The 87778-nt window shown below is 63.7% G+C and carries 59 protein-coding genes and 2 pseudogenes (1 of these 61 cut by a window edge); 16 read left to right on the plus strand and 45 right to left on the minus strand.

The genetic code is table 11. The features are described from left to right. On the minus strand, positions 1–148 hold the 5' end (the start) of the coding sequence (locus JQ600_RS24280) for an HlyD family type I secretion periplasmic adaptor subunit (RefSeq protein ID WP_212386142.1). It extends 1319 nt beyond the left edge of the window; 148 of the gene's 1467 nt are visible here — the first part of the coding sequence; it begins with the start codon at positions 146–148; its stop codon lies beyond the left edge, outside the window. Continuing rightward, positions 145–2289, minus strand: coding sequence for a type I secretion system permease/ATPase (locus JQ600_RS24285; protein ID WP_409363261.1), 2145 nt, complete (start codon positions 2287–2289; stop codon positions 145–147). The genes JQ600_RS24280 and JQ600_RS24285 overlap by 4 nt, the downstream gene beginning before the upstream one ends. A gap of 452 nt (positions 2290–2741) precedes the next feature. Between JQ600_RS24285 and JQ600_RS24290 the strand changes: the two genes are divergently transcribed. Together JQ600_RS24290 and JQ600_RS36985 are read left to right on the plus strand one after the other, a co-directional pair. Next, positions 2742–2951, plus strand: a complete 210-nt coding sequence (locus tag JQ600_RS24290) for a hypothetical protein (protein WP_249136055.1) — start codon at positions 2742–2744, stop codon at positions 2949–2951. Then, the gene (locus JQ600_RS36985; RefSeq protein ID WP_249136056.1) at positions 2948–3382 is read left to right on the plus strand and encodes a hypothetical protein; all 435 of its coding nucleotides are present in this window, start codon (positions 2948–2950) and stop codon (positions 3380–3382) included. The genes JQ600_RS24290 and JQ600_RS36985 overlap by 4 nt, the downstream gene beginning before the upstream one ends. On the opposite strand, the gene JQ600_RS24300 is transcribed toward JQ600_RS36985, so the two are convergent. From JQ600_RS24300 to JQ600_RS24370, 16 genes and pseudogenes are all read right to left on the minus strand, one after another. Then, positions 3357–4304: a sugar-binding transcriptional regulator gene (locus JQ600_RS24300; protein WP_212269141.1), complete on the minus strand. Its 948-nt coding sequence runs from the start codon at positions 4302–4304 to the stop codon at positions 3357–3359. The genes JQ600_RS36985 and JQ600_RS24300 overlap by 26 nt on opposite strands. Continuing rightward, positions 4301–5107, minus strand: coding sequence for an inositol monophosphatase (locus tag JQ600_RS24305; RefSeq protein WP_212386144.1), 807 nt, complete (start codon positions 5105–5107; stop codon positions 4301–4303). Before JQ600_RS24305 ends, JQ600_RS24300 begins: the two co-directional genes overlap by 4 nt. Beyond that, positions 5107–6648: an alkaline phosphatase gene (locus JQ600_RS24310; protein ID WP_212386145.1), complete on the minus strand. Its 1542-nt coding sequence runs from the start codon at positions 6646–6648 to the stop codon at positions 5107–5109. The genes JQ600_RS24305 and JQ600_RS24310 overlap by 1 nt, the downstream gene beginning before the upstream one ends. After that, positions 6645–7406 (minus strand): glycerophosphodiester phosphodiesterase family protein, encoded by a 762-nt coding sequence (locus tag JQ600_RS24315; RefSeq protein ID WP_212386146.1) that lies wholly within the window; start codon positions 7404–7406, stop codon positions 6645–6647. The genes JQ600_RS24310 and JQ600_RS24315 overlap by 4 nt, the downstream gene beginning before the upstream one ends. A gap of 10 nt (positions 7407–7416) precedes the next feature. Then, positions 7417–8337, minus strand: a complete 921-nt coding sequence (locus tag JQ600_RS24320) for an ABC transporter permease subunit (RefSeq protein ID WP_212386147.1) — start codon at positions 8335–8337, stop codon at positions 7417–7419. Positions 8338–8341: 4 nt separating this feature from the next. Next, positions 8342–9292, minus strand: coding sequence for an ABC transporter permease subunit (locus JQ600_RS24325; RefSeq protein ID WP_312010873.1), 951 nt, complete (start codon positions 9290–9292; stop codon positions 8342–8344). Between the two features lie 119 nt (positions 9293–9411). Then, on the minus strand, positions 9412–10749 hold the full coding sequence (locus JQ600_RS24330; RefSeq protein ID WP_312010874.1) for an extracellular solute-binding protein: 1338 nt from the start codon (positions 10747–10749) through the stop codon (positions 9412–9414). A 304-nt stretch (positions 10750–11053) separates the two neighbouring features. Then, positions 11054–14371: a molybdopterin-dependent oxidoreductase gene (locus JQ600_RS24335; protein WP_212386149.1), complete on the minus strand. Its 3318-nt coding sequence runs from the start codon at positions 14369–14371 to the stop codon at positions 11054–11056. Between the two features lie 25 nt (positions 14372–14396). Further along, positions 14397–15365 carry an ornithine cyclodeaminase family protein gene (locus JQ600_RS24340; protein WP_312010875.1) on the minus strand — a complete coding sequence of 323 codons (969 nt, stop codon included), beginning with the start codon at positions 15363–15365 and terminating at the stop codon, positions 14397–14399. Between the two features lie 24 nt (positions 15366–15389). Beyond that, complete coding sequence (locus tag JQ600_RS24345; RefSeq protein WP_212269148.1) at positions 15390–16052, minus strand: helix-turn-helix domain-containing protein; 663 nt, start codon at positions 16050–16052, stop codon at positions 15390–15392. Between the two features lie 69 nt (positions 16053–16121). After that, on the minus strand, positions 16122–17345 hold the full coding sequence (locus JQ600_RS24350; RefSeq protein ID WP_212269149.1) for an ABC transporter substrate-binding protein: 1224 nt from the start codon (positions 17343–17345) through the stop codon (positions 16122–16124). Positions 17346–17440: 95 nt separating this feature from the next. Continuing rightward, positions 17441–18340: a branched-chain amino acid ABC transporter permease gene (locus JQ600_RS37435; protein ID WP_312010884.1), complete on the minus strand. Its 900-nt coding sequence runs from the start codon at positions 18338–18340 to the stop codon at positions 17441–17443. A 138-nt stretch (positions 18341–18478) separates the two neighbouring features. Continuing rightward, positions 18479–19354, minus strand: a pseudogene (locus tag JQ600_RS37440) (branched-chain amino acid ABC transporter permease); the annotation flags it as partial. A 13-nt stretch (positions 19355–19367) separates the two neighbouring features. Further along, entirely contained in the window at positions 19368–20069 is a 702-nt protein-coding gene (locus tag JQ600_RS24360; RefSeq protein ID WP_212386151.1) for an ABC transporter ATP-binding protein, read from the minus strand. Further along, positions 20062–20823 (minus strand): ABC transporter ATP-binding protein, encoded by a 762-nt coding sequence (locus JQ600_RS24365; RefSeq protein ID WP_212269152.1) that lies wholly within the window; start codon positions 20821–20823, stop codon positions 20062–20064. Before JQ600_RS24365 ends, JQ600_RS24360 begins: the two co-directional genes overlap by 8 nt. A gap of 153 nt (positions 20824–20976) precedes the next feature. After that, the gene (locus tag JQ600_RS24370) at positions 20977–22260 is read right to left on the minus strand and encodes an FAD-binding oxidoreductase (protein WP_212386152.1); all 1284 of its coding nucleotides are present in this window, start codon (positions 22258–22260) and stop codon (positions 20977–20979) included. A gap of 170 nt (positions 22261–22430) precedes the next feature. On the opposite strand from JQ600_RS24370, the gene JQ600_RS24375 reads away from it, so the two are divergent. The 3 genes from JQ600_RS24375 (at position 22431) to JQ600_RS24385 (ending at position 26414) form a co-directional block, all read left to right on the plus strand. Continuing rightward, a complete protein-coding gene (locus JQ600_RS24375; protein ID WP_212386212.1) occupies positions 22431–23363 on the plus strand; it encodes a LysR family transcriptional regulator in 933 nt (310 codons plus the stop codon). A gap of 252 nt (positions 23364–23615) precedes the next feature. Beyond that, complete coding sequence (locus tag JQ600_RS24380; RefSeq protein WP_212386153.1) at positions 23616–25172, plus strand: aldehyde dehydrogenase family protein; 1557 nt, start codon at positions 23616–23618, stop codon at positions 25170–25172. Between the two features lie 12 nt (positions 25173–25184). After that, complete coding sequence (locus JQ600_RS24385) at positions 25185–26414, plus strand: pyridoxal phosphate-dependent aminotransferase (protein ID WP_409363257.1); 1230 nt, start codon at positions 25185–25187, stop codon at positions 26412–26414. Between the two features lie 78 nt (positions 26415–26492). Here JQ600_RS24385 and JQ600_RS24390 read toward each other — a convergent pair whose 3' ends face one another. The 6 genes from JQ600_RS24390 to JQ600_RS24415 form a co-directional block, all read right to left on the minus strand. Next, positions 26493–27917 (minus strand): MFS transporter, encoded by a 1425-nt coding sequence (locus JQ600_RS24390; protein ID WP_249136067.1) that lies wholly within the window; start codon positions 27915–27917, stop codon positions 26493–26495. Continuing rightward, positions 27895–29361 (minus strand): wax ester/triacylglycerol synthase family O-acyltransferase, encoded by a 1467-nt coding sequence (locus JQ600_RS24395; protein WP_212269157.1) that lies wholly within the window; start codon positions 29359–29361, stop codon positions 27895–27897. Before JQ600_RS24395 ends, JQ600_RS24390 begins: the two co-directional genes overlap by 23 nt. 55 nt (positions 29362–29416) lie before the next feature. Then, a complete protein-coding gene (locus tag JQ600_RS24400) occupies positions 29417–31138 on the minus strand; it encodes a long-chain fatty acid--CoA ligase (RefSeq protein WP_212490124.1) in 1722 nt (573 codons plus the stop codon). A gap of 116 nt (positions 31139–31254) precedes the next feature. Further along, positions 31255–31680, minus strand: a complete 426-nt coding sequence (locus tag JQ600_RS24405) for a phasin family protein (protein WP_212386156.1) — start codon at positions 31678–31680, stop codon at positions 31255–31257. Between the two features lie 62 nt (positions 31681–31742). After that, positions 31743–32555: a triacylglycerol lipase gene (locus tag JQ600_RS24410; RefSeq protein WP_212386157.1), complete on the minus strand. Its 813-nt coding sequence runs from the start codon at positions 32553–32555 to the stop codon at positions 31743–31745. A 448-nt stretch (positions 32556–33003) separates the two neighbouring features. Then, on the minus strand, positions 33004–33969 hold the full coding sequence (locus JQ600_RS24415) for an AraC family transcriptional regulator (RefSeq protein ID WP_249136058.1): 966 nt from the start codon (positions 33967–33969) through the stop codon (positions 33004–33006). Positions 33970–34949: 980 nt separating this feature from the next. On the opposite strand from JQ600_RS24415, the gene JQ600_RS24420 reads away from it, so the two are divergent. The 3 genes from JQ600_RS24420 to JQ600_RS24430 all read left to right on the plus strand — a co-directional run bounded on the left by JQ600_RS24420 (position 34950) and on the right by JQ600_RS24430 (position 38628). Next, positions 34950–35972 carry a zinc-binding dehydrogenase gene (locus JQ600_RS24420; protein ID WP_212386158.1) on the plus strand — a complete coding sequence of 341 codons (1023 nt, stop codon included), beginning with the start codon at positions 34950–34952 and terminating at the stop codon, positions 35970–35972. Positions 35973–36052: 80 nt separating this feature from the next. Further along, the gene (locus tag JQ600_RS24425) at positions 36053–37030 is read left to right on the plus strand and encodes a sugar-binding transcriptional regulator (protein ID WP_312010879.1); all 978 of its coding nucleotides are present in this window, start codon (positions 36053–36055) and stop codon (positions 37028–37030) included. Next, a complete protein-coding gene (locus tag JQ600_RS24430) occupies positions 37027–38628 on the plus strand; it encodes an FGGY-family carbohydrate kinase (RefSeq protein ID WP_212386159.1) in 1602 nt (533 codons plus the stop codon). Before JQ600_RS24425 ends, JQ600_RS24430 begins: the two co-directional genes overlap by 4 nt. Positions 38629–38646: 18 nt before the next feature. Here the strand turns inward: JQ600_RS24430 and JQ600_RS24435 are convergent, their stop codons facing one another. Both JQ600_RS24435 and JQ600_RS24440 read right to left on the minus strand, forming a co-directional pair. Beyond that, entirely contained in the window at positions 38647–39501 is an 855-nt protein-coding gene (locus JQ600_RS24435) for an amidohydrolase (protein ID WP_249136059.1), read from the minus strand. Continuing rightward, a complete protein-coding gene (locus tag JQ600_RS24440) occupies positions 39501–40538 on the minus strand; it encodes an aldo/keto reductase (RefSeq protein ID WP_249136068.1) in 1038 nt (345 codons plus the stop codon). Before JQ600_RS24440 ends, JQ600_RS24435 begins: the two co-directional genes overlap by 1 nt. 738 nt (positions 40539–41276) lie before the next feature. Here JQ600_RS24440 and JQ600_RS24445 point away from each other — a divergent pair. Then, on the plus strand, positions 41277–42152 hold the full coding sequence (locus tag JQ600_RS24445) for an alpha/beta hydrolase (protein WP_212386217.1): 876 nt from the start codon (positions 41277–41279) through the stop codon (positions 42150–42152). Here JQ600_RS24445 and JQ600_RS24450 read toward each other — a convergent pair. The 10 genes from JQ600_RS24450 to JQ600_RS24495 all read right to left on the minus strand — a co-directional run bounded on the left by JQ600_RS24450 (position 42149) and on the right by JQ600_RS24495 (position 52936). After that, positions 42149–42490, minus strand: a complete 342-nt coding sequence (locus tag JQ600_RS24450) for a Rieske 2Fe-2S domain-containing protein (protein ID WP_249136060.1) — start codon at positions 42488–42490, stop codon at positions 42149–42151. The two genes, JQ600_RS24445 and JQ600_RS24450, sit on opposite strands and share 4 nt — an antisense overlap. A 19-nt stretch (positions 42491–42509) precedes the next feature. Further along, positions 42510–43214 (minus strand): ABC transporter ATP-binding protein, encoded by a 705-nt coding sequence (locus tag JQ600_RS24455; protein ID WP_212269164.1) that lies wholly within the window; start codon positions 43212–43214, stop codon positions 42510–42512. After that, positions 43207–43989: an ABC transporter ATP-binding protein gene (locus JQ600_RS24460; RefSeq protein ID WP_212269165.1), complete on the minus strand. Its 783-nt coding sequence runs from the start codon at positions 43987–43989 to the stop codon at positions 43207–43209. Before JQ600_RS24460 ends, JQ600_RS24455 begins: the two co-directional genes overlap by 8 nt. After that, on the minus strand, positions 43989–45035 hold the full coding sequence (locus JQ600_RS24465; RefSeq protein ID WP_212386161.1) for a branched-chain amino acid ABC transporter permease: 1047 nt from the start codon (positions 45033–45035) through the stop codon (positions 43989–43991). Before JQ600_RS24465 ends, JQ600_RS24460 begins: the two co-directional genes overlap by 1 nt. Further along, positions 45032–45904, minus strand: a complete 873-nt coding sequence (locus JQ600_RS24470) for a branched-chain amino acid ABC transporter permease (RefSeq protein ID WP_212269167.1) — start codon at positions 45902–45904, stop codon at positions 45032–45034. The genes JQ600_RS24465 and JQ600_RS24470 overlap by 4 nt, the downstream gene beginning before the upstream one ends. 72 nt (positions 45905–45976) lie before the next feature. Continuing rightward, complete coding sequence (locus tag JQ600_RS24475) at positions 45977–47131, minus strand: ABC transporter substrate-binding protein (protein WP_212386162.1); 1155 nt, start codon at positions 47129–47131, stop codon at positions 45977–45979. Between the two features lie 78 nt (positions 47132–47209). Further along, positions 47210–48415 carry a 2Fe-2S iron-sulfur cluster-binding protein gene (locus JQ600_RS24480; protein WP_212386163.1) on the minus strand — a complete coding sequence of 402 codons (1206 nt, stop codon included), beginning with the start codon at positions 48413–48415 and terminating at the stop codon, positions 47210–47212. Then, positions 48412–49242: a xanthine dehydrogenase family protein subunit M gene (locus JQ600_RS24485; RefSeq protein ID WP_212386164.1), complete on the minus strand. Its 831-nt coding sequence runs from the start codon at positions 49240–49242 to the stop codon at positions 48412–48414. The genes JQ600_RS24480 and JQ600_RS24485 overlap by 4 nt, the downstream gene beginning before the upstream one ends. Next, positions 49239–51641, minus strand: coding sequence for a xanthine dehydrogenase family protein molybdopterin-binding subunit (locus JQ600_RS24490; RefSeq protein ID WP_212386218.1), 2403 nt, complete (start codon positions 51639–51641; stop codon positions 49239–49241). Before JQ600_RS24490 ends, JQ600_RS24485 begins: the two co-directional genes overlap by 4 nt. 17 nt (positions 51642–51658) lie before the next feature. Then, positions 51659–52936 (minus strand): amidohydrolase/deacetylase family metallohydrolase, encoded by a 1278-nt coding sequence (locus tag JQ600_RS24495; protein WP_212386165.1) that lies wholly within the window; start codon positions 52934–52936, stop codon positions 51659–51661. Between the two features lie 164 nt (positions 52937–53100). On the opposite strand from JQ600_RS24495, the gene JQ600_RS24500 reads away from it, so the two are divergent. From JQ600_RS24500 to JQ600_RS24515, 4 genes and pseudogenes are all read left to right on the plus strand, one after another. After that, positions 53101–53595: a MarR family winged helix-turn-helix transcriptional regulator gene (locus tag JQ600_RS24500; RefSeq protein WP_409363258.1), complete on the plus strand. Its 495-nt coding sequence runs from the start codon at positions 53101–53103 to the stop codon at positions 53593–53595. A gap of 205 nt (positions 53596–53800) precedes the next feature. After that, positions 53801–54385: pseudogene (locus JQ600_RS24505) on the plus strand (M20/M25/M40 family metallo-hydrolase); the annotation flags it as partial. Between the two features lie 29 nt (positions 54386–54414). Further along, on the plus strand, positions 54415–55017 hold the full coding sequence (locus JQ600_RS24510) for a pyridoxamine 5'-phosphate oxidase family protein (RefSeq protein ID WP_212386168.1): 603 nt from the start codon (positions 54415–54417) through the stop codon (positions 55015–55017). A 120-nt stretch (positions 55018–55137) separates the two neighbouring features. Next, positions 55138–56643 (plus strand): ATP-binding protein, encoded by a 1506-nt coding sequence (locus JQ600_RS24515; RefSeq protein WP_212269175.1) that lies wholly within the window; start codon positions 55138–55140, stop codon positions 56641–56643. A gap of 48 nt (positions 56644–56691) precedes the next feature. On the opposite strand, the gene JQ600_RS24520 is transcribed toward JQ600_RS24515, so the two are convergent. Next, positions 56692–57882, minus strand: coding sequence for a CaiB/BaiF CoA-transferase family protein (locus JQ600_RS24520; protein ID WP_212386169.1), 1191 nt, complete (start codon positions 57880–57882; stop codon positions 56692–56694). A gap of 194 nt (positions 57883–58076) precedes the next feature. Here JQ600_RS24520 and JQ600_RS24525 point away from each other — a divergent pair, with 194 nt between their 5' ends. Then, positions 58077–58967: a 4'-phosphopantetheinyl transferase superfamily protein gene (locus tag JQ600_RS24525; RefSeq protein WP_212490125.1), complete on the plus strand. Its 891-nt coding sequence runs from the start codon at positions 58077–58079 to the stop codon at positions 58965–58967. 3 nt (positions 58968–58970) lie between these two features. Here JQ600_RS24525 and JQ600_RS24530 read toward each other — a convergent pair whose 3' ends face one another. The 3 genes from JQ600_RS24530 to JQ600_RS24540 all read right to left on the minus strand — a co-directional run bounded on the left by JQ600_RS24530 (position 58971) and on the right by JQ600_RS24540 (position 63275). Further along, a complete protein-coding gene (locus tag JQ600_RS24530; protein WP_212386219.1) occupies positions 58971–60269 on the minus strand; it encodes a lysine N(6)-hydroxylase/L-ornithine N(5)-oxygenase family protein in 1299 nt (432 codons plus the stop codon). Positions 60270–60291: 22 nt separating this feature from the next. Then, positions 60292–61350 carry a GNAT family N-acetyltransferase gene (locus JQ600_RS24535; protein ID WP_212386172.1) on the minus strand — a complete coding sequence of 353 codons (1059 nt, stop codon included), beginning with the start codon at positions 61348–61350 and terminating at the stop codon, positions 60292–60294. Positions 61351–61574: 224 nt separating this feature from the next. After that, positions 61575–63275: a cyclic peptide export ABC transporter gene (locus JQ600_RS24540; protein ID WP_283814655.1), complete on the minus strand. Its 1701-nt coding sequence runs from the start codon at positions 63273–63275 to the stop codon at positions 61575–61577. Between the two features lie 321 nt (positions 63276–63596). On the opposite strand from JQ600_RS24540, the gene JQ600_RS24545 reads away from it, so the two are divergent. Further along, a complete protein-coding gene (locus JQ600_RS24545; protein ID WP_212386174.1) occupies positions 63597–64658 on the plus strand; it encodes a siderophore-interacting protein in 1062 nt (353 codons plus the stop codon). 74 nt (positions 64659–64732) lie between these two features. Then, entirely contained in the window at positions 64733–65557 is an 825-nt protein-coding gene (locus JQ600_RS24550) for an ATP-binding cassette domain-containing protein (RefSeq protein WP_212386175.1), read from the plus strand. Between the two features lie 34 nt (positions 65558–65591). Here JQ600_RS24550 and fhuB read toward each other — a convergent pair whose 3' ends face one another. From fhuB to JQ600_RS24575, 5 genes are all read right to left on the minus strand, one after another. Next, positions 65592–67598 (minus strand): Fe(3+)-hydroxamate ABC transporter permease FhuB, encoded by a 2007-nt coding sequence (gene fhuB, locus JQ600_RS24555; protein WP_212386176.1) that lies wholly within the window; start codon positions 67596–67598, stop codon positions 65592–65594. Continuing rightward, on the minus strand, positions 67585–68442 hold the full coding sequence (locus JQ600_RS24560; RefSeq protein WP_212269182.1) for an ABC transporter substrate-binding protein: 858 nt from the start codon (positions 68440–68442) through the stop codon (positions 67585–67587). The genes fhuB and JQ600_RS24560 overlap by 14 nt, the downstream gene beginning before the upstream one ends. Before the next feature lie 135 nt (positions 68443–68577). After that, positions 68578–69597 carry an alpha/beta hydrolase gene (locus tag JQ600_RS24565; RefSeq protein ID WP_312010882.1) on the minus strand — a complete coding sequence of 340 codons (1020 nt, stop codon included), beginning with the start codon at positions 69595–69597 and terminating at the stop codon, positions 68578–68580. Next, a complete protein-coding gene (locus JQ600_RS24570; protein WP_212490126.1) occupies positions 69594–86033 on the minus strand; it encodes a non-ribosomal peptide synthase/polyketide synthase in 16440 nt (5479 codons plus the stop codon). Before JQ600_RS24570 ends, JQ600_RS24565 begins: the two co-directional genes overlap by 4 nt. After that, positions 86026–87778: amino acid adenylation domain-containing protein (locus tag JQ600_RS24575; protein WP_212490127.1), on the minus strand; the 1753-nt coding region annotated here is incomplete at its 5' end. The genes JQ600_RS24570 and JQ600_RS24575, both read right to left, overlap by 8 nt.

Genomic DNA, 87778 nt, shown 5'->3' on the forward strand with positions numbered 1-87778 from the left:
CCATGATCTCGAGGGCGGCGGGCAGGAACTCGTGATCGGAGATCGGCCGCTTGTTGCGATCGGCCTCGTTCTGCATGCCCCAGCTCGCCCGCAGCACCGCCCAATGCTTGGCGAGCGTCGGAAAGCGACCGGCCAGCCACGCCATCATGTGCCGAGCCCCATTTGCTTGGTGTAGAGCTGCGCATAGCGCCCACCCGATTGCAGCAGCGTCGCATGATCGCCGATTTCGGTGATCTCGCCGGCTTCGACGGTGACGATCCTGTCGCACTTGCGGACGGCGGACAGGCGATGGGCGATGATGATGACGGTGCGGCCGCGGGCGATGCCGGCGAGGTTATGCTGGATGACTTCCTCGCTCTCGGCGTCAAGCGCGCTGGTCGCCTCGTCGAGGATCAGGATGCGCGGATTGCCGATCAGCGCCCGCGCAATGGCGATGCGCTGGCGCTGCCCGCCCGAGAGGTTGCCGCCGCGTTCGTCGATCACGGTGTCGTAGCCATGCGAGAGCGCGAGGATGAACTCGTGCGCGCCGGCGAGCTGGGCGGCGGCGATGACGCGCTCCATCGGCAGGGTGGTATCGGCCAGCGCGATGTTCTCGCGCACCGAGCGGTTGAACAGGATGTTCTCCTGCAGCACGACGCCGATCTGCCGCCGCAGCCAGGCCGGATCGACCAGCGCAAGGTCGACGCCGTCGACCAGCACCCTGCCCTGCTCCGGAACATAGAGACGCTGCACCAGCTTCGTCAGCGTCGACTTGCCCGAGCCGGACGGCCCGACGACGCCGAGCATCTCGCCGGCCTGGACCGACAGCGAGACGCCGCGCAGCGCTTCGGGCGCATCGGGGCGGTAGCGGAAACGAACCCGATCGAAGCTGACCGCGCCCTTGATCGGGGGAAGGCTTGCCCGGTTGGGGTTGTGGTCGGGCTCGGCCGGCACGTTCAGCACGTCGCCCAGCCGGTCGACCGAGATGCGGACCTGCTGGAAATCCTGCCAGAGCTGGGAGAGGCGCAGGATCGGCTGCGCGACCCGCCCGGAGAGCATGTTGAAGGCAACCAGCGAGCCGACGGAAAGGTCGCCTGCGATCACCGCCTTCGCCCCGAAAAACAGGATAGCTACCGTGGTCAGCTTGGAGACCAGCTGGATGAGATGGCTGCCCCAGTTCGCCAGCGTCGCAACCTGAAATCCGGTGGCGGTGTAGCCCGCGAACTGCTTCTCCCACTTCGCCCGCATCTGCGGCTCGACCGCCATCGCCTTCAGCGTGCCGATGCCGGTGACGGTTTCGACGAGGAAGGACTGGTTCTCCGCCCCGCGGCGGAATTTCTCGTCGAGCCGCGCGCGCAGCGGCGGCGTGATGATGATGGAGATGGCGAGATAGAGCGGGATCGACAGCGTCACGATCAGCGTCAGCAACGGGCTGTAGGCATACATCACCGCGAAGAACACGATCGTGAAGAACAGGTCGATCACGACGGTGACGGCGTTCGAGGTGAGGAATTCCCTGATACGATCGAGCTCGCGCACGCGGGCGACGCTGTCGCCGACGCGGCGGGCCTCGAAATAGGACAGCGGCAGGTTGAGAAGGTGCCGGAACAGCCGCGCCGAAAGCTCGCTGTCGACGCGGTTGGTGGTATGGGCGAACAGCCAGTTGCGCAGCGCCGACAGTCCGGTCTCGAAGATCAGCACGGCCGCCAGCCCGATCGCCAGCACGTCGAGCGTCGTCAGCGACTGATGGACCAGCACCTTGTCGATGACGAGCTGGAAGAAGATGGGCGAGATCAGCCCCATCAGCTGCAGGAAGAAGGACCCGATCAGCACGTCGCGCAGCGCGCCGCGATATTTCACGAGGGCGGGAATGAACCAGCTGATGTCGAACGGGCGGGTGGCGCCAGCCATCAGCTCGCGCGTCGTCATGAGGAGCAGGCGCCCGGCATATTTGCCGTCGAAATCTTCCGCCGACCACACTTCCGGGCGCTCGCCATCGCCGCGCTGGATCAAAAAGCGCGTTCCATCCGGCTGCTGGTCGACCTTGAGCAGGATGGCGGCCTCACCGTCCTTCAATTCGGCGAGCGCCGGCAAAGGCACCTTGTGGAGTTCCGCGACGGCGCAAGGCTTGATCCTGGCGACGATGTTCAGGCGCTTGGCGATCCGGGCAAGGTCTTCCAGGCGGTAGCCCTCACCCGGCGCGCCGTGGTCATGGGCGATCTGGGCCGGATCGGCCGGGACGCCGAGGAATTTGGCGACCAGGATGAAGGAGAGCAGCGATACCGGGAATGCGGGACGATGGCCGTCCACTGCGTCCGCAGTCACGTTACGAGCATCGGCAACTATATTCATCCGGACGTCACACCCAGCCAGCACATTCCGGGTTCCGACGGACACTCGTACAGGATGTTGTCAGCCCCCCGCCCTTCAATGACTCGCGCAGAAAGCGAATGCAATGCATTCGATCTCGACCCGTCATCACGGCGCGCCCTTTCGAGCCACGGCGAAGGGGCTAACGCCATAGGCTTCGCGAAAATAGCGGCTGAAGCGACCGGATTTCCGTGATCTCCCGGTGCATATATCGTGCAAATATCGACTTCCAACCAATTGAAAAGCCTGGACTCTCGCTCCAATCCATCATGGGGGCCACGGCGTGAGCAAGTCTGTCTACGCCGCTTTTTCCAGGGTCACTCCCGCTCCGGTTGGAAGCCAAATCGTCGCATTTTGCATTCTTGATGCACACGCGAACCGGAGTACACACCGTGGCAACCCACAAGGGTGGCTATTTCAACCTGACCGTCCATCCCCGCGTCGGTTGCGGTTCGGGTTCGCCGGCCCGGGTCGAGATCGTCGAGAAACTGATCGAGTACATCCGGCGGCACGATGGCGTGTGTTTGGTCGGCATGCTGGAACTGGCGCAATGGTGCCTGCGATACCCCGCCGACTGGCGGCGGGACTGGAGCGGACAATGAGTGCTTCGATCCGCCCGGTCGCGGTGACCGTCACCCTGAAGGGCAAGACCGTCGAACTGCAGCTCGGCGAGGACGCGCTGTTCGGCCGCGCCTCCCACGGCAAGTACGCTTACGCCGTCGGGTGCGAGCGGCTGTTCGGGCTGCTCGGCCGGCACGGCATCCGCGTATCCGCCGGACTTTGCGATCCAGATCGCCTTCAGCATTCCGAGAGGCTGATGACGCATCGCTATGACGCCGAGAGCCCGATCTCGTGGGTCAGGGCGACGGCCGCGTTGTCAATCTGGTTCGCTCTCCGGAAGGCGCGTCGGATCCAACGTCGGCTACGCGATGACCAAGTTCGCGGTAGTCGCGCTGACCCATGGCTTGAGGCGCGAGGGACGCACCGCGGGCATCCGTGCCACATGCTCACCGCCGCTTGCCGATCAACTTGAGCGCGCCGGCGGCGGCCTTCTCATCCGTCACCAGCACTTTGCCGATCCGCCCCTGCAGCGCCGCCGCGATGACCGGCACCTTGTTGGTCCCGCCCGCAATCAGCATCACGGTCGGCGCCCGTGCCAGCTTCTCGATCGGCAATGCGATGGCGCGCGAATTGATGCCGTGGTTGATCTGCCGGCCAGACTGCTCGAGATATTGGCCGAGCACGTCACCGACGGCGCCGGCGGCGCGCAGATCCTCGATGCCGACATCGGGCGGCAGCCCGTGCCGCACCAGGAGCGAACGCGGCGAGAGGTCGCCCATGCTGAGCAGCGCAAGATCGATCCGCTCGACGCGGTCCAACACTTCCGCATAGACCTCCTGTGCCATGAAGGTGTCACGCGATCTCCGGCTGCTGGCATAGATCGGGGCAGCCAGATAGCTGCACTTGGCGTGCAGCCGACGCGCAAGCTCGCCTGCGATCTCGAAAGTGTTGAGTTCGAGCCCGCGTGAGAGCCCGCCCATCATCGAGACGATCCAGAGATCCGGATACTCCGCGGGCGTCACATGGCGGATGGTTTCGCGCAAGGTCGCGCCCCAGCCGATGCCGATGGTGCGTGGTTTCTTCTCTTCCAGGAATTTCGACAAATAGGCGCCCGCCGCCATTCCGATCAGGCTTGCCACCAGTTCGGGATTTTCCGGACTCGGGATCACCACCGCGTCGTCGAGCCCGCATTGCTGCCGCAACTGATGTTCGAGCTCGGTGCAGCTTGCGAACGCCGAGTTCAGCCTGATACTCACGATGCCGCTGTGCCGCGCCTCCGAAAGCATGCGGTTGACGCGCGCCCGCGTCAGTCCGAGCCGCTCGCCGATCTCGGCCTGGGTCAGGTTCTCCATGTAATAGAGCCAGGCGACCCGCAGGATGGTCTGGTCACTCAAAGCGTAATCTCCTCGAGCAACCGCAAAAGCTCGTCATGGATGTGACCATTTGAGGCGATCTTTTGCAAATCGTCAAACTGCGAAGCCTCGCCCGCGATCGTGGTCACGCGTCCGCCCGCTGCGCGCACCAGCGGCATCGCGGCGGCGTGCGAGACGAGATCGGCCTTGATCGACACGAAGGCGTCGAGCCGGCCGGCCGCGATCCATGTCATCTCGAGCGCGCCCGAGACCACGATGCGGACGCCGCGAACCGCCGAGCCGAGCCGCTCGATAATGGCAGCGGCCATCCGCACCTCGTCGGGTTGATAATGCGAGGTCAAGATCACCGATACCACCGCATCGGAAAGCGAACGCGTGCTCGACACCCGCACGGGTTCACCGTTCACAGTGGCAAGCGCGCCCTGCACGTAGCGGGCGCAGACATCGGCCAGCGGCGATTGAACCAGGCCGACCAGCGCCTCTTCGCCATCATGGTAGGCCGCACTGACCGAATACCACGGCAGCCCGGAGGCGTAGTTCACGGTGCCGTCCAGCGGGTCGACGATCCAGCGCGGTCCGCTTGTGTTGCCGCTAAAACCCCTTTCCTCCGACAGGATCGCCGCCCATGGTGTCAGCGATCTTAGTCCGTCGATCACGATCCTTTCCGCGGCAAGGTCGGCGTCGGTGACGATGTCACGTAGTTCCTTGCGTGCGGTCGCAAGCGGCGCGCGCTGCATCGCGACCAGCGTCGCAGCCGCCTCCGCCACCACCGGCTCGGCGCCGCGCATCAGCGCCATCAGATCCGTCCTGGCGGATACCGGCATCAGGCTGCCTTCACGCCGGGCGCACCATCCTCGACCACGAAGGTCGCGAGCCGGCGCACACCGCTGTTCACGTCCTTGACGTCGTCGAGCGCCTCGAAACCGACCGTGCACGATCGCGCATCGAGTTCGACGGTCGCATAGCCACGCTTGTCGCCCCGCGCATAGGTCAGGGCCGGATTGTCGGCGAGCGCCTTGGCCACGCTGCTTTCGCTCGGCCCCTCGGAAGAGATCGAGGTGCCGACGAATTCGGTCGCCATGGCCGCTTCATGCGGCTGCGAATAATCGCGCTTGAGGTCGGCGGCAAAGTAAGCGTGGCGGTCGCCGCCGATGACGACCGGGTTGCGCAATTTGTGCGACACGATCGAATCGAGCAGCCGGCGGCGGGCATTGGGGTAGCCGTCCCAGCCATCCATCCAGAAGCGGTTGCCATCGTCCGCCTTGCGCTTGCTTTCGGACATCAGAGTCTGCTGCGCCACGACGGTCCAGCGCCCGCGGCTGTCGCGCAATCGTGCGTCGAGCCACTGCTCCTGCGGCCGCCCGAGCATGGAGCGTTCCTCCTCGGTTCGTTCCGTGCAGTCCGGCACCGTGGTCGGGCGCCCTCCCTTCACACAAGCGGGCGCGGAGCGGTACTGCCGGTCGTCGAGCAGCATGATGTCCAGCATGTCGCCGAAACGATAATGCTCGTAGATGGTCGCATTCGGCCCGCGCGGGCGGGCGGATGGCGGCAACGGCATATGCTCGTAATAGGCCTGATAGGCGGCAGCGCGGACTTTCAAGAACTGCTCCGGATCGCGCGTCGTGTAGGAGCGGTCATTGGCGTAATCGTCCGCGACCTCGTGGTCGTCCCAGATCGACAACCACGGAAAGGCGGCGTGCGCCGCCTGCAGGTCGGCGTCGGATTTGTAGAGTGCGTAGCGATTGCGGAATTCGGCAAGCGACGTCGGAATCCCGACGCCGTGCTGACGTACGTGACGCGAGCCCCAGGACTTTTCGTAGATGTAATCGCCGAGATGCACGACCAGATCGAGATCGCGCGCCGCCATGTCGCGATAAGCTGCGAAATAGCCCTGCTCGTACTGCTGGCAGGAGGCAAAGGCGAAGCGGAAGCGGCTGTTGCCCGCGGCCGGCGCGGTGCGGGTACGCCCGACCGGGCTCACCGCCGCACCGGCGCGAAACCGGTACCAGTAGACGCGCCCCGGCCGCAGGCTTGTTGCCTCGGCATGCACCGAATGCGCGAGCTCCGCCGTCGCCTGCACGACGCCCTTCGTGGCGATGCGCGCAAATCCTTCATCCTCCGCGACCTGCCACTCGACCTCGACCGGCGCAGGCGACATGCCGCCCTCTTCGAGCGGTCGGGGCGCGAGCCGTGTCCACAGAATGACGCGGTCCTCGCGCGGGCAGCCGGAGGCTACGCCCAGCGTATATGGGTCCGCGTTGAACGCCACCGGCGCACCGCGCACGATCCCGAATGGCGCGGCCATCGCGGCACTGGCCAAGGAGCCTGCGAGGAATCGCCGGCGCGGGATCGTGATGCCGCTCATGACGGCACAGACGCGGACGTCAGTTCGCGCCTGATATTCACGGCGAGATCGGGCCGGTCGGTGGTGATCTGCCGCACCGGCTGGGCGAGCCAGTGGGCGATATCCTGCGGCTCGTTCGTCACCCAGGCACCGAGCCGTTCGCAACCGAAGACTTTCAGCGCCAGCGGCAGTGTCAGCGTCAGCAGCGACTTCTCGACCGCCACGATGCAATCGGGTATCGCGGCGAGACGGTCGAACGCCGGCGAGATGCCGCCCATCATTTCCGCCGACCTGCGGTCCAGCGAGGCCAGCACCCGCGCCTGCGGCGACAGCCTCCGCAACGTCGTGATCACGTCGGGGACAAAGCAGGTCAGCACCGCGCGCCGCTCCAGCCCGCGCCGCTTGACCGCCTCGATGAGGCGCCCTTCGATTCCCGGATAGGGATTGCCGAAGGCGTCGGTCTTGATTTCGATGTGAAGCTCGAGCGGTGAGTCGCTGTACACGTCGAGCACGGCATCGAGCGTTGGGATGCATTCTTCGCCGGCCTCGCGCAGACGGATGGCAGTCAATTGTTTCAGCGTCCGAACGCCGACCGGCCCGGTGTCATGCGCGGTGCGATCGAGCAGCGGATCGTGGATGACGACCAGCGAACCATCGACGCTCTGATGAATATCGAACTCGACCGCGTCAACACCAAGTCCACGCAGATTGCGAAAGCCGAGCAGGCTGTTCTCCGGCCAAAGGTCGCGGGCGCCGCGGTGTCCGGCGATAAGAACCATGATGAGTCCCCTATTTACTGCTGTCAACGAGCCCTTTGAGGAACCAGCGCTGCAACAGCAAAATCACCAGCATCGGCGGCAGCATCGCTAGCAGCGCGCCGCTCATGGCGATGTTCCAGGCCGGCTCGCTGTCGGAGCGCGGGATCAGATTCTTCAGCGCGATCACGGCGGTCGCCATGTCCTTGTCGGTGGTGAACAGCAGCGGCCACAGATACTGGTTCCAGCCGAACAGGAACAGGATGATCGCGAGTGCCACGATGTTCGAGACCGACAGCGGCAGCAGGATGCTCCAGAAGAACCGCAGCGGCGAGGCGCCATCGAGCCTTGCCGCCTCACACAACTCATCCGGCACGGTGAGGAAGAACTGTCGGAACAGGAAGGTCGCAGTGGCGGACGCGATCAGCGGCAGGATCAGCCCCGGATAGGTGTTGACCATGTTCCATTCCAGCGCAATCGCCACATCGTGGCCGCTGATCCATTTCCAGAGATCGGCAACATGCAGCATATCGGCGAGCCACTGCAGCGGCAGCGCGGCGTTCGCCACCGCCTCGAACGTCGGCACGATCCGCACCTCGATCGGCAGCATCAGCGACATGAAGATCAGCCAGAACGCCAGCATCCGGTAGCGGAAGCGGAAATAGGTGATGGCGAAGGCGGAGAGCAAGGACACCACGATCTTTCCGGCAGTGATGCCGAGTGCCACCACAATGGAATTGAGAAAGCTGCGGCTGAAGTCGGCCTTGACCCATGCCGTCTGCAGATTGGCAAAAAACTGATCGCCCGGCAGCCACGGCAGCGGCACCTTCTGCACCTCGGCGATCGTCAGCGAACCCGCGACGAACGCGAAGTAGAGCGGCACGCACACCAACATCGCGCCGGCGATCAGGATCGCGTGGCAGATCATATCGAGGATGGGTGCGCGCTCCACCATGCGGTCAGACCCCGTAATTGACCTTGTGTTCGAAATAGCGGAATTGCAGCAGCGTGCAAATCAGCGCGAAGGTCATCAACAGCACCGACTGCGCCGCCGAGGAGCCGAGGTCGAGGTTGATGAAGCCATCGACGAAGACCTTGTAGACCAGGATGTTGGTCGCGCCGGCCGGCCCTCCATGGGTGACGGCATCGATGATCGCGAAGGTTTCGAAGAAGCCGTAGATAAAATTCATCACGGCGAGAAAAAAGATAGTCGGCCCGAGCATCGGCAGCGCGATGAGAAAGAACCGCCGTATCGGCCCGGCGCCGTCGACGGCGGCGGCTTCCATCAGCGAGACCGGCACCGCCAACAGGCCGACCACCAGGAAGATGTAGTCGTAGCAGATGTGCTTCCATGACGCGGCCATGATCACGAGCCACAGCGCGTCGTTCGGATTGCGATTGGGATCCCAGGAAATCCCGAGCGCGTGCAACATGTGTGCGAGCGGGCCAACGACCGGGTTGAAAAGAAACGCCCACAGGATGCCGGCGATCGCGGGCGCGATCGCATAGGGCAGCAGGATGAGAGTCCGGTAGACCGATCGTGCGCGCACCACCCGGTCGGTGGCGAATGCCAGAACGACGGCAATCGCCAGCGTAATCACGTTCTGCGCCACCGTGAACCAGGCCGTCGTCACGAGCGATTGGCGATACTCGCCGCTCGCAAACAGCGCCTTGAAGTTGTCGAACCACACGAAATGGACGGTGGTGCCGAACGGATCGCTCAACAGGACGGACTGCGTCAGCGCCCGCAGCGACGGGATGAAGAAGAAGAACACCAGGATCAACACCTGCGGCAGCAGCAATAGCGTCGGCAGGCCGGCGCCGCGGCCGAAATTCGCTCGCTTCAGTCCGGGTTCCCGATCAGGCTGGCCACGCTTGGGCGTCCGCGCCTTACTGGCCCGTTCCGTCACCGCGCTACGCCCGGCGGCAGTTTCGCCGGGCGACTTGTGCTGCGATCTGGCCAAGCCGGAAGGTGGGTCTGCCGGCGCTTCTGGCCAGATCGGCGAAGTTGCGATCGGCGCACTTGCCTTCATTTCGCCTCGGGAGCCCACTCGGTGCCTTTTCCGGCGTTGAGCTTCTCGAACTGGCGCAGGATCTCATTGCCGCGCTTGACGGCGTCATCCATCGCCTGCTGCGGCTGCTTCTGGCCGGTGAACACCGCTTCCACCTCGCTGCGCTGCGCCAGCATCGTCTGCACGAAATTGCCAAAGCGGAAGCCGCGCGAATTGTCATTGGGCGTGCCGCGCGAGAGTTGCAGCACCGCGATCTCGCGTGTCGGATGATCCTTATAATAGCCGCGCTCGCGCGCCAGCGCATAGGCCTTGTTGGTCGCCGGGACATATCCGGTCACGCCATGCCACCACACTTGCGTCTCCGCCTGGGCGACGAAATCGAGGAAGGCGGCGACCGCGTCGTAGCGTTCCGGCGTGTGCCCCTTCATCACCCAGATGGCGCCACCGCCAATGGTGCTGTTGAGCGGAGGATTGATATCGCTCTCGTGCGGCAGGAAGGTGGCGCTCCAGTTGATCTTGGCGTTGCGTTCGATATTGCCGTGCGACGCGGTCGAATTGACGAAGGTCGAGCAGCGTCCGGAGGTGAACAACTGTTCCGGGCTAAAGCCCTGCCCGGCAATCTGCAGGACGCCATCATCGAGCCATTTTTTCAGGCGCGCGACTTGCGAGACCACCTTGGTCTTGTTGTAGACGAATTCGGTGCCGAGTCCGTCGAAGCCGTTGGCGAGCGTACCGTAGGGCTGGTTGTTGATGGCGCTGTAGTTTTCCAGCAGGCTCCAGAAGAAGTCGCCCGGCAGCACCGTGCCACACTCACTGACGCCCTTGGCCTTGATGGCGTAGAGCTGTGTCTCCAGCTCCTGCCAGGTTGCGGCCGGCTTGTCGAAGCCGGCTTTCTGGAAGTGGTCCTTGTTGTACCAGAAGATCGGCGTCGAGGAGTTGAAGGGCATCGCCGACATGCGGCCCTTGTAGCTCCAGAAACTCGCCACCGGCTTGATGAAGTCGGAGAAGTCGACCTTGTAGCCCTTCTGGTCCAGAAGTTCCTGCACCGGCACCACGGCGCCGGACAGCAGCATGGTCATGTAGCCACGTTCGGCGATCTGCACCATTTCCGGCGGCCGCTTGGCACGATAGGCCGCGATCACGCCATTGGTCACTTCGTCGTAATTGCCCTTGGCGACCGCCACGACGGTATATTTATCCTGCGATGCGTTGAATTTCTCGACCAGTTCGCCGAGCCGTTCGCCCAGTACGCCGCTCATGGCGTGCCACCATTGCACCTCGACGCGCGCCGCCTGAGCGGGCGCGGCCGACGCCAAAACCCCGAACAAAGCCGCAATGAATGCAATCTTCTTCACGGGTGATCCTCCCTCAGCGGTCCAGTGAGCCGGCGCTTCAAAACCCGGCTTCGATCATTTGTATTTCTATAATGACATATGTGTCGCTTTGATGAAAGGGGGCCGGGTGCAGGGATTTTATTGCGGGGGAGCACTCGCGCTCGAGCCCGGATGGTCAGTGTATGGTGGTGTATGGCGCAATCGACCGGGAGCGCGGCGGCGCATTGGCCTTGAAAACCCCCACTATATCGCAGGAGTGGCGAGCAACTTGCTCAATCAGCCAAAGGATGGGCTGATGATCAGAGGCGTCGGTCTAGCTCGTGAGTCATGCGTCGATGACGAGATCGGAAAGTGGAACGGCCTGACATGTCAGGCAATGCCCCTCATCCAACTCCGAACAATCGACGAGATGGCGAACCTCGCCGGCCTTTACCGGCACGGCGCAGCTCTCGCATTGGCCGACACGGCAGCCACTTGGAAGCGCAATGCCCGCGCTTTCGGCCACCGCGAGAATGCTGGCCAGCGGCGCCTGCGGCGACCAGTTCAATGTGCGTCCAGAGCGGGCAAAATGAATTTGGCGCGACATGAGGCCATCGAGCGCAGGCGGCGGGGGCGAGCGGAAGCGCTCCTTGAAAATCTCGAAGACCGGCACGCCGCGCGCCTGCAGGCCTGCGGCGACCTCTTCCATCATCGCATCGGATGCGCACATGTAGATGCGCGCGCGCTTGCGCAGCAATTCCGCGTCGATATCCGACACGGTGAACCGGCCGAGCCGATCAAAACGGTCGCCGCTCTGTGGGCGGGTCAGATGCGTGACCAGCGTGAGATTCGGCAGCCGCTGCCGCAGCGCTTCAAGCCGATGATGGAACGGGCGGCTTGCGCCATCCCGGCAGCCATAATGCAGCGTGACCTGTGGTTCGTCGGCGACGCCCTCGAGCGTGTCGAGATAGGACAGGAACGGCGTGATGCCGATGCCGCCGGCAATCAGGACGACCGGAAACTCGTTGCGCAACGGCAGCACGAAGCCACCCTTCGGTGACTGCAATTCAACGGTGTCATCAGGTGCGAGATCGTGCCTGATCGCCGCCGACACCTGCCCGCCCTCGATGTGCCTGACACCGATACGATAGGCATCGGGTGCCGGGATCGCTGCCCCGGTCAGCGAATACGAGCGGATCGCCTCGCCAATCCGGACGCCGACATACTGGCCTGGCCGGAATGCCGGAAGTGTCCCACCGTCGACCGGCCGCAATGTCAGCCCCACCACATCGGCAGATTCCTCGCGGCGCTCCGCGACGACGAATGAGCGCCAGCCCTGCCAGGCGGTGCTCTCGTCACGCTCGACGTCGCAGGTAAAGGAGCGCAGCGCCAGCGATCCGCTGAGCGGATCGCGCCCGCGTTCCGAGATGATGGTGTTGAAGCTCGCGCCGACAGGCCGCGTCTCGTCCGGCAGATAGCCCGGCAGGCCGAGATCCGGCGCAGGCTGCCACCAGCCATAGTCGCTCGCTACCACATCCAGCGCGAGCGCGTCGTTGAAAGCGGCGCGGATCCGGATCGTGCCCTTGCGACTGCGCACCAACATCCAGTCGCCCTCCAGGATATTCTTGCGGCGGGCGAGTTCGGGATGGATCTCGGCGGTCGGCTCGGCGCGCTTGCGGCGCAGCGCGTTGATGCCGCGATGCTGGCTGTGGCAGAAATAACCGCTATTGGCGGAAAACAGCGTCAGCGGAAACGCGTCATCGCGGCGCTCGGCCGGCTCGATGAAACGCGGTACCGCCGGATAGCCGTGGCGATGCAGCAGTTCCGAATAGAGTTCGGCCTTGCCGGTCTGCGTGGCGAAGCCGGTCGTCTGGTATTTGCGATGGCCATGCTTGAGCGGCACGCGAATGCCTTCGGGCCTTGCCCGCAGCGTTTCGAGATCGAGGCCAAGCGGGGCGAGCAGATGCTCAAACCCCTTCTCGACATCGCCGCCAAAGAACAGTTCGCTCATGCCGAGCCGCTTGGCGAGCTGGAAGACGATCCACATATCCGAACGGGCCTCGCCCTGCCGCGGAATCATCTGCGGACGGAGCTGCACCAATTCCTGCGCCTCGGGCGAGATTTCGAAGCCGAGCCGCAATGCCTCATGCTCCCACGGGCTCGACACCGGCAGCACGATATCAGCCATCTCGGCTGTCGGGTTCAGGAACAGATCACAATGGACCTGGAAGTCGAGCGCCTTCAGCGCCTCGCGTCCGCGTTCCGGCGCCGGATGCGAGACCAGCAAATTGGAGCCGAACGCGAACAGCGCGCGCACGCGGTAAGGTTTTCCGGTCAGCGCAGCGTCGTAGAAATCGCTGGAGGTGATCCAGCCGTCGGCCGGCGGCCCGAGCGGCCGCGCCGACAGTCCGAGCGTGCGCTCGCGCGTCTCCGGCGGGATCATCGCCATGGAATGCAGCGACGGCACCGGAAGGCTCGGCATCCTGACATTGCCGCCCGGCGCATCGAAATGGCCGGTCAATGCATAGAGCGTTGCGACCGCGCGTTCGGTCTGCGAGGCATTGGTGTGCTGTCCGAGGCCGGTCCAGCCGTGATAGCAGACCGATGATGCCTTCGAGATCGCAGCCGCGAGTTCCTCAACTTGCGCCGCCGGGATGCCGGTGATGCGCTCGACCGTCGCGGGATCGTAGGGTTCGGCTGCCGCGACATAGTGATCGAAACCGGTTCGGCAGGCGATCGGGCCCTGAGGGCCGCTCACATCGAAGCATCCTTCGAGCGCGGCAGCCGCGAGCCCGCCCTCGGCCGGCACTGCTTTGCCCGCGGCCGCATCCCAGATCAGAAAGCCGTCGCCTTCAAGGCCGATATCGCCGGGGCGCAGGAAGCAACCGTCGCTATCGCGGATCAGGAAGGTCGCATTGGTCCAGTGCCGCACGAAGTCGGCGTCGTAGGCGCGGTTGACGATGAGCCAGCGCGCAAGACCGAGCGCCAGCGCCGCATCTGTGCCCGGGCGGATACGCAGCCACAGATCGGCATCGCGCGCCGAGCCGGTCCGGCGCGGATCGATCACCGCAAGCCTGGCGCCCCTCGCCCGCGCGGCGCTGATTGCTTCTGCCTGGGCAAGCCAGACATTGGCGGGGTTGTGCCCCCAGAGCAGGATCAGTTCGGAGTTGCGATAATCCGCCGTGGGCAGGCCACACCCGAAGGTGAAGGCGTGGGCGTGGTCCTTGTGCCAATTGCAGATCTCGGTGGAGAAGCAATTGTTCGGGCTGCCGAAGCCGCGGATGAAGCGCTGGATCCAGTCGAGACTGTCTGATGTCGACGACGAAGAGCCTGAGGTTACCGCAAACGCGACCGATTCCGGCCCGCTTTCTTCCCGGTAGCGCCCCAGCCGCTCGGCGATCTCGGTCAGCGCCTCGTCCCAGGAAATCGGCACGAAGGCGGGATCGGCGGCGCCCTTCGGCGCGGTGCGTCGCAATGGCGTCTTCAGGCGGCGGGCCGAATGCGCGATCTCCGGCGCGGCCCTGCCCTTTGGGCATAGCGCCTTGCCGGTCGGATGGGCCGGGTTCGGCCGCACCGCGACGAGCCTGTCATTATCGACGACATTGATCGTTCCGCAGCGGGAGCGGCAGAGCGTGCAGAAGCCAGGCTTTTCCTGCGTCGACATGGTCAGGCCTCGTTGCCGCACACCCTCACTCGGGAGGCTGCGCGCGTGAGTTCGGATTGGCCTCGTTCACCAGCAGGCTCGCGGCCGCAAGATCCTCGATCGCCGCGCCGACCGATTTGAACAGGGTGATTTCGTCGCGGTCAAGGCGGCCGGCTTTCGCGCCACTTGTCAGTTCATGGAGATCGCCGCAGATCCTGTCGGCGCTCCAGCTGCCGGCGGCGATCGGTTGCAGCAGGTCTCCTGCTTCGGCGAGCGCGCCAGGATAGGTATCGATGAAGACGCGGCAGCGCGAAATGGCCGCGTCATCGCTTTCTCGCATCTGCGGCGTAAAGGCACCGACCAGGTCGAGATGGGTTCCAGGCCGCAGCAGCGCGCCTTTGACCAGTGGCTCGGTCGACGTCGTGGCGCAGCTCACGATGTCGGCCTGCGGCAAGGCCAGGTCAAGGTCAGTCACCGGAACTGCGTTTGCGCCCTGCCGGACAAGCGTGTCGGCCAGAGCCCGCGCGCGCTCCGGATTGCGTCCCCATACCATCACCTTCTCGATCGGACGCACAGCGCGGTGAGCGGCGGCGAGATGACGCGCGACATGGCCGGTTCCGACGATAAGCAGCGTGCGGCTGTCCGCGCGCGACAGATAGCTGGATGCGAGCGCTGACGCCGCGGCTGTGCGGCGATTGGTCAGCGCCTCGCCGTCGATCGTCGCGCGCGGCTGGCCGGTTTGACCGTCGAGCAGGAAATAAAGCGACGACACCGCACCGAGACCGCGCTCGGCATTTTGCGGAAACACCGTGACGAGCTTGACGCCGACGGCTTCGCCGCGGATCCAGGCCGGCATCGTCAGAAGACGCGCCGGCGCTCCATCGACGCCGACTTCATAGGCCTGCCGCAACGGCATCGGCTCGCCGTCGCGCTTGAAAGCCTCGCGCAATGCCTCGATCAGCTCGGGATAGCCGAGCGCGGCATGGACGTCGGCAGCGGAGTAGCTGCGCAGCATCGGGTTTATTCCTGTCCTACAAGATCATGAGAGTGCGGTGATGCCGGTGCATATCCAGATGACCTCGGCATCTTCCTTGCTGATCGACACGATGGCGTGGCCCATCTTGCTGTCGAAATAGGTGCTGTCGCCAACCGCGAGCGTGACGGGGGCGTAGAATTCCGTGAAGACCTGGACAGAGCCGGACAAAACGCACAGGAACTCCTCGCCCTCGTGACGCACCCAGCCGGGGAACTCGTCGAGGCTGCGCGCCCTGATCCGCGCCTTGAATGGCAGGATATGCTTTTGCGAAAGGTCGGTCGCCAACACCTCGTAATCATAGGTGTCGGTGCGGTGCGGCTTGCCCTCGCCGGTGCGCGTGACGCTGCGGCGGCCGAACGGCGCATTCTGGCGGCGCTGATCGAACAGCTCGACGATGTCGAGATCGACGCCGCGCGTGATCTTCTGCAGCACGTCGTAGGTCGGCGACATCTGGCCGTTCTCGATCTTCGACAGGGTCGAGCGCGCGACGCCGGTGCGCTCGCTGACCTCTTTCAGCGTCCACCCCTTGTCGATCCGTAACCGCTTCAACCTGTGACCGAGGTCATCGCTTCCCTCGGCCGGCGCGGCGTCGGCCGAGAAGCGGGCCGGTACAACCACTGTTGCCGTGGCCTCCCTCAGCGACGATCGCGTCGCAGTCTTCTTCATCGCGGCTCTCTCCCTTTTTTATCGCGGAAGTAAGGTCCCGGCGGCGGCCGCCGCCGCCGGGACCTTGCCTCACTTCTTGACGAGCGGACATTCGCTTTGGGCAAGAGACTGGAAGGCCTGCTCGCCGGGAACGGTAGCCAGGACATTATAGTAGTCCCATGGCTGCTTCGATTCGGAAGGTTTCTTGACCTGGACCAGCAGCATGTTGTGGACCATGCGGCCGTCCTCGCGCACCTTGCCGTCCTTGGCGAAGAAGTCGTTGACCGGCAGCTCGCGCATCTTGGCGGCGACGGCCTTGGCCTCATCGGTGCCCGCGGCCTGGATCGCCTTGAGATAGTGCGTGATCGAGGAGTAGACGCCGGCCTGCACCGACGTCGGCATGGCCTTGCGGGTCTCGAAGAAGCGCTTGGCGAAGGCGCGCGTCTCGTCGTTCTGGTCCCAGTAGAAACCCTCGACAAACGAGATGCCCTGCGCGGTCGGCAGGCCGAGGGCGTTGACATCCGTAATGAACACGACCGGCGCGGCGATGGCCTGCCCGCCCGCGATGATGCCGAACTCGTTGGCCTGCTTGATCGCCGTCGTCATATCCTTGCCGGCGGTGGCAAGCAGGATGACCTTCGCCTTCGATGCCTGCGCCGGCAGCAGGAAAGACGAGAGATCGGCTGCGCCGAAGGGATGGCGGACGTTGCCCAGGACCTTGCCGCCATTTGCCTTGATCGCTTCGCTCGCGATCTTCTCGAGCGAATGCCCGAAGGCGAAATCGGCGGTAACGATAAAGAACGTATCGTTGCCCTTGTCGATCAGCGCCTTCAGCGGTCCGACCGCGTTTGAATAATTGTCGTAGACCCAGTGAAAGCCGGTGGGCGAACACTGCTTGCCGGTCAAATCCGTCGTGCCGGGCGACGCGAACAACGCCACGCGGCTGGTCTCGCGCGTCAACTGCTGTACCGCAAGCGCGATGGCGCTGTTGGTGACGTCTGAGATCGCGTCGACCTTCTCGTTCTCGATCCAGCGCCGGGCAATGCCGACGCCGACGTCGGCCTTCTGAAGATGGTCGGCGCCGATGATTTCGATCGGCTTGCCCAGAACCTTGCCGCCGAAATCCGCTGCCGCCATCTGCGCCGCCAGCAGCGAGCCTGGCCCGTTAAGGTCGGAATACTGGCCGGACATGTCGGTCAGCACGCCGATCTTGACGACGTCGTCGCTGACCTGGGCTGCGGCCTGGCCGGCGATGGCGCCGAGGCAGAGCGCGGCGGCTACACCACACAAGAGTCTGGAAGGCATCTTTCGCATGATCTATCCCCTGTTGTCGGATCCGCTCTTCCGAGCGGGGTTTGGTTCGGTCCTGTTCCACTTCCCCGGATGGCGAAGTTTCTTATCGAGACGTCTCATTCCTTCGTCGCGACGGCCACTTTGCGAAGTACGGCTTGTGTCGCCGCTGGTGCCCGGCGCCGGCGATGCCAGAACTCGATCAGTTCGCCGACGATGCCGCGCCGGAAGGCGAGCACGCAGACGACGAAGATCAGGCCGTGAATGACGGTGACCCATTGTCCGAACGCCGCCAGATAGTTCTGCATGGCGACGACGATGAAGGCGCCGACGAGTGGGCCGTAGAGCGTGCCGACGCCGCCGAGAAACGTCATCAGCAATACTTCGCCCGACATCGACCAGTGCACGTCGGTCAGGCTGGCGATCTGGCTGACGATCGCCTTGGTCGAACCCGCAAGCCCCGCCAGCGCCGCCGAGAGCGTGAAGGCAACGAGCTTGTAGCGGCTCGTATCAAAGCCGAGCGACTGCGCGCGGGCGTCGTGATCGCTGATCGCCTTCAGCACGCGCCCGAACGGCGAGCCGACCAGGCGCATGATCAGGAAGAAACCGCCGAGAAATATCGCCAGCACGAACGTGTAGAGGTTAGCGGGCCGCGAAAGGTCGATCAGGCCGAACAGCATGCCACGCGGAATCGCCTGCAGCCCGTCCTCGCCGCCGGTGAAGGGCGCCTGCAGCGCGACGAAATAGACCATCTGCGCGAAAGCCAGCGTCACCATGGCGAAGTAGATGCCGCTGCGGCGGATGGCGAGCCAGCCCGAGACAAAGCCAAGCACGGCCGCGGTTGCCGTTCCGGCCAGAATGGCGAGTTCAGGGGGCAGCCCCCAGATCTTCGCCACATGGCCGCAGACATAGCCGGCCGAGCCCAGGAACATGGCGTGGCCGAACGAGACCAGCCGGCCATAGCCGGCGACCAGGTTGAAGGCGCAGGCGAACAGGGCGAAGATCATCGCCTTCATCATGAAGCCGGGATAAACGATGATCGGCGCGGCCGCGAGGCAGGCGGCGACCGTCAGGAAGATCAGGCTTTGCGTACGCGCTGACGGCGCCGGCGCCGACAGGCTCGACTGCGGTTGCCCCTGCGCGGCCTCGGGCTTCGATCCGAACAGCCCCGCCGGGCGGATCAGCAGCACCACCGCCATCACCACGAAGACAACCGTCGTCGAGGCTTCGGGATAGAAGGCCTTGGTCAGGCCCTCGATGATGCCGACGAGGAAGCCGGTCAGGATCGAGCCCATGATCGAGCCCATGCCACCGATCACCACCACGGCAAAGACGACGATCAAGAGATCCGCTCCCATCAGCGGGCTGACCTGGTAGATCGGCGCGGCCAGAACGCCAGCCAGTGCGGCAAGCGCGACGCCGGCGCCGTAGGTCAGCGTGATCATGCGCGGGACGCGGATACCGAAAGCCTGAACCAGCATCGGGTTTTCGGTCGCGGCGCGCAGATAGGCGCCAAGCTTGGTCCGCTCGACAACGTACCAGGTGCCGAGGCAGATCACGACCGAAGCGGCGATCACCCAGGCCCGGTAGTTCGGCAGGAACATGAAGCCGAGATGGCTGCCACCCATCAGCGCCTGCGGAATCGAATAGGGCTGGCCCGAAGAGCCGAACCAGTCGCTGAACATGCCCTGCACCATCAGTGCAAGACCGAAGGTGAGCAGCATGCCGTAGAGATGGTCGAGCTTGTAAAGGCGTCGCAGCAGCAGCATCTCGATCACGATGCCGATCGCGCCGACGGCGAGCGGAGCCAGGATCAGCGCCCACCAATAGCCGATGCCGAGATAATTGAGCAGAAACCACGCGCCCATCGCGCCCATCATGTACTGCGCCCCGTGGGCGAAGTTCACGATGTTCATCATGCCGAAGATCACCGCGAGGCCAAGGCTCAGCATGGCGTAGAAGGCGCCGTTGATCAGCCCGAGCAGAAGCTGGCCATAGAGGACCGCGGAAGGGACGCCAAGGATCGTGGTCATGATGCCCTTTCGGTCAGAGTCCGAGATAGTTTTTGAGCGAACCGAGCCTGCCTTCGAACGCCGCACCCGGGATTTCCTCGACGATGCGGCCGAGCTCCACGATGTAGTGCCGGTCGGCGAGACCGGCGGCGAAGCCGACATTCTGCTCGACCAGGAGAATGGTGAAGCCGAGCGTCTTCAGTTCGGTGATGGTGCGGCCGATCTGGCGGATGATGACGGGAGCCAGGCCCTCGGTCGGCTCGTCGAGCAGCAGGATGCGCGCGCCGGTATGCAGAATGCGCCCGAGCGCCAGCATCTGCTGCTCGCCGCCGGACAGCTTCGTGCCCTGGCTGTCGAGCCGCTCCTTCAGGTTCGGGAACAGCTCCAGGATCTGCGCGACCCTCATGCCGCCGGCAGCGACCTTCGGCGGCAGCAGCAGGTTTTCGCGCACGCTCAGGCTCGCAAAGATGCCGCGCTCCTCCGGACAGAAAGCGATACCCTTGCGCGCGATGTCATAGGGCGCGGCGCCGATGATCTCACGGCCGTTGAGCGCGATCGAACCCGAACGCTTGTCGAGCAGGCCCATGATCGCCTTCAGCGTTGTGGTCTTGCCGGCGCCGTTGCGGCCGAGCAGCGTCACCACCTCGCCCGCCCTGACACTGAAATCCATTCCGTGCAGGACCTTGGACTCGCCGTACCAGGCCTCGAGGTTGCCGACCGTGAGGGTCTCAGGCATGCGCCTGCCCCGTATAGGCGGCCATCACGTCGGCGCGCGAGGAGACCTCCGCATAGCTTCCTTCCGCCAGCACTTCGCCGCGCACCATCACGGTGATCGTGTCGGCGAGTTCGGCGACCACATTCATGTTGTGCTCGACCAGCAGCACCGTGCGGCCCCGGCCGGCCTCGCGGATCAATTGCGTCACGCGCCCGATATCTTCGTGGCCGAGCCCCGCCATCGGCTCGTCGAGCAGCAACACCTTGGGTTCGAGCGCAAGCGTCGTCGCCAGTTCGAGCACGCGCTTGCGGCCATAGGAAAGACTGCCGGCCATCGTCTCGGCATATTCCGACAGGCCGAAGCGCGCGAGCAACGCATCGGCGCGATCCAGCACACCACGATGGCGCGAAATCCGGCCGAGCAGATTCCAGGCGAGACCATGCTCAGGCAGCAAAGCGAGTTCGACGTTCTCGCGGACGGTCAGCCCGGCGAACACCGCCGAGATCTGGAAGGAGCGCACCACGCTGCGCTTGGCCATCGCCGGCATGCTGAGGCGGGTGACGTCATGGCCGTCGTGCAGGATCGTACCGGCCGAAGGCGGAAGGTATTTCGTCAGAAGGTTGAACAGGGTGGTCTTGCCAGCCCCATTGGGGCCGATGACGGCGTGCATGCTGTTGCGGGCAAGGCGGAAGTTGACGCTATTGACAGCGAAGAAGCCGCCGAACTCGCGGCTGAGGCCGCGTGTCTCCAGAGCGTAAACGGCGCCATCCGTCATGCCTGTCCCCTGCTGAGGTCTGGATCCCGAATTGGAGAGTCAGATTGGATCCAGACCGCGCGCTCACCTTTGATCAAAAGTTTCCTATCGTCAACTAATTTCCGATGTGATCTTTTTGCTATTCTTCGGAATTCCGAAATTCGATGGCGGGACCTACCGCCGCGCCTGGACCAAATGAAGGAGCTGTGCCCCGACCTCGTAGTAGGCCGATTTGGCGTTCCGGAAGTTGGGCTTGGTCGGCGACGACGCCGGCAGCGGCAGATCTTTCTCGTCGAGTTGTCCAAGCGCGTGGAGCGCCAACAGGCGTCCGAACGTCGTGCCGGGCGCAATGCCGCGCCCGTTGTAGCCGCTGAAGCCGATCACGTTTTCAGCGAGCTTGTGGAATCGCGGCAGGTTATCGTCGGTCATTCCGATCAGGCCGTACCATTCAGATTCGAACCTGACGTCGCCGATTTGCGGGAAAAGCTTCTTGAGCGCCCGCTTTGCCCAGGATCGGTGAACCGCCGCACCGGTCCCACGCAGCGCGCCACAGCTTCCGAACACGAGGCGGCCGGCACGATCGAAACGAAACGAACTCAGCACTTCATTAGTGTCCCAGGCCCCCTGCCGTTCGGGAAGAATGGACGCACGGATGTTGTCGGACAGCGGCTGGGTGGCAAAGTTGAAATAAGGCAGGTGGACCTGCTCCATCGTAACTTCGGACCAAGGGCCCGTCGCATAGGCATCGGTCGCCACGATGACACGATCGGCGACGACGCTGCCATCAGCGGTTTGCAGCTTCCATTTGCCGCCAATTCGCGCGGCGGAGATAACCGCGCTACGGGTGAATATCTTCGCGCCGGCATTCAAAGCGATGCGAGCAAGACCCCGCGCATAGGCCAGGGGTTGGATCGTGCCCGCGCGCCGATCCCACAGCGATCCGGCGTAAGCCGAGGAGCCAATTTTCGCTTCGGTGTCAGCGGCGTTCAGCAACTCCACCGGCGCGCCGCGGCGGCTCCACTGAGCTGCGCGCGCCTCCAGTTCCTTCATCCCTTTGACGCCGACGGCGCAATGCAGCGTGCCGGCGCGCTCGACTTCGCATTCGATGCGATGACGGTCGATGAGATCGAACACAAGCTTCGGGGCGTCGCCCAGCAATCCGAGAAGACGCTCGCCGTAATCGCCGCCGAGCATGTCGGGCAGCACGTCCGGCATCACCCACATACCGGCATTGACCAGGCCGACGTTCCGGCCGGCCCCGCCAAAGCCGATCTCCACCGCCTCCAGCAATGCGACGTTGGCGCCGCCCTCGGCGAGATGGAGAGCGGCCGAGAGACCGGTATATCCACCACCGACGATGGCAGTATCGACCTTGATCGATCCGCGTAACTCCGCCGTTTCAGGCGCCGCCGGTGCGGTCAATTCCCAGAGACCGTGGGATCTGGCGTTATCTAGCATCGTCTGCGACGTCCTCGTCTGTTGCCGCCCGCAAGGTCTGGCTTTTCGAGGCGCGTTGACTGGTTCATTCCAATTCGGCAAGTAAGATGCTGACCGTTGGAAGACATGCCGACTGCGTGACTGCGAGGCCGGGCGGTAATCTAGCGTTGCCAGCGGCGCCGGGCCAAGCCATGTTTGATCAAGACCTCATTCGGCTGGAGAATGACGTGCAGGGCCCACGCCGCTTTTTGCCTTCGCTGCCTCTGCTGTCCGCCTTTGAAGCGGCGGCGCGGACCGGAAGCATCACGGCCGCGGCAAAAGAGCTGTCGCTGACGCAAGGCGCGGTGAGCCGTCAGGTTAAGGCGCTCGAAGAGCAGCTCGAGGTCGAGCTGTTTCATCGCGAGCGGCAGACCATCCGCCTGACCGTGGGCGGCGACGCCTATGCCCGCGAGATCCGCGACGCCCTGCGCAAGATCAGCACCGCCTCACTCAATCTACGCGCCAATCCGTTCGGCGGCACGCTGACGCTGGCGATCCTGCCGACCTTCGGCACCCGATGGCTGGCGCCGCGGCTTCCCAAATTCCTCGCGGGCAACCCCGGCATCACCATCAACCTGGTCACGCGGCTATCGAATTTCGACTTCAGGCTGGAGCCCGTCGACGCCGCGATCCATTTCGGGCGCCGGGAATGGCAAGGGGGTGAACTGGCGTTGCTGCGGTCGGAGACCGTGATCCCCGCCTGCAGCGCCGAGCTGCGGGAGCGTTATGGATTCAAGCAAGCAAGCGACCTGCGGAAGGCGCCTCTTCTGCACCTGACGACGCGCCCCGACGCGTGGGAACAATGGCTGACGCTGCACGGCGTGGATGCCCATGCCGTCCATGGCATGCTGCTGGACCAGTTCGCCACCGCTTCCCAGGCGGCGATTTCCGGGCTCGGCGTCGCGCTGCTTCCCGAATTTCTCATCGAGGAGGAGTTGAGCACCGGCAAGCTGGTGCGCGCGCTCGATCTGCCGATGAAAAGCGCCGAGGCCTATTATCTGGTCTGGCCGACCGACCGGGCGTCCCATCCGCCACTTGTTGCCTTCCGGGAATGGCTTCTTCTGGAAACGGCGCCAGACCGCTGAAGCGTCACGCTCTGACAAGGTCGGGTCTGCGACTCATCCTTAACTGTCAGCCGTTTTGGATTTGGCCCATGGTCATTCGGCGCTGGAATGACTTATTGAACTTCTATCGTTTGAAAATGCCGGACCATTGTCCTCTCTATGAGGCGGGACATCGCCTTCCGGCCCCTGACGGAGAACGATGGTGACGTCTCAAGCCAATCGCTGACAGCCGCCTTCTCTGAAATCAACGCGAGCCCTCGGAAAGAGCCCCTCATGTCAGACAAACAATCCGCCAAAACCAAAGACCTCTCGCTCAAGGCCGACGTCGACGCGCTCCTGATTGAACTCGGTGTCGATCCTGTCAGCTATACCGGTGGCACGCTGGTCGCGAGAACCCCGATCACCGGTGAAACCGTGGCGCATGTCAGGGAGATCGACGCCGCCGGCGCGACCTCGGCGATCGAAAAAGCTCATGCGGCTTTCCTGCAATGGCGTCTGATCCCTGCTCCCAAGCGCGGTGAACTGGTGCGGCTGCTCGGCGAAGAGTTGCGCGCCAGCAAGCGCGCGCTCGGCCGGCTGGTTTCCATCGAGGCGGGCAAGATCGAGTCCGAAGGTCTCGGCGAAGTGCAGGAGATGATCGACATTTGCGACTACGCCGTGGGGCTTTCCCGGCAGCTCTACGGCTTGACGATCGCCACCGAGCGCCACGAGCACCGGATGGCGGAGACCTGGCATCCGCTCGGTGTCACCGGCATCATCTCGGCGTTCAATTTCCCGGTCGCGGTCTGGTCATGGAATGCCGCGCTGGCGCTGGTCTGCGGCAACAGCATCGTCTGGAAGCCGTCGGAAAAGACGCCCCTCACCGCTTTGGCGACCGACGCGCTGTTCGCCCGCGCCCTGAAGCGCTTCAAGGCCGATGGCGGCGCAGCGCCCGACGGATTGTCTGCCGTGCTGGTCGGAGGGCGCGAGATCGGTGAGGCCCTCGTCAACAACACCAGGGTTCCCCTGGTCTCGGCGACCGGTTCGACCGCGATGGGACGCGCCGTCGCGCCGAAGCTCGCGCAGCGTTTCGCCCGCGCCATTCTGGAGCTCGGCGGCAACAATGCGGCGGTGGTCACGCCGACCGCCGATCTCGACCTGACGCTGCGCGGCGTCGCCTTCGCGGCCATGGGCACGGCCGGCCAACGCTGCACCACGCTGCGCCGCCTGTTCGTTCACGAGAGCGTCTATGACAGCTTCGTGCCGCGCCTGAAGAAGGTCTATCAGTCCGTTTCCGTCGGCAATCCCCTCACCGGCAATCTGGTCGGCCCTCTGATCGACGGCCTCGCTTATGAATCGATGCAGCGCGCCCTCGGCGAAGCCAAGGCCGCCGGGGCGACCATTGTCGGCGGCGACCGCGTCGCCGTCGCAGGCGCAGGCACGGCCTTCTATGTCCGCCCGGCGCTGGTCGAGATCGGCGGACAGACCGGAACGGTCGAGCGCGAGACTTTTGCGCCGATCCTTTATGTCATCAAATACAGCGACTTCGATGCGGTGATCGAATTGCACAATGCCGTTCCGCAAGGACTATCGTCTTCGATCTTCACCAACGATCTGCGCGAGGCAGAAGCCTTCTTGTCGGCGCGCGGCTCCGATTGCGGGATCGCCAACGTGAACATCGGTCCCTCAGGCGCCGAGATCGGCGGCGCATTCGGCGGCGAGAAAGAAACCGGCGGCGGACGTGAGTCCGGGTCGGATGCCTGGAAGGCCTACATGCGCCGCGCCACCAACACGATCAACTATGGCCGCACGCTGCCGCTCGCCCAGGGCGTCAAGTTCGACGTGGATTGAATGGAAATCGCCGTGAACGCGCCGCTTCCGACATCATCGCATTTCCGCCCGGCCTCCCGGCTTTCATCGATCGGGGTGTCGGAAATCCTGAAGATTACCGGCCTCGCCACCGATCTGAAGCGCCAGGGCAAGGATGTCATCATCCTCGGGACCGGAGAGCCCGACTTCGACACGCCCGCTCACATCAAGGACGCGGCGGCGCGCGCCATGCACGACGGCGCGACCAAATACACCGCGCTCGACGGAACGCCAGAACTCAAATCCGCCATCCGCGCCAAGTTCCAGCGCGACAACGGCCTTGAATTCACCCAGGACGAGATCACGGTTTCCAGCGGTGCGAAGCAGGTTCTCTATAATGCGATGATGGCCAGCCTCGATCCGGGCGATGAGGTGATCATCCCGACACCATTCTGGGTGAGCTACGCCGATATCGTCCTCATCGCAGGCGGCAAGCCGGTTCTGGTGCCGTGTTCGGAAGCCAACGGCTTCCGGCTCACCGCCGGCGATCTCGAAGCGGCGATCTCGCCGCGCACCCGATGGGTGATGCTGAATTCGCCATCGAATCCCACCGGAGCCGCCTATCGCGAAGCTGACTATCGGCCGCTGCTCGACGTGCTGTCGCGACACCGGCATGTCTGGCTGATCGTTGACGATATCTATGAACACATCGTCTACGACGATTTCCGCTTTGTCACACCGGCCGCGATCGAACCGGGGCTTCGCAACCGCATCCTGACGGTCAACGGTGTTTCCAAGGCCTATGCGATGACCGGCTGGCGCATTGGCTACGCCGGCGGGCCAAGCGCGCTGATTCGCGCCATGGCCGTCGTGCAGAGCCAATCGACGTCCTGCCCATCATCGATCAGCCAGGCCGCGGCCGTGGAAGCCCTCAACGGTCCGCAAGGGATCGTGCGCGACCATTGCAGGTCGTTTCAGGAGCGTCGCAATCTCGTCGTTTCCGCATTGAACGCGATCGAGGGCATTACCTGCCGCGTGCCCGAAGGCGCGTTCTATACGTTCGCCAGTTGCGCGGGCCTGATCGGCAAGAAGGCTCCTGACGGCGGCATCATCACGAGCGACACGGCCTTTGCGGAATATCTGTTGCGGGCCGTCGGCGTCGCGGTCGTTCCCGGCTCGGCATTTGGCCTCGCGCCGTATTTCCGCATCTCCTACGCAACGTCGGCCGCAGAACTCATGGAGGCCTGCCGGCGCATCGCGGCAGCATCTGCGCAACTGTCCTAGGACAGCCGGTCGCCGAATTGGCTCCTCGGCGCGACGCGTCGCAGTCACCCAACTCAACAGGCATCTTGTCAGGTTCCGTCAGTGTGCAGCCGCCGGCGCTGCCACACCCGCGGTTGAAGTCGGCCGGATCGTCAGGAGCAGGAGCAGCCCGGACAGAAGATAGAGCGCAATCACGAAATACATGCTGTAAGTATTGTCACCTGTGCTCCTGACAATGAGCCCGTTGATCGTCGGACTTATCGCCGGACCGAGGTTGCCGAGGCTGCTGATGAGCGCGAGGCCACCGGCGGCAGCTCCGACCGAGAGGTATTCGCTGATCAACGCAAAGAACAGCGGCGTAGCCGACGCTATTCCGATCACGGCGAACGACAGCGCCAGGAGCGATCCGACCAGGTTGCCCTGCAGCAGCGTCGTCGCGAAGAGGCCGATCGCAGCAATCACCACACATGCTGCAAAATGCCAGCGCCGCTCGCGCCACTTGTCGGAATGCCGGCCGATCAGGATCATGCCGATGACACCGACCGCGTTAGGGATCGCCGCGTAGATCCCGACGAGCAACAGATCCTTGATCCCCCAACTCTGAATCAAGGTCGGCAGCCAGAACACCATCGTATAGGTAGCACCCAGCAGGAGCAGATAAACGAGCGACAGGGCATACACTTTCGGATCCCGCAGCAAGCCGCCGAACGTGCCGGCAGGCTCGCTTCCGACAGCCTTCACGCTATGCGCAAGGCTGTCTTCGAGCAGCTTCTTCTCGTCCTTCGAGAGCCAGGCAGCATTCGCGGGCTTGTCCTCCAGAAGGAAATACACCAGGAACCCAAGAATGACCGCCGGCAATCCCTGCACCAGGAACAGCCATTGCCAACCGTAAAGCCCGCTGACCCCGTCGAAATATTTCAAGGTAGCGCCGCAAAGCGGTCCGGCAAGCACGGAAATGATCGTGGTGGCGGACATAAAGATCGCGATGACCTGGCCGCGCCGCACCGATGGATACCAATAGGTGAAATACAGAATGACACCTGGGAAAAAACCTGCCTCGAAGACACCGAGCAGGAATCGCAACACGTAGAACTGCAGTGGCGTGGACACGAACATCATGGCCGATGCGGTCAGACCCCAGAGCACCATGATACGCAACAGCGTCTTGCGCGCACCGATTTTCTCCAGCAGAAGGTTGCTCGGCACTTCAAACAAAAAGTATCCGATAAAAAATATCCCCGCGCCCAGGCCGTAGACGGCATCATCGAACGGCAGAGTTTGCTTCATTTGCAGCTGCGCATAGCCGATATTGATGCGATCGAGATAGGCGATCATGTAAGCGATCAGCAGCAGCGGGATGAGGCGCCAGCTAACCTTCGAGAAAACCGCCTTGAGTTCCCCGCTCTCCAACGCCAGCGATTGCGGCGAAGACGTCTGCGCGCCAGTCGGATGCATGATGGTTCCCTCCCAAGGATTGCTTATCTTTATGTCAGTCAGCCTATCATGCGGATCGCCGGGATGCATCGGCACCTGATGCACCTCCAGGAGCCTGCTCGACCGGAGGCAGCGCCTCAATTTCGCGCAGCGCCGCACGCAGGTGCTCCACCAGCTCGTAGGACTCTTCCTGCGACAACACGCGGCGACAGGCAGTGAGGCCAAACTCCAGCAGGCCGGCGTAGCTTTGCACCGTGATGTTCAGCGCGCTGCCATGGTACGGGATCGACACCGGGTGGTAATGCACCATCCGCGCTCCGGCCATGTAGAGCGGCGTCGGCGGGCCCGGGACATTGGAGATGAGGACATTGCCGGCGGCAGGCGCGCGACTCGCGAAGTTGGAGCGGCCGAGCAACGAGGCGAGCCCGGTCATCAGCCATGGCGAGCCCGTGATCGGCACGTTGACCCCGAGGACCGGTTTGAGCTCGCGCACCACCGCTTTCGCGGCCTCGGACGAGGCATGGATCGCCTTGAAGCGCGCCGGAATATCCTTGATGTCGGTTGCCAGGTCGACGCGGACGATCGACACTTGGTTGTTCATCGCGCTGTCGCCTTCCGTGCGAAGGCTCACGGGAACCACCGCGATGAGCGTTTCCTTTGGAAGCAGATCGCGCTCCTTGAGGAAGCGATCCAGCGCGACGCTGCACACGGCCATGACGATGGTGTTGACGGTGCCGCCGACTCGCTTGCCGAGTTGCTTGATGTCCGCCAGCGGCAACGACAGCGTCGTGTAGGAGCGCTGGTTGGTGATCGAATCGTTGAAGATCGTCCTTGGTGCAAGGCCAAGATTCAGCGAGCGCTCGCCGCCGGTCGTGCGCTGGTTGGCGACCACGGTTGCCGCCGCGGTTAGCGCCTTGGCAGCGGTTGGCAGCAGATCCGCCAGCTTGCGATACTGTTCGGCCGAATTGGCAACCGCCGCTTGCAGCAGTTCGGTGACGCCAAGCTGGTAGGAGACGCCGCCGCGCTTGCGGCGTGGCGGCGGCACCTCGCGCATCTGCGGCGAGACATCATAGAGCACCTTTGCAAGCTCGACCCCGGCCTTGCCGTCGACGCCGCTGTGGTGGGCCTTGGAGTAGAATGCGACCTGTCCGTTCTCGAGACCCTCGATGACGTACATCTCCCACAACGGCCGGCTGCGGTCGAGCAGTGTGGAATGCAGCCTCGCGATCAACTGCTCAAGCTGCGCCATCGTGCCGGGGCGGCGCAGCGTAACGCTGCGCACATGATAGTCGAGGTCGATATCATCGTCCTCGATCCATACCGGTTCGGCGAGTTCGAAAGGCATCTGCGCCAGTTTGCGGCAAAGTACGGAAGCCAGATGCAGGCGCTTGCCAAGCATGGCCTTCACTTCTTCGTAGTAGTCGCCCTGATATCCGTCGGGAAGCTCGAACAGCATCAGGCTGCCGACATGCATCGGCGTCTCCGGCGTTTCGAGATGCAGGAAGGAGGCATCCATGCCGCTGAGTTGATCCATCCTCATCGCTCCTTTGCGGTGTCGAGAAATTGTGCGCATCCGGCACTGAAGCGTTTCATTCTGCTGCTCCCACGCGTCTCACGCGCCGGCGCTCCTCTTCGTCATACAAATCCTTCTTCGAAATCTTTCCCACGGCGGTCTTCGGCAACTCGGGGCAAATTTCAAGCGCCTGCACCATTTCGTGTTTGCCGAGCTTGTCCTTCAGGAACGCCTGAAGCTCACCGAGCGAAGGCGCCGCCACACCGGCTTTCAGCTTGATGAAGGCCTTGGGTGATTGGCCGCGGTAATGGTCATGGATGCCGATTACCGCGACTTCCTCGACCGAGGGATGCATGTAAATCGCCTCTTCGAGCACGCGCGGATAGACGTTGTAGCCGCTGCACAGCAGCATGTCATTGGTGCGATCGACGATGAATATGAACCCGTCCTGGTCCATGTAACCGACGTCGCCGGTGCGCAGGAAGCCATCGGACGTGGTGACATCGGCGGTCGCCTGCGGATTGTTCCAGTAACCCTTCATGACGTTGGCGCCCATGACGCAGATTTCCCCGCGCTCGCCGAGTGGGACATACTGCGCCGTACCATCGAGACCTAGGAACTTTATCACGATGCCGGGCGCCGGCATCCCGCATGACCCGGCCTTCCGCATGCCGCCCGATTGCGCCGGCGTAAAGGTGCCGCTCGGCGAGGTTTCGGTCATGCCCCAGCCTTCGGTCAGATGGCAGCCGGTGATATCTGCGAACCGTTGCGCCACTTCGAGTGGCAGCGGCGCCCCGCCCGAGCCGCAATATTTGAGCGAGCGAAGGCTGTGATTTGGCGTCTCCGGATGGTTGATCAGCGCTGTGAACATTGTCGGCACGCCGCAGAACACGCTGATCTGCTTGTGCGAAATTTCCGCCAGCGCGGCCTCAGGGTCGAAGCGCACATGCTGGATGATTTCGGCGCCGGCGAGGATGCCGAACAGCACGTTCACGGTCAGCGCATAGATGTGAAAGGGCGGCAGCACGGCGAGCATCCGCTCCTGCCCTTCGACGAGCACCGGCGGATTGCCGCGCGTCGTCTCCCAGAACTGCTGGCAGGCCGCCGACAGATTGCCATGGGTCAGCATGGCGCCCTTGGGCAGGCCGGTCGTGCCCCCGGTATATTGCAGCACGGCGATCACTTCGCGCGGATCTGACATCGGGTGGTGTTCCGGCGCGCCGTCATTGGCGAGCAGGTCGGCAAAGCGAATGCGACTGTCGTCCCACGTCACATCGCTCACCTGCCCGGCCGCCTTCATCTGGCCTGCGAGCACGTCCGGCGACGCCGTCATCTCGGCCAGACTGCCGACGATCAGCTTCTGCAGCCTTGTCTTGCCGAGCATTCCCGCCATCTGCGGATACAGCGTGACATGGTCGAGCGTGATCAGGAAATCCGTCCGGCTATCCTCGATCTTGTGCTCGAGAACCTTGGCGGCATCGAGCGGCGAATAGTTGACCACCGTACCGCCGGCCTTCAGTACGCCGAAGAACGCGATGACGTAGTGCGGCGTGTTATGCAGGAACAGGCCGACATGCACGCCCGGCCGGACGCCGAGTTGCTGAAGTCCCCGCGCCGCGCGATCCACCTGGTCGCCGAGCTCGCGATAGCTGAGACGCTTGCCCATGAACTCGATCGCGGGCCGATCCGGCCATTTCGCGATGGTGTCATCGAGAATGTTCTGCACCGGCATCGAAACGATCTCGGCATCCCATCTCACACCCACCGGGTAGGATTTGATCCAGGGCATGTCGTTCATCTTGAGCTTCTCCCAGAACAACGCACGTCTTCCGCCAGGTCGGCGTATCGGATGATCCGTCCGCCGCAGCAGCCTTACTGGCCGCAAGCCGCAACATCCGGACGGCCGGCGCTGACTTACTTCGGCAGCAATAGTTTCTGCAGGTTGCCGAGATTTTCCTGCAAACGGTCCTGAACGATCTTCCAGGCGTTGTTGCGCGACTGCGCTTCCATCGCAGACAGTTCGTTGAAATTCGCCAAGGCCTTTTCAACGCCAAGTTTGGCCGCTTCCGCCTGCTTGGTCAGGCTGTCCGCACCGCTCGCATCCTTGATCGCAGCCTGCCATTGCGCGAGCGTTTCTTGCAGGATCTCGTTGCGCCGCTCGACAAGCGCCGCAACCCCTGTATAAGCCTGCCGGTTTGCCTCGACCAGCGTCTCCATGTCCTTGCGCTGCCATTCGATCAGCGCCGCTATGTCGAGTCCGGGCGTTTGGAATTTCTCGGCAAATTTCCTGAGATCGTCGGACCACATCGCGCCGCCCGGCTGCTTGCTGTCTGCTTCCATGAAAAACCCTCCTCTTCGATTGAACTCCGGCCGTGATCACGTCGCGGCAGAGGCCGCCAACCCTATGCGGCGAACGGGCCGGCATCGGAGCCGCCCGCGCTAGCCTGGTGATGCCGCCGCGGGTCCGGAAAAAGCAGGCGTTTCAGGCCGCTTCGGTCGAACGGCCACAATTCGCCTTCCCGCATCGCGAGCCGGTCCGCGATGGCATAGAGCGCGACGGGGTTGTGCCCGAGCCCGCAATGACTGCCTTCCACCTCGATATTCTCGGTTGTCGCGCTCTCTTGTTCACGACAGCCCTGCCACGCGACGATGCCATCGCTACGGCTGTAGATCGCGGTGCTTGGCACCGGAGGCGGCAGCTTCATGGCTTCGCGCCCGGGCCAGTCTTCCGCCCGGCGCCCGCTGAGGGTTTCATAGAGCTGCCAGGCGTTGCTTGCTTTGGGTTCGTTGGCGAAGGGGCTGCCGAGCGTGATCACCTGGCGTACCAGCGATGGCGTCCGTCGCGCCGCCTCGCGCGCAAAGACGCCGCCTAGGCTCCAACCAATCAGGCTGACCTTGCGCTGATAGCGCGCGAACAGTTCCGCGAGCCGCTCGTCGATGCCGGGTTCTACGCCGGGATGTGGACCATGGTTCGAGCCCTGCTTCCAGCCATGAGGTGCGTAGCCCAGGTCTTTCAGAAGTGTTCGCAGCGGTCGGGTCGAGACATCACTTGCCGCCAGGCCGGGCAACACAAGCACCGGATGGCCATCGCCACGCGGCGCCTGCCGCAGCAACGGATATGTCGCGAAGAACGCCTGCAACTCCCAAATGCCGCGCATCTCGAGCGCCAGCAGCAGCCGCGACGGCGGCCCGACGGGTTCGGTCGCCCGATCCATCACAATTCCTCCCCTTTGAATGCAGCGCTCATGGCGCGCTCACATCAAGTCTTTGGCTTGATCGGGATCGGAACGCTCAGGTTCGGATCAGACCTCTCGTGCAGCTTGATTTGAGGTTACGGTAACGAGCGCCTCCGACCCTCGAAAGGTGCAAATGACCCGCTTGCCCGGTGAGTTTGGGACACAGCCCGCGATGCCAAGCTCTGCCGGATTCGTGCTGCACTGCAATCATTTAACGCGCGGCGACTGCTGCATGCATGATGCTTGGCTGGAAAACGCCCTGACGATCGGGTGTCCTGAACGCAGCGCGAGCCCGGACACAAAATCGCGAAAACAACCCCATGCAAAGTAGAAAAACCCGGCCTTGCAGCACCCCTGCTGCTGGCGTCCGGGGCACGAGAAGAAAATGGTCCGTCGTCCCGGCTCCACCTCATCTCGTTCCGCCTAGCTAGATGCCAAGCGAAAGCCGGAAATCAGACGGACTCTTTCCCGTCCACCGCAGAAACGCGTGCCGGAAATTGGCGGCGTCGCTGTATCCCAGCCGATTGGCGATTTCCTCATTGGTCATTTTCGTCTTGCGAAGGTACTCGATGGCAAGATGCATCCGCACCTCGGCCAGGATATCGCGGTAAGCCGTCCCTTCCACCTCCAGCCTGCGGCGCAGCGCCCGCGGATGCATCGAGAGCTTCTCGGCAACAACTTCGATGCCGGGGTATCGGCCGCGCAGTTCGATCAGCATCCGCCGAACGTCCGCCGCGACGCCGCCTCCGCGATTGACCTCAGCCAGGATTTGCTCGCACATCTCGCGCGCCATGGCGTGACTGCGCGGGTCGGCGAGCGATACCGGACCATCAGCTGTCGCCAAATCATAGCCATAGGCGTTGCTTCGCTGCGTGAACAGAACCGGACATGCGAACAGTTCGTCGTAGAAGGCGACATGCTGCGGCGTCGCATACACGACGGCGACGTGCGAGTATCTGAATGATGGCCCGACCAGATCCCGGGCGATCATCAAATGTGCCGCCAGCGCGAACTCCACCGCAAACCGATAGGCGTCCTCGGTGGGGTCCACCCAATGCCGCGGCTCGACGGTGCACAGCACGGTCGTCTCGTCATAGGCATTGCTGGCATCGCAGAACGGGCCGATCACACGGATGTAGCGGTTGGCGAAATCGCGGGCGTCGGCGTAGGTGGGACTGCTCAGCAGCGCGTATCCGTACATTCCATACGTCGTGACGTGCATGCGCTGACCCGCGCGGAGCGCGATGGCAGAATCTTTCGACAGGCGGAGGGCGTTGCGAATCACCGTATCGAGTTGCCGATACGAAATCTGGGTGGTGTGTGCCTCCAGCTGGGACCGATCGAGTCCAGTACCGTCCAGTGTTTCGGACGCATCGACACCTTGCGCGTTCAACTCCGAAACGATCGCGGCGATCGAATGCGGTGAATAGATGCGCTGCACGAAGTCTTGCCGCGACAGGCCGCATGATTCACCGTCCTGTTTTTGCGACTTGCCTCCTTCCCTCATAGCCGTGCCCTACCCGCGCCGCTCTCCTGTTGCCAGCGGCCAGAAAGACACACTACCCACCGCGCTCGGCACAGACAACGCCGATCGGACACCTCAACTCGGTGTTCTCCTCGACCCGGCGGTCTTCCGATTCTATTTGACCATCTTGGATTTGAGGCCATTCAGTCATTTTAGCGCCGGCAGTTCGGGACCGGTGCGCAGGACCCGTAACCCGCGCATCATTCTGAATGAGGCGTAGAGGCATCGGCTGGCTTATTTGCATCGCAATCGGCGAGCCTGGAGCCGAGCTCGGTTACGCCCTTTCGCAAGTTCGGTTCGGAACGAGCCCCGAAAGTCGTCTTCATGGATCGCGATGCTTGTTCGCCGCGGTTCCAGCTTCCGTAAAGGCAGAGGCGAGGTCCGCATGCTGCCGGTTCACCATCGCGCTTCGATGATTGATCGGACCTCAAGGCAGCCTCTTCGAACTCGTTGCGGTTGCGTCGCTATCCTCCGGCCGACGGGAGATCCCACCATGAGTTTGTCGATGATATCGCTCCGGGTGATCGGATGAGCTGGCGACCCCGCACCGTGCAGCAACGCCGCACGGGTGGGCTCGTAGATCAGATGGCCGAGGAAGCGCAGCCCGAGACCGACCGCGCGACGGACACCTGCACCATTACTTCAGGTCTGCGGGTGGATCGCAGCACCAAACCTCTTCCTAAGAGATTGAGATAACTATATTTTTATAATTCGTAGAAACTGGACTTCTGTCAAAATACAAATGTTCTTTGCATTTTTCATATGTTGCATCTCATAGAATACGAATGTAAGAGAGCACAATAGGAATGTCCCACAAGGGGACCCGGTACAAGCCGGGTGCAGGGTTGATGAGCCGAGCTCTCTTCATCGACGGCGCCAAAAAAGCGCGGGTAGCGCAGTTCAATCTGCGCGAGGGCCGCGAGGACGAAGTCCTGATGGATGTCGCCTCGGTCGGCGTCTGCGGCAGCGATCTGCATTATTTCAAGGACGGCGGTATCGGCAGCACGCTTATCAACGAACCCTTTGTCCCCGGGCATGAGTTCGGCGGCTATCTCTGTCAGGACGTCGAGGAACTCGGTCTCACGCGCGGCCAGCTCGTTGCCGTCGATCCAAACAAGGCATGCGGTCGGTGCGAATGGTGCCATGAGGGCCATCCCAACCTCTGCCCCAACGTTGAGTTCATTGGAGCTCCTCCCTTCGACGGCGCGATGACGGAGCGCATCTGGGCACCAAGGTCGCAGCTCGTCGCGTTGCCGAATGGCTTCGACGCGCTGGACGCCGTCATGCTGGAGCCGCTCGGCGTCGCCATTCACGCCGTCGGGCTCGCCAAGCCGCGCATGCTCGAACGCGTGGCCGTGCTGGGCTGCGGCCCGATCGGCCTGCTCATCGTCCAGGTGTTGAAAGCTGCCGGCGCCGGTGAGGTTCTCGCCTGCGATCCGCTGCCGCATCGCCGCGCAATGGCCGAAAAGATCGGCGCCGATCGCGTCGGTGAAAGCGCCGCCGACATTGCCGAATGGTCCAAGGGCGGCTGCCCCCTTGTGCTGGAAGCGACAAATTCGCCGTTCGGCTTCCGCGACGCCGTAACCGCGACGCGCATCGGCGGGCGGATCGTGCTTGTCGGCATTCCCGACGGCGACATTTACACCTTGCCCGCCGCGGACGCCCGCCGCCGCGGCCTGAACATCAAGTTCGCGCGGCGGATGGGCGACGTCTATCCGCGCGCCATTGAGTTCCTCGCAGCGGGGAAGATCGACGTACGCTCGATCGTCACCCACCGCGTCGCGCTGGAGGAAGCGCCCGGCGTGTTCACGGCACTTGCCGAGAATGCGCCCGGCTACGTCAAGGTCCTCGTCGATCTGAAGGGGAGTTGAACCGACGCCGGAATGACACCTGGCCGCCACTAACAAATGGGAGCATCACGATGAAGCCGGCGTATGCGTGAGGTGAGGCCGTGAGCGACACACCCGACAGCGAAACGACGACAATGCGCATCAACGCCGAGGACCTGGCCGAAGCGCAAATCCAGGCTCGAGCCTGCTGGTATTACTATGTCGGCGCGATGACGCAGCAGGAGATTGCCGATCGCCTCGGGCTGACGCGGCTCAAGGTCAACAAGCTGCTCGGGCAGGCACGGCAGGATGGGCTCGTCAGCGTCGAGATCAAGCTGCCGCTCGCCAACTGCGTTGCGCTGGAAGAGAAGCTGAAGGCGCGCTTCGCGCTCGACGATGTTTCCGTGGTTCCTAGCCTGCCCGATCCCGATGCGCTGCAACAGGTGATCGGCGAAGCCGCGAGCACGATGCTTCATCCCCTGCTGAAGGATGGCATCGGCCTCGGCGTCGGCTGGGGCCGCACGCTCAGAGCCGCCGCGCGCACACTCAAGCAGCGACGATTCGCCCGCAGCTGGGTGACTTCGCTGATGGGCGGCATGACGCGCGGCGCCGGCACCAACACGTTCGAGGTCGCGACCGAGTTTGCGCGCCTGATCGGCGCCGAATGCTACTACGTCGCGGCACCGATCTATTGCCCGTCGGTCGAGAGCCGTTCCACGCTCCTGACGCATTACGGACTTGCGGACGTGATGCGCCGGGCTCGCGAAGGCCAGATCGCGCTGGTATCCTGCGGTGACCTGACACCACGCTCGCTGCTCGCGGCGACCCATATCGTGAATGAAGCGCTGGACGGACTGCGCAAGGCGGGCGCGGTCGGCGACCTGCTCGGAACGTATCTCGACGAATACGGCCGCCCGGTCCACCACCCTCTCAATTCCCGAGTCATGGCGCTGAGCCCGCAGGAGCTGAAGGCGTATCCGATCTCCATCCTGGCCTCGGGCGGGCTACCCAAGGCACCGGTGATCCGCGGCATTCTGAACGCGCGCTATGTACGCTGCCTCGTCACGGACGAATCTGCGGCAGCGGCGCTGCTGCAATGAGCCTGCTGCTCGCCATCGATGTCGGTACGTTGTCGGCGCGCGCCGGGCTGTTCGACGCGTCGGGCCGGCTGGTGACCGCGCGCAGTCATCCGTTCGAACTGCTGCGGCCCGCGGAAAACCACGCTGTTTATCGGATGGACGAAATCTGGGCCGCGGTATGTGCCGCCATCCGCGCCGCCATTGCCGATGCGCCGGGTGCGGCGGCTGCGATCGCGGGCGTCGCCGTCGACGCGACATCCTCGACCTATTTCGAGGCGAACGGCGAGCCGCCGCTGCAAGGCGATGCGGACGTGGTCTGCTGGATGGACCATCGCGGCGAGCGCGAGGCAGCGGAGATTGGAGCATCCGGCGACCATTATCTGGATCATGTCGGCGGCACGGTCTCGCCGGAGATGTATCTGCCCAAGATTCTCTGGGTAAAGCGGCACACGCCGGAGGCGTGGGCGCGCGTCACCGCCGTGCGCGACCTCTCGGACGAAGTCGCTCGCCGCATGACCGGCATCGATCGGCACTCCGTCTGCGGGCTTGCCTGCAAGTTTCCCTACCTGCCTGCCGACCCTGATCCGTGGCGCCGCGACCTGCTCGCTACGCTTGGTCTCTCCGATCTCCTGCGACGCGGCAAGCTCGCCGAGCCGCCGGGCCTGGTCGGCCAGGTTCACGGAACGGTCTCCGCGGATGCGGCGAAGGCGCTCGGCATCGCGCCGGGAGCGCCGGTCGCGATCGGATTGATCGACGCGGAAGCAGGCGCTCTCGGCGTCGTGGGCCACGGATTTCGCGACAAGATGAACCGCACGCTGGCGCTGATCGGCGGCACCTCAAGCAGCTACATGTGCTGGGCGGAGGATAAGCGGCACATCTCCGGGGTCTGGGGTCCCTTCAAGGACGCGGTATTTCCCGGCTACTGGATGCACGAGGCCGGGATGAGCATTTCGGGCGCGGCGCTCGACGCCGTGCTGGACCAGCATCCCGCCACCCCCGGCAAGGCGTCGGCGGCGCGGCACGCGGAAACCGCGCGCGATATTCTCGCGCTGCTCGATCTCGAAGGCCCCGCCTTCGGCGCGCGGCGGCATATCGTCCCCGACTGGCTCGGCAACCGCGCGCCCCATGGCGACGGTGCGGTGCGCGCGCTCGTCAGCGGCATTGGCCTGGAGACGAGCCCACGCTCCTTCCTCGAACATTACTACGCGACGGCCCGCGCGCTCGCGCTGCAAAGCCGTCATATCCTTGAGCAATTCAACACGCGTGGCTATGCGATCGGCCGCGCCTGTCTCGCCGGCGGACACACCAGGAATCCGCTGATGGTGCGCCTTTATCGCGATGCGCTTGGCGCAGACCTCGTCATCTCCCACTCGCCCGAACCGGTGCTGCTCGGCACCGCGATGGTCGCCGCCGTCGCAGCCGGGCTTTACCCGGATCTGTTTGCGGCGCTCGACGCGATGGCGCCGGAGCAGACGATCCACAAGGCCGACCCGATATGGGCGGCGGCGAACGACGCCGCCTATTCGACTTATCTCAAGCTGTTCGCCGTCCGCAACGAAATCGAGGCTGAAGGTCGGCGACCGGCCGGCCGCCCCTCCGCGTCCGCAGGTGCATTCTGAACGCGATGTCTTTTCTCGTCAGCAACTGGCTTCAACATTCCGTCCCCGGCTTGAGAGATAGATGCGAGCCGCGTTACCGCCGAAGATAGCCGCCTTTTCATCCGGTGACAGACCGGCGAGCAGGGTTTCGGCGGCGGCAATCCATTTTTCATAACCGCCCGCCAGATTGACCACCGGCCAGTCGCTTCCCCATAGCAGGCGATGCGGTCCGAAACACGAAACGACATGATCCACCGCTTTCCGCAGATCCGTAATCTGCCAATCCGGTGCGGCCTCTGTCACCAATCCCGATAGCTTGCAGACGATGTTGGGGCGTTCGGCGAGCAGCGCGACATCGCGATACCAATCTGCTGTCTCGCCGGTCGCAAGCCGGGGCTTGGCGCAATGGTCAAGGACGAACTGCAGATAGGGATGATCATCGACCAGCCGCAGCAGTCGCGGCAAATGGCGCGGCAGCACCAGCGCGTCGAACGCCAGGTTGTTTCGGGCCATCGCTGCCAATAGCGGCGCCAAGCCAGGGCGGAGCAGCCAATCGTCATCGGGCATGTCCTGCACCATCGGCCGCAACCCAACCAAGAGTTTGTGCATGGCGAGCGCATCGATGCGCGCCCCGTCGTCGGCTACGTCGAAGTCCGTCCAGCCGACCACACCCCGCACCACCTGTGCCTTCGCCGCGATGTCGAGAAGAAACATGGTCTCCGCCTCGGTCGGTGCCGCCTGCACCAGGATCGTCCCCCTGATGTTCGCGGCAGCCAGGTGCGGCGCCAGATCTGAAAGGGAAAAGTCGCGATGGATCGTCGCGAGCGCGGGAGTTAGCCAACCATAATCGCCACGCGCGAGAGACCACAGATGATGATGCGCATCGATTCGCATCAGCCGGCTACCGGCAGCGGAACGGGCGCTTCCGCAGCCAGCAGGCGCTCGGCCTTCAGATCGGCCCAAAGCACCGCTGGCACGTCGCAGGACAGCGCGGCTACGTTGCGTTCGACCTCCTGCGGACTCTGGCCCCCCAGCACAACGCTCGCCACCGCCGGATGGCCCAGGGCAAAATGCAACGCCGCGGTTGGCAGGGCAACGCCATGCGCATCACAGATGCTTTCGATCCGAGCTACCCTTGCCAGGATCTCAGGTGGCGCATCCCTGTAATTGTATTTGGCACCGCTCACCGCGCCGGTTGCCAGAATACCTGAATTGAATACGCCGCCGAGCAACACACCGATCCCCTGTTGTTGCGCAAGCGGCAGAAACTCCGTCAGCGCCGGCTGCTCCAGCAGGGAATAGCGCCCCGCGAGCAGCATGGTATCGAATGAACCGGCTTGCGCGAAACGCACGCACATCTCGGCCTCGTTCACGCCGATCCCGATGCCCGCAACAACGCCCTCTGCGCGAAGCCGGTCCAGCGCCACGTACGCGCCAGTCATGGCCTCGCGAAACCGCTCGTCGATCGCGTCGACGCCATGAGTCCAAACGTCGACGTCATGGATCAGCAACAGGTCCAGCCGGTCGACCCCTAGCCGCAACAGCGACTGTTCCACCGAACGCATCGTGCCGTCATAGGAATAATCAACCACTGCCTGGTGCGGCAACCCTCCTACAAAACCGGAACGGTCGCCTCGACCGCGAAACGGATCCGTCCAGCGACCGACTTTGGTGCAAACGACGATGTCCTGGCGCGGCACGCGCCTGATTGCGGCGCCGCAACGATGTTCGGCAAGGCCGTTGCCATAGAGCGGAGAAGTATCGAGGAGATTGATGCCCAGCTCGAATGCACGTTTCACGGTATCAATGGCCGTGCCGTCATCCAGTTGCACATAGAGATCACCAAGCGGCGCGGTTCCGAATCCCAGAACCGAAACCTGAAGCCGCGTCCCACCAAGAGCACGGCGCGGCACCGCAAATACTGGTTTCATATTGACCGGTTCTCTTCGGCCCATCGCCCAGTCGCGGCGATGCGCCCTTACCTTGCTTGCCATTGGAGAAGTCCGCTGGCTGTGAACCCTCGCGATATTGCCAGCCGCGGCCGCCGTTCAATGGGACCGCCCTGGCTGGATGTTGATTTTGCCAGCGAAAAACCTGGAGCGGAAGTCAATCCGACCGTACCAAGCGGCAATCGCATCCGATGTTCGGCCGTGCACGAAAGCGGTACCGGCTGACCGACAGGCCGGATTCGACGTGGACCCGTGCGGCGCGATCGCAATGTCTCTTGGTGTGCCGGACCGGCAGCGGGGAACACGCACCCGACGACACATCGAAATGCAAGGCTGCTGACGCTGGTTGTCGCTGGATTTTCTTTGATCTCCCGGTGCAGGCATCGTGCACACGTCGCCTTCTAACCACTCGAGGAGATTAAACTCCCGCTCCAATCCATCATGGGGGCGACGGAAAGCGATAGCCTCGCCATTTCAGTAGCTTATCTTGCTTTCTCAATGGAGATGAACAGCGGACGTGCGCGCCCAAAATAGACCAAATTGCGCACGTTCGTACCCGGTTGACCTCTCGGTGCACGGGACCCGTAATCCGCGCGTCATTTTGGGGGGGACGTAGAGCAGTCGGTTGGATTATCTGCACGATCGTAATCAGCGAGCTTGGCAAGTTCGGTTGCTGGGACCGGCCGCGCGAATATACTGACCGGGGAGAAAGCGTCGGCAATGGGAACAATTTGTGTGAATGATACGAGAGTGACGAACGACAGGTCTTCATATCCCCGGTTGAACTGGGCCGCGCTTTCGCAAGCCGAGCGCGACGCTGCCTATGACAACAATGCAGCGGTAAAGAACAGCGCGGCGCTGATCGCTGAGCGAAACCAGGCTTCCGAAGCGCTGCGCGCCAGCCGCAAATCGGTTCTGGATGTGCCCTATGGCGACCGCGAAAGGACGAAGATCGATCTCTATCCGGCGACCGACGGGACAGCCCCCTGCCTGGTGTTCCTGCACGGCGGCTACTGGCAGCGCAACGCACGCGACGTATTTGCCATGCTCGTCGAAGGCGTCGCGGCGCATGGCTGGTCGGTTGCCATCCCCGGCTACTCGCTGGCGCCCGACGCATCGTTGACCCAGATCGTGGCGGAGATATCCCACTCCCTCGATTGGCTGGCGCAAAACGGAGCGGCATACGGCATCTCCGGTCCCGTTATCCTCTCGGGCTGGTCGGCCGGCGCCCACCTCGTCGCCATGGCGCTCGATCACCCGCGCGTCGCCGCGGGATTGGCGATTTCGGGCGTGTACGATCTTGCGCCAATCCGCGATACCGGTCTGAACAACGCGCTGAAGCTGACCGACCTGGAAGTGGCACAATTGTCGCCGCTTCGCCTGCCCGCTGTCCACAAACGGCTCGATATCGCCTACGGTTCGGCCGAACTGCCGGCGCTGGTTTTCGATTCAATCCAGCTTCACGAAGCACGCGTGGCCGCAGGCGCGCCAGGCAGGCTGGTCCCGATCGAAGGTGCAAACCATTTCAGCATCCTCGGCGAGCTGCGTCGTCCTGACGGCGCGCTTGTGGATATCGCCCGAAAGCTCGTCGGTTAGGTTGCCGGCGATCTGATCGCCCCGGCGTCGATCCAGACCTGATCGTCTCCGATCCGGACAGGGTAGATCCGCAATGGCCGGCTCGACCAGCCGTAGGAAATCTGGCCATTGCGCAGATCGAACGAGGCCGCATGACGGGGGCAGCACAAGCGTCCTCCGGACAGGCGCCCGAGACTGAGGTCGGCCTGTTCGTGCGGGCACATTCGTTCGCAGGCCACCGCGCGACCTTCGTTCCAGACCAGGATCAGATCGACGCCGGTCACACGGGCACAGACGATCGTTTGTGAAATCAACCGGCTGAGGCCGCAGACCGGCATCCATTTTTCGTCGCCTGACAAGGCCGTCGTTTGGTTCTGCTCATCCGCCAAGATAAGCCTTTCGCACGTGCTCGTTCTCGATCATCTCTGCGCCAGGCCCGGAGAGAACGATACGGCCGCCTTCCAGCAAATAGGCGTGGTCGCACATTTCGAGCGCCGCAAACGCGTTCTGCTCCACCAGCAGAACCGTCGTTCCGGCATCGCGGATGCCGCGGATGATCGCAAAAGTCCGCTCGACGATGTTGGGCGCCAGTCCAAGGGAAGGCTCGTCGAACATGATCAGCCGCGGCCGCGACATCAGCGCCCGGCCGATCGCCAGCATTTGCTGCTCACCGCCCGACAAGGTACCGGCAGCCTGCCGCTTGCGGTCGGCAAGCCGCGGAAACTCGCCATAGATCCGGTCGCGGTCCGCCGCGATCTCGGCAGAGCCGGTGCGCAGATAGGCGCCCATGTCGAGATTTTCCTCGACCGTCATATGCGGAAATACGCGCCGCCCTTCCGGACAATGCGCGATTCCTGCGGCCACCACGCGCGGCGGCTTGGCACCCGCAATGTCCTTGCCTTCGAACAGCATCGACCCCGAACGCGGCGCAACCAGTCCGGAGATCGCGCGCAGCGTCGTGCTCTTGCCAGCGCCGTTGGCGCCGATCAGGGCGACGAGCTGCCCGGCCTTGACCTCCAGCGAAATGCCGCGCAGCGCCGTGACGCCGCCATAGCCACAGACCATGTCCCGGATCTCAAGCACGCGCCGCTCCCTGGCCGAGATAGGCTTCGATGACGGCCGCATTGTTCCGGATCATTTCGGGCGGGCCTTCGGCGATGATCCGGCCGTAGTTCAGCACCACGATGCGGTCCGAGACGCTCATCACCATCGGCATGTCGTGCTCGACAAGCAGGATGGTGACACCGCGATCCCTGATGTTACGGATCAGTTGCACGAAGGTGTGGGTTTCCGAGGCGTTCATGCCGGAGACCGGTTCATCGAGCAGCAGCATCGACGGTTCGGCCGCCAACGCCAGCGCCACGCCGACAAGCCGCTGTTCGCCGTAGGACAGCGACCCTGCAAGATCGTTGGCGCGGCGTTCAAGGCCCACCCGTTCGATCAATTCGCTGGCGCGTTCGCGCAAACGGCGCTGGGAAGACCGCGCGCGCGGCAGGCCCAGAATGGCTTCGAGAAGGCCAACCCTGCCCTGGCGATGCAGCCCGACCAGCAAATTGTCGTAAACCGTGTCGTTCGGGAAGACACTGGTGCGCTGGAACGTGCGGATCAATCCAAGATCGGCGATCTGATGCGGCTTCAGACCGTTGAGAGCGGTTCCGCGATAGCTCACGGCGCCATGGGTTGGATCCAGAAAGCCCGTGACAACGTTGAACGCCGTGGTCTTGCCGGCGCCGTTGGGCCCGATCAGGCTGACGATCTCGCCTTCGCCGACCGTAAAATTCATGTCCGAGAGTGCGACGAGCCCACCAAAACTCACGGCGACTTGCTCGACTTTCAATGCCGTCGCCGGAGCCGCCATCACGCATGCTCCTTGGCGTCGCGCTTTACGAAGGCAACCGGTGCCACCGCTTCGACCCGGCTCCGCCGTTTCGCAAATCGCTGCGCCAGCGATGGCACGATGCCGCGCGGCAATACAAACAGGATCACGATCAGAACGCCGCCATAGGCGATCCATTGTGCCTCCGGCGCCATGACCGGACGCAGGAACACCGGCAACAGTCCGAAGATCATGCCGCCAACGACAGGACCGGCCAGCGAGCCCTTGCCGCCGGTGATGACCATGATCACCATCGTCACGGTATTGATGAATGCGAACACCTCGGGATCGATAATGCGGATGTAATGCGCATAGAGGCTGCCCGCCGCTCCGGCGATCCCCGCCGAGATCACTGCCGCCAGCGTGAGCGTTTTCGTCACGTCGATGCCGACAGACACCGCCAGCGTTTCGTTTTCCATCAGCCCGCGCATCGCGCGGCCGAAATGTGAATGGACCAGGCGCGAGATCAGCACATAGGCGATAACCGCGACAGCAAGCACGAGGTAGTAATTCTGCAACTTGGTGCGGAGGGTAAGATCTCCAAGACCCGGCATTCCGATCGTGATCGAGGGAATATTGGTCAGCGCCAGCGGTCCCTGCGTCAGCTCGACCCAGTTGAGGGCCACCAGCCGGACCACTTCGGCGAAGGAAATCGTCACAATCACGAAATATGCGCCGCGAACACGAAACGATAGCAGCCCCACCAGATACCCGCACAAGCCGGCGACGACGATCGCGAGCACAAAGCCGATGATCGGAGGCCAGGGTTCGTGAACAATACGGAAGCCGAAGGGCAAGCCGGCGTCGAAACCAAGCGACGTCAGGGCACTGACGTAAGCGCCAATACCGAAGAACGCGATGTGGCCGAGGCTGAGCTGGCCGGTGAAACCGAGCAGCAGATTGAGGCTCATCGCGCCGATGATGAAGATACCGGTCGTGATCAACGCGTTCATCAGGTACGGATCGCGTAACCACAGCGGCACGGATGCGAACGCGACGACCGTCAGAATAGCGACCACTGTTCTCATCCGACGCGCTCCGAGCGCGCGAAAAGTCCGGTCGGCTTGAAGATCAGAACCGCAATGATGATCAGGAAGCCCATCGCATCGCGATATCCCGACGAAACGTAGCCGGCGCCCAGCTCTTCCGCCAAGGCCAGGATGAAACCACCAATCACCGCGCCGGTGATGTTGCCGAGCCCGCCAAGGATGACGATCGCGAACGCCTTGACGGCGGCGAGATCGCCCATTTGCGGGAAAATCACGTAGACCGGACCCAGCAGCGCACCGGCCGCGGCCGCCAGGCTCGAACCGATCGCGAAGGTCGAGGTGTAGATCATGTCGACATTGACGCCCATCAGCGAAGCGGTGTCATGATCCTGAAACGTCGCCCGCATTGCGCAGCCGAGTTTTGTCCTGTTGATCAGGAGATAGGTGACGACGATCAGCATGGCTGCTGCGGCGAGCACGAACAGCCGAAGCCAGGACACGGAGACCGGACCGAGCACCAGCGGCGCCTCGGGAAACGGCGTCGTCACCGATTTCGCCACACCGCCCCATATCCACAGGGCGCCGGACTGCATCGCGATCCAGGCGCCGATCATGACAAGCATGGTGGTGTCGATATCGGAGCCGCGCAGCGGCCGCAGCAATATCAGCTCGATCGCCGCGCCAAGCAGCCAGCCGGCCACCACGGCGAGCGGCAGCGCCAGGAAGAAGTTAACCCCGAGCTGATGCACCACGATGAACATGATGTAGGCGCCGAACGTATAAAGCACCCCATGCGTGAAGTTCACGACGTTCATGATGCCGAAGATCAACGTCAGTCCGATGCCCAGCAGGGCATAGGTACCGCCAAGGACCAGCATGTTGATCAGATGTTGCAGAAACTCGCTCAAGGTGGCTCCCAATTATCCGACGCAGCAAGGTCCGCGGGTTCGCCGCGGCCCTTGCCGGTCAGCAATTTGACGTCAAAGTGTCTTCATGCCGATCTTGCCGTCGGTGATTTCGATCAGATAGACGTTGGGCTGGCTCTGGCCGCTTTCCTTGCCAGCCGGGCCGGATTTCCGGAACACGATGTCGCCGTTCAGGCCCTTGATGTTGATGTCCCACATAGCCGCCTTGATCGCCGCGGGCTCCGCCTTGCCCGCCTTCTCGATTGCGGCTGCCACGGTGCGAATGCCGTCATAGCCGCGAAAACTCTCGGTGCAGCCGGCGAAGTCGAACCCGCGCTTCTTCCATTCGGCGATGAAGTAGTTGGTCGCCTCCGGGTTCGGCGTCTTGTCGGGGAACCAGGGCAGGAAGGTCGTCAGGTGCATGGTGCCGTTGGCGGCGGCTCCTGCCTGAGCGATGATCTGATCCGGATTCTGTGAGCCGCCAGTGGTGATGATGCGCTTCTTGAGCCCCAGCGCCGCGGCCTGCTTGAAGATCAGCGTCAGTTGGTCCACCGCCGTCGTCACGATGATGGTTTCGGAATCGGTGCCCTTGAGCTTGGAAAGCTGCGCGCTCATATCCTGCGCACCCTGGTCCATCGTCTCGACGACGCCGACCGTGATCCCCTTTTCCTTCATCATCTTGCTGAAATCCTCAGCAGTGCCGCGTCCCCAGTCGTTGTTGATGATGAGGAAATCGACCTTCTTCAGTTCGAGCTTGTCGACGATCCCCTTGAAGGCGGCAGCCTCGATCGCCGACGGCGGCGAGATACGGAAGACATAGGGATTTCCCGTCGTCGTGATCTTGCCCGACGATGAGGTCTCAACCACCATCGGCACCTCGTACTCCATCAATTTCGGCATCACGGCCAGCGTCAGGCTCGAGCCCCACGCCCCCATCAGGACCGGCACTTTGTCGCTGGTGATCAGTTTTTCGGCGACGGCGGCCGCTTCTGTCGGATTGCTTTTGTTGTCCTCGATGACGAGTTCGATCTTCTTGCCGAGAATGCCGCCCTTGGCGTTGATCTCGTCGGCAGCGATCTTGGCGCCGTTGACGACATAGGTACCGGAAGCAGCGAATGCGCCTGTGAGCGGTTCATTCACCCCGATCTTGATGGTTTGGGCATCGGCGGTGCCACCCAGCAAAGCAGCCGCCAGCGCAATCGCTGGAGCAAGTCTGAACGTCCATGTCATGTGATTCTCCAATCTGCCGCTGTTAATCCATCCGCAGTCCAAAACTCGCCGCTCCGCACTGTGCGCAACGTCGATCCTTCATGCCGCGCCGTCCTTGTTGGACGAGAAACGGTCAAACCAGCGCGCAACCCGCTCGCGCAAAAGACTGAAACCCAGCGTCATTCCGTTCAGGTCGGCGGCAACGGCATCTGCCGGCAAGGTGCCCGACAGCCGGCGGTCGAGATTGCCGGCAAATTCCGCGATCAGTCGCGCCGCGAGACCACGCACCAGCCCTGGCCTTCCGACCTGCGCCAGCATTCCCGTCAGCGTGTATCCGATGGAAAGATCGACGCGCGTCCCCTGCTCGGTCGGCACCAGCCGATAACGAATTTCTCCCTGGGTCGAAGACCGGCTGCGCCTGTCGTTGCCGACGCCGACGATGCGGCCGGACATGTCAGCCGGATTGCGTTCAACGCGCGCGGCGCCTGCGAATGTCGCGGCGATCGGACCAATCTTGACTCGGATGGCACCCTCCACCCGCTCCGGTTTCGGTGGTGCTGTCAGCGCTGCGCCGGGAAGGCACGCCGCGACGGCAGCGATGTCGCCAAACATCGCAAAGACCTGTTCTGGCGGGTGCGCGACGCTGAAATGCTGCGTCAATACGTCGGTCGGAATGAAGTCCGGAATCGAATCGACCGCATTGACCGCCTCCGGCTTCGCCGGGCCGCTCGCCACCGGCCGCACGCGTTCAGCGCGATCAGCGCGGTGATCGAGGCTTCGACCCGAGCCGACGGGACCGAGGATCTTCCGCCCTCCACCCGGTTCCGGCGCGATATCGCGTGCGCGCCGCGCCTCGATCACGGATTGGACCGCCCGAACGATGCCGACATAGCCGGTGCAACGGCATAGATTGCCGCTCAAGCCGACGCGGATGAGGCGTTCGTCGGCTTGCGGCAACCGCAGCACGAGATCACGCGCGGAGACCAGCATTCCCGGCGTGCAGTAGCCGCATTGCAGCGCATGCTCGCGGGTGAAGGCCGCGCGAAGCTCTGTCGTAACATCGTCCTCATCGAGGCCTTCGATGGTGGTAACCTCTGCCCCTTCGCAGGCAACGGCATAGGTGATGCACGAGCGCGCCGGCACGCCGTCGAGCAGCACCGTGCACGCGCCGCAGACGCCGTGTTCGCAACCAAGATGCGTACCGGTCAGGTCGAGTTTTTCACGGACGAAATCCGCCAGATTGGTACGAGGCTCTGCGAGAGCCTGTACTGCGCGCTGGTTTACGGATAGTGCGATCATATTCATGCGGCGGCCTCGCAGACCGCGCGCTTCAGGACATTCACATGAATATGGCGATGGGCCGGGTTGGCGACGCCTGCCTTCACCAGCAGCAGATCAGCCACACGCCCGTCGAAGCGCTCCTTGTAGTCGCCGGCAATGCGCCCGCCGAACAATTCCGTCGCATTCGTGATGACGATCGGCGCAGCATCGATCGCGCCGATGACGACGCGGGCGGTTGCGAGGCTCGGATCGATCAGGACCGCGCCGATCGCATGCGCGAACTCGCCCGTCTTGCGGCAACTCTTGACGTATCCCCAATGCGCCGATGCCGGCCTCGCCGGAACATGGATCGTCTCCACGATCTCACCAACCCGCAGCGCCGATTCCAGCGCGCCGACGATGAACTCCTCCATCGTGACCGTACGGGCGCCAGCAAGGCTTCGCAGCGTCAGTTTCGCGCCCAGCGCCGAAAGCGCGGAGACCCAGTCTGCCGCGGGGTCGGCGTGGCTGAGCGATCCGCCAACCGTGCCGCGATTGCGCACCGCGCGATAGGCGATGTTGCCGGCAACGGCCGGCATGGCGCCGCGCGTAACGTCCGGAATGCGTCCATCCTCGATGTCAGCGTGGGTGACACAGGCCCCGAACACGAGTTCATCGCCGCGACGCTCGACCTGCTTGAGCTCGGCAAGCCCCGAAATGTCGACGATCATTTGCGGCTCCACCAGCCGCAGATTGAGCATCGGCCCCAGCGATTGGCCACCGGCGATGATCTTGGCCGAGGCCTCCCCCAACAGTGCAAGTGCCGCCTGTAAATCGCGCGGGCGTTCATAGCCGAAAGGTGCCGGTTTCATGCCGCCGGCCTTTCTGCGTCGCGCGCCGCCAGGATCGCTTCGATGACCCGGTATGGCGTAACGGGTGACTGCATCAATTCGGCGCCGAGCGGCCGCAGCGCGTCGTTGAGGGCGTTGACGATCGCAGCCGGCGGCGCGATCGCACCACCCTCGCCGATGCCCTTCACACCGAACTGCGTATAGGGCGACGGCGTTTCCATATGATCGAGACGCGCCGCAGGCACTTCGGTCGGACCGGGCAACAGATAATCCGCTAACGTCGTCGCCAGCGGCTGCCCCGCCGCATCGAACGGCATCTCCTCGTACAGCGCGGTGCCGATGCCCTGGGCCAAGCCGCCATAGATCTGGCCGTCCACCACCATCGGATTGACGAGAACGCCGCCGTCCTCGACGATGACGTAATCAAGGATCTCGATTTCTCCAAGATCAGGATCGACCGCGACCACCGCGGCATGCGCGGCGTAACTGAAGGTTCCGGAATCGCGCTGCGGCTTGTAGCCGGATGTGACCTCGAGCCCGCTCGGATCGACATCGGGCGGCAGATCCTGCGGACGGCGATACCAGGTGTGCGCGATTTCCTTCAAGGTGACGCTGCCGTTGACGCCTTGAACCTCGCCGTTCTGCAGCACCACCGCCGCCGGATCATGCTGCAGCAGCTTGGCGCCGATGCGTTTGGCGCGCTCGCCCAATTCGCGACACGCGGTTGCGACCGCGCCACCGGCCATCACCATCGAACGCGAGCCCCAGGTGCCCGTGGAGTACGGCGTCATCGCGGTATCGCCGAGGATGATGCGCACTTTGGCGACTTCGACGCCCAGCATCTCGTGCGCGACCTGGGCGAGCGTCGTCTCCATGCCCTGCCCATGCGAATGCACGCCGACCCGCAGTTCGAGGCCACCGTCCGGCGTCAGCCGCGCGGATGCCTGCTCGTGACCGGGCACCATCGGAATGCCCCAGCCGGCATAGACCGACGTTCCGTGCGCGGCCTGCTCGCAATAGATGGAAACGCCGACGCCGATCAGGCGGCCGTCGGCTTCGCCCTTGCGTTGACGCGCCCGCACACCCTCGACGTCGATGGACGCCAGGGCGCGGCGCATCGCCTCGGGATAGTCACCGCTGTCGAAGTGTTTCTTTGTGATGTTGTCGAACGGCATCTGCTCCGGCCGCACCAGATTGCGCAGGCGCACTTCGCCGGGCTCCAGCCCCGCCTCCGCCGCGACCAGATCGAGCATCAGCTCCAGCGCGAAACAAACGCCGGTGCGGGCCACGCCGCGATAAGGCAGGATCGGACATTTGTTGGTGGCGACCGAAAAGGTTCGGCAGCGATAGGCCGGCATCAAATAGGGGCCAGGCAGGATGCTGGCGATTTGCGCCGCCTCAAGGCACGCCGAGAACGGATAGGAGGAGTAAGCGCCGGAATCGACGGTCGCTTCGCAATCGATGCCGCGCAGCCGCCCGTCGCGATCGGCATAGACGGTGATCTTGTAATGGTGTTCGCGGCAGTTGGAACTGGCAGTGAGATGTTCGCGGCGATCCTCCGTCCAGCGCACCGGATGGCCACAACGCATCGTCAGCCACGAAAGGCAGACTTCTTCCGGCAGCAGGATTCCCTTGTGCCCGAAGCCACCGCCGACATCTGGCGAAATGACGCGAATTTGGCCCTGCTCCATGCCGAGACATTCGGCCAGACCGCTGCGCGTGATATGCGGCATCTGGGCGGCGGAATAGAGCGTGAGTTGATCGAGGCGATGATCGAAGGTCGCGACGACGCCGCGCCCCTCGAGTGGCGACATGCACTGCCGCGCGGTCGATATCTCCCGCGACACCTTAATCGGCGCATCTAGTGCGGACGAGATGTCCACTTCGAAGTTGGTTTCGAGGAAGACGTTGTCGCCCCAATGCTCATGTACCAGGGCCGAACCCGGTTCCCGCGCCTTGCGCATGTCATAGACGGCGGGAAGCTGCTCGAGATCAAGCATCACCGCCGCCGCAATGTCTTCGGCTTCGGCACGCGTCGGAGCGACGCACATCGCAACCAGTTCGCCGACCTGACGCACCTTGCCGGCGGCGAGTACCGGTTGCTCCGAGATCTTGAAGCCCGGCAGCGCTGACACGGCACGGATCGGATTGACGCCGACCAGATCGGCCGCGGTGAAGACGCTGGCGCGATGCTGCTCCGGCACCCGTACTCCTCGGATCCGCGCATGCGCCAAAGGACTGCGCACAAACGCAACATCCTGGAGCCCGGCGAGACGAATGTCAGCCACAAACCGCCCGCGGCCACGCATCAGGCGGTCGTCTTCCTTGCGCGGCAGCCGCGCGCCGACGCCTTGTCCGGCGCCCGCACCGTCCGCGGAGGGAAAATCGCGCTCATTGCGCACTGTGGCGTTCTCCTCGATCGGCTGACGCTGCCTTGTTACGCCGCAACCGCCTGAGGCAGAATTGGCGCGATCGCGTCATATCGCGTACCGGCACGTAGACAGAACGCGGGCTGCAGCAGGCGTTCGGCGATGACTTCGTTCTTCTCGTTGTCAGAAAGGACAAATCGTCCGGTACGCTGTCCAATGACCGAGACGTCCGCATCCCTGCCGACCTTGAGGGCTCCGATTTCGTCAGCACGGCCGAGCATCTTGGCCGGGCTCGAGGTGACCATCGGCACAATCTGTTCGAGCGTGAGGCCGAGCGCCATCATCGAGCTCATCGCCTGGACCAGGCTGAACTTGGCCTGACCCGCAAACGGATGATTCTCGTCATCCTCGTGCTGGTCCGGCGTGCCGGCAGGCTGAGGCACGTGGGTATTGTAGCCGTGAATGTCCGCTCCGAGCGTCGTCGGAATAATGCCGGCGGCAATCGCCTTCTTGGCGAGACGATAGGAGAAGTGGCTGCCGTGACCGACATCGACCTTCAAGCCGCGATCCAGCGCCGCCTGGATCACGGGATGCACTTCACCCTCACGGTTGACGAAACCGCCGGGATGGCGCGTGAACGGATGCGCCAGCACGTCGCCCTCGCGCAGCAAGGGGATTACGCGCTCCAGAATGGTGTCGACGTCTTCGCCGTTGGTGCCGCTCTCGGGCAGGCCCCAAAGCTGACCGAAATGCACATAGACCGGCAGATCGGCGCGGCGCCCGATCTCGGACGCCATCTCGATGACGCGAATGCCCCAGCGCGCGAAACCGCCTATCTCCGCATGGGCCTTGATGCCGCGAACGATATCGAGATTGGAGGTGGCCGACTTCACCGTAGCATCAATGTCGACGCCATCCGGGCTGTAGAGCTTGGGATAGTAATGACCCTCGAGCCCGCCCACCAGGTAGGCCGACAGGAACGCGTAGACGCGCGACTTCGCCGGCTCGGCGACGAAATGCCGGAAGCCCGGCAACGTCATGCACGACGGACCACCCTGATCGACCAACGTCGTCACGCCGGATTGGACGCCCACCATGTCGGCATTCATGCCGAAGCGGCCGGTGACGTATTGATAGACATGCGCGTGCGTGTCGATGAGGCCCGGCAATACCAGCTTGCCGGTCACGTCGATGACCTCTCTGGCGCTGGTCGGCAGGATGTCGGGCTGCACGGCCGCGATCTTGCCGTTGCGAATGGCGACGTCCCTGACGCCATCGATGCCTGAGGCCGGGCAGATCACCCGGCCGCCGCGCAGAAGCTGGTCGAAGCTGGCGCTGATAGACATAGCGATCTCCTGTACTTTCAGTCGGCGGAGTTCATCCCGCCGCTCCGTCGAGATACGAAGCATACTTCGTATTTTACAAAAGCAAAGCTCGTGCCATGATCTATTCGTGGCGCCGACGCTCGAATCGGGCTATCGGCGCCGGATTTCGAAGCTGGGAGAGTGCGTTGCGGACGGCAAAAAAAAGTCGCGTCGAGGCCAGACACCGCCCCTGGCCACTGTCACAGCGACCGGGATTTCTTATCCGGCGGTTGCATCAGATCCATGTCGCGCTGTTCCAGGAAGCATGCGGCGAGTTCGAGATCACACCGCTGCAATACAGCCTGCTTTCGGCGCTTGCGGTGCGGAAAACCGCCGATCAGACCACGTTGGCGGCCGATATCGCGCTGGATCGGACGACGACGACCGGAGCGCTGAAGCGACTGGCGGCCCGCAATTTTGTCGAGCGAGCCATTAATGACGAAGACCGCCGCGCCCGGCTCTGCAAATTGACCCCGGCGGGAACGACGCTCCTGGCAAAAATCGAGGCCTCGGCCCGCGCCGCACACCGCGCCACACTCGACAATTTGAGTGAACGGGAGCAAGTCGCATTCGTCGAGATGATGCAGCGTATCGTGGCGGCACACTCCGATCATGACAGCGCCTCTGCCATATTCGATTGAGCGTCACGGCATCATCTGCTGACTTTTTAGTTTGATCTGCATAATTTGTAGTCACCTTAGGCCGTCGCGAGCCTCATTACGCCCCGTTGGCCGCGGGCCACAAGGACAGCCGGCGCAAGAAGCAGCAGAGCACCTTCAAGCCTCGCCAATGAAAAGATCGCGCAGGTCGCGATCAATCCCCATCCCACTTCCGCCATTCGATGGGCTCGCCGCTTATCACCTGATCCAGGCCCTCGAAGGACTGGAGGCCGAGTGGAACGAGCGCGCCAGGAGCCATCGCTTTTTCGGCAAGGTCAAGCATCCGCTCAATTTCAATCCCGGCATCATCAAGAGCGGCGACTGGGCCTCGAGCGTTCCGGCCTGGTGCGACGTCGATTGCCGTATCGGCATCCTGCCCGGCTGGACGATCGCCGATTGCCAGGCCGAGATCGTCGCCTGCGTCGCGAAGGCCGCCAGGACCCATCCGTTCCTTGCCGATAACGCGCCTGAGGTCGTCTGGTCGGGCTTCCTGTCGCCGGGTTATGAGGTGACCGGCGCGCAGGACAGCGATGCGGTGCTATCAGCGGCGTATGAGGCCGTGTTCGGTGGCCCGCTCGAGGACGCCTGTTTCACCGGCCTCACCGACACACGCTTCTACGGGCTCGATTACGATGTCCCCGCATTCTGCTTCGGCGCCAGGATGGAAAACGCGCACGGTTTCGACGAGCGGGTAGAACTCGAAGCCGTGAAGAAGGTCACCAAGACGCTGGCGCTGTTCATCGCGGGTTGGTGCGGTGTCGAGGTGACGTAAAAACGCAACAAGACAGGAGGAGGTCTGCCATGGAGAGCAACGGCGCGGGCGGCAAGCCCTTGGTCCGGACGCCAGAAGATCTGCGTGCGCATTTCGGGCAGCTAAGCCCGCTCGCCGAGAAGAAGGTTCTGTACCATCTCGACAAGTTCTGTCGCGAATTCATCGCGCTCTCCCCGTTCCTGATCCTCGCATCGAGCGATGGCAAGGGCAACGCCGACGCGAGCGCGCGCGGTGACGCGCCGGGCTTCGTCGCGGTGCTCGACGACAAATCGCTGCTGATCCCGGACCGCCGCGGCAACAACCGGGTCGACACGTTCGGCAACATCCTGGCCTCGCCAGGTATCGGCCTGATTTTCCTGGTGCCGGGCATCAATGAAACGCTGCGCATCAACGGCAAGGCGGAGATCACCCAGGATCCGGCCCTGCTGACGCCGCTGGCGGTGCAAAACGTCGTGCCGATCATCGGGCTCAAGGTCCATGTCGATGAATGCTATTTCCATTGCGGCAAGGCGCTGATGCGCTCGAAATTGTGGGATCCCAAGGCCCAGGTCGAACGCCACAGTTTATTGGGTTTCGCGTTGTCCAGAGCGACATCGAATAGCGTGGGCCACGATGACGGTCTTTTCCAATAGTGCACGACCATGCCAGCGTTCGACCAGCCGTGGAGAACGTGAGCAACCGGCCAATGGGCGCTCGACGGGCTGCGGTCGGGTTGTTAAGCCCGCCTCCGCAGGGAGACTTTGAGTCGAGACATGACCGTTGCGATCGAGATGGGCCACACAACGGCAGGCGCCCCGGCTAACCTGGACCTTGAGGAACTGCTGGCGACGCGCCTGCTGGTGCAGGGCAATTCCGGCTCGGGCAAATCCCATCTGCTGCGCCGGTTGCTGGAACAGAGCGCCCCCTGGGTGCAGCAGACCATCATCGACCCCGAAGGCGACTTTGTTGCGCTTGCCGACCGTTTCGGCCACCTCCTGATCGATGCCCAGGACCACACCGAGCGGGGCCTGCAGGTCGCCGGCGAGCGAGCGCGCATACATCGCGTCTCCACAGTGCTCAATCTCGAGGGGCTCGACGCCGAGAACCAGATGCGGCGCGCCGCCGCCTTCCTCGGCGGGCTTTTCGAGGCCGCCCGCGACCACTGGTATCCGATGCTGGTGGTGGTGGATGAGGCGCAGCTGTTCGCACCGGCCGTCGCCGGCGAGGTTTCGGACGAGGCGCGCAAACTCTCCCTCGGCGCCATGACGAACCTGATGTGCCGTGGCCGCAAACGCGGGCTTGCGGGAATCATCGCCACCCAGCGACTGGCAAAACTCGCCAAGAACGTCGCGGCCGAGGCGTCCAATTTCCTCATGGGGCGAACCTTTCTGGATATCGACATGGCGCGCGCTGCTGATCTGCTGGGCATGGAGCGGCGACAGGCAGAGGCCTTCCGGGATCTGGAGCGCGGCCAATTCATGGCGCTGGGGCCGGCCTTGTCCCGCCGTCCGCTCGGGCTGCGCATCGGTCCGACGGATACAACGCCGCGCAACGCGACCCCGCGCCTGATGCCTCTGCCGGAAGCGACACCGGACGCACGCGCCATCATCCTGGCAGCACCGCCGCCCGAGCATAATCGGCCCCAGCGCCGGTCGCCACCCGACCTCCTCGGCCAGCTCATGGCGGCGAAGTCAGCGGCGCTGGAGATCCGTCCCGAATCGGTGGAGCAGCCGCTTAGCGCCGAGGCACTGGCGGAGCGGCATGAGCGCGTGGACCGCATTCTGCGCGCCGTCATGGCCGAACCCGACGCCGGGTTCCGTGCCATCGGCGTCCTCTATCAGGAGTTCGTTGTCCGCTGCCGAATAGAGGGCCTCGGTTCGGCTGTGCCGGACCTGGGTGATTTCCGTCGCATGCTGACGCGCGCCCGCGCCGGGCTCGGCTCCGATATGGCTGACGATGACGGCTGGGAGGATGTCTCGGTCCGCGCCTCCCTTCTGCCGGAGGATATGCAGGGCGTCTTCATGATGATCGCCCGCGCCGCGAAGGAAGGTTGGCCCTGCCCGGGTGATGCAGCGATTGCCCGCGCCTATGGCTCGCATTCGTTGCGCCGTGCACGGCGTCTGCTGACCTACATCGAGGAGCAGGGCCTCATCGTTTGCCAGCTCGACGGTGCAGGTCGGCGGATTGTGACGCTCGTCGAACTGGCCTGGGCGACGGCACCGGGCGACCCCAATGCCGAGGAACTGCCGGCGGAGCAAGGCTGCAGCCCGGCTCTATGATGTGACGGTCAAGCGCACACTCAGAAGATACCAAACCGTGGTGATCACTTAAATCACGCCGGAGACCCGTAAATCTTCGATCTCTTCGCTGCTTAGTTCGAGCAGACCTTTGTAGATATCCTCGTTTTGGGCACCCAGACCCGCGCCAAGCCAGCGGATCTCACCGGGCGTTTCCGACAGCCGTGGTACGACGCCGGGAACCGCGATCTCGCCGGCGCGCGAGTCCGTCATTTGGATGTTACCCCGGGCGCGGTATTGCGGGTCTTCGAAAATATCCGCGATGCTGAAGATCAGACTGGCCGGCACGCCTCCCTTCGAACAAAGCGCAAGGACGCTGTCGAGGTCGCGCGAGGCGACCCATTCGGCGACGATGCGGTTGACCTCGTCGCGGGCCGCCAGCCGCAGCGTCTGTGGACCATATCGTTCCGCCGCGGCCAGTTCCGGTTGCCCCATCGCTTCCGCGAGCCGCGCGAACATCTGATCACTGGTGCAGGCGATCGCGATCCATTTGCCGTCCTCGGTCTGGTAGTGGCTGTGCGGGCAGACATTGACCGCGTCCGCGCCCATCCGCTCGCGCACATAGCCGAACTTCTGATAGGCAGGCGCGATCTCGTCGAGCACGCGAAACACCGATTCGTACAGGGCGAGATCGACGCATTGCCCCTCGCCGGTAGCCTCGCGGGCCCGCAGCGCAACCAGTGCGCCGATGGCGCCGTACATGCCCGACATGTAATCGGCCAGCGAGGTCGATCCTGGAACAACGGGAATACCGCCGGGCTCGCCGGCAAGATAGGTCAGGCCGGAAAACGCGTGCGCGATGCGGGCAAAGCCCGGCTGCGTCCGCATCGGTCCATCCTGCCCGTAGGCCGAGATGCGCACCAGGATCGCACCGGGATTGATCTTCTTGAGTTCCTCATAGCCGAGTCCCCATTTTTCCAAGGTGCCGGGCCGAAAATTCTCGACGATGATGTCGCATTTCGCGGCGAGGCGCTTCAGCAGTTCCCGCCCGCGCTCGGTCCCGAGATTCAGCGTGACGCATTTTTTGTTGCGGGCTTCGGAGAGCCAAACCAGCGTATCGCCGCATTCGGTATTGGTTCCAAGACGCCGAAGCGAGTCGCCGGTCTTTGGCGGCTCGATCTTGATAACCTCGGCACCGAATTCACCGAGAATGGTGGCGCAATGCGGCCCCGCGATGAACGTGCCGAGGTCGAGGACCCGGATCCCCTCAAGTGCGCTCACGGCTTTCCCCCGATGCTGGCTGCCCGATCGAGCAGTTTCCTGGCCAACTTGATGTGCTTGAGAGCGGTCATCTCACCGCTCTTGGTCCTTGAGCGCCCCGCGCCCTTCGCGTTCGGCCGCCATCGCTTCAATGCCTCGTTGGCCGAGGCAATCTGTCCGGCGGTTGGCGTCAGCACCTTGTCGCTCCATCCATCATGGGGGCGCCGGAGAAGGATAATTTTGATTTCTCGACAGCTTACATTACTCTTCAAAATTTCTCCAAATGGCCGATGGACATGGCGCTATCCGACGACGCTGGAAAGGACAAACTCGCAGTATCGCTAACGACGGCCAATGCACGAGATACCGTCGCGTGGTCTATCGCAACCAATTGCAGAATTCCGCAAGAAGAGCTGAGTGTGCGATGGCTGACCAGTCCAGGCATCTCAGGCCTGACCGAGCGGTTAAGACCGGAGGACATCGCCTTCTGGCTAGCGGCAGTGCATCCCTCTCATGACCAAGGCACCGAAGGACTGGGCACGCTCAGCTTCGAGCAAGCTGCCGCGGTGCTCGACGGCGAGGAAGCCAGCCGCCTGGTGCGCTTCGTGCACATTGAGGATCGAAATAGCTACCTCGCCGCACATGCCGGCGTCCGCCTTTTGCTGGGGAGCATTGTGGGGCACGCCGCCGACACCTTGCGGTTTCGACCGTCCGAGCACGGCAAGCCGATGCTCGTCTCAGACTCGCCGAACATCGACTTCAGCCTGAGTCACGCAAGAGGTGTGGTCGCTGTCGCTGCTGCGCGTTCGCCGGTCGGTGTCGATGTCGAGCCCTTGCGAGAAATCCCCGATCTGGATTCCGTGAGTGAGATCGTCCTGGCTCGCGAAGAGCGTGAGGTCCTGTGGAGCACTCCTGCCGCATTCCGCTCGCGGCTGTTTCTTCGCTACTGGACCCTCAAGGAAGCCATACTTAAGGCAGCCGCGCTTGGATTCATCATTCCACCGCATTCGGTGACCATCGACGCTGGCCCATCACCCGCCGTTCTTTCGCTACCAGCAGCGCTCGGGCCTGTCTCGCAATGGCGGCTGATAGCTCCCGCCGCCTGAACGCTAAGCTATCAGTTCGCGGCGCGAGATCGTCAAAAGCAGCGACTCGGCGATTTCCTGCGAACGGCTGGCCAGAACGGAGAGCAACGTGTCGCTCAGGCCGTGAGAGGCCTCGGAATACCCCTGGAGATGGATTTGCGGCCGAAACGCAGGGCTCGTGGCGAGCCTGTAATTGCGGTCGACAACGTCGTCCTGGATATAGCGTCGTATCGGCTCCAGAAACGCGTGTGGCGTTTCCCTGTCATAGCCGGTCGCAAGGATAACGGCATCGTAGCAGGAGCGGCGGTCCCGACCGTCGAATTTATCGACCGTTCGGATTTCAATGCCTTCAACGGCCGCGAGCACTTTGGTGATCTCGCTGCGCGGATGCAATTCGATGCCCGTCGTGCCGCTGACGCGCTGCTGGTAGAGCAAGCGATACAACTGATCGAGCAGATCGGAATCGACCACGGCATAGTTGGTATTTCGAAAATTGTGAACGATCGCATTCCGGCGCTCGTCCGGCTGGGCGTAGATAAAATCCGTGTAATCCGGATTGAAGATTTCGTTGACGAACGGACTGCTGTCGGACGGTTTTAATGCATGGCCGCGAAAGATCAGGTCAATGTTCGCGTGCGGAAAACGGTTTCGAAGATCGACCGTCACCTCGACCGCGCTCTGCCCTCCCCCGACAACGGCCACGCATGCCGCCTTGCCGCCGAGGCCGGCGGACTCGACCGTATCGAGGTAGCGGCTTGAGTGGAACAATCTGGAATCGTCGGCGATTTTCGCGAAGACCTGCGGGATATTGGGCTTACCTCCCGCCGCCACGACAAGGTTCTTCGCAAGCCGCACCGTTTCACCGCCGGCGAAGTTGCGTGAATAGACCCGCAACGAATTCACCGACTGCCCCGCTGTTACGGGTTCGATGGCAACGACGGCTTCGCCGTAAGCCGCTTGTGACTTGAACTGCGCTGCCACCCACCGCAGATAATCGTTGAATTCCATCCTGCTCGGATAGAACGTCCGACAGTTGATGAAATCCTGCAAGCGGCCGTGCTTGTGCAGATAGTTCACAAAGGTGAACGGACTGGTCGGATCACGCAACGAAACCAGATCCTTGAGAAACGAGATCTGCATATCGCTACCCGGCAAAAGCATGCCGCCATGCCAGGTAAATTGGCGCTGCCTCTCGACGAAGAGAGGAGTGCATTTCAAGCGTGACCTTCTGGCGCACTCGTCCAGCGCGATCGCAAGCGCGAGATTGGACGGACCGAATCCGACGCCAATGACGTCGTGCTCGATGGCAAGCTGATGAGACATAAAGCTGCGCTCCGTTCGCGCGTTAGGCTGTGGGTGCCGGACCGGCCGTCGCCGGTAGCCACAGCCGGTCACCAAAGAAGCGCTCGCGCAGCAGCATGACCAGGGTGGCCCGCTTGTGTGGAAAATCGAAGTTCTTGATCCTCGCGAATCCCGAGAGTTCAAGGTTGCGTAGTTGCTTCGAATGCGCCGCCGCCGGCTCGCCGACGATCCGCTGCGTTCGGCAATCATCCAGGAACATGTAGTGCATCAGCGAGGGCAGCCATGCGCTGATGTAGCGGCGTCCCCGATAGGCGTCCTCTCCGACGACAACGTGCCAGCCGCGATCGTAATCATCGGCATCGTAAAACGGCGCGATACGGTTTTCCTTGGCCCAATAGACCTCGAAATAGCCGAATGGCGCGTCGCCGAAGCAGCCGATCAGCGGCAGCATGTGCGGATCGGCCAGAATAGTGGACAGATACTTGCGATGCTTTTCCAGATCGCCGGCTTCGTCCCAGAAGGCGTCGACGCGAGGATCGTTCATCCAGCGGTGCAGCAAATGAAGATCATCATTCAGATCCGCGACACGGAACGAGATGATCTCGGAGAGCCAGGGGATGAAGCGGGCATACACCATCCCCACCGGCTTTTGCGGGCGTCGCGGATGCCGTTTGCCGTCGGTCATGACGTGCAGTTGCGGCATCGGCGGCCGCTCGGCATCGACCAGCCAGTTGTCACGACGCTGCATGACCAAATCCGGAAGCAGCACGAGGTTGCTTCCGGCCAAGACAGCGAGGCCATCGTCGAGCAATTCGCGCGCAATCGGTTGCCGGACCGAATCCAGAAAAATCCGGTCGAGACCCGGGCGCCATCCGAACATTGCCTCTGCAGCCGCTGAAACCGCCCGCACCGCAAGCCGCGGATCGTCGGGAGCATCAAGCATCTTCAGATGATCCAGCTGCTCATCGAGACGCAGACGCATCATCGTAGCGCCACCAGCAACGACCCGCAGCTCCGCACCGTCTTGAAGGACCGTCGCGGCGGCGCGCGGCCCGACCGGAAACGCATGAGGATCTTTCGCGGAGCTCGACGTTTTGTTCATCCGGCACTCGTATTGACGTGATTGCTTCAAACAAGACGCGATCTTCGCTCACGCACGCGATGTAAATCACTCCCGTGCAGGATGACAAGGAATGCCAACGCACCCAGTTTAGATTCCTTACAAAACCAATGAATGACCAGGCCGGGACGTTGCATGCCCTACTCAAGGCCCGCGTCGGTGGTGCCGGAACTTAGATTCAAATTTTCCGGGAGAATAAAATAGGTCTAAAGAGGCGCACCGGTTGGAACAGATGACGGCTCCATGACGTAATGGGGCCTCGCCTCGCCAGCGACAATCTTGCCATGCCGGAGCCGCACAAGGTGGTCCGCCGCGCCAAAATAACGGTCGTCATGTGAGATCACGATGATCGTCTTGCCCAGGCGCTTCAGGTCGGGCAGCAATTCGGTGTAGAAGATGTGCCGGAACGCCGGATCCTGATCCGCCGCCCACTCATCGAACACCAGAACGGGCCGCTCCTCGAGCCAGGCATTCATCAGAGCCAGCCGCTTGCGCTGGCCGGTGGACAGATCCGTTGTCGTGAACACGCCATTTTCAACCGAAACCTTGTGCGCGACCTCCAATCGCTCAAGATACCGCTCGGCGATATCGGGCACCATTCCCGCTCCCTGCAAAAGATCTTCAAACAGGTAGTAGTCGGAAAAGATTGTCGTGAAGAGCTGCCGGTAGTCATCGCGGGTTTCCGTTACGACCGGCAGGCCATCGCGCAGCACCGCGCCGCTCTGCGGGGCATAAAGGCCCAGCAGCAGTTTGATCAGCGTGGTTTTTCCGCTGCCATTTTCGCCGACAATGAAAACGATGTCCCCCTGGCGGATATGCAGGTCAATCGGGCCAAGAACGAAGGGATTGCTGCCGGGCACGGTGCGGAAGGTGTACGATACCCCTCGCAGTTCGATCGATTCGATCCTGGCCGATGCTTCCGGCGCGGTCGAAGGCGCAGCCAGCAAATCCTGCTCAGGCGTGGAGAACTGCTCCGAGAGCTCAGCAATCCGGCGCATCGCCACCTGTGCGCGGCCGAGTGCGGGCAGAATACCTATAACCTGGTCAATAGGACCCCGCATATAGAGCAGCACCAGCACAAAACCGCTGGAGACCGAAGCGGGACTGTCCGGCCACAGGAACGGGCGCAGGGTCAGCGCAACGCCGATCACCACGAAGAACAGCATCGTGCCGAAGGCACGTGCGGTGACGAAGAGATTGATCGACTTGATCTGCACCGTGCTGATCTGGTCGACGGTACGCTGTAGCTTGTCGACATACACGCGCTGCCGGCGGATGCGGTTCAAGCGCAATTCCTTCGCGCCCTCCGCGATCGCCCGGTAGTGCTTCTGCAACTCATCTTCCGAGTCGCGGGCGGCATTGAAGCCCCGAACCCCTCGCGTTCGCGCAAAGGCATGCGCCAGCGAACCCAGGATGATGACCAATCCCGTGATCAGAAACAGCGGCCACGACAATACCGCCAGGTAAACCATGCAGCCGAAAGTGATGACGACGGACACGAAGAAGGACGAGAAGAAGAACGCGAAATCGCTGATCGTGTCGACGTCCTGGGTGAGAACCGGGATCAGGCGATGGGTACGATAAATCTCGAGTTGGTCGATCGGGGCCGCCAGAATCTTGGCCGCAAGCGACTTCCGAAGCTCGGCAATGATCCGCTGTCCGACATAATTGGCGCTTATATCGGAACCGATCGAACCAATCAGGATCAGCGAACACAGGCCCGCAAAGGCAAAAAGCAGCGTCACGACATCGCTCTGCGACGCATAGAGGCCACGATTGACGACCGCTAGCAGCCCCGCAACGCTGGCGCCGCCGACAATACCGAGGACGACGCCACCGAGCACAATCGGCCAATACGGCCGCAGGAGATGCAATATCTGCGCGGTCAGGCCGCTTGGTGGGATCATCATGAGTGCCGCGCTGGATTATGGCTGAAGCGAACCTACACGGCCCGTCGTGACACGAACAGCCTTGCTGGAGTGATGCGAATACATGATGGCAGCATGGCTATTCCAGCGGTTATTTTCCGGTCTTTTTCGATCGATTCTAATTTGTGATCGGCAACGCGTTTAATAAAATGTCGGGTAGTACCCCCTTTGCATCGCAGCCGAAGAGCGCGTAGGACATGGATCCGGCCGCCGTATCGGACCGCGATACCCGGAAATCGAAGCGCTCGCAGGCCAGCATCGGACAGGCCCGACTGGAGCAGGCCCGACTGGAGAATGACTTTGGATTCGCTCGTCTCCGAAACCCGCATCCAGCTTGCCGATGCCGCCGGTCTTGCTGCCCGAATGATCGATCATCTGGCCGAGCATGACATCGCCTTCGAGGATCAGGGCGGCCTGATGGTGGCGAAACTGCCGTTTGGAACCAGCTCGCTCGCCGTCGAGGCTGAGACACTCAGGATTCGTGTCGAGGCCAACGACAAGGGTCACCTCGAAATGCTGCGTTCGGTCGTAGCATCCCACGTCATCGAGTTCGCAGGCGACGCGGCACCGACGATCGTCTGGTCCGGTCATGAATCGGATGGCGGGATGTTGGCCAATTTCCGCGAGGTACGGCTGAAAGCGGCGATCGATCTCACGCCCCGCATGCGCCGGCTGACTTTCACCGGGGACGACATCACGCGTTTCCTGGATGACGATGACCTGCACGTCCGGCTGTACTTTCCACCAGAGGGCCTCGCCAAGCCTGAATGGCCGTGGCCTGCCGCGGACGGACGTATCATGTGGCCCGAAGCGGACCGCAGGCCTCTCACCCGCTACTACACGATCCGTCGCATCGATCTGCAGACCCGCGAGATCGACATCGATTTCGTGGTTCATGACCATGCCGGGCCTGGCTCCGCATTCGGGCTCAACGCGCGAGCCGGCGCCATTTGCGGCATGGCCGGCCCACTCGGGCGAGGTATTCGTCCGGCGCGCTGGTTTATGCTGGCAGGCGACGAAACCGCCCTGCCCGCCATCGCGCGCATCCTTGAAACACTGCCGGCGACGGCAATGGGCGAAGTCTTCATCGAAGTCGCCGACCAACTCGAGGAGGTTCCGCTGATCGCGCCAGCCGGCATGTCGGTTCGCTGGCTGCATCGTGGCGACCATCCGGCGGGGACAACGCAATTGCTGGTCGATGCCGTCAAGGCCCTGCGATGGCCCGATCACCGCGAGGTCTTTGCATGGATCGCCTGCGAAGCGCAGGCGCTGAAGGCGCTGCGAAACCATTTGCGCGATGAGCGAAAACTTTCCCGCGATCAGCACCTTGCGGTCGCGTATTGGAGCCTGCGCCAGCCATGACGTCCCAACGTCGCACACGTGGACCGGCCGGGCTGCGTTCTCTTTGCACCACATAATTCTACCAGGCGTTCCCCATGCACGCAGTTCTGCCAACCGAAACCGCCCCGGCGTCGCGCGACGCGGCCATGCCCTTGTTCGAACTGGACCAGGTCGGCTTCGCGGTGGCAGGCCGCGCGTTGCTCGAACCGCTGACCCTGACCCTTCCCGCTCGCAGCGTCGTCGGCCTGATCGGACACAATGGCTCCGGCAAATCGACCTTGCTGAAGATGCTGGCGCGGCAGCAGCCAAACTCCTCCGGTACGATCCGCTTTGAAGGGCGTCCATTGCGGGAATGGAGCGATCGGGAATACGCGCGAAAGGTGGCTTACCTGCCGCAGCAGACCCCGCCCGCCGCCGGCATGCTGGTCAAGGAGCTGGTCGCGCTCGGCCGTTATCCCTGGCATGGCGCGCTCGGCCGATTTGGCGATACCGACCGCAACAAGGTCGCGGAAGCCATGGCGCTCACCCACATCGAGCCGTTTGCGGACCGGCTCGTCGACACACTGTCAGGCGGCGAGCGCCAGCGGGTCTGGATCGCCATGCTGGTCGCGCAGGACGCCGAATGCCTGCTGCTCGACGAGCCAATTTCAGCGCTCGACATCGCCCATCAGATCGAGGTTCTGTCGCTGGTGCAGCAGCTCGCCCGTGAGCGCAACCTCGGAATTGTCGTCGTTCTCCACGACGTCAACATGGCGGCCCGCTTCTGCGACGAGATCATCGCGCTGCATTCGGGCAAGTTGATAACCCGCGGCGCGCCTGACAAGATCATGACGCCGGCCGAACTCGAAACCATCTACGGCATCCCCATGGGGGTGATGCCGTCTCCGGATCAAAGCCACCTCATCAGCTTTGCGCGATGAAAGGGCGGATCATCCGCCTTTCCATCGCAGCTCGTTACGCGCGCCGCGGGCGCAACAGCCACACCAGATAAGGACCAGCGAGCATCATCGCGAAGATGCCGGCCGGCATCTGGAACGGGAATATCACCATCCGCCCCGCCCAGTCCGCGAACACCATCAGGGTGGCGCCAATCAGCGCGGCCAGCGCTACCTGATGAAGCGCGCGTTGCGCCCCCATCATCCGCGCCATATGCGGCGCGATGAAGCCGACCAGGCTTAGGAGCCCAACCATCAGGGTCGCGGTCGCGGTCAACAACGCGGTCAGCAGCATGATGATGATTCGGCTTCGCGCCATGGATACGCCCACCGAACGCGAGGCCGCCTGACCGAGCGGCAGGATATCGAGCCAGCGCGACAACATCGGCACCAGTGCCAGCAGGATGATCGCGGCGATGGCCAGTATCGCAGCCTCGGTCGGACCGATCTGATAAAGCGAACCCGCCAGCAACGACAGAAGCATGCCGATGCGGGGGTCACCGGTTGCAAGCACCATGGCCATGATCGCGCCGAACGCCGCGCTCATGGCGACGCCGGCCAGCAGCACACGCTCCGGGCTGAATTCGGATCGCCGGCTGAACAGCAGAACCAGGCCGAGCACGCTGAAGGCGCCGATCGCCCCGGCTGCGATCTGCGCCGCGCGGGTGTGAGAGGGCAACGCGTACAGCAGGACTAAGACACCCATCGCGGCGCCATAGCTGATTCCCATCACCTCTGGAGCCGCCATTGGGTTTCCGGTCATGCGTTGCAGCAGCGTGCCGGCCACCGCCAGCGTGGCCCCCGCAGCCAAGGCCGACACCACGCGCGGCCAGCGCCACGGCAGAAACTCCTGGATGCCGGCCAGACCGCTCCAGCTCCAGCCCTCTGAACCGACCCCGACCGCAAGCGCGATCCAGACCACGAGCAGCAGCAAGGCCAGACCGAACAGGATCACCCGCCAGGGATGGTCGAGACGTGGTGGAACGGATGGCGTGAGGTTTCCCACCGGCGCGGTGGCCCGAAGCCGCGGCAGCAACAGCAGCAACATCGGCGCACCGATCAGGGCGGTGGCGGCGCCAGCCGGCATTTCGCGATAGCCGGGCGGGATCAGCAGCACAAGCTCATCCGTCAGCCACAGCAGCAGCGCGCCGCAAAGTGGCGCCCAAATCAGCCGGTCACGAAAACGGCGCGCTCCTGACAGCATGACGATGGCCGGCGCGGAAAGGCCCACGAAGCCCATCACGCCGACCACGCTGACAACCGAAGCGCTGAGCGCGATCGCGATGCCAAGCGCGCAGACCCGCGCGCCGGTCAATCCGAGGCCGAGATTGCGCGCGGTCTCGTCGTCGAAGCCGAGCAAGGTCAGCGGGCGGACCATCGCCGCGATCAGGAGGAAGGAAATGATGAAACGCGGCGCAAGGAACGCGACGTTGTTCCAGTCCTGCTGATTGAGGAAACCCGCGCCCCAGATGAACAGACCGATGAGGTATTCGTGGTTCAGCAATATCAGGGCCTGGGTCGTCACCGCGCAATAATAAGCAACGATCAGCCCGGCAAGCACCAGCACGACCGGCGATAGCGCACGGCGCCAAGTGAGACCGAACACGCACAGGAACGCAGCGAATCCGCCCAGCAACGCAATCCACTCACGGCCGAAGGTGAGCAGCGACGGCGCCCACAGGGTTGTCACGGACAGCGCGAGATAGGCTCCGTTCAGGACACCAAGGGTGCTCGGTTCAGCAAGCGGATTGCGCAGCACCTGCTGACAGACCGTTCCTGCGAGGCCCAGCGCTGCGCCGGCCAGCAGCGCCACCGCTATGCGCGGAAACACCGTGTAATGCACCAGCATCTGCTGCGGATCGTTGATCTCTGGGCGCCACAGCACCGGCAACCATGCGTTGGCCGGCAGAAACCCCGACAGATGCCGCCACGTCAGCGCAGCCGCTGCTGCAAACAGCAGCCCGATCAGCACCGCCGGGTGCATCGCGATCCCGGAGCGGGCGGGCAGCGCCTCAACCTTGCTCATTTTTTTCCTGCGGCAGACGTTCGGCGAGAAGGCGGGCGAAGCGCTCAGCTGCCGGCACGCCGCCATAGAAGAATTGATTTCCCAGCACCGTCAACCGCCCCGACCGTAGGAACGGCAGGGTTCGCAACACGGGGCTCGACGTGAGCAGAGCTTCGATATCCGCGACCCGCGAACTCATCAGGATCAGCCGCGCATCCGGCACCGCCGCGAGCACTTCAAGGCCGACGCTGGTATGTCCCCACGGACCGCTCTGCCCGGTCCATGCGTTCTTCAATCCGAACTGGTTCAGCACTTCCTGGTAGAGGCTGTTCGGACCGAACACCAGCGCACGGTTGCGCGCGATCTCGCTGACAAGATAAAGCGGCTTGCCGCCGCGGTTGCGAAGCTGCTCACGGTAACCGGCCATCGCTGCATCGAAGCGCGCGAGATAGGCTTCGCACGCGGCCTGCACGCCGACCCGCTGTGCGAGCTCCATCGTCGAACTGCGCGCGGTTTCCAGAGGATGGCGACCGGGCCTGAAAATCGTGAAAATCTCGACCGGGGCGATCAGCTTGAGCCGGGGTATTGCCGCAGTGATACTGGGATCGATGATGATAATGTCAGGCGCGAAACTCTGCAGCAGCTCGAGATTCGGCTCCGAACGCAGGCCGATTTCCTGAACGCTTGACGGGACGGCGGGCTCGACGACGAGCCTGCCGTAGCGCTCGATCTCCGGAACCACGAGCGGCACGACCCCTAGCGCGAGCAGCGTCTGTGCACAGGCCCAACCGAGCGCGGCAACGCGCGGCCCGGGCTGTGACGTGGCGGCTTGCGTGGCGCAAAGCGGCCAGTTGCCGAGCAGCACGCCTCCGCCGAGGCTCACGCCTGCGGTGAGAACGGCGCGGCGTGACGGCCGGCGATCTGAGGCAATGACAGGCTTTTTGTTCATGGAAATCGGCTCAAAGAGCTCTCGCGGCCAAGGCCAGGGGACGGAAGGCCATTATGACATACCTTCAATCCTCGTGTCCGTCCAAGCCCTGGCGCTGGAGGCGCTAAAAGCGTTTGCCAGGGCCCGCCCGATCGCCGCCTGCGCCTGCAAGGCATTGGCAACGACATTTCCCATCCGCAAAAACTCATGGATCATGCCCGGATAGATCTGGAGATCGACGGCAACGCCGGCGGCGCGAAGCCGTGCCGCATAATCCCGCCCCTCGTCCACCAGCGGATCATATTCGGCAAGCACAAAAAGCGCCGGCGCCAGCCCGGAGAGATCGTGCGCGGCCAGCGGCGCAAAGCGCCAATCGTCGCGGTCGGAATCGTCGCGGAGATATTGCCGGAAGAACCAATCGACGGTGTCCCGCTCGAGCAGAAAGCCCGAGCCATACCGGTTATAGGAATCCGAGGTCTGCCGTGCGCTCAGGCCTGGGTAGGCGAGAACCTGCAGAAGGGGCTGCGGCAAGCTTGGGTCGGTCTTGGCTGCGATCGCCAGTGCTGCGGCAAGCGTCCCACCGGCGCTATCGCCGCCAACAGCAACGCGGCCCGCGTCCAGCCCGGCCGCCTCCCCCTCGCGACCGATCCAGGCCAGCGCATCGACGGCATCCTCGAACGCCGTCGGAAATTTATGCTCCGGGGCAAGCCGATAACCAATCGACAGCACCGCCGCACCGCTATCGGCGGCGAGGCCGCGGCACAAGGGCTGATGCGAATCGAGACTTCCGACGACAAAGCCGCCGCCGTGCATATAAAGCAGAACGGGCGTGGGATCTTGCGCGTCCGGCTCCCGCGGGGCGTACAGCCGCGCGGCGATGGCCTCCCCATCGCGCGTCGGCAGAGAGAGCTGGCGTTCAAACGCCAGCGCCGGAGGGTCGACGTCGAGCAACGGCGAAGAAGCGTCGAAATCCGCGCGTGCATGTATGGCGGTCAGTTGCGGAAACGGAACGCGTGCACCACTCTCGGTCCCAAGCTGGACCATCTCGAGGAGCGCTGCGATATCGGGATCAAGGCTCATGCGATCGTTCACTCCGCGGGTTCCGGCACCTGGTCCTGCGACGTTGTCGATGTCGCCTCCGGAGCCAGCAGCGCGCATATCTCATCGAGAAAATCGGCATCCCGGAGGATCGTAAAATGGTTGTCGCCAACAATGCCGCGATCAACGGCATTCGGGAGCTGCGTCTCCAGCCGATCGCGCTGCGTCAGGCGACCTGACGTCCACCAGCACAACGGCGCGGCCGCGAGACGACGCGGCGGCGCGGCGTTCTGCGTCAGGGTTTTCAGGTGCCGCCCGACTGCAAAGGCGCTCGACAGATCGTCGATGCCGAGCAGAGTGTCGTCCGGCAATGGTCCCTGCACCTCTTCCAATATCTGCGCGGCCAGACGCCGGACGCTTGCGGACGTCTCTGGCGCGCCGTCGCGTTTCGCTGCTTCCACGTGCGGATGGATACGGCCGGATGCAGCGTTCGGAAGAACGGCCGACAGCAATCCCGCGAGATCATCGGCCCAGTGGGCTACGGCTTCCTGCCGGTTCGATCCGCCGTGCGTCCGCAGCACGAAGCTGTCGACCAAGGCGAGACGATCCACACGTTCACCGCTTCGTTCGAGCTCGGCTGCAACAAGGCTGACGAGAAGCCCTCCGAGCGACCAGCCGATCAGGCTGTACGGACCGCGGGGCTGCACCTGTCCGATCTCGCGCGCATAATCCGCAGCCATCGCCTCGAGCGACCTATCACTCCACGAACCGTCGACAAGCATCCGGGATTGCAACCCGATCACCTGCCGGCGCCCTTGGAGGCGCCGCGCCAGCGGTCCATAATCGAAGACGGTGCCGAAACCACCATGCACACAGAACACCGGATGCATTCCAGGAACCGCAACGTTCAGCGGCAGCAACGCCGACGGCGCCGCTGCAGCGGCGGGAGCCACGTCGCCGGTATCTGCCAGCAGCGCCCGGATCGTCGGCTTCTGCAGGAGATCGCGAAGCTTGATCTCGATGGCGAAGCTCTTGTCCTGACGGAGCCGGGCAACGACCTTGAGGCTGAGGATCGAGTTGCCGCCCAGTTCGAAGAAATTGTCGGTGACGCCGACTTGCGGCAGCTTGAGTATGTCGGCCCACAGGCGCGCCATCGCGGTTTCCGCAGCCCCCTGCGGAGCAACAAAGCTTCGCGCCGCGGTATCGGGCGCCGGCAGCGCGCGCCGGTCGATCTTTCCGCTCGACATCACCGGCAGGCGATCAAGCACCATGATCCGTGCCGGCACCATATAGACCGGCAATGTCCGCCTCAGGAAATCGGTCAATCTGTCGACCAGCGCCTCGGCAGGTGCTCCTGACGAGGCCTTTGCCGCCTTCGGCGCGACATAGGCAACGAGCTGGCTTCCGGCAACGCCCGGCAACGCCACCACCGCCGCTTGCTCGATCTCCTCGTGCCGAAGAAGCGAGGTCTGGATCTCGCCAAGTTCGATCCGGAAGCCGTTGATCTTGACCTGGTCGTCGCTGCGGCCGAGATATTCAATGGTGCCGTCTTCGCACCATCGCGCCAGGTCGCCGGTGCGATAGAGTCGTGCTCCCGGCGCCGCTGCGAACGGGTCCGGCACGAAACGTTCGGCCGTCATGCCCGCTTTTCCCTGATAGCCGCGCGCCAGCCCAAAGCCTCCGAGATAGAGCTCTCCTGCAACGCCGGCGGGAATGATATTTAGCGAGCTATCGAGAATATAGGCGCTGCGATCACCGACCGGCAGACCGATCGGCGCGTAGGGCGTATCGCATTCGGCGGCGCCATCGACCTTCCAGACCAGGGGCGTGACCACGGTTTCGGTCGGACCATAACCGTTGATCAGGATGCGCGGCTTCAGGACGCGCTTGACCTTGTCAAAGCCAGCCTTCGGCATCGCCTCGCCGCCGAAAGAATACAGTTTGACCGGCGGCGGGTTGCCCGCCTGCTCGACCCATTCCGCGACTTGCTGAAGATAGGCGGGCGGCAGGCCGATATGGCTGACGCCATGCGCATGCAAAGCTTCGACGGTTTGTTCCGGCGTCCACAGCTCCGCATCGCGCATCAGCAGCCGCGCGCCGTGCGACAGCACCGTCAACCAGCGCTCATGGGCGCCGTCGAAAGCCAGCGACAGGAAATGCAATTCGCACGAGCCATCGTCGATCTCGTAGAGGCTTCCCGTGACGTGACAGTGCATGGCGAGCGGCCCGTGGGCAACCGCCACGCCCTTTGGCGTCCCGGTCGAACCGGAGGTGTAGATCAGATAAGCGAGGTTTTCGAGGTGCAAATCCGGTTGCGGCGCATGGTGGGGGCCCGCATCGAAATCGAATGTGGAAAGAGAGATTCTTTCAACATTGTCCAGGTCCTCTTTGAGCTGTCCCGTCAGCAGGAACGAAATCCCGGCATCGCGCATGACAAACTTGCGTCGCTCGGACGGAAGCTCCGGATCGAGCGGAACGTACGCCCCGCCCGCCTTGAGGACGGCGAGCAGCGCGAGCATCGTGGCTTCGGTTCGCTCGACCACGACGCCGACCCGCTGCTCGGGCTTGAGCCCGCGGCCAATCAGGTGATGGGCAAGACGATTGGCTTTGGCGTCGAGCGCTCCGAACGAGAGCACGTTCCCGCCGATGGTAAGTGCCGTTCGTTCCGGGTGACGCTTGGCATGCACGCTGATCGCCTCATGCACCAGAGGCAATGCGACGGCAGGCACCGCGTGGCGATTGCAGTTATCGGCAACACCGGCATCGACCGTCGTGACCGGATCGATGCCGCCAAGCAGCACCGAAGCATCCCGCGTCAGCGCCGCCAGCAGATGCTCGAACTGCATCCTGATCTGCTCGGCCTGCGCTGGCGTAAAATGGCTCGGCATATAGGTGTATTCGACCTGAAGCGTTTCCTCGACGAGCACCGACAGATCCATCGGATAGTTCGTCACGTCGACATTCTTCAGGCCACCGAACTGCAGCGAGCCATCCCCCTTCTGCAGCATGCCGCGTTCAATCGGATAGTTTTCGAACACGATGATGCTGTCGAACATCGTCTGGCCGCCGCGGCCGGCCCAGCTCTGAATGTCGTAGAGCGGCGTGTGCTCATAATCCCGGATCGCCAGGTTGCGATCCTGAAGCGCCCGCAGCCATTCTCCGACTGTGCTTGCCAGCGACGGCGATTCGATCACGGGCAACGTGTTGATGAAGAGACCGAGCATCTGCTGCGATCCGTCGAGGCCTGCCGGGCGACCGGCGACGGTGACGCCGAAAGTCACGGCCTGCTGGCCCGTATAGCGCTGCAGCAACAGCGCCCACACGCCCTGGACAATGGTATTGAGCGTGATCCGCTCACGGCGAGCGAACGCCTTCAACTGCGCGGTCGCCGTCTCACCGAGCCGGGTGTAACAGCGCGCGTGACCGGAAGCCGGATGACGGCGAGACCCGAAGGCATCGGCGAGTTGCGTCGGCTCGTCAAAGGACTTGAGCTGTTCGCGCCAGAAGCGTTCGGCCGCTTGCGCGTCCTGCGCCACCAGCCAGCCGATATAGTCGCGGTAATGCGTCGGGTTCGCCGCTGGCGATCCGCCGTAATAGCGCTCCAGGACTTCGCCGACAAAGCGCGCCGAGCTCCAGCCATCCATCAGGATGTGATGATAGGTCCAGATCAGGCGATAGAAGCCGTCCTCGAGACGCAGCAATCGAACCCTTTGCAGGGGCGGCGCCGAGAGATCAAATTCGGCGGCACGCTCGCCGGCTAGAGCCGCCGCGATGCGTTCGTCGGTAACGATTTGCCCGCGCCAGTCTTCCTGTTCGAACGGCGCGGCTGCGTCGCGATAGACGGCTTGCAACGGTGACCCGGATAGCTCACGCCACAGGAAGCCGGTCCGGAGCATCGGATGACGCGCGGTCACCTCGCGCCATGCAGACCGGAAACGTTCGGGGTCGAGCCCACGGATTTCTACGCTGACCTGATTGACGTAAACGCCGCTGCCGGCATCACGCAGGCTGTGGAACAGCATGCCCTGCTGCATCGGCGACAACGGGTAGATGTCCTCGATGCGGCTCCAGTCGAGAGCGAGCTTTTCGAGCTGTTCGCTGCTCAGTCCCGAGAGCGAGCCCCGCACCGGCGCCGGCGCTTCCGTTGGCGGCCGAACCTGCCGGGATATCGCCGCAAGCGTTTCGATTGTTTGATGCTGAAAGCAGTCGCGCGGCTCGATCAGGACGCCTTCGCGGCGTGCGCGGCTGACCATTTGCAGCGAAATGATCGAGTCCCCGCCGAGCTCAAAGAAGTTATCGGTGACGCCGATGTTGGGTTGGCGCAGCAGGTCGGCCCAGATCGCGGCCAGCGCCGCTTCGGTTGGCGTGCGCGGCGCGACGTGCTCGGCGGCGCCGAGCTGATCCGGCACCGGCAGCGCCTTGCGATCGATCTTGCCGTTCGGCGTCAGCGGCAATCGATCCAGCACCACGATACGAGCAGGCACCATGTAATCCGGCAGCACCGATGACAGCGCCGTCTTGAGCGCCAAGCCGTCCAGCGACGCCTCGCCGCTGACATAGCCCACGAGTTGGCGGCCAGCGCCAACCTCGCGCGCCACCACCACGGCTGCGCGCACCGCGGCCTGCTCCATCAGCCGAGCCTCGATCTCGCCAAGCTCGATCCGGAAGCCGCGGATCTTCACCTGGTGATCCGAGCGGCCGATATATTCGATCACGCCGTCGGCCCGCCACCGCGCCACGTCGCCGGTGCGGTAAAGCCGTGCCCCGGGAGTGCCAAACGGATCGGGAATAAAACGTTCCGCCGTCAGCGCGCCGCGCTGCCAATAGCCTCGTGCGAGTCCTTCGCCGCCGATATAGAGTTCGCCCGCAACCCCGACCGGCGCAAGGTTGAGATCATTGTCCAGGATGTGCAGCGTGGTATTGCCGATCGGGCCGCCCAGCACTGGCCTATCGTCTTGCGCGTCGAGGCGATGACGGGCCGACCACACCGTGGTCTCGGTCGGGCCGTACAGATTCCAGACCTCGCCGGCCTGCGCCACCAGCCGACGCGAAAGATCCGGCGGCAGCGCCTCGCCGCCGCACAGCACGCGACAGCTTTGCGGAAGCTGTGGCCCGTCGTGATCGAGCAGCATCCGCCAGGTCGACGGCGTCGCCTGGATCATCGTCACACCTTGGGCCGCCACCATCGCCTTGAGCTGGCCCGGATCATGCGCCGCGGCACGATCCGCCAGCACCACGCGCGCCCCCAGCGTGAGTGGCAGCCACAGTTCCAGCACCGCAATGTCGAACGACAGCGAGGTCAGACCCAGCACGCGGTCCTGTGGCGTCATTCCCGGCTGTTCCGCCATCGTCGCCAGAAAGTTCGTCACCGCGTCGTGGCGGACCATCACGCCCTTGGGCAGGCCGGTCGAACCCGAGGTGTAGATCACATAGGCCAGGCTCTCGGGATGGATCGTGAGATCAAGATTGTCGGCATTACCACCCTCACCGCCAGCCGCCTCGTCGAGCAGCCAAGCCTCGGCGCCGGTCTCCTTGAGCACGGGAGCAAACTGCTCCAGCAGCGACGTCTGCGTCAGCACCAGCGCTGCGCCGCTGTCGCGCAGCATGTGGGAAAGCCGCTCCGGCGGATAATCCGGATCGAGCGGCAGATACGCCCCGCCCGCCTTCAGCACCGCCAGCAGCGCCACCATCATCGCGACGCCGCGCTCCAGCGCCAGACCGACCACCACGTCCGTCCCGACGCCGTAATCCCGCAGACCCCGCGCCAGCCTGTTGGCCCGCTTGTTCAGCTCGCCATAGCTCAGCGCTGCATCGCCAAACACCAGCGCGATCGCATCCGGGGACCGGCGAACCTGCTCTTCGAACTGCGCGACAATTCCCCGGCGTGGTTGGTCACGACGGGTACTGTTCCTGCGCAAAAGCAGCGCCTCGTCCACAGGATCGTTCGCCGCGATCATACCGACCGGTCGATCCGCATCAGCGCTCAACGCCTCCAGCAACCGCACGAAGGCGGCCTGCAGCCGCGCCACCTGCGCCTCGTCAAAATGCTGGCGCTGATAGTTGAGCACCAGCCGCAGCCGCTCATCGAGACCGACGCTCGCGAACAGCGGATAGTTGCTGGTCTCGGTGATCCTTGTCTCGCCGACACGGACGCGCTGGTTCTTCTCCTTGAGCGCACTGTCGACCGGATAATTCTCGAACACCAGGATGCTGTCGAACAGCGGCCGTCCGGGACGTCCCGCCAGGCGCTGGATTTCATAGAGCGGCGTCCAGCCGAATTCGCGCATGGTCAGATTGCGATCCTGCAGCTCGCGCAACCATGCGCCGATTTTCTGCTGCGGACTGGCGCTGTCGACGACCGGCAAAGTGTTGATGAACAGGCCCACCATGTCTTCGGCGCCTGCGAGCTCCGACGGCCGCCCCGACACGGTGACGCCGAAGCAGACCGTGCCCTGCCCGGTATGCTGACACAGCAATTGCGCCCAAGCGGCCTGCACCAATGTGTTGAGCGTCACGCGCTCCCGCGCTGCAAATTGCTGCAGCCGCGCGGTCAGCGCGACGTCCATTTCCAGCGCCAACGCACCGTGACCCGGCGTTGCTCCGCTCGAGCGTTCCGGCGAGCCATCCGAGAGCAGACCCGGCTCCCCCCGTTCCGCCATCGCCGTGCGCCAGAACGCGGCTGCGGCGTCGCGATCCCTGTTCTGCAGCCAGCCGATGTAATCCCGATAGCGGCGCTGCAAGGCTGGCAACCGGCCATCGGCGCTGTATTGCAACACCTCGGCGATCAGCCGCGCCGAACTCCATCCATCGAGCAGGATGTGATGATGGGTCCAGATCAGCCAGTGACGGTCTTCTCCCAAACGAACCAGCCGGACCCGCTGCAAGGGCGGCCGCGACAGGTCGAAGCCTTCGAGGCGTTCCTGCCGCGAGACGTCCGAAAGCGCAGCATCCAGTCCGGATTGCTCCAGCACCGCAAGGCGCGCGCGCCAATCCTCCTCGATGAACGGCACCTCGGCGTGGCGATAGACCACCTGTTGCGCCGAACCCGACAGGTCGCGCCAGACAAACCCGGTGCGCAGCACCGCATGGCGGTCGCTGACCGCCTGCCAGGCCAGACGAAGCTTGCCGGCATCAAGGCCGTGTATTTCGGCGGCAACCTGGTTGACATAAAGTCCGCTCTCGCCGTCGTGCATCGCATGGAACAGCATGCCCTGCTGCATCGGCGACAACGGATAGACATCCTCGATCTGGCGCCAGTCGAGTTCCAGCCGGTCGAGATCGGTTTGGCTGAGCCCGGACAACGCCACATCCGACGGCGTGATTCCGCAGGCACCGCTGGTGCAGTGATCGACCAACTCCCGCAGCGCCGCCTCATACAACGCGGCCAGCCGCTCGACCGTCTCGCGCCGATAGCGTTTGCGGCCGAAGCCGAACGACAGCCGCAACTGGCCCTCGCGCACCGTGCCGTTGACGCTGAGCCAGCGCCGCAGAGGGCTCGATGCGCTGCGCGAGGGGCCCGCACTTTCGGGCGCCATGGCGAACGCCTCTCCCGCGCCGCCGTCGATCTGGCCGAGATAATTGAACGTGATCTTCGGCTCGGCCGCTTTCGACAACGCGGCGCGCTGCTCTTCAGAGCCGAGATAGCGCAGCACGCCGTAGCCCAGCCCACGGCCGGGAATGGCGCGAAGCTCTTCCTTCACGGTCTTGATCAACAACGACGGATCCTGCGAGCCGCCGGCCAGACGCACGGGAAACGCGGTCGTAAACCAGCCGACCGTACGCGAGATTTCGATATCGCCGAACAGATCCTCGCGGCCGTGGCCTTCCAGTTCGACCAGGACATCGTCCTGTCCGCTCCATTGCCAAACGGCGCGCGCCAGGCCGGCGAGGAGAAGGTCGTTTATTTGCGTGCGGTAGGCGGAAGGCGCGTCCGTCAGCAGGCGGTGCGTCAGTTCTGCGTCGAATGACAGCGAGATTTCGTCGGCGTCGGCGATGGTGTCGATGCCGCCGTGATCGTCGTCGCACGGAAAATCAGCTCGTCCGTTGCGCTCGATCCAATAGGGTAATTCTGCCGGAAGTTCGGACGCCGCCGCATAAGCCTCCAGCCGGGCAGCCCACAGGGAATAGGCATGGCTCTTCGGCGGAAGCACAACCGTGTTGCCTTGCGTCAACTGGTCGTACGCCGCCGCGACGTCTTCCAGCAGCACCCGCCACGACACGCCATCCACAACCAGATGATGGATCACGATCAGCAAGCGCTGGCTGCCGTCGGCGACATCGATGCCAACCGCACGCAACAGCGGCCCATTGGCCAGCGACAGGCTTGCCTGCGCCGAGGATGCAAGCGCCGTGACGGCTTCACCATCAACCGCGCTTCGAACCCACAACAGCTCAGCCATATCAGGTGCGGCGCGGTGCTCCGCGCGCCACACGCCGTCCTTCGCTTCGAAGCGAAGCCGCAATGCGTCGTGATGAACGAGCACGGCCGCTATCGCGCGTCCCATGACCTGCCAATCAAGCCGGTCTTTCGGCCGCAACAGCACCGCCTGGTTCCAGTGATCGCGTTGTCCAACATCCTCCGCAAAGAACCGCGTCTGGATCGGCAGCAATGGATGTGAGCCGACAATCAACCCTTGCTCGGCGCGCGTCTCGCTCGGTTGCTCGGTACGTGCCGCAAACGCCAGAGCTTCCAGCGTCTGATGCTGGAACACATCGCGCGGTTCGATCAGGTAACCGGCGCGTCGGACACGGCTCACCATTTGCAGCGAGATGATCGAATCGCCGCCAAGTTCGAAGAAATTGTCGGATAGGCCCACGACAGGCCGGCCGAGCAGTTCGACCCAGATCGCCGCGAGCGCCATTTCCGCCGGGGTACGCGGCGCCAGGTGCTCCGAGCCGGTGTCGATCGCGTCCGGCGCCGGGAGCGCACGGCGGTCGACCTTGCCGTTCGGCGCCAGCGGCAGCCGTTCCAGCGTCACGATTCGCGACGGCACCATGTAGTCCGGCAGAACGGACGACAGCGCCGCGCGCAAGTCCGTCCCGTCAAGTTCGCCCGCCCCGCAAACGTAACCGAAGAGCTGACGTGCCAGACCCACCTCGCGCGCAACCACCACCGCGGAGCGTACGCCGGGCTGCTCCAGCAGCCGCGCTTCGATCTCTCCGAGTTCGATGCGGAAGCCGCGGATCTTGATCTGGTGATCGGATCGCCCGACATACTCGATGGCGCCGTCCGGGCGCCAGCGCGCCAGATCCCCCGTCCGGTACAGCCGCTCACCGGGACCGCCAAACGGATCCGGGATGAACCGTTCCGCCGTCAACCCCTGGCGCTTCCAATAGCCGCGCGCCAGCCCGACGCCGCCGATGAACAACTCGCCCGTCACCCCGGCCGGTACCAGGTTCAGCGAAGCGTCAAGGATGCGAATGGCCGTGCCCGGGATCGGTCGCCCGATCGGCACGCGCACCGCGCCGTCGTCGCGGCAATTCCAGAACGTCGCGTTGATCAGGGCCTCGGTCGGACCGTAGCGGTTGTCGAAGCGAACGTCGGGGAAGGCCGCGAGCACGCGCGCCTTCAACTCCGCAGACAAGGCTTCGCCGCCGGCAAACAGCCGCTTGAGCGTCACGCAGCGTTCCACCTCCGGCTCAGCAATGAAATGCTCGAGCATCGGCGGCACGAAATGCAGCGTCGTCACATCGTGGGCAACGACCGCGTCAATGAGAAGCCGCGGTTCGCGATGTGCGCCGGGCGTTGCGATCGCAAGGCGCGCACCGACCGCAAGCGGCCACAGAATTTCCCACACCGACACGTCGAAGCTGAACGGTGTTTTCTGCAGCAGGGTCTCGCTGGCATCAAGGCGGTATTCCGCCTGCATCCAGCCGAGCCGTGCGGCCAGCGCGCCATGCGAGCAGGCGACGCCCTTTGGCATGCCCGTCGATCCCGACGTGTACATCACATAGGCGAGACTCTCCGGATCAAGCGCGAGATTGAGATTGCACGCCGGCTCTGCTGCCCCGGCCTCATTCTCCACGTCGACTGCCCAGGCCTCCGCGGCCGATTCCGCCATCACAGGCGCGAGGCGTTCAAGCAGCCGGCTTTGAGTCAGCACCAACCCGGCGTCACTGTCGCGCAGCATATGCAGCAGCCGATCAGCCGGATAATCCGGGTCGAGCGGCAGATAGCCCGCGCCGGCCTTGAGGACGGCGAGCACACCAACGATCAATTCGACGCTGCGTTCCAGCGCGACACCCACCAGCTGGTCGCGGCCAATACCGCGGTCCCGCAACTGTCGCGCCAGACGATTGGCGCGAGCGTTCAACTCGCCATAGCTGACCCGTTGATCGCCGAAGACCAACGCAATTGAGGACGGTGAAGCAGCGGCGCGCGCCTCGATCTGGGCAACGATTCCGCCACCAAACTCCCGAATCTTGTTCGGCTCGATTGCGCCGCCACTCCAGGCGAGCATTTGCCTGACCTCATCGACATCGAGCCCGGTGAGTTCGCCAAGCGGAGCGGCGGCATCCGTCACGATCTGCGCGAGCAGGCGCGACAAGCAGGCTTGCAGATATCTTATCTGGTCCTGGTCGAACCGACCGCGGTCATAGCGGAAACCGAGATTGATGCCGTCGGTCTTGGCGAATACCGCTACCGTAAGCGCATAATTGGTGATCGAGACCTGCTCGACCCGTCCGAAACGCGAACCGCTTTCATTCTCGCCGCGCAGGGCCTCATCGATCGCATAGTTCTCGAACACCAGGATGCTGTCGAACAGCGGCCGGCCGGATCGTCCGGCCAGGCGCTGGATCTCGTAGAGCGGCATCCAGCCATGGTCGCGCAGATCAATGTTGCGCTCCTGCAAGCCGCGAAGCCAAGAGCCGATTTCGGCTTGCGGATCTGCCTGATCGACCACCGGCAGCGTGTTAATGAAGAGGCCGACCATTTCCTCGGACCCAGCGATCTCCGCTGGCCTGCCCGACACCGTCGCTCCGAAACACACAACGCGCTGCCCGGTATGACGCCGCAACAGTTGCGCCCACGCACCCTGCAGGAGCGTGTTCAACGTCACGCGCTCGCGCCTGGCAAAGACCTGCAATCTTGCGGTCAGATCGGCGGTGAGAAGCAGATCCAGCGAACCGTGACCGGCTGCGCCTGTGCTCGAAGCTCCTCCCAGCACATCCGCCACGAAGCTCGGCTCGTCCAACTCGGCCAAGGCGGTACGCCAGAACGCCGCCGACGCGTCGCGATCCTGCCTTTGCAGCCAGCCGATATAGTCACGGTAACGGCCGTGCACGGCGGGCAATCGGCCGCCGCGTTCGTGCTGCAGTATCTCGGCCACCAGTCGCGCCGAGCTCCAGCCGTCGAGCAGGATGTGGTGATGCGTCCAGATCAGCCAGTGGCGGCCTTCCTCGAGTCTGATTAGCCGCACCCGCTGCAAGGGCGCATGCGACAGATCGAAACCTTCGGCCCGCTCGGCCTGCGACGCCAACGCCAGCGCGGCCTCGAGTTCGCTGCGGTCCATGCTGGCCGCCCGCTCGCGCCAGTCTTCTTCGAGGAACGGCAGTGTCACATGACGATACACCACCTGCTGGGCTGCGCCCGACAGTTCGCGCCAGGCGAAGCCGGTGCGCAGCACCGCGTGCCGGGCGCTTACTTCCTGCCAGGCCGCTCGCAGCCTGCCGGGATCGATGCCGCGGATTTCCAGGCCGACCTGATTGACATAGTTTCCGCTTTCGCCATCGCGCAACGCATGGAACAGCATGCCCTGCTGCATCGGCGACAGCGGATAGATGTCCTCGATCTCACGACAATCGATCGTCGCAGTCAGAACGTCGAGGTCAGCCTGGCTCAAACGGGAGAGTTCGACGTCCGACGGCGTAATCCCATGCGCGCCGCCGGTGCAATGGTCCACCAGCTCCCGCAAGGCTGCCGCATAGTACTCTGCGAGGCGTTCCACTGTTGCGCGCCGGTAGCGCTTGCGACCGAAACTGAACGACAGCCGTAGCAGTCCGTCGCGCACCTGGCCGTTGATGCTGAGCCAGCGGCCAAGCGGCGCGCTGGCACTGCGCGCAGCGCCGGCGCTCTCGGGCGCAACCTTGAACGAGGCCCCCTCACCCAGGCTCGCATCGAACTGGCCGAGATAATTGAAAACGATACGCGGCTCGGGGATTGCGGAAAGCGCATGGCGCTGCTCTTCGGTGCCGAGATAGCGCAGAATGCCATAGCCCAGCCCGCGCGCCGGGATCTCCCGCAGTTCTTCCTTGACCGCCTTGATCAGCGCAGCGTCGTCGCCCGAACCTCTAGGCAGGCGGACAGGGAACGCGGTGGTGAACCAGCCCACCGTGCGTGAAATTTCCGTACCCGGGAAGATGTCTTCCCGGCCATGGCCTTCGAGTTCGACAAGGATATCGTCAATCCCGCTCCAGCACGATACCGCGCGCGCCAACGCCGCCAGCAGCAGATCGTTGACCTGGGTGCGGTAGGCGGACGGCGATTCCTTGAGTAGCCGCGTCGTCAGGCCCGCGTCGAATGTCAGCGAGATTTCCTCGCCCTCGGCAACCCGATCGACGTCGCCATGATCGTTATCGCAGGGCAGATCGGCGTTGGGCTTGCGTTCGATCCAATACGGCAGCTCGGCCGCCAGTTCGACGCTGCCTGCATGCGCTTTCAAGCGCGCGGCCCAGGACGAATAGGATTGGCTCTTTGGCGTCAACGCAACGGAGGCCGCGCCCTGCGCCATCTGGCCGTAAACCGATGCGACGTCTTCCAGCAGCACCCGCCATGACACGCCGTCGATGACGAGATGATGCACCGATATCAGGAGCCGCTGGCTGCCGTCGGCAAGGTCCATTCCGACCACGCGCAACAGCGGTCCTCGCAATGACAAGCTCGCCTGGGCCGCTGACGCCAGCGCCGTCACCTCGGCCGCATCGCGTATGCCGCTTCGAATCCAGAATAGTTCCGATACCGAGGGCGCAGCGCCATAGGACGCCCGCCAGACACCATCAATCTCTTCGAAGCGAAGGCGCAGCGCATCGTGATGCGCCACGACAGCGGCGACCGTGCGTTCCACGATCGCCCAATCCAGCCGCGACTGCGGCATCAGCAGCACAGCCTGGTTCCAGTGATGGCGTTCGCCGGCGTCCTCGCCGAAGAACCGCATTTGAATCGGCAACAGCGGATGCTCGCTGCCCACGAGAACCTTCTCGGGCTCGGCGTCCGGCACCGCCTGTTCCGTGCGCGCCGCCAGCGCCAGTTCCTGCAATGTCTGGTGCCGGAAAACATCACGTGGCTCGATCAGCAGGCCGGCCTGACGGGCGCGACCCACCATCTGCAGCGAGATGATTGAATCGCCGCCAAGTTCGAAGAAATTGTCGTCGACGCCAATCAGAGGCTGGCCAAGAAGCTCCGCCCAGATCGCGGCAAGCGTCGTCTCCGTCGCGGTGCGCGGCGCGACGTGTGCAGCGGCGGCGTGCATGTCGGGGGCCGGCAACGCCTCACGGTCCACCTTGCCATGAGCGGTGAGCGGCAGGCTTTCAAGTCTGATGATGCGGGCCGGCACCATGTAGTCCGGCAGCCCGTCCGCGAGCGCGGCGCGCATTGCCGTCTCGTCGGACGCCCCTTCACCACAGACATACCCCACCAGCTGATGGGTTGCCCCGGCGTCGCGGGCGATGACGACCGCCGATTGCACGCCGGGCTGACGCATCAGCCACGCCTCGATTTCGCCGAGCTCAATCCGGAAACCGCGAATCTTGACCTGATGATCGGAGCGGCCGAGATATTCGATCACGCCATCCGAACGCCATCGGGCCAGATCGCCGGTGCGGTATAGCCGCATGCCCGGCGTGCCAAAGGGATCGGGGATAAATCGCTCCGCCGTCAGCGCGCCGCGCCGCCAGTAGCCCCGCGCCACCCCTTCGCCGCCGATGAACAGTTCGCCGGTTACGCCGACCGGCACGATGTTCAGATCAGCATCGAGGACATAGGCAGACCGCCGGCCGACCGGGCGACCGATAGGCGCATAATTGCCCTCAATCTCTTCGCTGGCATCGACCTTCCAGACCAGCGGCGTTACGACGGTTTCGGTCGGGCCGTAACCATTGATCAACGTCCTTGGCTTGAGCGCGCGCTTGACCTTGTCGAAGCCGGCCTTCGGCATCGCCTCGCCGCCGAAAGAATAGAGCGAGACCGGCGGTGGATCGCCGCGCCACTCAGCAAAGTCGGCGAGCTGCTGCAGGTAAGCTGGTGGAAAGCCGGCGTTGGTGACGCGCTGCTTGCGCATGACGTCCAGCGTCTGTTCGGCTGACCATAGATTCTCGTCCCGCATCACCAGCGCGGCGCCGCAGGTCAGCGCGGTCCAGAGCCGTTCATGCGCTCCGTCGAACGTAAAGGACAGGAAGTGCAGTTCGCGGGAATGCCGGTCCATGTCGTAGAGGCCGGCAGTCACCTCGCAATGCATCGCGAACGGTCCATGCTCGACCGCGACACCTTTCGGTAGTCCGGTCGAACCCGACGTGTAGATCACATAGGCGAGGCTTTGCGCTGCGACGGCGATCGCGGGATCGCGCTCCAGCTCCTGGCCAAGATCAGCCGCATCGAGCGGAACAACTTCGACTCCGGATTTTTTCGGGATCAGCGCTTCGCCGGCTGCATCCGTCAGCACAAAACGCACGCCGGCATCGCGCATGGTGGCGAGCTGCCGCTTGACCGGGTGGTCGGGATCAAGCGGCAGATAGGCCGCGCCCGTCTTCAGTACGGCCAGCAGCGCCACGACGAGAGATGGCGAACGTTGCGCCGACAGGCCGACCAGGTCGGAACTGGTGACACCAAGACGGATCAGTCGATGCGCAAGGCGGTTGGCGCGACGGTTGAGTTCGTCATACGAGATAACGTCGTCGCCGAAGACTAGCGCCGGCGCGTCTGGTGTTTGCGCGGCAAAGCGGGCTACCGTCTGGTGCACGGGCGTGAACGGCGTCGCCGAACCGGCGTCTGCTCCGTTCCAGCTCCTGATTTGAGTCAGTTCCTGCTCGCAAAGCAGCGCGATTCCGGCGATAGACTGCGACGAATCCTGAGCCATCGTTTTGAGGAGCGTGATCCAATGCGCCGCAAGGCGTTCGATCGTCGCCGCGTCAAACAGTGCCGTTGCGTAGGTGAATATCGCGCGTATCTCTCCTGACGGTCCCTCTTCGCTGTCGAGCGCCAGGTCGAACTTGACGGTGTCGACATTGGGGTCGATTTTTTCGATCTGCAGGCCGGTCAGGCCGAGCGAATTGTCCGATGTCCGGCGGCGCTGGTGGTTGTAGAGAACCTGGAAGAGAGGATTCTGGCTCAGGCTGCGCTTGGGCTGCAGTACCTCCAATAGCCGCTCGAACGGAAGATCCTGGTTCTCCTGGGCTTCGATCGTGGCTGCATGGACGGTTGCGATGAAGTCCGCGATTGCCGCGCGCCCGTCAAGCTGCGTGCGCAGCACCTGAGTGTTGACGAACAGTCCGATCATCCCCCGGGTCTCGTCCCGGTGACGATTGGCAACCGGCACACCGACGCCGATGTCGGATTGGCCGGTGTAGCGATAGAGCAGCAGCTTGAAGCTCGCCAGCAGGATAGCGAACAGCGTCGTCTTGTGCGTGCGCGCCAAAGCACGCAGGGCATCGGCGAGCCCCGGATCAAGCTCCATGCGAACCGCGGCGCCGGCAAGGTCGGGCTCCGCCGGCCGCGCCCGATCGATGGGGAGCTGCAGCACCGCAGGATCGCTAAGGCGCGTCGTCCAGTAATCGATCTGCCGCTCGCCGTCGACCACGCTCATCCAGAGCCGCTGCCAATCGGCATAGTCGATGTATTCAACATCAAGTTCGGGCAGCGCCGGCGCCTCGCCTCGCGCAACGGCCGCATACAGCTGCCAGAACTCCTCGACCAGCACCGCCATCGACCAACCATCGGCGACGATATGGTGCAGGCTGACGACGACAAACCTGTCGTCTTCTTCCAGCGTCAGCACTGCGACCCGCATGAGCAGGCCGGCCTCGAGATCGAAGGGGCGCGCGGCTTCCTCGCGCGCCAGCAGGTGAGCCTGCTGTTCGCGGTCGCGGCCGTCCACCTTGACGTGCCTGATCTCGACCGGTTGCGGATCGAGCACGATCTGCTCGGCATCCCTGCCCTCTTGCCGAAACACCGTGCGAAGTGCGCTGTGCCTGACAACCAGCCTGTCGAACGCCTGCTGCATCGCATGCACATCGAGTTTACCGCGCACCCGCACGGTCGCCGAGATGTTGTAGGCGGCGCTGCCCGGATCCATTCGCCACAGGAACCAGAGGCGCGACTGCGCAAAGGAAAGCGGCGCGCGTGTCCGTTCCTGGCGCGCAATCGGCAGCATGGCCAGGTTAACGCCTTTGGCCGCCAGCTGCGTCAGGAACGCATGCTGCTTGCTCGCATCAAGGCGCATCAATCGCCGTGAGATGTCGCGAAGCTGCTGCTTCTGCGTGGTGGTGGTGTCACTCATCGGAAAATTCGACTTCCTTCAACATGTCGAGCATCGCGGCGATGTCATCGCCGCGCTTGTCGACCTGAATCTCCGGGGCGAGGCTGGCAGCCATGGTTTCGACGGTCGTCATTTCAAACAGGCGGTTCAGCGGCAGGTCATGGCCGAGATCACGCTTGATACGGCTGATGAGCTGGACGGCGGCGAGAGAATCCCCGCCGAGCTCAAAGAAGTTATCGGTGACGCCGATGTTGGGTTGGCGCAGCAGGTCGGCCCAGATCGCGGCCAGCGCCGCTTCGGTTGGCGTGCGCGGCGCGACGTGCTCGGCGGCGCCGAGCTGATCCGGCACCGGCAGCGCCTTGCGATCGATCTTGCCGTTCGGCGTCAGCGGCAATCGATCCAGCACCACGATACGAGCAGGCACCATGTAATCCGGCAGCACCGATGACAGCGCCGTCTTGAGCGCCAAGCCGTCCAGCGACGCCTCGCCGCTGACATAGCCCACGAGTTGGCGGCCAGCGCCAACCTCGCGCGCCACCACCACGGCTGCGCGCACCGCGGCCTGCTCCATCAGCCGAGCCTCGATCTCGCCAAGCTCGATCCGGAAGCCGCGGATCTTCACCTGGTGATCCGAGCGGCCGATATATTCGATCACGCCGTCGGCCCGCCACCGCGCCACGTCGCCGGTGCGGTAAAGCCGTGCCCCGGGAGTGCCAAACGGATCGGGAATAAAACGTTCCGCCGTCAGCGCGCCGCGCTGCCAATAGCCTCGTGCGAGTCCTTCGCCGCCGATATAGAGTTCGCCCGCAACCCCGACCGGCGCAAGGTTGAGATCATTGTCCAGGATGTGCAGCGTGGTATTGCCGATCGGGCCGCCCAGCACTGGCCTATCGTCTTGCGCGTCGAGGCGATGACGGGCCGACCACACCGTGGTCTCGGTCGGGCCGTACAGATTCCAGACCTCGCCGGCCTGCGCCACCAGCCGACGCGAAAGATCCGGCGGCAGCGCCTCGCCGCCGCACAGCACGCGACAGCTTTGCGGAAGCTGTGGCCCGTCGTGATCGAGCAGCATCCGCCAGGTCGACGGCGTCGCCTGGATCATCGTCACACCTTGGGCCGCCACCATCGCCTTGAGCTGGCCCGGATCATGCGCCGCGGCACGATCCGCCAGCACCACGCGCGCCCCCAGCGTGAGTGGCAGCCACAGTTCCAGCACCGCAATGTCGAACGACAGCGAGGTCAGACCCAGCACGCGGTCCTGTGGCGTCATTCCCGGCTGTTCCGCCATCGTCGCCAGAAAGTTCGTCACCGCGTCGTGGCGGACCATCACGCCCTTGGGCAGGCCGGTCGAACCCGAGGTGTAGATCACATAGGCCAGGCTCTCGGGATGGATCGTGAGATCAAGATTGTCGGCATTACCACCCTCACCGCCAGCCGCCTCGTCGAGCAGCCAAGCCTCGGCGCCGGTCTCCTTGAGCACGGGAGCAAACTGCTCCAGCAGCGACGTCTGCGTCAGCACCAGCGCTGCGCCGCTGTCGCGCAGCATGTGGGAAAGCCGCTCCGGCGGATAATCCGGATCGAGCGGCAGATACGCCCCGCCCGCCTTCAGCACCGCCAGCAGCGCCACCATCATCGCGACGCCGCGCTCCAGCGCCAGACCGACCACCACGTCCGTCCCGACGCCGTAATCCCGCAGACCCCGCGCCAGCCTGTTGGCCCGCTTGTTCAGCTCGCCATAGCTCAGCGCTGCATCGCCAAACACCAGC

The sequence above is a fragment of the Bradyrhizobium sp. AUGA SZCCT0176 genome, assembly GCF_018130145.1.
Classification (GTDB): domain Bacteria; phylum Pseudomonadota; class Alphaproteobacteria; order Rhizobiales; family Xanthobacteraceae; genus Bradyrhizobium.

What these genes read in the sequence shown, in the direction of transcription:
- JQ600_RS36985 (WP_249136056.1), top strand. Translation starts at nt 2,948, where the DNA reads ATGAGTGCTTCGATCCGCCCGGTCGCGGTGACCGTCACCCTGAAGGGC.
- JQ600_RS24305 (WP_212386144.1), bottom strand. Translation starts at nt 5,107, where the DNA reads ATGCCGGTATCCGCCAGGACGGATCTGATGGCGCTGATGCGCGGCGCC.
- JQ600_RS24310 (WP_212386145.1), bottom strand. Translation starts at nt 6,648, where the DNA reads ATGAGCGGCATCACGATCCCGCGCCGGCGATTCCTCGCAGGCTCCTTG.
- JQ600_RS24315 (WP_212386146.1), bottom strand. Translation starts at nt 7,406, where the DNA reads ATGGTTCTTATCGCCGGACACCGCGGCGCCCGCGACCTTTGGCCGGAG.
- JQ600_RS24320 (WP_212386147.1), bottom strand. Translation starts at nt 8,337, where the DNA reads ATGGTGGAGCGCGCACCCATCCTCGATATGATCTGCCACGCGATCCTG.
- JQ600_RS24335 (WP_212386149.1), bottom strand. Translation starts at nt 14,371, where the DNA reads ATGTCGACGCAGGAAAAGCCTGGCTTCTGCACGCTCTGCCGCTCCCGC.
- JQ600_RS24340 (WP_312010875.1), bottom strand. Translation starts at nt 15,365, where the DNA reads ATGCTGCGCAGCTACTCCGCTGCCGACGTCCATGCCGCGCTCGGCTAT.
- JQ600_RS24345 (WP_212269148.1), bottom strand. Translation starts at nt 16,052, where the DNA reads ATGAAGAAGACTGCGACGCGATCGTCGCTGAGGGAGGCCACGGCAACA.
- JQ600_RS24350 (WP_212269149.1), bottom strand. Translation starts at nt 17,345, where the DNA reads ATGCGAAAGATGCCTTCCAGACTCTTGTGTGGTGTAGCCGCCGCGCTC.
- JQ600_RS37435 (WP_312010884.1), bottom strand. Translation starts at nt 18,340, where the DNA reads ATGATGAAGGCGATGATCTTCGCCCTGTTCGCCTGCGCCTTCAACCTG.
- JQ600_RS24360 (WP_212386151.1), bottom strand. Translation starts at nt 20,069, where the DNA reads ATGCCTGAGACCCTCACGGTCGGCAACCTCGAGGCCTGGTACGGCGAG.
- JQ600_RS24365 (WP_212269152.1), bottom strand. Translation starts at nt 20,823, where the DNA reads ATGACGGATGGCGCCGTTTACGCTCTGGAGACACGCGGCCTCAGCCGC.
- JQ600_RS24370 (WP_212386152.1), bottom strand. Translation starts at nt 22,260, where the DNA reads ATGCTAGATAACGCCAGATCCCACGGTCTCTGGGAATTGACCGCACCG.
- JQ600_RS24375 (WP_212386212.1), top strand. Translation starts at nt 22,431, where the DNA reads ATGTTTGATCAAGACCTCATTCGGCTGGAGAATGACGTGCAGGGCCCA.
- JQ600_RS24380 (WP_212386153.1), top strand. Translation starts at nt 23,616, where the DNA reads ATGTCAGACAAACAATCCGCCAAAACCAAAGACCTCTCGCTCAAGGCC.
- JQ600_RS24390 (WP_249136067.1), bottom strand. Translation starts at nt 27,917, where the DNA reads ATGCATCCCGGCGATCCGCATGATAGGCTGACTGACATAAAGATAAGC.
- JQ600_RS24395 (WP_212269157.1), bottom strand. Translation starts at nt 29,361, where the DNA reads ATGGATCAACTCAGCGGCATGGATGCCTCCTTCCTGCATCTCGAAACG.
- JQ600_RS24400 (WP_212490124.1), bottom strand. Translation starts at nt 31,138, where the DNA reads ATGAACGACATGCCCTGGATCAAATCCTACCCGGTGGGTGTGAGATGG.
- JQ600_RS24405 (WP_212386156.1), bottom strand. Translation starts at nt 31,680, where the DNA reads ATGGAAGCAGACAGCAAGCAGCCGGGCGGCGCGATGTGGTCCGACGAT.
- JQ600_RS24410 (WP_212386157.1), bottom strand. Translation starts at nt 32,555, where the DNA reads ATGGATCGGGCGACCGAACCCGTCGGGCCGCCGTCGCGGCTGCTGCTG.
- JQ600_RS24420 (WP_212386158.1), top strand. Translation starts at nt 34,950, where the DNA reads ATGAGCCGAGCTCTCTTCATCGACGGCGCCAAAAAAGCGCGGGTAGCG.
- JQ600_RS24430 (WP_212386159.1), top strand. Translation starts at nt 37,027, where the DNA reads ATGAGCCTGCTGCTCGCCATCGATGTCGGTACGTTGTCGGCGCGCGCC.
- JQ600_RS24435 (WP_249136059.1), bottom strand. Translation starts at nt 39,501, where the DNA reads ATGCGAATCGATGCGCATCATCATCTGTGGTCTCTCGCGCGTGGCGAT.
- JQ600_RS24440 (WP_249136068.1), bottom strand. Translation starts at nt 40,538, where the DNA reads ATGAAACCAGTATTTGCGGTGCCGCGCCGTGCTCTTGGTGGGACGCGG.
- JQ600_RS24445 (WP_212386217.1), top strand. Translation starts at nt 41,277, where the DNA reads ATGGGAACAATTTGTGTGAATGATACGAGAGTGACGAACGACAGGTCT.
- JQ600_RS24460 (WP_212269165.1), bottom strand. Translation starts at nt 43,989, where the DNA reads ATGGCGGCTCCGGCGACGGCATTGAAAGTCGAGCAAGTCGCCGTGAGT.
- JQ600_RS24465 (WP_212386161.1), bottom strand. Translation starts at nt 45,035, where the DNA reads ATGAGAACAGTGGTCGCTATTCTGACGGTCGTCGCGTTCGCATCCGTG.
- JQ600_RS24475 (WP_212386162.1), bottom strand. Translation starts at nt 47,131, where the DNA reads ATGACATGGACGTTCAGACTTGCTCCAGCGATTGCGCTGGCGGCTGCT.
- JQ600_RS24480 (WP_212386163.1), bottom strand. Translation starts at nt 48,415, where the DNA reads ATGAATATGATCGCACTATCCGTAAACCAGCGCGCAGTACAGGCTCTC.
- JQ600_RS24485 (WP_212386164.1), bottom strand. Translation starts at nt 49,242, where the DNA reads ATGAAACCGGCACCTTTCGGCTATGAACGCCCGCGCGATTTACAGGCG.
- JQ600_RS24495 (WP_212386165.1), bottom strand. Translation starts at nt 52,936, where the DNA reads ATGTCTATCAGCGCCAGCTTCGACCAGCTTCTGCGCGGCGGCCGGGTG.
- JQ600_RS24510 (WP_212386168.1), top strand. Translation starts at nt 54,415, where the DNA reads ATGGAGAGCAACGGCGCGGGCGGCAAGCCCTTGGTCCGGACGCCAGAA.
- JQ600_RS24515 (WP_212269175.1), top strand. Translation starts at nt 55,138, where the DNA reads ATGACCGTTGCGATCGAGATGGGCCACACAACGGCAGGCGCCCCGGCT.
- JQ600_RS24525 (WP_212490125.1), top strand. Translation starts at nt 58,077, where the DNA reads ATGGGGGCGCCGGAGAAGGATAATTTTGATTTCTCGACAGCTTACATT.
- JQ600_RS24530 (WP_212386219.1), bottom strand. Translation starts at nt 60,269, where the DNA reads ATGTCTCATCAGCTTGCCATCGAGCACGACGTCATTGGCGTCGGATTC.
- JQ600_RS24535 (WP_212386172.1), bottom strand. Translation starts at nt 61,350, where the DNA reads ATGAACAAAACGTCGAGCTCCGCGAAAGATCCTCATGCGTTTCCGGTC.
- JQ600_RS24540 (WP_283814655.1), bottom strand. Translation starts at nt 63,275, where the DNA reads ATGATCCCACCAAGCGGCCTGACCGCGCAGATATTGCATCTCCTGCGG.
- JQ600_RS24550 (WP_212386175.1), top strand. Translation starts at nt 64,733, where the DNA reads ATGCACGCAGTTCTGCCAACCGAAACCGCCCCGGCGTCGCGCGACGCG.
- fhuB (WP_212386176.1), bottom strand. Translation starts at nt 67,598, where the DNA reads ATGAGCAAGGTTGAGGCGCTGCCCGCCCGCTCCGGGATCGCGATGCAC.
- JQ600_RS24570 (WP_212490126.1), bottom strand. Translation starts at nt 86,033, where the DNA reads ATGAGTGACACCACCACCACGCAGAAGCAGCAGCTTCGCGACATCTCA.